Source organism: Nocardia vinacea NBRC 16497, from assembly GCF_000308835.1.
In the GTDB taxonomy this organism is placed as follows: domain Bacteria; phylum Actinomycetota; class Actinomycetes; order Mycobacteriales; family Mycobacteriaceae; genus Nocardia; species Nocardia vinacea.
Genome location: NZ_BAGN01000427.1, coordinates 1 through 85,985 on the forward strand (window position 1 = coordinate 1; position 85,985 = coordinate 85,985).

Annotated in this window: 84 protein-coding genes and 1 pseudogene; 33 read left to right on the plus strand and 52 right to left on the minus strand. The window is 64.9% G+C overall.

Going from position 1 to position 85,985, the window contains the following annotated elements; all coding sequences use genetic code 11:
- The first annotated feature begins 200 nt into the window (after positions 1-200).
- A complete protein-coding gene (locus tag ON44_RS44830; protein WP_040701603.1) occupies positions 201-536 on the plus strand; it encodes a histone-like nucleoid-structuring protein Lsr2 in 336 nt (111 codons plus the stop codon).
- Between the two features lie 33 nt (positions 537-569).
- On the opposite strand, the gene ON44_RS44835 is transcribed toward ON44_RS44830, so the two are convergent.
- From ON44_RS44835 to ON44_RS44845, 3 genes are read right to left on the minus strand one after another with little or no spacing between them, the layout of a single operon-like run.
- Positions 570-1,394: an HTD2 family dehydratase gene (locus ON44_RS44835; protein ID WP_040701517.1), complete on the minus strand. Its 825-nt coding sequence runs from the start codon at positions 1,392-1,394 to the stop codon at positions 570-572.
- Positions 1,391-2,554 (minus strand): CaiB/BaiF CoA transferase family protein, encoded by a 1,164-nt coding sequence (locus ON44_RS44840; RefSeq protein ID WP_040701604.1) that lies wholly within the window; start codon positions 2,552-2,554, stop codon positions 1,391-1,393. Before ON44_RS44840 ends, ON44_RS44835 begins: the two co-directional genes overlap by 4 nt.
- A 34-nt stretch (positions 2,555-2,588) precedes the next feature.
- Positions 2,589-3,743, minus strand: coding sequence for an acyl-CoA dehydrogenase family protein (locus ON44_RS44845; protein WP_040701519.1), 1,155 nt, complete (start codon positions 3,741-3,743; stop codon positions 2,589-2,591).
- A gap of 124 nt (positions 3,744-3,867) precedes the next feature.
- Here ON44_RS44845 and ON44_RS44850 point away from each other — a divergent pair, with 124 nt between their 5' ends.
- Both ON44_RS44850 and ON44_RS44855 read left to right on the plus strand, forming a co-directional pair.
- Positions 3,868-4,818 (plus strand): LysR family transcriptional regulator, encoded by a 951-nt coding sequence (locus ON44_RS44850; protein WP_040701605.1) that lies wholly within the window; start codon positions 3,868-3,870, stop codon positions 4,816-4,818.
- Positions 4,819-4,983: 165 nt separating this feature from the next.
- Positions 4,984-6,462: an aldehyde dehydrogenase gene (locus tag ON44_RS44855; RefSeq protein WP_040701521.1), complete on the plus strand. Its 1,479-nt coding sequence runs from the start codon at positions 4,984-4,986 to the stop codon at positions 6,460-6,462.
- 223 nt (positions 6,463-6,685) lie between these two features.
- Here the strand turns inward: ON44_RS44855 and ON44_RS44860 are convergent, their stop codons facing one another.
- Entirely contained in the window at positions 6,686-7,303 is a 618-nt protein-coding gene (locus ON44_RS44860; RefSeq protein WP_040701523.1) for a 2'-5' RNA ligase family protein, read from the minus strand.
- Positions 7,304-7,571: 268 nt separating this feature from the next.
- On the minus strand, positions 7,572-7,979 hold the full coding sequence (locus ON44_RS44865) for an MmyB family transcriptional regulator (protein WP_040701525.1): 408 nt from the start codon (positions 7,977-7,979) through the stop codon (positions 7,572-7,574).
- On the opposite strand from ON44_RS44865, the gene ON44_RS51210 reads away from it, so the two are divergent.
- From ON44_RS51210 to ON44_RS44885, 4 genes are all read left to right on the plus strand, one after another.
- Entirely contained in the window at positions 7,863-8,117 is a 255-nt protein-coding gene (locus ON44_RS51210) for a hypothetical protein (RefSeq protein ID WP_157187641.1), read from the plus strand. The two genes, ON44_RS44865 and ON44_RS51210, sit on opposite strands and share 117 nt — an antisense overlap.
- A 331-nt stretch (positions 8,118-8,448) precedes the next feature.
- Positions 8,449-9,234, plus strand: a complete 786-nt coding sequence (locus tag ON44_RS44870) for a hypothetical protein (RefSeq protein ID WP_157187642.1) — start codon at positions 8,449-8,451, stop codon at positions 9,232-9,234.
- Between the two features lie 81 nt (positions 9,235-9,315).
- A complete protein-coding gene (locus tag ON44_RS44875; RefSeq protein ID WP_245567569.1) occupies positions 9,316-10,254 on the plus strand; it encodes an IS5 family transposase in 939 nt (312 codons plus the stop codon).
- 727 nt (positions 10,255-10,981) lie between these two features.
- Positions 10,982-11,185 carry a hypothetical protein gene (locus ON44_RS44885; protein WP_040701532.1) on the plus strand — a complete coding sequence of 68 codons (204 nt, stop codon included), beginning with the start codon at positions 10,982-10,984 and terminating at the stop codon, positions 11,183-11,185.
- A gap of 822 nt (positions 11,186-12,007) precedes the next feature.
- Here the strand turns inward: ON44_RS44885 and ON44_RS44900 are convergent.
- Positions 12,008-12,556, minus strand: coding sequence for an NUDIX hydrolase (locus ON44_RS44900; RefSeq protein WP_245567570.1), 549 nt, complete (start codon positions 12,554-12,556; stop codon positions 12,008-12,010).
- Between the two features lie 100 nt (positions 12,557-12,656).
- The gene (locus ON44_RS44905) at positions 12,657-14,123 is read right to left on the minus strand and encodes an MDR family MFS transporter (RefSeq protein ID WP_040701535.1); all 1,467 of its coding nucleotides are present in this window, start codon (positions 14,121-14,123) and stop codon (positions 12,657-12,659) included.
- A gap of 204 nt (positions 14,124-14,327) precedes the next feature.
- Here ON44_RS44905 and ON44_RS44910 point away from each other — a divergent pair, with 204 nt between their 5' ends.
- Positions 14,328-15,389 (plus strand): CE1 family esterase, encoded by a 1,062-nt coding sequence (locus ON44_RS44910; protein WP_157187643.1) that lies wholly within the window; start codon positions 14,328-14,330, stop codon positions 15,387-15,389.
- Positions 15,390-15,397: 8 nt separating this feature from the next.
- Here ON44_RS44910 and ON44_RS44915 read toward each other — a convergent pair whose 3' ends face one another.
- On the minus strand, positions 15,398-15,568 hold the full coding sequence (locus ON44_RS44915) for a hypothetical protein (RefSeq protein WP_040701537.1): 171 nt from the start codon (positions 15,566-15,568) through the stop codon (positions 15,398-15,400).
- Between the two features lie 167 nt (positions 15,569-15,735).
- Here ON44_RS44915 and ON44_RS44920 point away from each other — a divergent pair, with 167 nt between their 5' ends.
- The gene (locus ON44_RS44920) at positions 15,736-16,539 is read left to right on the plus strand and encodes a hypothetical protein (protein ID WP_157187644.1); all 804 of its coding nucleotides are present in this window, start codon (positions 15,736-15,738) and stop codon (positions 16,537-16,539) included.
- Here the strand turns inward: ON44_RS44920 and ON44_RS44925 are convergent, their stop codons facing one another.
- From ON44_RS44925 to ON44_RS44955, 7 genes are all read right to left on the minus strand, one after another.
- Positions 16,540-17,517, minus strand: coding sequence for a glycine betaine ABC transporter substrate-binding protein (locus ON44_RS44925; protein WP_040701539.1), 978 nt, complete (start codon positions 17,515-17,517; stop codon positions 16,540-16,542). It lies immediately after the preceding gene.
- Positions 17,514-18,251 carry an ABC transporter permease gene (locus ON44_RS44930; RefSeq protein WP_040701540.1) on the minus strand — a complete coding sequence of 246 codons (738 nt, stop codon included), beginning with the start codon at positions 18,249-18,251 and terminating at the stop codon, positions 17,514-17,516. Before ON44_RS44930 ends, ON44_RS44925 begins: the two co-directional genes overlap by 4 nt.
- Positions 18,248-19,519 carry an ATP-binding cassette domain-containing protein gene (locus tag ON44_RS44935; RefSeq protein WP_040701541.1) on the minus strand — a complete coding sequence of 424 codons (1,272 nt, stop codon included), beginning with the start codon at positions 19,517-19,519 and terminating at the stop codon, positions 18,248-18,250. The genes ON44_RS44930 and ON44_RS44935 overlap by 4 nt, the downstream gene beginning before the upstream one ends.
- Positions 19,516-20,160, minus strand: a complete 645-nt coding sequence (locus tag ON44_RS44940; RefSeq protein ID WP_040701542.1) for an ABC transporter permease — start codon at positions 20,158-20,160, stop codon at positions 19,516-19,518. Before ON44_RS44940 ends, ON44_RS44935 begins: the two co-directional genes overlap by 4 nt.
- Positions 20,161-20,413: 253 nt before the next feature.
- Entirely contained in the window at positions 20,414-20,959 is a 546-nt protein-coding gene (locus tag ON44_RS44945) for a DUF8020 domain-containing protein (protein WP_040701543.1), read from the minus strand.
- Between the two features lie 220 nt (positions 20,960-21,179).
- A complete protein-coding gene (locus ON44_RS44950; RefSeq protein ID WP_040701544.1) occupies positions 21,180-21,578 on the minus strand; it encodes a DUF3618 domain-containing protein in 399 nt (132 codons plus the stop codon).
- A gap of 2 nt (positions 21,579-21,580) precedes the next feature.
- Positions 21,581-22,003 carry a phage holin family protein gene (locus tag ON44_RS44955; protein ID WP_051183401.1) on the minus strand — a complete coding sequence of 141 codons (423 nt, stop codon included), beginning with the start codon at positions 22,001-22,003 and terminating at the stop codon, positions 21,581-21,583.
- 533 nt (positions 22,004-22,536) lie between these two features.
- On the opposite strand from ON44_RS44955, the gene ON44_RS53645 reads away from it, so the two are divergent.
- The 3 genes from ON44_RS53645 to ON44_RS44965 are packed head-to-tail and all read left to right on the plus strand — an operon-like array spanning position 22,537 to position 25,015.
- Complete coding sequence (locus ON44_RS53645; protein ID WP_281006183.1) at positions 22,537-22,659, plus strand: hypothetical protein; 123 nt, start codon at positions 22,537-22,539, stop codon at positions 22,657-22,659.
- 23 nt (positions 22,660-22,682) lie between these two features.
- Positions 22,683-23,795, plus strand: coding sequence for a HesA/MoeB/ThiF family protein (locus ON44_RS44960; protein ID WP_218007782.1), 1,113 nt, complete (start codon positions 22,683-22,685; stop codon positions 23,793-23,795).
- A complete protein-coding gene (locus tag ON44_RS44965; protein WP_051183411.1) occupies positions 23,777-25,015 on the plus strand; it encodes a site-2 protease family protein in 1,239 nt (412 codons plus the stop codon). Before ON44_RS44960 ends, ON44_RS44965 begins: the two co-directional genes overlap by 19 nt.
- Positions 25,016-25,140: 125 nt before the next feature.
- Here ON44_RS44965 and ON44_RS44970 read toward each other — a convergent pair whose 3' ends face one another.
- On the minus strand, positions 25,141-25,560 hold the full coding sequence (locus ON44_RS44970) for a MarR family transcriptional regulator (RefSeq protein WP_040701546.1): 420 nt from the start codon (positions 25,558-25,560) through the stop codon (positions 25,141-25,143).
- Between the two features lie 91 nt (positions 25,561-25,651).
- On the opposite strand from ON44_RS44970, the gene ON44_RS44975 reads away from it, so the two are divergent.
- Positions 25,652-26,377 carry a glucose 1-dehydrogenase gene (locus ON44_RS44975; RefSeq protein ID WP_040701547.1) on the plus strand — a complete coding sequence of 242 codons (726 nt, stop codon included), beginning with the start codon at positions 25,652-25,654 and terminating at the stop codon, positions 26,375-26,377.
- A gap of 168 nt (positions 26,378-26,545) precedes the next feature.
- On the opposite strand, the gene ON44_RS53310 is transcribed toward ON44_RS44975, so the two are convergent.
- Positions 26,546-26,782, minus strand: a complete 237-nt coding sequence (locus tag ON44_RS53310; RefSeq protein WP_245567571.1) for a PNPOx family protein — start codon at positions 26,780-26,782, stop codon at positions 26,546-26,548.
- Positions 26,783-26,808: 26 nt separating this feature from the next.
- The gene (locus ON44_RS44985; RefSeq protein WP_245567575.1) at positions 26,809-27,144 is read right to left on the minus strand and encodes a winged helix-turn-helix transcriptional regulator; all 336 of its coding nucleotides are present in this window, start codon (positions 27,142-27,144) and stop codon (positions 26,809-26,811) included.
- Positions 27,145-27,318: 174 nt separating this feature from the next.
- Here ON44_RS44985 and ON44_RS44990 point away from each other — a divergent pair, with 174 nt between their 5' ends.
- Positions 27,319-28,044 (plus strand): DsbA family oxidoreductase, encoded by a 726-nt coding sequence (locus ON44_RS44990; RefSeq protein ID WP_040701549.1) that lies wholly within the window; start codon positions 27,319-27,321, stop codon positions 28,042-28,044.
- A gap of 39 nt (positions 28,045-28,083) precedes the next feature.
- The gene (locus tag ON44_RS44995; RefSeq protein WP_040701551.1) at positions 28,084-28,815 is read left to right on the plus strand and encodes an SDR family NAD(P)-dependent oxidoreductase; all 732 of its coding nucleotides are present in this window, start codon (positions 28,084-28,086) and stop codon (positions 28,813-28,815) included.
- A gap of 131 nt (positions 28,816-28,946) precedes the next feature.
- On the opposite strand, the gene ON44_RS45000 is transcribed toward ON44_RS44995, so the two are convergent.
- The 16 genes from ON44_RS45000 to ON44_RS45075 form a co-directional block, all read right to left on the minus strand.
- A complete protein-coding gene (locus tag ON44_RS45000) occupies positions 28,947-29,213 on the minus strand; it encodes a hypothetical protein (protein WP_245567572.1) in 267 nt (88 codons plus the stop codon).
- A gap of 159 nt (positions 29,214-29,372) precedes the next feature.
- Positions 29,373-29,729: a histone-like nucleoid-structuring protein Lsr2 gene (locus ON44_RS45005; protein ID WP_040701552.1), complete on the minus strand. Its 357-nt coding sequence runs from the start codon at positions 29,727-29,729 to the stop codon at positions 29,373-29,375.
- A 1,001-nt stretch (positions 29,730-30,730) separates the two neighbouring features.
- Positions 30,731-31,735, minus strand: a complete 1,005-nt coding sequence (locus ON44_RS45010) for a LacI family DNA-binding transcriptional regulator (RefSeq protein ID WP_051183403.1) — start codon at positions 31,733-31,735, stop codon at positions 30,731-30,733.
- A 28-nt stretch (positions 31,736-31,763) separates the two neighbouring features.
- The gene (locus ON44_RS45015) at positions 31,764-32,765 is read right to left on the minus strand and encodes an NAD-dependent epimerase/dehydratase family protein (protein ID WP_040701614.1); all 1,002 of its coding nucleotides are present in this window, start codon (positions 32,763-32,765) and stop codon (positions 31,764-31,766) included.
- Between the two features lie 14 nt (positions 32,766-32,779).
- Complete coding sequence (locus ON44_RS45020; RefSeq protein WP_040701553.1) at positions 32,780-33,616, minus strand: mycofactocin-coupled SDR family oxidoreductase; 837 nt, start codon at positions 33,614-33,616, stop codon at positions 32,780-32,782.
- Positions 33,617-33,648: 32 nt separating this feature from the next.
- Complete coding sequence (locus ON44_RS45025; RefSeq protein WP_373283309.1) at positions 33,649-34,779, minus strand: cytochrome P450; 1,131 nt, start codon at positions 34,777-34,779, stop codon at positions 33,649-33,651.
- Between the two features lie 138 nt (positions 34,780-34,917).
- On the minus strand, positions 34,918-35,652 hold the full coding sequence (locus ON44_RS45030) for an Rv1363c family protein (RefSeq protein ID WP_051183404.1): 735 nt from the start codon (positions 35,650-35,652) through the stop codon (positions 34,918-34,920).
- Positions 35,653-35,690: 38 nt separating this feature from the next.
- The gene (locus ON44_RS45035; protein ID WP_040701556.1) at positions 35,691-36,953 is read right to left on the minus strand and encodes an MlaD family protein; all 1,263 of its coding nucleotides are present in this window, start codon (positions 36,951-36,953) and stop codon (positions 35,691-35,693) included.
- Positions 36,950-38,035 (minus strand): MlaD family protein, encoded by a 1,086-nt coding sequence (locus tag ON44_RS45040; protein ID WP_051183412.1) that lies wholly within the window; start codon positions 38,033-38,035, stop codon positions 36,950-36,952. Before ON44_RS45040 ends, ON44_RS45035 begins: the two co-directional genes overlap by 4 nt.
- A 52-nt stretch (positions 38,036-38,087) precedes the next feature.
- Complete coding sequence (locus ON44_RS45045; protein ID WP_085998746.1) at positions 38,088-39,203, minus strand: MCE family protein; 1,116 nt, start codon at positions 39,201-39,203, stop codon at positions 38,088-38,090.
- Positions 39,200-40,252: an MCE family protein gene (locus ON44_RS45050; RefSeq protein WP_040701559.1), complete on the minus strand. Its 1,053-nt coding sequence runs from the start codon at positions 40,250-40,252 to the stop codon at positions 39,200-39,202. Before ON44_RS45050 ends, ON44_RS45045 begins: the two co-directional genes overlap by 4 nt.
- A 7-nt stretch (positions 40,253-40,259) precedes the next feature.
- The gene (locus ON44_RS45055; protein ID WP_040701561.1) at positions 40,260-41,297 is read right to left on the minus strand and encodes an MCE family protein; all 1,038 of its coding nucleotides are present in this window, start codon (positions 41,295-41,297) and stop codon (positions 40,260-40,262) included.
- A complete protein-coding gene (locus tag ON44_RS45060) occupies positions 41,294-42,604 on the minus strand; it encodes an MlaD family protein (protein ID WP_040701563.1) in 1,311 nt (436 codons plus the stop codon). The genes ON44_RS45055 and ON44_RS45060 overlap by 4 nt, the downstream gene beginning before the upstream one ends.
- 3 nt (positions 42,605-42,607) lie before the next feature.
- On the minus strand, positions 42,608-43,462 hold the full coding sequence (locus ON44_RS45065; protein WP_040701565.1) for an ABC transporter permease: 855 nt from the start codon (positions 43,460-43,462) through the stop codon (positions 42,608-42,610).
- Complete coding sequence (locus ON44_RS45070) at positions 43,462-44,337, minus strand: MlaE family ABC transporter permease (protein WP_373283308.1); 876 nt, start codon at positions 44,335-44,337, stop codon at positions 43,462-43,464. Before ON44_RS45070 ends, ON44_RS45065 begins: the two co-directional genes overlap by 1 nt.
- 9 nt (positions 44,338-44,346) lie before the next feature.
- Positions 44,347-44,781 carry a nuclear transport factor 2 family protein gene (locus ON44_RS45075; protein WP_040701568.1) on the minus strand — a complete coding sequence of 145 codons (435 nt, stop codon included), beginning with the start codon at positions 44,779-44,781 and terminating at the stop codon, positions 44,347-44,349.
- Positions 44,782-44,903: 122 nt separating this feature from the next.
- On the opposite strand from ON44_RS45075, the gene ON44_RS45080 reads away from it, so the two are divergent.
- Positions 44,904-45,770 (plus strand): helix-turn-helix domain-containing protein, encoded by an 867-nt coding sequence (locus tag ON44_RS45080; protein ID WP_040701570.1) that lies wholly within the window; start codon positions 44,904-44,906, stop codon positions 45,768-45,770.
- Between the two features lie 15 nt (positions 45,771-45,785).
- On the opposite strand, the gene ON44_RS45085 is transcribed toward ON44_RS45080, so the two are convergent.
- On the minus strand, positions 45,786-46,334 hold the full coding sequence (locus ON44_RS45085) for a nuclear transport factor 2 family protein (protein ID WP_218007783.1): 549 nt from the start codon (positions 46,332-46,334) through the stop codon (positions 45,786-45,788).
- Positions 46,331-46,744 (minus strand): nuclear transport factor 2 family protein, encoded by a 414-nt coding sequence (locus ON44_RS45090; protein WP_040701572.1) that lies wholly within the window; start codon positions 46,742-46,744, stop codon positions 46,331-46,333. Before ON44_RS45090 ends, ON44_RS45085 begins: the two co-directional genes overlap by 4 nt.
- Positions 46,745-47,283: 539 nt before the next feature.
- On the opposite strand from ON44_RS45090, the gene ON44_RS45095 reads away from it, so the two are divergent.
- The 3 genes from ON44_RS45095 (at position 47,284) to ON44_RS45105 (ending at position 49,444) form a co-directional block, all read left to right on the plus strand.
- On the plus strand, positions 47,284-47,709 hold the full coding sequence (locus ON44_RS45095; RefSeq protein WP_051183405.1) for a nuclear transport factor 2 family protein: 426 nt from the start codon (positions 47,284-47,286) through the stop codon (positions 47,707-47,709).
- Entirely contained in the window at positions 47,706-48,278 is a 573-nt protein-coding gene (locus ON44_RS45100) for a nuclear transport factor 2 family protein (RefSeq protein WP_051183406.1), read from the plus strand. Before ON44_RS45095 ends, ON44_RS45100 begins: the two co-directional genes overlap by 4 nt.
- A 131-nt stretch (positions 48,279-48,409) precedes the next feature.
- Positions 48,410-49,444, plus strand: a complete 1,035-nt coding sequence (locus tag ON44_RS45105; RefSeq protein WP_040701621.1) for an NAD(P)H-dependent amine dehydrogenase family protein — start codon at positions 48,410-48,412, stop codon at positions 49,442-49,444.
- Between the two features lie 18 nt (positions 49,445-49,462).
- Here the strand turns inward: ON44_RS45105 and sigJ are convergent, their stop codons facing one another.
- Positions 49,463-50,356 carry an RNA polymerase sigma factor SigJ gene (sigJ, locus tag ON44_RS45110; protein ID WP_040701574.1) on the minus strand — a complete coding sequence of 298 codons (894 nt, stop codon included), beginning with the start codon at positions 50,354-50,356 and terminating at the stop codon, positions 49,463-49,465.
- Entirely contained in the window at positions 50,356-51,537 is a 1,182-nt protein-coding gene (locus ON44_RS45115; RefSeq protein WP_040701576.1) for an NAD(P)/FAD-dependent oxidoreductase, read from the minus strand. The genes sigJ and ON44_RS45115 overlap by 1 nt, the downstream gene beginning before the upstream one ends.
- A 628-nt stretch (positions 51,538-52,165) precedes the next feature.
- Here ON44_RS45115 and ON44_RS45120 point away from each other — a divergent pair.
- Both ON44_RS45120 and ON44_RS45125 read left to right on the plus strand, forming a co-directional pair.
- Positions 52,166-52,576, plus strand: coding sequence for a nuclear transport factor 2 family protein (locus ON44_RS45120; protein ID WP_040701622.1), 411 nt, complete (start codon positions 52,166-52,168; stop codon positions 52,574-52,576).
- A 93-nt stretch (positions 52,577-52,669) separates the two neighbouring features.
- Entirely contained in the window at positions 52,670-53,569 is a 900-nt protein-coding gene (locus tag ON44_RS45125; protein WP_040701578.1) for a glycoside hydrolase family 43 protein, read from the plus strand.
- A gap of 37 nt (positions 53,570-53,606) precedes the next feature.
- On the opposite strand, the gene ON44_RS45130 is transcribed toward ON44_RS45125, so the two are convergent.
- The 4 genes from ON44_RS45130 to ON44_RS45150 are packed head-to-tail and all read right to left on the minus strand — an operon-like array spanning position 53,607 to position 57,661.
- Complete coding sequence (locus tag ON44_RS45130; RefSeq protein ID WP_040701580.1) at positions 53,607-54,401, minus strand: MBL fold metallo-hydrolase; 795 nt, start codon at positions 54,399-54,401, stop codon at positions 53,607-53,609.
- Positions 54,398-55,987: a zinc-binding dehydrogenase gene (locus ON44_RS47895; protein WP_063721737.1), complete on the minus strand. Its 1,590-nt coding sequence runs from the start codon at positions 55,985-55,987 to the stop codon at positions 54,398-54,400. Before ON44_RS47895 ends, ON44_RS45130 begins: the two co-directional genes overlap by 4 nt.
- Positions 55,988-56,014: 27 nt before the next feature.
- Complete coding sequence (locus ON44_RS45145) at positions 56,015-56,575, minus strand: ester cyclase (protein WP_040701583.1); 561 nt, start codon at positions 56,573-56,575, stop codon at positions 56,015-56,017.
- Positions 56,576-56,590: 15 nt separating this feature from the next.
- Positions 56,591-57,661: an MBL fold metallo-hydrolase gene (locus ON44_RS45150; RefSeq protein WP_245567573.1), complete on the minus strand. Its 1,071-nt coding sequence runs from the start codon at positions 57,659-57,661 to the stop codon at positions 56,591-56,593.
- 113 nt (positions 57,662-57,774) lie between these two features.
- Between ON44_RS45150 and ON44_RS45155 the strand changes: the two genes are divergently transcribed.
- Complete coding sequence (locus tag ON44_RS45155; RefSeq protein ID WP_051183415.1) at positions 57,775-58,473, plus strand: TetR/AcrR family transcriptional regulator; 699 nt, start codon at positions 57,775-57,777, stop codon at positions 58,471-58,473.
- Positions 58,474-58,554: 81 nt separating this feature from the next.
- Entirely contained in the window at positions 58,555-62,001 is a 3,447-nt protein-coding gene (locus tag ON44_RS45160; RefSeq protein ID WP_063721738.1) for a serine/threonine-protein kinase, read from the plus strand.
- Here ON44_RS45160 and ON44_RS51215 read toward each other — a convergent pair.
- Positions 61,984-62,148, minus strand: a complete 165-nt coding sequence (locus ON44_RS51215) for a hypothetical protein (protein ID WP_157187645.1) — start codon at positions 62,146-62,148, stop codon at positions 61,984-61,986. The genes ON44_RS45160 and ON44_RS51215 overlap by 18 nt on opposite strands.
- Positions 62,149-62,369: 221 nt before the next feature.
- Here ON44_RS51215 and ON44_RS45165 point away from each other — a divergent pair, with 221 nt between their 5' ends.
- Positions 62,370-63,473 (plus strand): CapA family protein, encoded by a 1,104-nt coding sequence (locus tag ON44_RS45165; protein ID WP_040701585.1) that lies wholly within the window; start codon positions 62,370-62,372, stop codon positions 63,471-63,473.
- Here ON44_RS45165 and ON44_RS45170 read toward each other — a convergent pair.
- Positions 63,454-64,107: pseudogene (locus ON44_RS45170) on the minus strand (dienelactone hydrolase family protein); the annotation flags it as partial. The gene ON44_RS45165 and the pseudogene ON44_RS45170 overlap by 20 nt on opposite strands.
- Positions 64,108-64,440: 333 nt before the next feature.
- On the opposite strand from ON44_RS45170, the gene ON44_RS45175 reads away from it, so the two are divergent.
- The gene (locus ON44_RS45175; RefSeq protein ID WP_083898577.1) at positions 64,441-65,625 is read left to right on the plus strand and encodes an NAD(P)/FAD-dependent oxidoreductase; all 1,185 of its coding nucleotides are present in this window, start codon (positions 64,441-64,443) and stop codon (positions 65,623-65,625) included.
- Here ON44_RS45175 and ON44_RS45180 read toward each other — a convergent pair.
- From ON44_RS45180 to ON44_RS45190, 3 genes are all read right to left on the minus strand, one after another.
- Positions 65,598-66,662, minus strand: coding sequence for a sulfite oxidase (locus ON44_RS45180; protein WP_169338173.1), 1,065 nt, complete (start codon positions 66,660-66,662; stop codon positions 65,598-65,600). The genes ON44_RS45175 and ON44_RS45180 overlap by 28 nt on opposite strands.
- A gap of 79 nt (positions 66,663-66,741) precedes the next feature.
- Positions 66,742-67,383: a cutinase family protein gene (locus ON44_RS45185; protein ID WP_083898578.1), complete on the minus strand. Its 642-nt coding sequence runs from the start codon at positions 67,381-67,383 to the stop codon at positions 66,742-66,744.
- A gap of 197 nt (positions 67,384-67,580) precedes the next feature.
- Complete coding sequence (locus ON44_RS45190; RefSeq protein ID WP_040701588.1) at positions 67,581-73,043, minus strand: ATP-binding protein; 5,463 nt, start codon at positions 73,041-73,043, stop codon at positions 67,581-67,583.
- Between the two features lie 339 nt (positions 73,044-73,382).
- Here ON44_RS45190 and ON44_RS45195 point away from each other — a divergent pair, with 339 nt between their 5' ends.
- Positions 73,383-73,754, plus strand: coding sequence for a hypothetical protein (locus tag ON44_RS45195; RefSeq protein ID WP_157187646.1), 372 nt, complete (start codon positions 73,383-73,385; stop codon positions 73,752-73,754).
- A 5-nt stretch (positions 73,755-73,759) separates the two neighbouring features.
- Here the strand turns inward: ON44_RS45195 and ON44_RS45200 are convergent, their stop codons facing one another.
- The 4 genes from ON44_RS45200 to ON44_RS45215 all read right to left on the minus strand — a co-directional run bounded on the left by ON44_RS45200 (position 73,760) and on the right by ON44_RS45215 (position 78,305).
- Positions 73,760-75,289, minus strand: coding sequence for a hypothetical protein (locus ON44_RS45200; RefSeq protein WP_157187647.1), 1,530 nt, complete (start codon positions 75,287-75,289; stop codon positions 73,760-73,762).
- Entirely contained in the window at positions 75,286-75,912 is a 627-nt protein-coding gene (locus ON44_RS45205) for an AF_1327 family membrane protein (protein ID WP_040701592.1), read from the minus strand. The genes ON44_RS45200 and ON44_RS45205 overlap by 4 nt, the downstream gene beginning before the upstream one ends.
- Before the next feature lie 96 nt (positions 75,913-76,008).
- Positions 76,009-76,830, minus strand: coding sequence for an LLM class F420-dependent oxidoreductase (locus tag ON44_RS45210; RefSeq protein ID WP_040701594.1), 822 nt, complete (start codon positions 76,828-76,830; stop codon positions 76,009-76,011).
- Between the two features lie 134 nt (positions 76,831-76,964).
- Positions 76,965-78,305: a lipase family protein gene (locus tag ON44_RS45215; RefSeq protein ID WP_083898583.1), complete on the minus strand. Its 1,341-nt coding sequence runs from the start codon at positions 78,303-78,305 to the stop codon at positions 76,965-76,967.
- A gap of 379 nt (positions 78,306-78,684) precedes the next feature.
- Between ON44_RS45215 and ON44_RS45220 the strand changes: the two genes are divergently transcribed.
- From ON44_RS45220 to ON44_RS45250, 7 genes are all read left to right on the plus strand, one after another.
- Positions 78,685-78,993: a DUF1330 domain-containing protein gene (locus ON44_RS45220; RefSeq protein WP_040701597.1), complete on the plus strand. Its 309-nt coding sequence runs from the start codon at positions 78,685-78,687 to the stop codon at positions 78,991-78,993.
- On the plus strand, positions 78,986-79,951 hold the full coding sequence (locus ON44_RS45225) for an LLM class flavin-dependent oxidoreductase (RefSeq protein ID WP_051183408.1): 966 nt from the start codon (positions 78,986-78,988) through the stop codon (positions 79,949-79,951). Before ON44_RS45220 ends, ON44_RS45225 begins: the two co-directional genes overlap by 8 nt.
- Before the next feature lie 18 nt (positions 79,952-79,969).
- Positions 79,970-80,506: a VOC family protein gene (locus ON44_RS45230; protein ID WP_040701598.1), complete on the plus strand. Its 537-nt coding sequence runs from the start codon at positions 79,970-79,972 to the stop codon at positions 80,504-80,506.
- A gap of 24 nt (positions 80,507-80,530) precedes the next feature.
- Positions 80,531-81,346 (plus strand): sugar phosphate isomerase/epimerase family protein, encoded by an 816-nt coding sequence (locus ON44_RS45235; RefSeq protein WP_040701599.1) that lies wholly within the window; start codon positions 80,531-80,533, stop codon positions 81,344-81,346.
- Positions 81,347-81,570: 224 nt separating this feature from the next.
- On the plus strand, positions 81,571-83,142 hold the full coding sequence (locus ON44_RS45240) for an LVIVD repeat-containing protein (protein ID WP_040701600.1): 1,572 nt from the start codon (positions 81,571-81,573) through the stop codon (positions 83,140-83,142).
- Positions 83,139-83,786 carry a DUF305 domain-containing protein gene (locus ON44_RS45245; RefSeq protein WP_040701601.1) on the plus strand — a complete coding sequence of 216 codons (648 nt, stop codon included), beginning with the start codon at positions 83,139-83,141 and terminating at the stop codon, positions 83,784-83,786. The genes ON44_RS45240 and ON44_RS45245 overlap by 4 nt, the downstream gene beginning before the upstream one ends.
- 411 nt (positions 83,787-84,197) lie before the next feature.
- The gene (locus tag ON44_RS45250) at positions 84,198-85,175 is read left to right on the plus strand and encodes a DUF4344 domain-containing metallopeptidase (RefSeq protein WP_083898579.1); all 978 of its coding nucleotides are present in this window, start codon (positions 84,198-84,200) and stop codon (positions 85,173-85,175) included.
- A gap of 240 nt (positions 85,176-85,415) precedes the next feature.
- On the opposite strand, the gene ON44_RS45255 is transcribed toward ON44_RS45250, so the two are convergent.
- Positions 85,416-85,985: hypothetical protein (locus tag ON44_RS45255; RefSeq protein WP_040701602.1), on the minus strand; the 570-nt coding region annotated here is incomplete at its 5' end.

Consider the following 85,985-nt stretch of genomic DNA (forward strand, 5'->3'; position numbering starts at 1 on the left):
TCAACAATCAGGGCGCCGATCGCTGACAATTCACTGAACCGACCGCTTGTCGAAACCGTATCNCCGGGAATGAATCCCAGGACCTGCACACGTCCGGGTTCGATTCGGGGCAGCTTCGATCGTTGTGCGGCCGCTCGTTATGATCACGATCCTCTGCTTACGATCCTCTGCCCGCTGTCCACCCACGAAAAGGAATGCCCATGGCACGCAAGGTCGTTGTGACGCTCGTCGATGACTTCGACGGCAAATCCGCTGCCGAGGAAACAGTGGCCTTCGCCCTCGACGGCGTCGAATACGAGATCGACCTATCCACCATCAACGCCGGCCAGCTGCGCGGCATCTTCGAGCCGTGGACCTCGAGCGCTCGAAAAATCGGCCGCGCGGCCCGGGGCAAGAGCCAGACCTCGCGCACGGCCAACGACCGCGCCCGCACCGTCGCCATCCGCGACTGGGCCCGCGCCAAAGGCATCGCGGTGTCAGCCCGCGGACGGATTTCAGCAGAAGTAGCCCAAGCGTACGAGAAGGCCAACGCCTAGCCGCTGTGCAGCCTGGCGCTGACCACCACGTCGTCAGTCGGCGGGATGCAATATCCCGGTAGCGGTTTGCCGTCCGAAACCGTCCCGCGCGACGGTCGCAAGTGCACCGTCGCGCGGGGTCGCCGAGACGACCAGCCCTTGATGGTCGAACAGCGGTGACCGCAGCCGATAGTCGAAGACCTGGTCACCGGTGTATCCGTGGGCCCGGGCGGCCTCGGCCATGGCCAGGGCCTGCAACGGTCCGTGCACAAGCAGACCGGGATAGCCCTCGACATCGCGGGCGTAGTCGCGGTCGTAGTGGATGCGGTGGCCGTTGTAGGTGAGCGCGGAATACCGGAACAGCAGGGTCGGGGATGTTTCGATGGTCCATTCGTCCTCGGCGGGCGGCACTTTCGCGGCCTGGTCCGGTTCCGGTTCGCTGGTTCCTCCGCTCGCCTCGACGGCGTCGCGGTAGACGATATCCTGCCGTTCGTCCACGACGATTCGATCGCCCTGCAGTATCTGGTGGCCGACCACGACGAAGGTCAACGCGCCGCTGCGCCCCTGTTTCTCTTGTGTGGACAGCACTGTCGTTCGTTTCGTCGCTGATTCGCCGCACACCAGCACACCGCGGGTGCGCACCTGCCCTCCGGCCCACATCCGGCGTCGTCCAGGCCCCGGCGGCGCCGGAACGGTATTGCGAATCGGATGACCATCGGGTCCCAGATCCGACTGTGCGGGGCGTTCCAGCAAATAGATCCAGTGCCACAGCAGCGGAAGCCCCTTGTCGAGCTCGGGCAGTGGCACACCGAGCAGCCCGCTCAGTGCCTCCGCCGGACCGGGCACCAGCAATTCGGTGCGTTCGATCACGTCGGTCATGCTGGCGACTCCTTCGAAACATGTTCTGCCGATACGAATTCCGCGCGCAAGGCCGCGGTGTGCTCACCCAGCCGAGGCACCGCTCCCATCGCCGGTTCCCAGCCGCCCACCACCGGCGGCAGCATGGCCTGCATTACCCCACCGGGTGTATCCACCGGCCGCCAACGATCGCGGGCCGCGAGCTGCGGATGCTCGGTGAACTCGGCCGGTGTGCGCAACCGCGCATTCGCGATACCGGCCTGTTCCAGCAGCTCGATGACCTCATCGGTGCCGAATGCGGCAAATGCCTGCTCCAGCAGCATGGTCAACTCGCCGTCGTGTGCCACCCGATCGGTATTGGTCGCGAACCGCGGATCCTCGATCAGGTCGGTGCGTTCCAGCACCGCGTCGCACAGTGCAGTCCACTCGCGCTCGTTCTGGATACCGAGGAATACGGTGCCGTCGGCGGTGCGGAACGGACCGTATGGCGAGATCGACGGATGTTTCGCCGCAGTGCGGCGCGGTGGTTCGTCGCCGTAGCGGGAGAAATAGGCGGGCTGACTCATCCACTCCCCGAGCGCATCGATCATCGCGACGTGCAGACTCGCCCCGACACCGGTGCGCGCCCGGTCGTAGAGCGCGGTGAGGATGCCGCTGTAGGCATACATCCCGGTGGCGATATCGGCGATCGAGAAGCCCGCTTTGGCGGGCACTTCCGGTGTGCCCGTTGACATCACGAGCCCGGTCTCGCATTGCAGCAACAGGTCGTAGGCCTTCTTGGACCGATACGGACCGTCGGGGCCGTAGCCGGAGATCGAGCAGTGGATCAGCTCGGGCCGGGCCGCGCGCAGCGTTTCGGCATCGAGTCCGAGCCGTTCGGCGGCACCGGGGACCAGGTTCTGCACGAATACATCGGCCCGGGCGATCATCACATCGAGCAGCCGGCGGTCGGCTGGATCCTTGACGTCGAGTTCAACGCTTTCCTTGCCCCGATTGAGCCACACGAAATAGCTCGACTCCCCGTGGACGGTTTGGTCGTAGCGTCGGGCGAAATCGCCGCCACCAGGGCGTTCGATCTTGATCACGCGGGCACCGAGATCGGCGAGCTGGCGGGTCGCGAACGGCGCGGCAACGGCCTGTTCGACCGCGACGACGGTGATGTCTTGGAGAGGGCGGCGCATGCGGTGCCTTCCGGGAACGTCGGTGCCGGACAACTCAGTTGATCCGATTACGGCTGATCAGCTGGCGGGCGATCACACCGCGCTGAATCTCGTTGGTGCCCTCACCGACGATCATCAGCGGCGCGTCGCGGAAGTAGCGTTCCACATCGAATTCGGTGGAATACCCGTAGCCGCCGTGCACGCGCACGGCATTGAGCGCGATCTCCATGGCGGTCTCGGAGGCGAACAGTTTCGCCATACCGGCCTCCATATCGGCGCGCTCGCCCGAGTCGTAGCGGCGCGCCGCGTACTGCACCAACTGGCGCGCGGCGGTCAGTTTCGTCGCCATATCGGCGAGATAGTTGCCGACGGACTGGTGCTGCCAGATGGGTTTGCCGAAGCTTTCCCGTTGCTGGGCATAGCGAATCGAATCCTCCAGCGCAGCCTGACCGACGCCCAGCGCGCGCGATGCCACCTGGATCCGCCCGATCTCCAGGCCGCGCATCATCTGCGCGAAGCCCGCGCCCTCGACCCCGCCGAGCAGCGCCGATGCGGGCACCCGCATATCGTCGAAGGTCAGCTCACAGCTTTCGACACCCTTGTAGCCGAGTTTGGGCAGATCCCGCGACACCGTGAATCCGGGCCCCCTCTCCACCAGCAGAATGCTGATCCCACGATGCGCGGGTTCCGCGGCCGGATCGGTCTTGCACAACAGGGCGACCAGATCCGACCGGCGGGCATTGCTGATCCAGGTCTTGGACCCGTTGACGATGTATTCCTCGCCGATCCGGCGGGCCGTCGTGCGCATCGCCTGTAGATCCGATCCGCCGCCCGGTTCGGTCAGCGCCATGGTCGCACGCAGCTCGCCGGTCGCCATCCGAGGCAGGTAACTGTCCTTCTGCTCCTGAGTTCCGTAGTCCAGCAACAGTTTTGCGACCACCGTGTGACCGCCCATCGCCCCCGCCAGGCTCATCCAGCCGCGCGAGAGCTCCTCGGTGACGGCGGCGTAGCACGGTGTGGACACCTTGGCCGCGCCCCACGGTTCCGGGATGGCCAGCCCGTAGATCCCGAGCTGTTTCATCTGGTCGATCAGCTTCTCCGGGTAGGTGTTCGTATGGTCGAGCTCCTGCGCGACGGGTTTGACCTCCCGGTCCACGAAGTCACGCACCACCGCGACGATCGCGGTTTCTTCCTCGTTGAGCTCGTCCACGACGACTTCCTCTCGACCCTCGGCGATAGACCCACGCACTACCATCATGAGAGTAAATACAGACCTGGGTAAAATGCCGAGTTCTGATACCACTATGCCGGTTCGCGATGCGCAGGAGGAGCGGATGGACTTCAAGCAGTTGAAGGCCATGGTCACGGTGGCCGAGGTCGGCAGCGTCACCAAGGCCGCGGAGTTGCTGCACCTGGTCCAACCCGCCGTCACCCGGCAGATACGGATGCTCGAACAGGAACTCGGTGTCGCACTGTTCGAGCGCACCCGGCAGGGTATGCGCCCGACCGAGGCCGGGACGGTCATGGTCGAGCGGGCGCGGCGGGCCCTGCACGAACTGGATCGTGCCCGCGCCGAACTCCGCCCGGCACCCGGTGTCGTTACCGGGGTGGTCACCGTCGGCCTGCTGGAGAGCGCCGCCGACCTCTTGGCCGAACCACTTGTTTCGGCGCTCGCCCACGATCATCCCGGCATCGAATTGCGTGTGCTCACCGGCTATTCCGGACATCTACAGCGCTGGCTCGACGACGGCGATCTGGATCTGAGCCTGCTGTACAACCTGACCAGCACACCGTCGCTCAATGTCGAACCGCTTGCGCGGGAACGGCTCTGGGTGGTCGCGCCCCCGAGCGCCGATCTGCATACCGACCGTCCCGTCACCTTGGCCGAGGTCGCAACCCATCCGATGGTGATGCCCGCGCCGGGGCATGCGTTGCGCGCCCTCATCGACGGCGCCTCCGCGCGGACGCAGGTGAATTTCGACGTGACCGTCCAGACCAATTCACTGCGCATGCAGAAACTGCTGGTGCTCGGCGGGCACGGCTGGACGATCCTGCCCGGCGTCGGCATTGCCGACGATGTCGCCAGCGGAACGCTCAGCGCCGCACCGCTGTGCGACCCGGAGGTCTGGCGCCTGATCGTCCTCGGCATACCGCGCACCGGCCGCGTACCCGCTGCCGCCGAAGTCGTTGCGGCCGAACTCATCCGCCAGGTACGCACCGCGGTAGCGGAGGGGCGCTGGCCCTCGGCCCGACTCGTCGACCGCAGCGAAACCGCGGCGGATTGACCAGATCGATTGCCGTCGAACGGTTCGGGTCGAGCAGACGCCCATCGCGTCACGCACCAGCGCCATATGCCGTCCGGAAATACAGGCATCAATTCTTTTTATTTCTCAACTGTCTTCATCATCACTCATGATCGGTCGCAGAGTCTTCTGATACCGAGGTTCGCCATGCAGCAGTATCCGATGTTCATCGACGGGCATGACCATCAGCCGATCGGCGGCGAGTGGTTCCCCACCGACAACCCGTATCTCGGCGAACCATGGGCCCGAATCGCCAAGGGCGGCGCCGAGGATGTCGACGTCGCAGTGCAGGCCGCCCACCGGGCCTCGACCTCCGGTCCCTGGCCGGAACTCACCGCGAGCGGTCGCGGCGCACTGCTTCGCCGCCTCGGCGACACCCTCGCCGAGCATGCACACCGACTGGCCGAGCTCGAGGTCCGCGACAACGGCAAATTATTTGCCGAGATGTATGGCCAGCTCAGCTATCTGCCGCAGTGGTTCTACTACTACGGCGGACTGGCCGACAAGATCGAGGGGACAGTGCTGCCGCTGGACAAGATTGGCTACTTCGCCTACACGCGCCATGAGCCCGTCGGTGTCGTCGGCATCATCACGCCGTGGAATTCACCGCTGATGCTGCTGACCTGGAAACTGGCCCCGGCCCTCGCCGCAGGCTGCACAGTGGTGATCAAACCGTCGGAATTCACCTCCGCCTCCACCATCGAGCTGGTCAGGCTGTTCCATGCGGCCGGATTGCCACCGGGCGTGATCAATGTGGTGACCGGCTTCGGCACCGACGTCGGCACCGCCCTCGTCGAGCACCCGCTGGTCCGCAAGATCACCTTCACCGGATCCGATCTCACCGGGCGCGGAATCAACGAGGCCGCGGCCCGCGACCTCAAGCACGTAAGTCTCGAACTGGGCGGTAAATCCCCGAATATCGTATTCGCCGACGCCGACCTCGACGCCGCCGTCAACGGAGTCGTCTCCGGCATCTTCGCCGCCACCGGCCAGACCTGTATCGCCGGATCGCGACTGCTGGTCCAGGACAGCATTCACGACGAATTCGTCGCGCGCGTAGTGGAACTCGCACGTACCGCCCGCATGGGCGATCCCATGTCCGAGAACACCGAGGTCGGCCCGATCACCACACCGGCGCAATACACGAAGGTGCTGGACTACCTTCGGATCGCCGAAAAAGAAGGCGCCACACTGGCTTTGGGCGGAGCACCCGCGACGCGCCCGGAATGCGGCAACGGCTGGTTCATCGAACCGACCATCTTCACCGGCGTCGACAATCGGATGCGCATCGCGCAGGAGGAAGTCTTCGGACCGGTGCTCGCCGTCATCCCGTTTCGCGCCGAAGACGATGCCGTCGCCCTCGCCAACGATGTCCGCTTCGGCCTCGGTGCAGGCGTCTGGACCAGTGATATCGGCCGTGCACTACGCATGGCCGAACGCATTCGCTCCGGCACCGTATGGGTGAACACCTATCGCGCCGTCAGTTTCATGGCACCGTTCGGCGGAGTCAAGGATTCCGGGATCGGCAGGGAAAACGGTATCGATGCCGTCCGGGAATATCTCGAAACCAAGACGGTCTGGATCAATTCCGGTGCGCCCGTGGGAAATCCCTTCGTGATCCGCTGATCCGCCGAGGCCGGTCGCCGATCCGACATGGCGTCGCAGTAGAGGTGAGCTGCGAGCATCTGAGCGACATAGAGATCGACCTCAGACGTGGGCACACGCGGGATCCGGAAAGTATCACCGCGCCACCCATCGGTGAATGATGACGCCGGAGATGTGCCAAGTTCTACGTAGCAGTCACGCGGGCACGGTCAAGCGTCGCCTTCGTCCTATAGCCAGACACTACTCACTCTTTGCGTTTGCCAGATAGCGAGAGGCATGCCACCTCGTCCCATCGGTATTTGCACCCCCGCCGCTCAAGCGCAACCATTGTCACGTCGGAAACCGTGACAGCAACGCCATCGAGCGGCGCGTCTATAGCAGCCGCCGATGCAGCAGCCTCCGCCGAGAGTCCCTCATACATCGGGTAGGCAATCGTCACGTGTGGCGCGGAGGACGAGTCCTTCACCGGAGCATCAGGGAAGGCGGACAGGGTTGCTGCGCGCAGTGTGTCTCGAAGGTTATTGATCTGCTCGGCGGGCGACAGGATAAACCCGATCGCACCACGGAGATTGGTCAGCCGCTCAATCGTCAGGGTGAACGGGGCCTGATCTTCACACGCGCTTCTGGCAGCTTCAGTGATCGAGGCTCGCTGCTCCGGTGTACTCGCACCGTCATGGGCGATCCTGTCGAGCGTGAGGTGAAGGCCGTCATCCGGCGTCAGGTCGAAGAGCCTCGTATCTATCGACTGCTGGCAGTCTTTGGCGGCTGCATGAAGGTCCGGCGCGTGCTCAAAGGTGAGGAACCAGTAGTAGCCAAGCGGACCGATACGTCCCTCACGCGGTCGCCTATCCATGCTGTTCATCGGGAGTATTCACGCTCGTCAGCATGTCCCGGAGCGTGGTCTCATAGTCGGCTACCGGTAACAGGTGTAGTCGACGCGGTTTAGTGATAGAGGTCATGCATTGGTCGCCTACTTCGTGGTGTTGCTCGCATCGATCTCGCCCAGTGTTACCGGACACGACTCGGGCGGGATGGGCTACGTAGGAAGATCAGCGGTCTGATCGCTGATGCTCGCCTCATCAAGACGTTGCGGGCGTGTCGCGCAAACGTGTCGTTATTGGGATCTACGGCTAGATCGGGGGGCCGGAGTAGGGCTTGCGGATTGCTGTGAGGAGTAGGACGTTCTGGGTTTGATTGATGTCGGCGACGCTGAGGCGGTAGGAGGCCGGCTCGCCGGTCGCGGGGTCGCGCACGTGCAGCAAGTCGCTGGTGTCGCGGCCGTAGGAGACCTCGATGCTGGAGAACCACTGGCGGCGGAATTCCTTGATCGGGCGGAGCTGGCGCATGACGTCGTGGGCTTGCTCGGAGTCGCGGTAGCGACCGAGCACGGCTTTGAGTGTGGCCACACTGTAGGCGGATTCGTGCGGCCACCGGACATGGACTGCCTGGGGTGCCGCGCTGAACATCCACACCGGGATGCAGTCGGTTTCCTCCAGGCCGGGTGCCGCCGCTCGAAACGAATCGTTGCAGGCCAGCACATTCCAGAGCGGGTCGACACAGGCCGCGAGGACTTCACGTCGCTCGAGGTCGTCGAGATGGCTGATCAGGTCGACGTTGTTCTGAACGCACTCGCGAAGCTTGTCGGCGGGCGCGAGTTCCTCGGCGGGGGCGCGTAGTTCGCGTAGGTGGCGTGCCTGGATGGAGTTGAGCCCGTAGCCGTTGATGATCTTCTCGAGCGTTTCGAAGGTCGGGGTGTCGGTGTCCTTCTCGATATTGAACAGGGGGCCGCGGCAGGGTCAGGCGGCGCGCAAATGGGCTGAGGCGATGAATATCTCGGCGGTGTCCTCGAGTGCAAGCAGCATAGGATCGGCGTGGCCACGCCATCGGATCTCGAACTTCCCGGCGCGCTTTATCAGCGACTGGTGCCGCGACATAGAACTCCTCCACGCGGATAGCCCTCGGTCGCAGCGGTCAGCCACAACGCGCAACGCAATCAGGACGTGAGCAGTGGCTGAACAGCTTGCACTTCGCCTGAAGGTCTTCGCCTTTGCCGGTTCGACACGCTGTTACCGACGTTCATGGTCAATAGGCCTCGCCACGGACAGCGCCACTGTTGACGCCGAGGCAATCTTGGTGGATCATCTCTCACCGAGAGCGCTGCTCTCTAATAAGATCAATGCTCACGGAGGTATGATGCGTTCTACATTCATCGCCGCGATCTGCTACTCGGCAGCGTGGGTCATCGGGCTGGCGTTCGGTCCGGCCAGCGTCCCTTTAACTGCGACGAACACCGAAATTGCGGCCGCCTACGAGGCTCGGCCTGGTGGGTTCGCAATGCAGTCGTTCTTCGTGCACGGGCTCGCGGGTGTGCTGCTGGCGGTGGTGGTTATCGGGCTGCGTGGTCGATTGACAGGCGTTGCCAAAGACATGGTCACAACGGGAGGTTTGGCAGCAGTGGGCGCCTCTTTGACACAGTTCGGAGTCGAGGTGGCGCTGTCGACCACAGCGACTCCGGTGCTATTCGAGCTAACCACCCGACTGGATGGGCTGAAGATGTTTGCGCTGGCCGGGTTGGCAGTAGGCACGTCGCTGCGGCGCCGCGATGTTGTCGCGTATCTAGGCTTGGCTCTCGCGGCTGCGCTGGCAGTGTCCGGGGTTGGCTATCTAGCGATGTATCAGCCTTTGGCTGACGCCGCATACGTTTCGGGTGTCCTTCTGCTGCTTTGGGTACCGGTGGCCGCCTATCGAGTGCCAATGTCGACTAGGGCGTGTTTCATAAGTGCTGAGGGGTGATCGCCGCTGTCACGGTTGAGGCTGAAAGTCGTTGCCGGAGTGGGTGTGTCGATGCCGTGAGATGGGCGAGGTCTCCGGTAGATGGGTTCAGCGACCAAGCAGAACCTGAATACCGGAGACCTCGTGGCCAGCGTAGCGGTGGCGGGGCGAGCGGATTTGACCGATGCCCAGTGGGCGCGGTTGGAGCCGTTGCTGCCTCGTGGCAAGAAGGCGGGTCGTCCGCCGAAGTGGAGCAAACGCCAGATCATCCACGGGATTCGGTGGCGCACTCGGGTGGGTGCGCCGTGGCGGGATGTGCCGGATCGGTATGGGCCATGGCAGACGGTGTATGGGTTGTTCCGGCGGTGGCAGCGTGCGGGGAACTGGGCGTTGCTGCTGAAGTTGTTGCAGATACTGGCCGATGCGAATGGCGGTATCTGCTGGCAGGTGAGTGTGGACTCGACCATCATGCGGGCCCATCAGCATGCCGCCGGGGCTGTCCGCGATGGCGGCGCTCAGGCCGAGCCGCCGGGTGGGGTCGAGGTCGAGCCGGCCGATCACGCGGTCGGCCGGTCTCGGGGTGGATGGTCGACGAAGCTGCACCTGGCCTGTGAACAGGGTTTGGTGCCGTTGGCGGTCCTGATCACCGGTGGTCAGGCCGGTGACAGTCCGCACTTCACCACGGTGCTGGATGCGGTCTGGGTACCGCGGCTCGGTGGTGGGCGCCCGCGTGTGCGCCCAGACCGAGTGTTGGCGGACAAGGCCTATTCCTCCCGCGCCAACCGCGCTTACCTGGCTCGACGCGGAATCCGGGCCACTTTCCCGGTGCCGGGAGACCAGGTCGGTCACCGGCTCCGGCGCGGCGCGCGAGGTGGTCGGCCGCATGCGTTCGATGCCGAGATCTACCGTGACCGCAACGCGGTCGAGCGTGGCATCAACCGGCTCAAGCAAAACCGCGCGCTGGCAACCAGATACGACAAACTCGCCGTCCGCTTCCTGGCTACCGTCCACATCGCCGCCATCGACCTGTGGCTACGGTGACCCGACTTTCGAAACACGCCCTAGTTGTTGACGGTCGTTGTCTCTAACCCTAGTAAGGCTGCGAAGTCTCGAACTGATCGCCGCATGGCTTCTTGCAGTGCGACTGCTTCAAAGCCGGTCCATGCCCGCCCTCTGACCATTGCCTTACCTTACGATTTGCCGCCTGAACTGGGGAAATACGTACGTCAGACGAACAGTACCCGACCATTACGCGGTCGCGCGTGCCAACGGCCAACGGCCAACGGCCAACGGCCAACGGCCAACGGCCAACGGCCAACGGCCAACGGCCAACGGCCAACGGCCAACGGCCAACGGCCAACGGGCAACGGGCAACGGGCAACGGGCAACGGGCAACGGGCACGGTTATACCGGTGCCCGGTGCCAAGCCGACGCCGTACCCCTCGGGTGGCGCACCCGCCCCGGTGAGCCGGAGCAGGTGGTGAAAACCCTTGGTACTGGGCGCCTTTTGTCGATCCCGGTTGTTCCGCAGGAAGGTGCTCCCCCAATGCTCAACGCGCCCCTCGCTATCCACCAACTCATCACTATGACCCAAGCCGAAACTCACCAAGCACCCGAGCAGCCCTTCACGACCGACCAGGCGCACGCGGTCATGCAGGTCCACATGGCTTGTAGGGCCGAGAAGTGCCCGCGCAAGGCCGCCGCCCTTCAGACGCTGATCACAGCCGGCCGACTTATCCCTTCCGCCAGTAAGCCTCGGTGATACGCCGTGCGACCTCTAGGCCCGCTCCGGCGTATCCGCCACATCCACATCGAATCTGCTGCCCTCACGCTGGATTACCAAGCTTCGGCCGAACAGGCGACGCACGTCGCGGATGAACTGACACAGGGGTTTCCGGAGCTGGTGGTCACGGTCGATGACGATGTGCGCTCCGACATGCCGCCGCTGCCGTGTGCTGACCTCTGGGATTGATCTGCGCCACCGGCCGCGTCCTCATTGCTTCGCCGTTAGAGCATCCGAATCCGAAGGGATACATCACCATGCCCTCGACCGTCCCGAGTATGCCGTCACCGGGATCACCCCAGACGGGCCACTCGCCTTCACGGTGCTACCCGTCGAAACGCGGCCAGATAAGCCGTTGCTCGACAAGGCGACGGATGTCCATCTTTCCGAGCATGGCTGGGCCACTGAGTGGTGATGTGGGATGACGTCAGATCCCTTGGACCACAGCATATTTGTCCACGCGGACGGCAGACTGGCGGAGTTGATGTGCCAGGTGCACCTACTGGAACTAACCCCCGAGCGTGCAAGGGAACTTCGGCACATCCATTGCCTCCATCCCCCGGACGAGTGCATCGTGCATCTGCAAGCTGCTTATCTGCTGCTGGCCGAGGATGACTGAGTTGGCGGCACCGGTCATTTGGATTCTGTGGCCCGGCTCGGTGATATTCACGGCGGTGCTGAGTTACCAGGTAGGGGCGTACTGGAGTTCGACGGACACAGTAGGACGACATCGGGCGGACATGATGCCGAGTCAGGACCCCTGGGACGAGCTGACGGAGTTCTCAGACGAGGACGCCTCGGAGAGCAATCGAGCGCCGGTCGGGGCTACGACTGTCCATTGGTGGAGCGATGAGGACGACACTCAGGTGCTACCTCGGATACAGGATATTCGGCCTTTCACGCGGCACACTCCGATACGGCGGCCTCCGTGGATATGAACCACCACCCTTGTGGACATGGCGCGAATCGAACCCGACTGACGAACACCACCGGCCGGGCGGATTGTCATCGTCACCAGCCGTAGATGGAAAATGGGCGACCACTGACGATGTGCGCCATGGCCGCACGACAGTAATCGATCATGCGATCAGGCGGTTCATCGGCTGAAAACCATTGCAGCTCTGCGCATTTGTCTTGTTCCTGGTTCTCGAGCTCTCCCGTCCAGGAACGCACCGAAAAGAAAAATGCCATTCGTCCGCCGGAGGACGAATTGTGCATGATGTGGGCGAAGTGGACGTCCTCGGGGGCGATGCTGATCCCGATCTCCTCCTTGGCTTCGCGAATCAGGGCGTCGATGACGGATTCGCCAGCTTCCAGGTGGCCGGAGGGCAGGTGCCAGGCGCCGTCCTCGTAGCCGGTGTTCTGGCGCTGGCCGAAGAGCACATCGCTTCCGCGGCGTAGCAGGAGGTGAACGTCGCCAATGACTTTGTGTCGCCGAGTATCTGAGCCATGAGCCTTGGTGGTCGCGTCAGTCATGAAACGAAAATCCCCTTTGTCCATAATCGTTGAGCTGGGGTTTGCGTCAAGGGAGTGCCGGGGCAGGATCAGCCGAATGCCCACCGTGGCATCGGAATATACGTCGGACTCGTCGAACGAGCTGGAGACGCCGAACCCCTGGCCCGCAAAGAACGGACCAGGGGTTCGGCGTGCCGAATTGTGGTCAGCTCTTGACCAATTCGGGGATTGCGGTGTCGGCTTCCTCGGCATCCTCAGGGGCGGCCGCCGCCCGGCTCGGCAGCAGCACAGCCATGACGATCACGACCAGTGCCAGAGCGGCGGAGACCAGGAAGGCCAGGCGCATGCCGTCGAGGTGGGCGGTGATCGGATCGGTGCCGTCGGCGACGAGTCCGGTGCTGCGGGCCGACATCACCGTTACCACCAGGGCGGTGCCGAAGGCTGCGGCGACCTGCTGCAGCGTGCCGAGCATCGAGCTGCCGTGCGAGTACAAGTGCTGTGGGAGCGCGCCGAGCCCGAGGGTGAAGACGGGGGTGAAGGCGGCGGCCAGCGACACCATCAGCAGGATGTGCAGTGCCAGCAACTGCCAGTACGGCATGGACATCGAGATCTGGGTGAATCCGGCCAGCGCCGCGGCGATCCCGACCGAGCCGGGAATGACGAGTACGCGTCCACCGAACCGGTCGAACAGGCGGCCGACCGTCGGTCCGAGCAGACCCATCGCCAGCCCGCCCGGCATCACCAGCAGGCCGGTCTGCAAGGGGCTCAGGCCACGCAGGTTCTGCAGATACAGCGGCAGCAGGATCATCGAGCCGAGCATCGCCATGAACGCGACCGACATCAGCACCAGTGCCTTCGCGTAGGTGCCGGAAAGCAGGACCCGCAGATCCAGCAGCGGGGTGCCGATGCGCTGCAGGCGCAGCTGACGGAATACGAATACGGCGATTAGGGCCGAACCCGCGGCGACGATCAGAGCCGGGCTGGTGAGGTTGTCGCTCTCGAACCGGCTGAGCCCGAATACCAGTCCGCCGAATCCGAGGGCGGCGAGCACCACGCTGGCCGAGTCGATCGCCCCGGCCTGCGGTTCGCCGACGTTCTCCAGTCGCCGCAGACCCAGCCAGGTGACGACCGCGGTAATCGGCAGCACCAGCACGAAAAGCCAACGCCACGAACCGATCTGCAGCACCATCCCGGATACCACCGGGCCGAGGGCGGGCGCCACCGAGATGGCGAGGGTGACATTGCCCATCACCCGGCCGCGGTCCTGTTCGGGCACAACGGTCATGAGTGTGGTCATCAGCAGCGGCATCATTACCGCGGTACCGCCTGCCTGAATGACCCGTCCGAGCAGCAGCACCGCGAACGACGGCGCGACGGCCGACAGCGCGGTACCGGCGAGGAAGACCCCCATCGCCACGGCATAGGCCCGTCTGGTCGATACCCGCTGCAGGAACCAGCCGGTAGTCGGGATGACGGCGGCCATCGTCAACATGAAAGCGGTGGACACCCACTGAGCCGCCCGCTCGGTGACCTCGAGGTCGGCCATCAGCCGCGGGATCGCGTTGATCATGATGGTTTCGTTCAGGATCACCACGAAGGTCGCGAGTACCAGTACCCGGATGACGGTCGGCGTCCGCCCTCCCGAGGCGGGGGCGGAAAGTTCGGCTGACATCGGGGGTACCTCCAGTGCGTCTCGACAGGAATAGGTGTGGCGCGTTGCCGACTCATCGGATCTCGCCACAGTGGTTGAGACGGGACCGGCGGCTCGAATTCATCGGCACGCGACAGTATTGCGGTCGCCACCGACAAGTTCGGTCGCCTTCCACCCATCGACACAGCGCCCCACAGCGGGCACATGGATGAGAACATACCTCTCATGATGAAGAATGATCCTTCCAGCGCGGCTCGAACGGCGCGGCGCCGGATGCGGACGACGAGCACCGCGGCCGCGTTCGTCATGTCGATGACACTCGTATGTGGCGGTAATGCGGCAGGAGCCGACGAGCCGAAAGCCGCCGATCCGGTGGCTTCCGCGGGATGCGCTCTGCCCGCGGTCGCCCCGGGAAACTCCACCGGGCAGTTCGCGGCAGCGGGAAAATCGGGTAGCTACGTCCAAGACGTTCCCGCGGGAACATCAGGCGCGCTACCGGTGGTCTTCGATATCCACGGGTACCTGGAGCCTGCCCAGATCGAACGCGTCGCCACCGGTGTCGGCCAATTCGGAATCGAGCACGGATTCGCGACGATCACCCCGCAACTCGACGAACCCGGTTGGCCGCGCTGGGATTTCAGCGAGAACAGCGACGATGTCGCCTATCTGTCGGAACTGCTGACGCATGTGGAATCGACACTGTGCGTCGATCTGCGGCGAGTGTTCGTCACCGGACTGTCGATGGGTGGCTTCACCACTTCGTCGCTGGCATGTCAGCTCGCGGACCGGATCGCGGCCGTCGCACCGGTGGCCGGACTGCAGGACTTCGCCTGGTGCAATCCGGCGCGTCCGATACCCGTCATCGCGTTCCATGGGACAGCCGACCCGTTCGTCGCCTACACCGGTGGATCCGGTCCCAACGCCCAGTTGCTGCCGTCGGCCGATGGTTCGGGTTCGGCGGCAGGGCGGGGCGGCACCATGCCGAGCGGCGTCAATGGTCCGGGACCGGCGAGCATCCCGACGCAGGCGGCCGCTTGGGCGCACCGCAACGGCTGCGGATCCGAGCCGGAAGAGCACCGGATTGCCGGCGATGTCACCCTGTTCCGCTACCCATGCCCGGTAAACGGCGCCGTCGAGCTATACGCGCTGCTGGGCGGCGGACACACCTGGCCGGGCTCGCCGCCTATCGCCCCCGAACCACTGGTCGGCGCTACCGCATCGATCAGCGCCAATCAGATCATGTGGGATTTCTTCCAGGCCCATCCGCATACCGGCCCCCTCCGGTGAGCGCGGCATCACCGGCGGTACCAGCGACCGCGGGTCCCCGCGGTATCGGCGGACCGGAATCCGAAGCCGAGCGCCCAGATCACCAGGACCGCAATCGCGACCCACCATAGAGCTTTCACTGCGAACCCCACGCCGAACAACACCAGAGCAAGCAGCAGGACCAGCATCAGAGCAACCATTTCTGCTCACCTCCTGCTGCTCGCATACCCGGTGACCAGCACAGATAACGGATTTCGCCGTCGGATCGAGGGTGCTGTCCGCGCCGACGCGCCGGGCTCAACGGCGTATCTCGACGGCTTCGGAGAACAACCCGATTCGCGGCGCCTTCATGAAGTACGGTCAGGCCATGTCCGAGGACTGTGTGGAGCGAGCCGACGTAGCGCAATCCAACACCTACACCTGGGAGGTTATCGGCAACGGTCCGACCGGGAACGCCGTTGTCGACTCCGGTGACGGCGAATTCGGCCTTCCCGATGACTGCACCGGCCGCACGTGCACCAACCACATCGAGGTCGGCACCGCGGTGTTCGACCGGGTCGTCGCAGACATCATGATCGAATACCGAAACGCGGTCCTGGACGCCCGCCTCGAGGACGAACCCGACCCGGACCGGCCGCTGGACCAGGTCACCATCCAGGTCTACGACGGTAACGGCGTCGAAATGCTCTCGGCGACAGCAGTATTGACCTATCCCGTCGTCACCGTCGCGGACACCGAGACCTACCGTAAGCAAGTGGCGCTGGCCGAGAAACGGGAGCGGCGGCGACGTGAACGCCGCGATAAGGCCATCGCCGCGGGAACCGCCGCCCCACGGTCGGGACCGGCCGACCCCAGACTGGCCGGACTCATCCTCAACCTGCGCGTCGAAGCCGACACCGTGCGCGAGGAAGTCCCGGACGCCGACCACTGCCGAGAACAATTGGCATTGGCCCAGAACACCGTACAAGCCGCCACCGAAGCGGCGGCCCGTGCGCGAATAAGCGGCACGCAAGGTGAGTTCGAGCATGCCCACGCCTTTATCCAACGCTGGACACCACGCATAAACCGCTGGGCCGCATTCCTCGAACTGACCACCGAGGCCTATGCCGACGCGGACGCCGTCGACGCCCTCGCCGACCGCATAAGCCTGCAACCCCCGATCGACAATTAGCTATTCGACCAGCTTCTCGCTCTTCAGCCAGTCGTAGGCGACATCGGCGGGATCCTCGCCATCGATATCGACGCGCCCGTTGAGGTCCTGCATCAGCTCGTCGGTTAGGTGTTCGGAAATCGTGCCGAGCAGGGTTCGCAACTGCGGGTAACGGTCGAGGACGACGCCGCGCACGACCGCGGTACCGCTGTAGGGCAGGAAGAACTTCTTGTCGTCGTCGAGGACGACCAGATTCAGGTTCTTGACCCGACCGTCGGTGGTGTAGATCATGCCGAAATTGCACGGCGCGCCCTTGGCCGTCGCCGTGTAGACGACACCGGCGTCCATGCGCGTGACATTGCCGGAAGGAACACCGTTCGGATCGTTGTAGGGAATCCCGTACTTCTGCAGCATCGGAATGAAACCGTCGGAGCGGCTGAAGAATTCGTCGTCGACGCAGAAGGTTCGATCGGGCACCGGGAGCGCGGCGACATCGGATAGCGACTTCACCCGCAGGCGTTCGGCATTCGGCGTCGATGCGCCGAATGCGTATGTGTCATTGAAATTGGCCGGCGGCAACCACTCCAGGTCGTGATCGCGCTTCTCGATGTCATGGACACGCTGCCAGAGTTCCTTCGGATCCGAGATCGTCTCGGTCTCGTTGTGGTAGTTGACCCAACCGGTGCCGGTGTATTCCCAGAGCACATCGGCATCGCCGTTGAGCTGGGCCTGTCGAGACGATGCGGAACCCGGCGCTCCGGTCAGGTCCGTGACGTGAGCGCCCGCCGCGGCCAGGTAGGTCGCGGTAATCTTGCCGAGCAATACCCCCTCGGTGAAGCTCTTCGAGGTGACGACCAGCTTCGCACCGTCCAGTGGCCGCTCACCGCCGGGCAGCCGCGCGTCGTGGAATGTTCCGGACGAACTCACCAGACCACATCCGGTGAGCATCGCCGTTGTCGCGACCAGTGCCGAAACCAGTGTGACCAGTGGCGATCTCATGACACACCTCGCGGAGTCGCGGCCAGTTCGACGAGTCTGCCGAGCCAGTCGATGACCAATGCGAGCAGTCCGACGAGGATCGCGCCGGAGATGAGCAACTTGGGCAGGAAGAGGGTGACACCGGTGGTGATCAGCGTGCCGAGGCTGGTCGCGCCGATGAAGGTGCTCAATGTCGCGGTACCGACCAGGATGACCAGCGCGGTGCGGACACCGTTGAGGATCACCGGCACCGCGAGCGGGAGCTCGACCTGGAACAGTGTCCGCGTGCCCGAGAAGCCGATACCCCGCGAGGCCTCGATCGTGCGCTGATCCACCTGCCGCAGCCCGACGATCGTGTTCTGCAGGATAGGCAGGATCGCGTACACGACGAGACCGACTATCGCCGTGCGGAATCCGGTGCCCAACCAGAAGGTGAACAAGACGAGCAGACCGGCCGCGGGCGCGGCCTGGCCGATATTGGCGATATTGACGACGATGGGCTCGAACCGCTTCAGCGCGGGCCGGGTCAGCGCGATGCCCAATGGAATCGCGACAACGACCACGATCACCGTGGCGACCACGGTCAGCTTGATGTGGGCGAGGATCGTGGTCTGCAGATTGGCCCAGCCGAGGGACGCCCGCTCCGTCGCGGTGAAAGTCGTCGAGCGATACCAGAGGACGTATCCGATGGCGATGACACCGATGACGAGCGGTTCGAACCACACATCGATCGGAATGCGGCGCAGACGATTCATGACTGCCCGGCCGATCCGGGTTCGTCGTCGGCGGCGACCACCGGCGTCGGTTCCGGGTCGGTTCCGTCGACGTATGTCTCGTATGACAGGTCCTCGCCATCGGCGTTCCCCTCGGCGAGTTTGGCCCGAATCACCTCGGTCACCGAGTTGATGCCGAGCGAGCCGACCACCGCGCCGCGGCCGTCGGTGACGAGCGCGGCACCTTGGCTGGTCGCGAGCATGGCGTCGAGCGCGTCATTGAGGGTCGAGGATCGCGCGACGACAGGCAACCGCCGGTCGAGAAAGTCGGAGACCTCCGGTTTGGTCGCGACCTCCGTGAGCGAGGGCCACGACCGCGGCCGCCCCGCCTCGTCGACGACGACTATCCAGGTGTGTCCGGCGGCCTTCGCACGTTCGATCACCCCTTGCGCCGACTCCCCCACCCGAGCGGTGATCACCTTGTCATAAGCGACATCGCGCACCCGCGAGACAGTCAGATAGGCCAGCTTCGCGCCGGATCCGACGAATTCCTCCACGAACGGTGTGGCCGGATCGGTGAGGATCTCTTCCGGGCGCGCGTACTGCTCGACGTGACCGCCTTCGGACAGGATGAGCACCTTGTCGCCGAGCTTGGTGGCCTCCTCGAAGTCGTGCGTGACGATCACGATGGTCTTACCGAGTTCGTGCTGGATCGCGATCAGACTGTCCTGCAGGCGAACCCGGGTAATCGGATCGACCGCGCCGAACGGCTCGTCCATGAGCAGCACCGGCGGGTCGGCGGCGAGCGCACGGGCGACGCCGACCCGCTGCTGCTGTCCGCCGGACATATCCTTGGGCAGCCGGTCGGCGAAGGTGCCCGGATCGAGACCGACCAGATCGAGCAGATACTCGGTCCGTTCGGCGATCCGCTTCTTGTCCCATCCGAGCACCCGCGGGATGGCGCCGACGTTCTTGGCTACTGACCAGTGCGGGAACAGCCCGCCGGACTGGATGACATATCCGATCGACTGCCGCAGTTTGTCCGGATCTTCCCTGGTGACATCGCGGCCGCCGATGAAGATCCGGCCTTCGGTCGGCTCGATCAGCCGGTTGATCATCTTGAGTGTGGTCGTCTTGCCACAGCCGGACGGGCCGACGAACGCGACGATATCGCCCGCGTCGATGTCCAGATCGAGCCGCTCGACCGCCGGTTTCTCCTGGCCCCTGTAGCGCTTGACAACCGAATCCAGCTTGATGGACGCACCGGTGACATTGCGCTCCGGTTCGGTCGGAGCGGGTTGGCTGGTCATGAGAGTCCCTTTGCGATCGTGAGGCGTCCGAGCAGGACGAGGAGCGCGTCGAACACCAACGCGATGAGGACGATGAGAATCGTGCCCGTCAGCGCCATTTCGAGCGCGTTCGCCCCGCCGAGCCGCGAAAGGCCGTTGAAGATCAGCGATCCGAGGCCGGGTCCGAGAACATAGGCGACGATGGCGGCAACGCCGACGATCATCTGGGTGGACACCCTGATACCGGTGAGGATTACCGGCCAGGCAATCGGCAATTCGACGGTCAGCAGAATGCGCCATCGCGAAAAACCGATCCCGCGTGCGGATTCGACGACCGACGCAGGCACCGACTGCAGGCCCACGATCGCATTGCCGATCACGGGCAACGCCGCGAAGAACGCCAGCATGATGAACGACGGGACCACGCCGAGTCCGAACGGGACCAACAGCAGCGCCAACAGCGCGAGCGAAGGAATCGTCAGCGCGACCCGGCTCGAGGTCAGCGAAAGCGCGGACAACAGCGGAAGCCGATAGACCGCCACCGCGATGAGGACAGCGACGACAGTCCCGACCAGCACCGTCTGAAACGCCAGGGAGGCATGCTGATACGTCAGGAACGCCAGAACCTCGCCCCGCCCGCGGATGTAGCTCCACAAATGCACGGAATTCCCATCGTCAGCCGAAGACCGATCGGTACCTGTCTGCGCGCAGTAACCAGACGCACGAATTGTCAAGACTAAACGAAACTGCCGCTCGGTGCCGTACGGCACGCGGCGGCGAATGGCTCACGGTATCAGTGGGACTCGCCGTAGGCGCGTGGGAAAATATCGGAGGTGGGCTGACAGACGCGGGTCCCTGTGTGCCGCTGCTGTTCGGTAGCGGCACACAGAGACTCGAAGCGCTTGTGATCCGGAATCAGGGGGTGGAGTAGCCGATCAGGGCGCCGATGCCCGCGCCGATCGGGATGGTGACGAGGGCACCGACACCACCGAGGAAGAAGCCGATCACCGCGCCGATCCCGGCGCCGATGAGCGCGCCGATCCCGGCGTTGTACTGCTTGCGGGCGATCGTGTCGGAGGCCTCATCGATTGCCTGCGCAGTCCGCGTGGTGTCGGATTGCGCTGTGAGGGTGAGGGTTCGGCCGTCATTGGCGATCTCCGGTGTCAGGGCGACGGTCCCGGCCGCGGTCTGCAGCCCCAGCGGAATCGAGGTCACCGCGTTGCCCGCGGCGTCGGTGAGGGTGATCGAAAGAGCATCGGCGGCCACGGTGAACCGTCCGGCCTCGACAGTGGTGCTGACTGCGCGGCGGTCTGCTGTCGGTGCGGTGATGAAGTTGATGCCGTGATCGGTCGCCTGCACGGTGGTGTCGGTTGCTACCGGCTGGGCCTGCACGGCGCCTGCGGTGATGCCGGTCGCACCGATCGCGAGCAGGGCGGTGGCGGCGAACTTGGTGGCGCTCATAGTTTTCCCCACATTTCATCGGCTGTCACGCGCCGACACGTCCCTGAAAGCCCGTGCCGGGCCACGTGATTCAGTCGACCACATCTGTGATCGAAAGGTAATAGTACCGTCCGGGAGCAACCCCTGCGGGCTGCTACTCGGACAGTCCTGGTGCCGAACATGTTGCCGCCCAACATCTCCGGCAGCGCAACGGGTCAGCAGACGGTGCGGGGTTCGCAGGTCACCGCCGATGACGACGGCGGCGCGATAGCCGTTTTTCGCCCAGGTTGCGACGGTCACGCAGTATGAGCCAGGTCACCAAGGCGGCGACCGCGACGGTCACCGCGGCGGCGACAGGCACCGGGCGACTGCGCGTCACCGCGGCGAACTGGACGGCGCGGTCTTGCGTTGCGGCGCCGGCTTTCTCACGCTTCTCCCGCACGGCTTCGGCCGCATGATGAACTTTGGCGCGGGCGTTGTCCACGGTGTGATGCAGTTCTGCCTCGACTCTGCCCTTCACATCGAGCTTGCCGGTCAGTTCGGCCATGGTCTGTCCCAGCTCTTGTCTGGCAAGGTCGCGATCGGCGCGCAGCAGTTCCGCCTCGAGCGATCCGACCGAGGGCTTGATCTCATCACTCATCGCTATCCTCCGCTCCTGATCACATGGATGTCTTGCTGTACTCCGGTGATCGCCTCCTGCGGGACCGGCGGGACCGCCTTCTGCAGGTCCTTCTTGCCGATGGCGGCCAGGGCACTGCCGACGAGGAGCAGTACCGCTCCAACAATCAGCGCGGCGGCCCAGCCCGACAGCGGGCCCGCGAGGGCGATGATCACCGCCGCGATGACGGCGGCACCGCCGTAGCACGCCGCGAGCGCACCGGCACCGGTCACAACCGCGCCGCGCCCCAGACGTTTGCCTTTGCTTTGCACTTCGAGTTCCGCGAGCTTGATCTCGTCCCGGATCAGGCGGGCCATTTGCTCGGTCGCATCGTTGACGAGCTCGATGATCGACCGTGTCTCCGTGGGCGACGTCTCGATATACGACCCGGTGGGTGTTTCGGTCATGGCGATTCCTAGGTATTCGGGGAACAGCTCCAGATATGTCCGAGTTGGCCCGCTTTGCGACTTTCAAACCCACGAGGGCCGTATCGTCCAAGTGGTGGGGCCACGACGCCCGACGCGGGCACCAGGATGGTTCCACCCGGGCGCGGATCCATGCCGGATATCGGCTCGCCGCAGAGCACGGCACCAGATCGCCCGGCAAGGTGGTCGGCGGCTGGCACGGCCCGACCGTTTCGGGCAGCTCGCACAGCCGCCATACGCCGAAATCGCTTCCCACCCTTGGGATTACCGTCGTTGACAGCCACGCACCGAGCGGCGAACCATCGAATCGTCAGTCACCCGTCTCGGGTGTGCACGTATCCGATGATACGGAGTGTGGTCATGGCGAAAGCAGTCGACAAGACCCCCGTTCGTCCGGCGGTCGACCGGTCCGCGGCTATCACGATCCGTCTGCTCGACACGAAGGGAAACCACGGGCAGCAGTTCGATGAGCGGTGATCAACTCCGTCATCCGGTTTTCGATGGAAGGATTTCCGATGAAGAACGAGCGTGAGAAGGCACCTGCTGAATCCACGGCCGAGAAGCGCGCGGCCATTGTGATCCGGCCGCTGGACAAGAAGGAGACCACCGGCGACAGCGGCGGTAATGGCGGCAATTAGCAGTTGTATGCCTGGTAGGCCGGATGCGCGCTGAACAGATGCTGCGGCCACGGATCAAACCGGAACACGGTCGATATGTCACGATCGACGGCAATATCAGGATCGGTGCCACGGTCCACGGCCTCGGAGTGGAAATCGAAGATCCGGATGGCTGGGTGCGGGTTCTGATCGGCGCACTGGATGGCACCAGATCGCCCGACGAGATAGTCGACGTGGTGCTGTCCGATTATCCGGGAGTGCCCGCGGCCGACGCGATGCAACAGTTGTCGGACGCGGGCTTCCTGGAAGATGCCGGTGCTCCGGTGCCGGTGGAATTGTCGGAGCAGGAGCGGGAGCGCTATTCGCGCGGTGTGGCGTTCTTTCGCTGGATCGACCGAACAGCTCGGGCGAGCGCCTGGGACGTGCAACTTCGACTGCGCCGGTCCCGCGTTCTGCTCATCGGTGTCGGTGGAACCGGCGGGATCGTGGCGCAGGGCCTTGTTGCCTCAGGTGTCGGGCAACTGCATTGCGTCGACGCCGACGTGGTCGAGCTTTCCAATCTCAATCGCCAGATCCTGTTCCGGGAGAACGATATCGGCAGATCGAAGGTCGAGGCCGCGGTCCAGCGGTTGCGCGCGCTCAACTCCAATGTGCGGGTGACGGGCGAACAGCGGCGGATAACAGAGCAGTCCGACCTGGCCGAACTGCTCGAACCCGGATACGACCTGCTCGCCCTGTGCGCTGACCAGCCGCGCACGATCCGCCGATGGGCCAACCGGGCGTGCCTGGCCGCGGGCGCGCCCTGGGTGGTCGGCGGCTATCACGGTCCGACCGTGTCGGGCAGCCTGCACGGCCCCGGGCAGAGTGCCTGCTGGGAATGCCTGCACGATCACCTAGTCGAACAGGCAGATATGCGGCTGCCTCCTGAGACAACGCTGGAAAGCCTTGCGCCACAACTGCCCTGGCATCCGGTCAATATCGTATCGGCGACCCTCACCGGCACTCTCCTCACGCATTTCGCGCTCGCGACGCTGACCGGTGCCCCGCCGATCGAGCCAGGGTTCCGCTATGACGCGAATCTGGTGCGTCTTGATGCGTCCGTGCCCGACCGCATTACCTCTCGGCCGGAATGCCCGGCATGCGGCAGCGCGCAGTGACCGACGCACACACGGCTGTCACCCCGCGACCTGCCAGTCGAATCCGACTGCACGACTTCGCGACTCGGCCCGATCGCGACGAGTGGATCGTCGGCCGTTTCGAGACTCGGCAGTTCGTCGCCCTCCCGCGGGAAGGGGTGACCGCACTGGAACTGCTGCGAGCCGGTCACACCATCGAACAGGCAGCCGAGCGGCTGGCCGACGCCGAGGGACGCGAGTTCGATGTGCTGTCCTTCGTCGAGGCGCTGGTGGAGCTGGATTTCGTGGCCGAGGTCGACGGGCGGCCGGTGCCGTGCGCCCCGCCGCGACCGGCATCGTTTCCGTGGATACGCCCCGAGCATGCGCGCTTCGCGCTGAGCCCGGTCTTTCCAGTGCTGTTCGCCTGTCTTATGGTTGGCGCCGTCGCGACACTCGTCGGTCGGCCCGACTTGCTGCCGAGTTTCCATAACCTGCTCTGGAGTCCAGAAGGCAGCGTCGTGCTCGCGCTCAGCGTCACCGCGGGCTGGTCGCTGGTATTCGTCCACGAGCTGGCACATTTCGTCGTCGCGCGGGCGACCGGCGTGCACGCCCGGATCCAGCTGGGTACGCGCCTGCAGTTCCTGGTGGCCGAAACCGATATCAGCGGAATCGAACTCGCACCACGGCGGCATCGGCTCACCGCCTATCTGGCCGGTATGTCGACAAACTTCTCGGTCGCGGCCGTCGCCGTGATATTCGCCGCTGCGACCGCCCAGGGCACGACGCCGCACCGGATTCTGGCCGCGATCGTCGTGATCGCATTGCTGCCCTTGCCGTTTCAGTTCATGGTGTTCATGCGCACGGACATCTATTTCGTGCTGCAGGACCTCACCTCATGCCGCGACCTGTACGGCGACGGCCTCGCATATGCACGCTATCTCGTAAACCGGCTGCGACGTAGCATCTTTCGCCGCTCCGGCACGGCAGAAGATCCCAGCTGCCACCTGCCATCGCACGAACGCCGCGCGGTACGCGTCTACAGCATCGTCCTCGTCCTCGGAACCGTCCTGTGTCTGACCGCGATGGTGACCTTCACCCTCCCCGCCGATCTCACCTTGATCTACCGCGCCATCGACAGACTGGGACCGAGCCATCCGGTAGCGACCAACCTCGACAGCGTTGTCGTGCTACTCATCCTCGGCACCCTCCACGCCGTATGGGGCGTGACCTGGTGGCGACGGCACCGTGCGAAGCGGCAGTAGGACGCGCCCCTCGCCGTCGACGCGCGCCAGAGTCCGGCTCCCGAGCGCATCACCGAAGTCGGTAGCGATCCAGGAACAGCGAACCTGTCACCCAGCGACACACACCCGCCTGAACTTCAGCAGATTCAGCGGCTCTCGGCGAGTGCGGTCACCGAATCCGTGATCAGAGCGACGAGCCTCGCGCGGTTCGCGCGGGGCACTCGAGCACCCAGCTCCGCCGCCAGGGCGGACCGGAAGTCCTCGCGGATCGCGGCGCCCTGTTCGGTCAGGACGGCTCGGGTGATGCGGCGATCATCGGGATCGGTCTCCCGGGCGACGAAACCGCGTCGCGCCAGTCGATCCACCATGCCGGTCACATTCGTCTTGTCGCAGCCGAGCAATACCGCCAGTTCACCGAAAGATGGTCGGCGGCCGGATAGCAGGCATAGCAGTTCGACCTGTTGCACGGTAAGTCCGAACCGGCGCGATATGACGCCGTAGAGCACGCCCACCTCGCGATACAGCGCGGCGAAGGCGGCGGCCAGGTCCGGATCCTCCGAGGTCATGGCCAATAGTTTAGATGATCGACAGTTGACAACCTCGAATGAATTAGTCGATGCTATCAACTATCGATGTTATCGACTATTGGAGGCAGGCATGCCGGTCGCGCTCGTCACCGGAAGCTCACGCGGGATCGGCCGCGCCATCGCCGAGCGGCTCGGGGCCGACGGCGCGGCTGTTGTCGTGAACTACCACTCGGACCGATCCGCGGCAGAACAGGTCGTGGCCACTATCGAAGCCGGCGGCGGGCAAGCGGTCGCCGCGCAGGCGGACGTGGCGGATCCGGCACAACTGACCGGACTGTTCGAAACGGCCGAGCAGTACTTCGGCGGGCTGGACATTCTGGTGAACAATGTCGGCACCGCCACCTTCAGCCCGATCGCCGAGACGACCGACGACGAGTTCGACCTGATGTTCACCACCAATACGAAGGCCACGTTCATCGCCTTGCGCACGGCCGCCAACCGACTGCGCGACGGCGGACGGATCGTCGTCGTATCCTCCGGCGTGACCGCAACGCTCCGACCGGGTTCCGGAATCTACGCCGCCACCAAGGCCGCCGGCGAAACGCTCGCCCTGGTACTGGCCAAGGAACTCGGACCGCGTGGCATCACCGTCAACAGCGTGTTGCCGGGCGCCGTCCGCACCGAGGCACTCGCCGCGGCGCGCAGTCCGGCACTCACCGAACAGGTCATCAATCAGACCCCACTCGGCCGAATCGGCGAACCCGACGATATCGCCGATATCGTCGCCTTCCTCGCCTCCCCCGACGCCCGCTGGATCACCGGCCAGTCCCTGCACGCCGGCGGCGGACTCTTCTGAGCGGCAACGAGATTGCGACAGTTCGCTCGGCTTCGGATCGGCGATCGCGTCGCGGATCTAGCTGCCTGACGCTGGCGACCAACGTCGTGATCGCCTGGACCACAGAGTATTACGGGCTCGCGGTCGAGCAGATGCACCGGGCCGGGCGGCGAGGTCTTGGCCCACATCTCACCCGGTGGGATCGTTGACGGCGAAGCTGATGAGCCGGTGCGGGTGAATGCGGATGATCGCGCCGTCGAAGCCGCCGCTGGGATCGCCGTGGGCGGAGTCGGTGGGGGTGGTGAGAGCTTCGGCGTGGCCGCGGATTTCGAGCATCCGGGGCCGCCAGGGGTTGACCGAGGCCAGGTCGTCGACGACGAAGGCGACACGCCCGTTGTCGGTGAGTTCGAGGCCAACCTCAACCATCTGCACACCCGCGTCCGCCCCAGCGGTCAGGATGCGGCTGCGGTGGCGCGGGCCCGGTTGTCCCGGATCTCGTCGTGATGGTCGGAGGCCCAGGTGATCAGGGACGTGACGATCTCGAGCAGGCTGCGACTGAGTGGCGTGAGGGCGTATTCCACGCGCGGCGGCACCTCGGCATAGGCGGTTCTGGTCACGAGTCCGTCCTGTTGCAGCTGACGCAATGTGAGGGTGAGCATCCGCTGGGATATGCCGGGAACGTCGTGCTGTAGGTCGGTGTAGCGCCGGGGCCCGGCGTCCAGGACGGCGATCACCAGCATGCTCCACTTGTCCCCGATACGGTCCAGTACCTGCCGAATGAACTCCATCCGCTCGGCGGGGATGCCGGCGCAAGGCCCGCGGCCCGCGGCAACCCTTGATCGGGCTGTGACCTCCATGGCGCACATTCCTCTCCGGCACAGACATCGATGTGCCTTTTGTACGGCCTCCAATACTGGCCCATTATGGCGCTACGCACAAACAGTAGGAATTGGAGTTGAGTCATGAGGATAGAGATCTGGGCCGAGGTCATCTGCCCCTGGTGTGGTCTGGGCAACCATCGCCTGAATCGGGCGGTCGAGCAGTTCGAGCACGGCGACGAGGTAGAGGTGATCCACCGTTCGATCCCGCTGAGCGACGGCTTCCCTACCGACAGCACCATCGGCGTGCGCGAAGCCTTGCGGCACAAGCACGGCATGACCGGCGAGCAACTGGAGACGATGACCCGCCGGATCGAGGCGATGGCCGCGCAGGACGGGCTGAGCCCCTACATCGTGCTGAACAACCAGGTCGGCGACACGCGGCTGACCCACGAATTCCTCGCCTACGCCTCGGCCGATGGTAGGAACCGCGCCGCGTGGGATGCGATCTTCCGGGCGTATTTCGGTCAGACCCGGAAGATCTTCGGCCTCGATGTCCTGCTCGAACTCTCCGACGAGCTCGGCATGGAGCGTGAGCAGACCCGGCGTGTGCTCATCGAGGGCCGGTTCCGGCAGCAGGTGAACGACGAGGCACGCGACGCTCAGCGGCTGGGAGCCACCGGCGCGCCGTTCATTGTTCTCGACAGCCGGTATGCCCTGTCCGGAGCCCAGGACACGGCAACCCTGCTCGAGGTCCTGCGCAAGCTCTGGAACGAAACCCACCCGTCCATTTCGGGGACCGGCGGCGATCCGGCGATCTGCGGCTCGGACAGCTGCGCAGTCCCCGCTGGTCACCCCACCAACGCCTGACCACTCGCCCTCGCCTGGCCCATTCAAAGGAGTAGCCCTATGTCCAAAGTGATTGCCATCTTCGGAGCCGGTACCGGTCTCGGTGTGTCCGTCGCCCACCGCTTCGGGCGCGAAGGCTTCCGTGTCGCCCTCGTGGCGCGCCGCAAGGACCGCCTGGACGCACTGGTCGAGCAGCTCGCCGGTAAAGGCATCGAGGCGGCCGCCTTCTCCGCCGATCTGTCCGAGCCCGCCGAAGTGCCCGCACTGGTCGCGGCCATCCACGCTCGTTTCGGCCGCATCGATGTAATCGAATACGGGCCGATCAGCGGTGAGCAGGGCTTCACCCCGGCCGCCCAGCTCGACGCGACCACCCTGCAAGGGCTGATCCCGCTGCTGCTGCTCACCCCGGTGGAGGTGGTCCGCGCCGTGCTGCCGGAATGGACCGAGCGCGGCGACGGCGCCTTCCTGCTGACCCACGGCTATTCGGCGGCGCAGCCGATGCCCCACCTCAGCGGTGTCGGCCCGGTGATGTCCGCCGCCCGCAATTACCTGTACTCCCTCAATGGTGAGCTCGCCGACACCGGCGTCTACGCCGGCACCCTTTCCATCGGGGCGATGATCGCCCGCAGTGAGGTGGCCACCGCGGTGGTGGCCGATTCGGACTCGCTTGCGGCCTTCCCCGTTGTCGACCCGGATGACCTCGCCGAGCACTACTGGGACATGTACACCAAACGCGACCGCGTCGAGCAGATCTATCCCGAATCCCTTGCCTCGCAAACCATCACAGGGTAAGGCGACACAGTATCGACTCGGCCGGAAATTCCGATGCGTAGGTTCCGGCGTAGCTGGGCATCCGAATCACGAAGTGCCCGAATCGGATTGCCGCGACGACGGGGCATCGGGGCTTGCCTGCCGTTGCCGCATCAGCTCGTTCCTTTGCGCCCCACGAGATGAAAGACGCGACTGAGTCGGCGGTACGGGTCTCGTCGACTGGCTTCGAGTTCGACTGCGACCGTGGCCGCTACCTGCTTCGAATCGGTGGGGTCCAACTCCGCTCCACTGAACTCGAGCCAGTCGACGAACAGCCAGACCCCATACCAGCGCAGTGGCTCCACGTCCCGGCTCCGCACGAGCTCGCTGAGTTCCTCCACCGTGTCGGCTCGGCCCAGCATGCGGGTCTTATCGAGCACATCACCACTGACACCAACCGATGAAATCGGTGCTCAGCGAGGAATAGATCTCTTATTCCCGCTGTACTCGACCATCGAATTCCGCATGCGTACCCCCGGCTTCACTCGAATACGAGCGATGCCGAGCGGTCACCGAAATAGCGGGCTGTCGAGGACGGATTACTTCCCGGCGGCGTTGTAGGCGGCGACGATGTCAGCGGAGATCCGGCCGCGCGCCGATACTTTGTGCCCATTTTTGCGGGCCCATTCTCGGATAGCGAGCGACTGGTCCCGGTCCACCGTAGACCGAATGTCCTTACCGACACCTCCGGTCTTGGTCTTGGACCGGGACTTCAGCCGTCCGAGCTTGCGCGCGTTCCCCGTCCAAGGTTCCAGTGCCTCACGGAGCTTTCCGGCATTCTTTTTCGAAAGATCGATCTGATAGGTAACCCCGTCGAGGGAGAACTCAACGGTCTCATCGGCTTTCGACGTGCCATCCAAATCATCGACCATGGTAACGGTCACTTTCTTCGCCATGAGTCAGCCCTTCATGTGTGAGCATTTCTTCGGCATGCTGATGGTAGTTGCCACTATATCCAACATTGCAGCGTGATATGTCGACGTACATGAGCAGACGACAGTCTGCGGCGCACGCTGTTCGACTGCCTATTTCTTCTCACGCGGATCATCAATCGACCGGCATATCGGTGAGCAACATTTCCGACGCAAAACGTTTGCTCGCTGGACAACACCTTCCGGGGGCCACCTGGACACGGGTCGATCGTCGTGATGACCGCCTCGACAAGCTCTCGAGGCGATAGAAACCCTCCCGCGGCAACGTCGGCGAGCTGCCCGAAGAATCGGCGTCGCGCACCACCAGCAATATGGTGACAACATCGGCGGGCTCCGCCAATTACTATCGGGCCACGGTTGAGGTTTCGGAGGCATTGGTGAAGTCATGCCGCCGGGAGTACCTGTGCACTCGGCCGTGGCAGCGGCCCCACATGCGGCGTGGTCGCAGAGCGCGCCGCGGCTCGTGGATTCCCGCGCACTGCGGGTCTGGTTGATGCGCGCGGAACCCTATCTGATTGTGCTGCGGGGATATTGACGCAATCGCCGGTAAGGCCGTCGTGGATCCCGCTGGTCGCACCTCGAGAACGTGGGAGGTTGTCCCGCTGACCGACTCATGCGCGATGGGGCTGGAGGTCGGCTTGCGTCTCGCCTCCCATTACGGCATACAGCCCCTGCCGGTCGGGGTTGGTGGCGCTCGGTCTGGTCGCCGATCCCGCATCCGGTGCCGCGCACGCTCTACGTGACGGGTTGGAACGCGATGCGCTGCTCGAATAGTTGCAATCGGACATCCTCGGTTCACCGCCGAGCCGACTCGACACCGTACTGCTGCCGCCGGGGGACGGCCGGCCTCACCAACCGACCGTCACCCGTAGATTAAGCGCTTAACCATCGCCTGTCCAGAGGTCACACCGAAGCGGCCCTCCCGCCGCGAAAATTTCCGGTAGGCGATGTTTCGAGCGCCGGGTCTAGGTCGAGGCGCGCACGACGAGCCGGGCGATGTCCGTCGGCTCAGGAGCCGACGGCACCGGATACCCCAGTTCGGTGAGGACTGCCGCGATCGCGGCGGTGGCGACCGCGGTGGGATCGAACTCCACGGTGGTCAAGGGCGGTGAACTGAACGCTCCCATGGGGTTTGCGTCCACGCCGATGACAGCGAGGTCGGCGGGGCAGCGGAGTCCGGCTTCGTGGATGCCGAACAGCACCAGGCCCGCGATCTCGTCGCTCTGCGCACAAACAGCGGTCACCCCGTCGCGCACCCAGCCGGCCACCACAGTCGCGACATTGTCCGGAGTGACCTCGCCGACGGTGATGGACGGCAGATCGTGCAGGCGTGCCGCTTGGGCGACGCCCTCGAACCAATAGTCGCCCAGGGCACGCCATTTCGCGATTCCGGTATAGGCGAAGGCGATCTTGCGGTGCCCACGCGAGACCAGATGCCCGACCCGCAACGTGCCGACCGACAGCAACGGGTCCCCGAGCGCGGGCAGCAGCCCGATCTCGATATGCGGCACCTTCGCCGCGCGCACCGCGGTGCGTACGTGACTGCTCAGCGGAAACATGCTGACGACCGCGGTCGGATCGAGATTGCCGATGGCGTCGACGACCTGCTGATCGTCCTCGGTCTCGAAGATCTGCACCTGCAACAACCCGTGGCGGGCGAGTTCGGTGGTCATCCGGTTACCGGCCTCGATCGGCATATCACCGACCGCTACCCGCGGCACTACATACAGCACCACGCCGCCCTTACCGCGCGCCAGATTCCGCGCGGCGACGTTCGGCCGATACCCCAACTGTTCGGCGGCGGCGTAGACCGCTTCCCGGGTTCGCGCCGAAATCCGCTTGCCCTCGGCATTGTTCAGGACATAGCTGACCGTCGCGGTCGATACCTTCGCCAGCCGCGCGACATCGGCGTTCGTAGGCCGCGCAATCCTGTCCTCGACGCTCGACGCGTCACCCTCACGAGCGGCCATGGCCTCATGATGGCACGCCGTGCACCGCTCATCCTGTTCGCCATCCCCGTCGGCGGTGCTCGAAGAACTCCGCGGCGCGGCGGATCGAATTCTCCACCGGCTCGGGCTTCCAGCCGAGTTCACGCTCGGCCTTGCCGTGGTCGAGCGGCGACATCAATTCGGCCATACGCAAACCGACTGTGGCGAATGGGAGGTCGCGGTTCACCAAACGGGCCGCGAGGTCGTTGCCGCGGGCAGCGAGGTAGAGCATTCCCAGGGGTAAGCCGATGCGCGGTGCGCGGACTCCCACAGCATCAGCGGCGATCGCATGGACCTCGCGACTGCTCAGGTAGCGGTCGGAAACGATGTACCGCTCGCCCGGACGGCCGTGGGAGCCCGCGAGGACCATCGCACGCGCGGCGTCCTCGATCCCGACTACCTCCGAGGAGAAGTCGAAATAGAAGGGGAACCGCCCGGCGGCGACCCGGGCGATCACCGAACCGTGCGGTGTCGGCGCCCAGTCGCCGGGGCCATAGGTCGTGGACACGCACATGGCTACTGCCGGGAGGGAATTCTCCCGAAAGTAGCGCATGACGAGATCCTCGGCCGCGACTCTGGCCGCGATGTACGGACCGCCGTCGTCCCAATTGTGCGGGTCGGCCTCGGTGACCGGACCTTGGTCGCTGATGGCCAGCGTTCCCGCGGTACTGGTGAAGACGAATTTGTCCAAACCGGCCGCGGTGGCGGCGTCCAGCACATGTCGCAAACCCTCGACATTGGTGCGGAACAGGGGCGCCGGATCGCGCAACCACATCCGTGCGTCCACGACACAGTAGTAGACGACGTCACACCCCTTCATCGCCGAACGCAGTCCGGTGTCATCGAAGACGTCACCGTAAACGCGTTCGACATCGAGGTCGTCGATCCCCAGCGTCGAACTGGTGGGGCGCAACATCACCCGCACGTTTGCTCCGTCGGTCGCCAACCGCCGGGTCACATGGCTTCCCAAGAATCCGCTGGCCCCGATGACCAGCTTCTTCGACCGTGTCATAGCCGCCGACATACCTACTTCAGCATGCTGCCCGCGTCGATCGGCAAAGGTACGCCGGTCACGTAGCGGGACTCGTCCGATGCCAGGTAGAGCACCGCATTGCTGATGTCGATCGGATCCACCCACGGCACCGGAAGGGTGTGGAACATTTGGCAGATCGGCTCGAGATCCTTCGGCCCCGGGTTCTCCAGGTCGGGGCGGAACAGCTTGAAAGTCCCCTCGTTCAGCAACATATCTGTGCTGACATGAGTGGGATGCACCGAATTGACCCGGATCGAGTGCTGCCCCAATTCGACGGCGAAGGTTCGCATGAGACCGACCACACCGTGCTTGGCCGCGACGTAGTGTCCGACGTGCGGGTACGCCTTGAGACCACCGACCGAGCTGGTGAGGATGACCGAGCCGCCACGACCGGCCGCGATCATATGCGGCGCACCAGCTTTCACGGTTTTCCATACGCCACCGAGGTTGACGCCGATCATGTCGTCCCACAGGTTTTCCTCGAGATCGACCAGCAGACCACCTTCGTTGCCGATGCCCGCGTTCGCGATGATGATGTCCAGCCGACCAAGCTGCTCGACGCCACTGTCCACCGCCGCCTTCAGCGCCGCGTAGTCGCGCACGTCGACCTCGGCAGTGACGACGCGCCGACCTTCGGCCTTGACGAGATCGGCGGTGGTCGCCAGATCCGCCGGGGTCGGCATCGGAAAAGGCACGTTGTCCAGCTGTTTACAAACGTCGACGGCAATGATGTCGGCGCCCTCCTGCGCCAGCCGCACGGCGTGGCTGCGGCCCTGGCCGCGTGCCGCGCCGGTAATGAATGCGACCTTTCCTTCGACCCGTCCGGTCATGATTACCTCTATTCGTAGTGTTGATTCGTTGGTCAGGAAGTGAAGGCGGGCAACGTTTCCCAGCCGCGGACGGTCGAAGTGGGCGACAGCTTGGTATTGGCCGTGTCGACCTCCCACTCGGGGAACCGCGCCAAGATCTCCTCCAGCGCGATCCGCCCCTCCAACCGAGCCAACGCCGACCCCATGCAGTAGTGCGTGCCCACGCTGAAGGTCAGGTGTTGGCGGGTATCCCGATGGATGTCGAAAACATCGCCGTCCGTTGGGAATTGCCGGTGGTCTCGGTTCGCCGCACCGATGAGCATCATCATGACGCTGCCCTCCGGAACCGTCCGGCCGTGCAGTTCGACATCCCGGGTCACATAGCGCGCGACGTGCGGTGCGGGTGGTTCGAACCTGAGCAGTTCCTCGACCGCGTTCGGAATGAGCCGCGGATTCTCGACCAGCTCACGCCGTTGGTCGGGATGTTCGGCGAGCACCTTGCCCGCCCAACCGATCAGCCTCGTTGTGGTCTCGTTACCGGCGCCGGCTACTACATTGACGTAGATCAGCAACTCGTCGCGGGTGAGTCGCCGCACGGTTCCGGTCTCGTCCTCGAATTCCACGTTGAGCAGTTCGGTCATAATGTCGTCGGACGGGTGCTCCGCACGCCAATCGATATACGCGGAGAAGATTTCGCCGGTCGCCAGCCCCTCCGAGGCAGCCTTCATCGGCTGGCCTTCCTCGGTCCGCATCTGATCGTTCGCGAAGTCTCGGATGGCTTCCTGGTCCTCCTCCGGAATCCCGAGCAGCATGCCGATCGTGCGCATCGGCATCTGTGCGCCGATATCGGCGATGAAATCCAGCCGACCGGTGCCGACCAGCGGATCCAGGCTGCGGACGCAGAATTGACGAATCTTGTCCTCGAGTTCCCGGATCTTGCGCGGAGTGAACATGCGGGACAAGAGCTTTCGGTGGATGTCGTGGACCGGCGGATCCTCGAAGATCAGAATTCCCGGCGGCATCTCGATTCCGGCCTTGATCAGCTCGAGGATGGCTCCGCGGGCGGAACTGTAGGTGCCCGTGTCGAGCAATCCCGCATTCACATCGGCCCACCGGCTGATCGCGTAGAAGTCGTGCTGCTCGTTGTAATAGAGGGGCAGTTCGTCGCGGAGCCGCTTGAACATCGGGTAGGGATCAGCGTTGAGTTGGACATCGTATGGGTCGTAGTAGATGTCTCTGATCGCACTGGTAGTCACGGAGATTCACCTCTCCTTCTCGAATTTCGACATTGCATTTATTTGTTGGATGGCCGGACCGAGCGCCTAGGGCAGCTCGACCTTGCTCGTCAGCCACCGACCGTCGACGCGGTCCATGGTCATCAAGATGCGGTTGCGGTCGACGCGGGGCGTCGGGTTGGTCACGTTCGTGATCTCGGCGTCGACGAACAGCATGATCACGGCCTGGTTCTCGGAAGCGGACTGCACACTCGCGGCGACGACGTGTCCCTTGCTCACCGACTTGGCCTGCAGCAGCATCGGTTTGAGCTGATCCGCCGACTTGCTGTACATGCTCTTGAATTCCCCGGTCGCCCCGTTCAGGACGGTCGCGAAATCGCTGTCGATATGCGAGGAGTCGATGCTGGTCAGGGCCGTCGCAAAGTCCTGGGCGGCCGCCAACGCCGCCGTGCCCGCGGCTTGGCGATCGTTGCGGGTCTCGAGTTTCCAGCCGAACACCGCCGCGAGTATGACCGAAACCACGACGAGCAGCAGCAGGATCCCGGTCAGCGGGCGTGGCTGCAATCGGCGCCACGAGCGGCCGGATTTCCCGGTACCCTCGGCGGCGTCCGCGACCGCGACCACGCCGTCCTCAGCCGCGGCGGCGTTTTCAGTTGCGTACTCACCGGCGTCGGACGCTTCCGCGCCGACAGTCGATGGTGCCGAATCATCATGACTCTCATCGGGATTCGTGGCTGACACCGGGTCGGACACCGCACTCGCGCCGTCGGACGACACCGAGTCGTCGACCTTGTCCATTGCCATCACCGAGCTCTTGTTCATCCTTGTCTCCTGTTCACAATCGTCGTTCCCCCGATGCGCTATCCCCCTTGCACGAATGGGCCGCCGTAGGTCGGTGGTACGGAGTACGGCCCGGTCGGTGTCGGGTCCGCGCGCTGCTGCGGATCCACGCCGGGTGGGATGGTCGCCGTGTTGTCGCCGGGCGGCCGGGGCGCGTTCGCCGCGCCACGTGGCATCAGCGACGGGTCGGTATTCGTACACCGGGCGTGCAGGTAGGGTTCCGGGGAATCCGGAATGGTGCCTGGGAGGCGCGGCAGGTCGTAGTCGCACGCGTACTTCGGGTAGACACTCGCAATGGCCCACACCCCTCCGTCGTGCAGGGCCGAGATGATGGCATCGAGCGTCGAGCCGGTGCGCTGCTGTGGGAAGAAGAATTCTTGCAGCGCCGGCACGTGTACGTAGGCCATCTGTGAGGTGGTGGCCAGGTTGCCCAGCAGCTGCACCATGGTCGGCGAGTTGTCGGCGATGATCTTGTCCACGGCGGTAAGCGCGGCCGGTGTGTTGTCGACCAGGGTCTGGTAACCGCCGGTCATCGAGCCGACTCCGGCCATCGTCTGTGCCAGGTTGGCGGCGGTCGCCTGCAGCCCCGGAGCGGCGTCGCGCAGCGTGAAGAGCACTGACTTACTGTTATGCAGTAGCGAAACCGTCTGCGGCAGAACCGAATCCAGGGTAGAGAGCAGCAACATACCGCCGTCGACGATGGCGGCCAGTTTCTCGGGTGCTGCCGAACTCGCGCCGAGTTCGCGCACTATCGCCTCGATCTGGGCCGGATCCAGCTGCGCCAGCGTGCCGCTCATGCTGGCGAGCATGGTGGCCAACGTGACCGGTGTGGATGTCCGCTCTTTGGCGACGACGTCGCCGTCGGCCAGATACGGCCCGTTCTCGGATGCGGGCAGGAAGTCCAGATATTGTTCGCCAGCCGCCGACAACGAGGCAACCCGAACCTCGCCGGTACGCGGGATCCGCACACGGGAGCGGATGTCGGCAACGGCGACGACCTTCTCGCCGTCAACGCCCACCGACCGCACGCGGCCAACCCGGACGCCGCGCAGCGTGACGTCCTGACCGGGCAGCAGGCCGCCGGATTGGGCCAGTTCGACCCGCACCTGGTACTGCGACCGGAACGGATCGAGTTGCAGGGAGCCCAACAGCAGGTACCCGAGCCCGAGGACCAGAACGAGCAGTAGGCCGATGCACGAGGTCAGCAGGCGGTGGCGCGACATTTGCCGCACCGTGTACACCAGCGCCCGCGCGGGTGGTTCCAAAATTACGGCTGTTTTCATCGGCCTGGCTCGACTTTTTCTCGCAAGCGGTTGAGGGTGTATTCCAGCGACCCGATGAAGTTCACCCAATCGGTCGCGTCCGGCATTCTGGCGCCGGAATCGGTCGGAGTATTCGGATCCGGCAACGCACCGATCGCGAGCCGGGCGACATCGACATTCACGTGCGCCGACGACGCACTCGTCACTTTCATGATCAGCGGGATAAGCCCGATAAGTGCGTCGAGGTTTGCGTCAGGATTGTTCGCTGCGGTGTTCATGCCGTCGGCCAGCAAATTGACCGATTCCATCAAGCTGCGGTCGTTCGTGCCGTTCACCGAGGGGTACCGGGCAATCTGCTGGGTGATCCGGTTCACCTGCCCGACCAGATCGATGATGCCGCGGGTGTTATCGCCGATGACCTGCAGAGCCGGTCCGGCCGCGGCGAGGACGTCGCTGACGTCGGCCCGCTGCGTCGCGATCGTCGCGCTCAGATCGCCGGTCGCCGCCAGGATTTCGCGGATCCGGTCGGACCGGGTCGAGAGGTTTTTCACCAATTGCCTGGTCTGCTCGATCATCTCGGCCAGGCGGTCACCGCGACCGCCGACGGCCGCGCCGAGGCTGTTGGCCAGGCTGGTGAAGTTCTCGATGGCACCACCGTTGACGAACAAGGCCGCTCTGGTGAGCACTTCCTCGATGGTCGCCGCAGCCGACGTCGACTTCAGCGGAATTCGCGCGCCGTCGCCCAGATCGGGAGCCGCAGGATCCGGCTCGGCGGGCGGCGTAAGTGCGACGAACACGTCACCCATCGGTGTGGCCGAACGCAATTCGGCGGTGGTTCCCCCGGGCAACCGCACACCGGATTTGATCCGCATCACGACCACGGCCGTGTAATTTTCGGCCTGCATCGACTGGACTTCACCGATATCGGCGCCGTTGAGCCGGACCTTCGCTTTGGCCGGCAGGTTGAGCGCGTTGGCGAAGGTGGCCGTCAAGGAATAGCTGTCGCCGCCGATGCCCGGCGCCGGTAATGGGAGCTTGTCCAGGGTCACCGAACACGCGGTGGCCGAGCAGGCAGCGGCTGACACCGCCACCACCGCGGTCATGCGGAGAAGGCGTTGTCGCGAACCGAATTTCGTCATAATCGAGTCATCTCTGCTATTTCGGCGGTGCGCCGGCCATGACCGCGAGCATCTGGCCGATACCGAAGTCGGGACCCATATCACGCGCGGTTCCGGTCGCACAGCCGAGCTCCTTAAGCCCCAACAGGTTGCAAACCGTCTTCAGCATCTGGCCGTCGAGGAAGAACCTGTTCAAATCGACCGTGGCGCGCAGTGCGCCGATATTCTGGTCGATCGCGTTGTAGGCGTTGTCGGTCACCAGCGGAAAGACGTCGAGAAATTCCGCTAGATTGTCGTTGTAGTCGGCCATGGATTTGGTGATCGTGTTCGAATTCGAAGCCAGCGCCCGCAGATTTCCTTGATTACGCTGCAGCAGATCGGTCATCGCGATGATGATCTGATTCAGTTTCGCCCCGGTGTCCCCGGCTCCCAGGTGCTGGTCGGCGAGAATATCGCTGAGCGTCCGCACACCGGAACCGAATTCGCGCAATGCCTGATCATTGCGGGCCGCGGCCGCGGTCAAGGCATCGAGATTCTGTACGACCGAGGTAACCGCGGCACGGGTCGCGGCCCCGTTGTCCGGGCCGAGTTGCATTGCGCGCGACAGTTCGCTCATCGCATCGCGCAGATTGTTCCCGTTGTCGGCCACGATCTGCGAGCCGACGTCGAGCAGACCACCGACCGGTCCCTGGCCTTTGCCGTCCCCACCCAGCGAGGTGGACAGTTTGTCGGCCATCGCGAGCAGGCTGTCGAATTCCACCGGGGTCCTGGTTCGATCGGTGGTCAGGACAGTGTGGTCGGCCAGCGCCGGACCGTCGCGATATACCGGAGTGAGTTCTATGTGCCGGTCGGTCAGCACGGAGTCCGACACGACAACCGCCTGGGCATCGGCCGGAATCTTGACCCATTTGTCGATATCCATGGTGACGTCGACGTGCGTCGCTCGCGCCTGGATGTCGACGACTTTGCCGACCCGCATACCGAGCACCGAGACGGCGTTGCCGGTGTACAAGCCATTCGCATTCGCGAACTGCGCGGTAATCGTCATGGAGGTATCGGTCAGCCCGCCGAACGGGCCGCTGGAACATCCGGCGACCACGGCGCCGATGAGGGCGACGGTCGCCAGCTTCACTCCTCGGATCACGCTATTCATTTGCAGTCCTGGAAGTACGGTTGCTGGTTCACTTGTTTCGCGTATCCGCTCAGTGCGCACATGAAGGAGTCGATGAAGGCGCCGTCGGGCGCATTGGCCGCCAGTTCCTGGCCGGACCCCGATGCGTTCGCGAACAACCGCCACGGCACCGGCAGGATCTGCAGGATGTTGCGCAACAGGTCGTCGTGCCCGGCGATCATTGCCGTCATCTGCGTCAGATCGGTGATCAGTTGCTGGATTTCCGGCCCGTCGTCCACCGCGATGGGCTTCAGCTGTTGGACCAGAGTGGTAGCGGCGTTCAGCAGTGCTTCGATGGCCTGCCGCCGAGAAATAATTTGCTCCAATACATTTCGGCCCTGACCGACCATGGCCGCCAGTTCCGCCTGCTGCTCGTGCAGCACCTCGAGCACCTCATCGGTACCGTTGAGCAGCGAACCGATCTGGGTGCGCCGATCGGCGATCACCGAGGACAGCGACCTGATGTTGCCGAGGATTTCGGGCATCAACGCAGGTGTACCGCGCAGTTGCTCGGACAAGGCGTTCATCGTCTGCGCGACTCGATCGGCATCGATGCTGCTGAAGGTCGTAGTGGCATTCTGCAGCGCGGTTTGCAGGTCGTAGGGCACCTCGGTGCGAGACAGCGCGATCGAATTGCCGCGCAGGTGCCCCGCCCCGGCGGGACGGAGTTCGACATAGCGCGACCCCAGCAGCGTCGTCAGTTTGATGGCGGCCCCGGTATCGGATCCAAGCGGTAGGTCGCGCCGCAGCTTCATGGTCACCACCACGTGGTCCCCGGCCAGCCGCGTCCCGGTCACGGTGCCGACCTGGATACCGGCGAGGGTGACCGCATCGCCGGAGCCCAGACCTGCGGCCTGCGCGAAATCGGCCCGGTAAGTCTGCTCACCGAGGTGCAGTGAATTCACGAATACCGTCACCCCGACCACCACCGCGACCACGGTGACCGCGACCAAGCCGATTCCCAGTTTGCTGCGGTCCTCGAGCGGGCGGCCGCGCATCCGCTGCCACACAGTTTTCAGTCGTCGTATCATCGCTGCCTCACCTGCAGATCGCCGAGTTCTCGACCTTGCCGCCGGGGTTGCTCGCCCCAAGAATCGCCGCGAGCAGCGGATCGAATCCGGGCAGCATGCTCACCTGCACATCGCAGGGGTAGGCGTCCACATAGGCGCCGTTGTCGGTAACGCGGGCCATTCCCTTCAGCAGGAACGGCAAATTGAAACCCAGCTCGGCGAACTTCTGCTTGTTGTCCATGAAGTGCTGGGCGAATCCCGGTTGCCGATCGACGAACGCATTGATCGAGGGACTGGCACCGCGCACTACTTCCGCGGCGCGGCCCAGCACTCCGGAGATCGAATCGACCTGCTCGAACAGGACATCACGCTGCTGCGCCAGCGCGTCGAAGATCCTGCGCGTCTGCTGCAGCACCGTCTTCAGGTTGCCGCTCTGCTTGGACATATCACCCAGTACCGCACCGAGATTGTCGATCACCTGACCCAGCATCTGGTCCGGCCCCGCGAATGCCTGTGCGAGCGAGGCGGTTTCGGCGATCAAGGTGGTGATCGCACCATCGTCACCTTGCAGTGCCCGCACCACCGCGGCACTGATGTTGTCGACCTGTTGCGGATCGAGCACGCTGAACAGTGGCTCGAATCCGTTGAGCAGCTTCGAAATATCGAACGACGGCTCGGTGTGCTCGACCGGGATCTGCCCGCCTGTCGGTAACACCTTCGGATCACCGAATTCCCGCAGCGACAGTCCGATATAGCGCTGCCCGATGAGATTCTGATAGGTGACCGACGCTGCCGTGTTGCCGTACAACACCTGGCCCCGCTGGACCTCGAAGGTCACCTTCGCGCGGGTGCCCTCGAGTTCGACGGCTTTTACTCGGCCGACTCGCACCCCGGCCATGCGCACGTCGTCGCGCGCATGCAATCCCGATACGTCGGTGAAGATCGCGGAGTACGTGTCGGTCTGCCCGCTGACGTCACGTGACAGCGTGACATACATCATCCAGGTCAGCCCGACCGAGACCACCAGGAACAAGATCAGGCCGAGCAACGGTTTGCGGTAGCTCATCGCGGCTCTCCTGTCGGGGCATCCGGTGCCGGGGTGAACTTCACGTCGTTGCCCCTGAGTAAGGGGCCGAACAGGATGTCGGCCGCGGTATTGGGCCCGCCGCCGAGAATCGATGCGATCTGCTGCTGCTCTTGACTGCTACCGATCGGACCCACATTTCCCCCGATCGGAGACGAATAATTCGCCGGTGCTGCAGCCGCATTCGGGCCGATGATGGTGGGCCCCCCGACCGGGGCCGTGCGGCAACTCGGCCCCTCGAGATCGCCGTAGCGCGGGCAATCGGCGCGTGTGTACTGCCGATGCGGCGTCAGCTCGACGATGACCTTGGCAGTGACGTTCTGATCCGCGGTGTCCCACAGCCCGAGAAACGTCCGGGCCAGCCGGGTCTGCGAAGTGGTCATCTGGACGAAATTGCGACTCCCCACGGCGATAGTGCCGACCACCGGGGACAGCTTCGCGGTCATGTCGGTGATCGTCGCCGTGTTGTTCTCCAATGCCGAGCCGATCGTTTCGGAGGTGGACAGACCACCCGTCAGCAAGGTCGCCAGCTGGTCTCGGTGCTCTGCCACCGCACGCATCGGCCCCACCGCGTTGTGCACCGCGCTCATCAGGTCGGGCGCCGAGTTGCGAAGTCCGGCAAGAGCATCCGATAGTGCACCGAGTGTCGAAGCGGTCCCGTCGGGAGCCATCGCCGCATTGAACGCCTCCGCGATACGGGTCAGTTCGGCACCGGCCCGAATGGCCTCGGCGCCGCGGCCGCTGGTGGCGCGTTCGACGACGGCCAGGAGCCCGAGCGCCGGATCCGATTCCGAACGCCCTGCGGCGGCGACGATTCGGCTCAGCGCAGTCAAGGATGTCTGCAGCCGGACCGTATCCAGGCTCTGGTCTTCGGGAATGTGCGCGCCCGCGGCGAGCGGTGCACCGCCGCCCTGGTAGACCAGCTGGACCGACGGCACCGCGAATACGTTGCTCGGCACCACACGTGCGGTCACCGTCGCCGGAATCCCCCGCACATATTCGGGTTTCAGATCGATCTGCACGTAATTCGGGCCGCCGTCGCTGGACGGCGTCACACTGTCGACCTGACCGACCAGAATGCCCTGATATTTCACATCCGATTTCACCGGCAGGCCGTCACCCACATTGACCAACACCGCTGTGACGCGAACGGTCTGCCGGAATACGCCTTGCGATCTGGCGATCATCAGGACCGCGGCCGTGGCGACGACCAGGAGCAAGGCAATCCCGCGCAGAAGCAGCTGCCAGTCGGGCAGGACCTTGCCGTCGGATTCGAACGCAATCGACATCTTTTACCCACTGATTCTCGCGCCGGCGTCGAAGCCCCACAGCGTCATCGTCATCAGCAGATTCACGAAGATCATCGCGGTGATGCTCGCGCGCATCGCACGCCCGGCCGCCACGCCGACCCCTTGCGGGCCGCCCGAGGCGTAGAAACCGAAATAGCACTGGATCGTCGTGGTAATGATGACGAAGACGACAGCCTTCGACAGCGAATAGATAATGTCGGTGCCGCTGAGCACCAGGCGGAAATAGTGTTCGTAGGTACCCGGTGACTGGCCGCCGGACAGACCGACAACGATTTCGACGGCCAGGTAGCTGGACGCGAGGCAGGCCAGGTACAGCGGAATCATCGCCACTATCGAGGCCAGCATCCTCGTGGTGACCAGATACGGTATCGGGCGGATCGCTATCGAGTCGAGAGCGTCGACCTCCTCCGCGATGCGCATGGATCCCAGCTGCGCGGTGAAGCGGCAGCCCGCCTGCGCGGCGAAGGCGATCGAGGACATGATGGGCGCCAGTTCGCGGGTTACCGCCGTCGAAGCGATCATCCCGGTAGCCGGTGCCATGCCCAGCAGTTTCAGTGCGCTGAAGCCCTCGATGGCGACGATCGCCCCCGCCGCGGCACCGAGCACGAGAACGACCTGCCCGGTTCCGCCGCCCACGACGATGGAGCCGTTTCCCCACGTCACATTCGACAGAATGCGCAGGAACTCCGTGCGATAGTGCCGCAGCACCACCGGAATACCGCCCAGCACACGGCCGAAGAAGGTGACCATGTACCCCAGCCGCATGACCGGAACCGCCATCGTGGTCCCGGCTACTACGACCGGCCGGATTCCTGGCGGATAATAGCGCGACGCCATCAGAGCGTTGTCCTAGGAAAGAGGATGGTGTACAACTCGGTGAATCCCGCATTCACCAGCATGAGCATGATGATGGAGGCGACGACGGCGGCGTTGACGGAGTTCGCGACGCCTCCTGGACCACCCTTGGTGCTCAGGCCTTTTTCACAGGCGACAACGGTGACGATGACGGCGAAGACCACGGCCTTCACCATCGCCAGATAGAGGTCGCCGATCCTGGCGAAAGAGGAGAACGTAGCCAGATAGCTGCCCGAGGTGCCGCCCTGGACATAGACGTTGAATAGGTATCCGGCCAGAAATCCGACGAAGGAGCTCAGAACCGTCAGCCCGAGCGCAACCACGATGCCTGCGGCCAAGCGGGGCACCACCAGCAGCCGCAGTGGCGAGACGCCCATGACCTCCATCGCGTCGATCTCTTCGCGGATCGTGCGCGCTCCGAGGTCCGCGCAGATGGCGGATCCGACGGCCGCGGCCAACAGAATGGCTGTAACCATCGGCGCCGCCTGCCGGATCACCGCCAGGCCCCCCGCGGCACCAGCCAGCGAGGTCGCCCCGACCTGCCCGGCCAGCAGCCCGAACAGGATCGACATCGTCGCGCTGATCGGGATCGCCACGGCAATGGTCGGCACGTAGGAGGTCTTGGCCATGAACACCGCCTGGAACACGAATTCACGGAACGGGAACTTGCCCGTGACGATGTCGACGAACAGGTACTGGATCGCCCGCACGGCCAGGACGACCTGCCCGCCGACGGTCTCCAGGGACGCACCGGGATGACGGCGCAGATATCCGCGCGCCCACAGCTCGATCTCACGGACCGCCGACCGCTCGGCGATCTCGCCCGAAGTCACCGGCGTCTTTGCCCGTGCCATCATGAATTGCCTCTATCTCTCTGTGGTGCCGGACTCTTCGGTGATCAGCCGAGTCAAGGTGAGCGAGGCGAGTTTCCAGTCACCGCGGCGACGCACCCAGCGTTCGTGGTAGTGCCCGTACCCGGTCAGTGCCGACCCGTCGTCCCACACGACACGGTCCTGCATGGCCCAGACGACGCGGGCCTCGTCGCCGTCGGCGTCGATCAGCGGCGTGTGGACCTGGTGGGCGGTGCGGGCGCCGGTAAGCGCGGTGCGGATCATCGCGACGGCGTTGTCTCGCCCGGTGATGACGGGGACGCCGGTGTTGCTGTGGCTGACGTCCAGTTCGACGTCCGGGGTCATCAAGTCGGTGAGGGCTGCCCAGTCCTGGGTGTCGACGGCCAGGCAATAACGCGCTTTTGCCTGCGTCAGTTCGTGGACGGTGATGAGAATGTCCGGTGTAGCCATGGATGATGTGTTTCCCTCGGTTTGCTTCGCGAGTCACCCTCAGGTACTGTTATCGAATATTCGATAATCTCTATCAGATATTCGATGGTTCGACCGTAGGGCAGAGCGGGAAGGGAGTCAAGATGCGTGGTGCCATATCTGCACCGACCGCGCGTGTCGTAGATGTCGTGGAGTTGCTGGCACGTCGCGGCAACGTGCGGCTCCGCTACAGCGACATCGCGCGCGAGTTGGATATGACCCTGGCCACCACGCATGCGATCTTGAAGACCCTGTGCGATCGCGGGTGGGTCACCCGCGATCCGGCCGGGAAGGCCTACGCGCTCGGACCCGGGCTCGCCGTCGTGGCAGCGGCGGTGAATACGCGCCCGTTCGTCGAGGCCGCGCGGGCCGCCGCGGTCGGACTTACGGCCGAATTCGGTTATGCCGCATCGGTAACCGAGAAGGTCGCCGACTCGTTGGTGATCACCGCGTTCGAAGGCGGCGAGCGACCATGGCCCGGTGATCGCATCCCTTACGCGCCGCCGTTCGGCGCCGTGTTCGCGGCCTGGGACATCGCCGAGGAACGCCGCGCCTGGATCCAGCGGGCCGCGTCGACGAATACGGCGATCGCCGAGCGCCTGAACGAGGCGCTGAACCGGATTCGCGGCCGCGGATTCGATGTGGACTACACCTCACCCGCTATCGGACAGGCCGCGAGCCTCATCGGCACGCTCGACACCGGCACGATCGCACTCCCATCGAACATCCAGGAAACCCTCGACCAGCTACGCGTGGAATTCACCACGCTCGGATTTCCGGACGTCACCTCCGCCCAGCCCCACCCGGTATCCGCCATCACCGCGCCGGTACTCGACCCGCAAGGACACGCGGCGCTGCTGCTCTCGGTCCACCCTCTCGGCGAACTCCCGCCGGAACAGACCGAGACCATCGGCCAGCACCTGATCCGGATAACGACGACGATCACCGGCGTCGCCCGGTCCGAGGCCTGACCGGGCGACGCGGTCTCACATGCCGAACAGTTTCGCCTCCGCGAGCGGGTCGAGGTAGAGCCGAGTGAGTTTGGAGCTTTTGATGCGCCAGCGGTCACCGTCGAGTGCATAGGTTTCGTGGTAGTGCCCGAATCCGATGACTCGGACGTTGCCGGGAAAGATCAGCAGATCCTGCAGCGCCCACACCCCGGTTGCGGTACTCGGTGACTGCACCTCGATTTCGGGCATGTGCCCGTGATGGACGGTCCGGGCAGCACCGATGGTCAGCTTCAGATAGGAGATGAAGGCATCAGCGCCGACCGTGACGATGCCGGCCGAGCCGGTCGTGTCGATCACGACGTCCGGCATTACTTGCTGCTTCAGCAGATCCCAGTCCTTGGTATCCACCGCCCGAAAATAGCGCGCCTTGACCTGCTTGATCGCGTAGACGGCCGCTACCGCAGCCGCAGGGTCCGGCGGCGCCGCATCATCCGGGTCCGCAGATACACGTGCCGACACCGCTGCAGCCAGACCGAAGGCGGCCGCCCCGGTCCCGATCATGAAGGTTCGCCGCGTATGGGTCATGACTGGTCCGCCTGTAGGCGAAGCGATTTGATGCCCGTGATCACCCATCGGCCGTTACGAATGCCGTAGGTGTCGTTGTGGTGGCCGAATGCCAGGAAGCGTTTGCCGTCCGGCTTGACCAGCAGCACCTGCACTGCCCATGTTCCGGTCGCCGCGCCCGCAGCGGTGATCTCGATTTCGGGCATGTGCCCGTGATGGACCGTCACCGCGTCGCCGTAATCGCGTTGCAGCGCAGCCACGTAGTTCGACGCACCCGTGACACGGGTACCACCCACCGCCGTCGTATCCACATCGATGTCATCGGCGAGGACGGAGCCGAACGCCGCCCAGTCCTTGGTATCGAGAGTGCGGCAATAACGCGCTTTGAGCGACTCGATCGCATTGATCGCCTGCAATGTGTCCGGATCCACTGCGGTTCCTACTCTTCCTGTTGTCGACGATCGCGACTGCGGCACCGTCGTGAAGAAGTTCCCGCGGCAGAGCATGCAACGATCATTATCGATTATCCGATACGCAGCATCGAATAATTGACAGGACCTTAGGCTGGCCGGTGAAAACGCGTCAAGCCCAAGGACTCGCCGTTCCCGTCACTCACAGGCGGCGACGGCGTGAACCCGAGCGAAGCCTTCGACCAGGAAGTCGGCCTCGACACCATCCCCGACGGCCGCCGGTCAGCGGACACGCGCCAGGCCCCCGAAGCGCCGATCCGCCCCCACCCCTGTCAGATCGATTCGGGCAGCTCCCGCCAAGGACGGTGACTCGCGAAGCGACCAAGGACCCCGTAGTGCTGGCCGACCGTCCCGACTTGACGCGTATTCACCGCCAGCCTAAGGTTTTGTCATCTATTCGATAGATCATATCGAATATTCGATGCACTGCGTTGGCCTGCCTCTGGAATTCCCTTCATGACGACGCGGCGGGTCGCGATAGTCGACAACCAGGAAGGCGAGTGGAAACCGCGGTGGATCCGCAGACATTGCAGGCGATCAACGTGATCGAATCGCTCAAAGCGCGTTATTTCCGCACTCTCGACACCAAGGACTGGTCCGCCTTCGGCACCGTCCTCGCCGACGATATCGATGTGGATACGACGGCGGTGGGTGGTGACCGTATCCGGGGAGCGTCGAACCACGCGGCGGCGCTGCAAACCGATTACGGCGACGCGGTAACGGTCCATCACGGGCACATGCCCGAAATCGAGATCACCGCCGTGGGTGCGGCCACCGGGACGTGGGCGGTGCAGGTGCTGCTGGTCAAGCCGGACGGCAGACGCTTGCTCTCGTTCGGCCACGATCACGACACCTACGGCATTCGTAACGGCCGATGGGTGATCACGGGCATCAAATCGACTCGCCTGCAGGCGGACCAGTCATGACATACACGCGCCTAACCGTCATGACCGAGACGACAGCCCGCGTTCCGGCTCACATAGCGGCGGCGGATCGTGTCGAATCCGCCGCCGCAGTAGCGGCTGTCCACGCGATCAAACAGCTCAAGGCGCGGTATCTCCGAGCGGTCGATACCAAGGACTGGTGGCTGCTCGAGCAACAGGTAATGCCCGACATCGCGGTCGACATGACAGCCTCGGCCGGAATCAGGACGACCGGCGTGGACGCCTTGATCGGCTATCTTCAGGCCACCATCGGTCCTGTCCGGACCGTCCATCAGGGACACATGCCCGAAATCGAGGTGCACACACCTGCCACCGCGACCGGAGTGTGGGCGCTGCAGGATCTCCTGATCTGGCCCGACACCATCCGAGGCAGCGGATTCGGGCACTACTACGAAACCTACACACTCGACGGTGACCGCTGGCGCATCAGCAGCACCACACTCACTCGGCTCTACCTCGACCCGACGGCAGCACAGAGACTGTTTCGGAGCAGCCGGCGATATCGGTGGAGTCTCGGCCGATGGGCAGCATCCTTCCGCCGGCGTCGATGATCTCGATGGTGGTTGTCGAATACGAAGTGCTACAAGGCATTTGAGGACAACAGAAGATGGATCCGACCGTGACACCGGCCTCCAGCCACCGAGACGAAACGAATCCCTTGCCGCACATCACAATCGAGCAAATGGCGCGACGGTACCGGGTGGTCCAGTGGGCCACCGGGAATGTCGGCCGACCAGCTCTGCGCGCCCTCATCGAACATCCGACCCTTACGCTGGTCGGGGTCCATACCCACACTCCGGACAAAGTCGGCACCGATGCGGGCCGCCTGTGCCAACTGCCGACAGACACCGGGATCACCGCCACCGGCGATATCGCCGAAATCATCGAGTTGGGCGCCGATTGCGTGGTGTACACGCCGCGCGTCTTCGACATCGACACCGTCTGCCGACTGCTGGCCACCGGCACGAATATCGTGACCACCCACGACATCTTCCATCATCCGGCCAGCATGGATCATGCCCTGTACGCACGTGTGGAGGCGGCGTGCTGGTCCGGTGGAGCCTCGATCCACAGCACCGGTCACAGTCCCGGCTTCATCACCGAAACAATGCCCATCGCCCTCGGCTCGATCCAACGACGCCTGCACCGCATGCTAATCGACGAATACATCGACCTCACCGACTCCGAAACACCGTGGACGCTGCTCGGCATGGGCTTCGGCACAAGCCAAGCGACATTCGAACCGCACCGCCTGACCCAGGCCGGCCGCGCAATCGGCCCATCACTGCGCTTGGCCGCCGACGCTTTCGGGCCGCCACTCGACGCGATCGATGTCCGCGGCGAACTCGCCACCGCGAACCAGGACGTCCAGGTCGGCGCCGCCGTGTTTCGCAAGGGAACCGTTGTCGCACAACGGATCACAGTCTCAGGCACACGCCGCGGCCAACCGCTGCTGCAGTTCCGCTCGACCCGCTACTGCAGCGCCGACATCAGCGCCGACTGGTCACTGCGCCCGACCGGATGGCATATCTCGGTCGAGGGTGACACGCCCCTCGAGGTCGACCTGCGGCCCGGGGAAGCGTCGGTCCACGCGAATGCGGCATCGCCGACCTACGCGGCCAACCGCGCCGTCAACACCATCCCCCACCTCTGTGCCGCAGCACCGGGCATCCGCACCGCCATCGACCTGCCACCCATTGCCGCGGCACTGTGGTGAGCGCAGACGGGTTGTCGGCTACCGGCTGATCTGACGTGGAACCACCGTGGCGAGTTTGTCCGGATTGCGGATGGCGTAGAAGTTGGTGATCTTGCCGTCGATGATCTCCATCAGGAAGACGCCTTCCAGGCGGTCGTCGCTGTGGACGGCCATCGCAGGCGTGTTGTTGCAGTTGACCATCTCGATCCGCAGGTTCGGCGTCTTCCTCGCCCGATGGAACAGATCCATAAGGCGCGCGGCCACCTTCTCCGCACCCACCACCGGCCTGCGCGCCGCGATGGCCTTGCCGCCGCTGTCGGCGGTCCAGATGGCGTCCGGTGCGAGCAGCGAGAGCAGCGGCTGCGTGTCACCGGTGGCCGCCGCTGTCATGAACTGCTGCGTGATCTGCGCGATCTGCGCCGCGTCGACGGGTTCGAAACGTTTGCGACGCGCCTGCACATGTGAGCGGGCGCGGTGCGCCACCTGGCGCACCGTCATCACGGATTTGCCTACCGCTGCGGCGATGTCGTCGTAGTCGAAGCCGAACACCTCGCGCAGCACGAACACCGCACGCTCATCGGGCGTGAGTGTTTCGAGCAGCACGAGCATCGCCATCGACACCGACTCGGCGAGCACCACGTCAGCCGATGCGTCGTGCTCGTCGAGCAGCAGCGGCTCGGGCAGCCACGGTCCGATGTAGTCCTCGCGGCGGCGCGCGCCGGCCCGCACGGCGTTGAGCGCCTGACGAGTCACCAGCCGCGCCAGATACGACTTGGTGTCGCGCACCGTCGCGAGGTTCACCTCGGCCCACCGCAGATAGCTGTCCTGCAGCACATCGTCGGATTCGGTTGCCGAGCCGAGGATTTCGTAGACGATCGTGAACAGCAGCGGCCGCAGCACGGTGAACCGCTCGGCATGCTCGTCGGTCATCATCAAGAGGTAACCATTGGCGCAGCGGAGGCCGACTGCGCGGGACGCGGACCGCCCTTGGGCCAGATCAGCGAACCCGGCTTGCGGGCCTCACGACGTATCTTCCACACCGCGACCTTGCAGGTCATCTCCTTGATTCTCGCGCCCATGCGGCCACCGATGTAGAGATTGACGGCGATGTCGTCTTTGCGGGCGAGCTGTCGGATGCCGACGCGACGGCCGAGGCTGACGCACGCCCCTGTCAGGGCAAGGTCGAGCACCGCGGGTTCGGTCCCCGCGATGCGGCTCAGCACGGTATCGGCGGCCTGCGCGCCGAGCGGTCCCGCGCCCTGGCAGCTCATCCGCAGTGGCCGGCCCGACGGTGCGGCGGCGTCGCCGGTCGCCACAATGCGGTCGTCGTCGATACTGGTCAGGGTCTCGTCGGTGAGCAGCCGACCCAACGCATCGGTCCGCAGCCCGCTCTCGGCCGCCAACTCCGGCACGCCGAAACCCGTTGTCCAGATGGTGAGTTCGCTCGGACGCACAGCACCGTCGGCGAAGACGACCGCATCCGGCCCGACCTCGGTCGCCACGGCGGCCTCGAGCACGGCGACACCGTGCCGCGACAGCCACTTGGCGACGTACCGGCGACCCGGCGCGCTCAGCGAAGGCATCAGGGTTCCGCCGCACACCAGCGTGACCGTGCGTCCCTGTTCGGCCAGTTCGGCGGCCGTCTCGATGCCGGTCGGTCCGCCGCCGACCACGGTGACCGGAGCAGCGAACGGCAACTCGTCCAGCCTGGCACGCACCCGCTGCGCGGACTCGAATTCAGCGATGGGGAAAGCGAACTCGGCCGCGCCGGACACCGACGATATCGCCGCGGTGCTGCCGACCGCGTAGATGACGTGGTCATAGTCCAGCACGCGCCCCGACGCCAGCCGCACCATACGGGCAGCGGTGTCGATCCGCGTGGCGCTGTCGACAACCAACCGGATGCCGTCGCCGAGGAGCGTGCCGTAGTCGATCGTCGTGTCACCGGTTCCGGCCACGAACTGGTGCAGCCGGACTCGGTCGACGAATTCCGAGCGTGGATTGACCAGCGTGATATCGACATCGGTGCGCATCCGCAGATGGTTGGCCGCGAGCGTCCCGGCGTAACCGCCGCCGATGACGACGACCTTGTGGAGTGTGTCGTGTTCAGTCATACCGTCGAGACACCGCGGACCGCCGAAACATGACACCGACATGACGTGACGTGCGTCACTTCACTCGAGGGCGCGAGACGCCGACCATCCCCGGATATCCGGGCCGACACCGGCCACGGACCGCGAGAACCATTGCGGCATAAAACCAGTCGGAACTGCCGACTACCGTGGGCCGGAAGGAACGCCTGGCTGCTCCAGCGCGCAGGGACCGCGGATCTCAGTGCAATCGGATGGGCGATGGGGCAGTCGGATCGAAGCCGATCATGGAGCAGATTCGCGCCCGCACCCAGGGCGGTGGCCGAATTCAGGAGGGTGGTCAGGCCTTGGTCGCTCAGCGATGTGAGCGCAGCGGAGACCTTGCTGTGGCGATATCGCCGCGTCGAGTCGGACATGTCGACAGGGTCCCCGCGATGCGGCACAACCCCCACCGTACCTGAGGCTCGAGGCTCATTCCTCGAACGGCCGCAGCCGAGACACGATGTGGCTCAGCACATCCGGCGGTGCCGCTGATCGCAGGGCCGGGCGTGCGCGGGGGTGATCCACGACACCTTCATTTCGTTGGCGCAACCAATGAAACCTTGTATAGTTGGCTATACCAATATTGGCGCTACCAATGAAAGAGGACGTCATGTCCACAGATACTCTGATCGCCGACCGTATCGAAATCGCCGACCTGTTCACCCGATTCGCCCGCCTGCTCGACGAGGTGCGGTACGAGGATGTCGACACCGTCTTCACTGACGATGTGGAGGTCCACTCGCCGCGAATCCAAGTCCGCGGCATCGATAAGGTCACCGAGTTCATGCGGCAGTCTCAGGTCGAGGGCGAACTCACTCAGCACACGACCACTGATCTGCTGGTGCGGCTCGACGGCGACCAAGCTGCGGCCTCGGCGAACTCGCTCGTGTATTACTACCGCGACGGCCAACCGCCCCACCAAACCGGCGGCCTGCGACTGGCCGGCACCGCAGTGCGGACGTCGGCGGGCTGGCGACTCCGCGAGGCGCGCATCATGCTCGCCTGGATGCGCAAGGATTGATCTCGAAAGGCCAGACAGGCCTTACCTTTAGCCCCACCGACACCACTCGGCGTGTCGGCAAATATTCAGACAATTTCACGGCACAATCAGCGCATGGTGCTCAGCCGAAGATCGTTGCTGGCGTTGACTGCCGCGCTGCCCGCCGCCGGGCACGCGGCAGCGACGCAGCGACCGCGTTCGGTGCCGCGGTACACCATGACCGCATTCACCAACGACAGCGAAACCGATTTGTATGTCTACGAATCCGACGATGCGATCACCTTCCGGCAGCTGTCCGGGCCCGCCTACCGCCCGCCGACGGGCCTGCTGCGCGACCCCAGCGTCTTTCGCAATATCGATGGCTACTACTACCTCACCTACACCACCTCCTGGGAAGGGCGAACCATCGGCTTCGCCTACAGCGCGGACCGGATGAACTGGAGCCATCTCTACGACATCACGGTGCCGCTGCCGGGCGTGACATCGACCTGGGCACCGGAGTGGTTCATCGACTCGGACCGAAGCATCAACGTCATCGTGTCGCTCTCGGACGGCTATCGGTTCACACCGCACCTGATCACCGCCGAGTCGAAATTGCGCTCATGGAGCGTGCCGAGGCCGATGATCGGGCTGACCCAGCCCGACAACACCTCCTACGGCTATATCGACACCACCGTGGTCCGCGCCGATCGGCGCTACTACGCGTTCACCAAGAACGAATCCACCAAATACATCGAACTCGCGGTCGCCGACCACCTGCTCGGCCCGTACACCTTTGTGGCGACCGACGATTGGGCCGGTTGGGGCGCTCCCGTCGAAGGACAGTGCGTCATCGCGCTGCCCGACGGCGGCTGGCGCATCTATTTCGACGCCTACACCGACCACCAATACTTCTACAGCGACTGCTACGACGACTTCCGAACGTGGACAACACCTCTCGAACTTCCCGAGATATCAGGTACAGTCCGCCATTTCACGGTCTTCCCGGAGTTCGTCGAACAGCCCGATAGTTGATCTCCACCTCGCCACGCATAACGCCGAGCAAGCTGTGTCACGCGCGCCCGGTGGCACGGTCGAGCAGATGCGGGTCGTGTGCGTTGACGAGAAGAAGGTCCGGCTCGGCCGTCGCCCACAACTGAGCCAGCCGTTGGTGATTGGCCTGGACCTGCTTCCAATCGTGGGCGATGACGCGTTCCATCGCGGTGATCGCTTTGGGTGCGGTATCGGTGCCGTCGAGTTGGCCGTGGTGATAGAAGGAATCCCCGACATGCAGGATCCAACGGTCACCGGCATCGACTGCGACGGCGGCGTGACCACGGCTGTGGCCGGGGAGGTTGATCAGCACGATCCCGGCCGCGATATCGGTGAGTTCCTCGGCTCCCGGAAACCCGCGCCACGACTCGCCTGCCGACGGCTCGTGCTCGACGAGCACCGGGCGGTGGGCGCGCTGCGCCGGACGGTAGCGCTCTCGTTCGATCAAGGTCCGTGGATGCTGGGCGGCGAAGGCTTCGGCACCCGTGAGATGCACTCGAGCCCAAGGGAAGTCGGCGAGACCACCGGTGTGATCGGCATCGAAGTGGGTGAGCACGATGTGCCGGACATCGGCCGGATCGTATCCGAGTTGCCGGATCTGGTTGATCGCGGCTTCGCTCGGGTCGAAGGTGGGCCGGACGTAGAAGCGGGCGGGGCCGAAGCGCTTGCCGGGTGCTACGGCATCGCGTAGGCCCAGGCCCGAATCGATCAGGACCAGACCATGATTGGTCTCGACAAGCAGGACGTGACAGACCAATCCGCCGGGTGTGGCGGGTGGCCGCATCGTGCCGCAGTTGAGGTGGTGGACTTTCATCCGAGTGCCGCTTTCATCTCTTCCATGGCCGCAAGGTCGCCACTGAGCAGAGCGGGGTCGATGACCTGAACCGGGTTGGTGCCGTCCCAGTTCGCCGCGGCCAGCTCGACGAGGTCGAAGACGAACTTCTTGGTGCCGCCGAGATCCGAGATCTCGACGACGGTACCCGGGTGGTGTTCTGTCTGCAGATAGGCGAAACGCCCTGTCGGGCCGCCGATCTCGCCTTCCTGGCCTACGGTGAACCCGGCGGCGAGCGCGCGGTCGTAGAGGTCCTGGTAGTGCTCACTCCAGTAGGCGACGTGCTGCAGGCCTTCGTTGCCCGCGTCGAGGAAGTCCTTGTACATCGACGGTTCGTCGTCGATCGGCTGGATGAGTTCGATCTGGATATTGCCGCTGTTGGCGACCGCGACATTCATCGCCATGGCCGACGGCCGGCCTCGATAGGTGAAGTTCCCCGGCTGGACGCCTTCGAGGTAGAACCAGGGGCCGATACCGCAGTCGACGAATCCCTGCATTGATGCCTCGATGTCACGCACGACATAGCCGAGCTGCCGAATGGTGCCGAACATGTTCGCCTTCGGCGTGGGTCCGGGTACTGGGCCGGTGTGCGCATCGGCGAAGGACAACACGATCTTGCCGACCGCGGCATTTTCGCGGAGTCGCTGCGCCGCCCGGTCCGCCTGATCGGGCGAGTAGACAGCATCGAGGCGCGGGGTGAGCCTGCCGTCCGCGACAGCGGGCAGCGCCCGAGGTTGCAGCGCGGCGACGACCTCGGCCAATTCGGATCGGGTGCGGATGCTGAAGGTGGTCCCGAGCAGCCGCTGGCGGCGGAAGGCGATGGTGTCGAGATCGAGGCTGGTCGCGGCACCCGCGAGTCGGCCGATGCTGACGATCGTGCCGCCGACAGCGGTGGCCGCGGGCAGGTCCGCGAACAATTCGCCGCCGACATGATCGAGGGTGATGTCGACGCCGTCGCCGTTCGTCGCGGCCGATACCGCGGTGCTCAGGTGCTCGGCGGAAGTGTTGACGGTGACGTCGGCGCCAGCAGCGGTGAGGGCGGACCGCTTGTCCTCGCTTGTGGTGGTGGCGATGACGGTGCTCGCCCCCAGAGCTTTGGCCAGCTGGATGCCGATCAGACCGATCGAGCTGGTGCCTCCGACGATCAGGACGCTCTTGCCTTCGATGAAGCCGGCTTGGCTGACCAGCGCGTCGTATTCGGTGATCAGCCCGACCGGCAGAGTTGCCGCTTCCTCGAAACTCAGTATCTCTGGGATCGGCACAACCAGCCGCGGATCGCACAGCGCGTAGTCGGCGAACGCACCGATGGTGATGCCCATGACGCGCGTACCCGCCGACAAATGCGGTGCCAGCGGACTGGAGATTTCCACGACCCCGGCGACCTCCATGCCCGCGGTGTATTCACCTGCCTGCTGGGAGTTGGCGGTGTAGGTGCCGTCGAGGGCATAGAGGTCGGCACGGTTGAGACCGGCGGCCATGACCTGGATGCGGATCGCACCGAGCCGACTGGGTGCGTCGATGTCGCGGAGTTGCCAGTTCGACCCGGCGCCGCCGATGAGTGCTCGCATACGCGAGATTCCTTTCATCCGTTCGAATCAGGCCGACAGGTCGGCAGGTGGGGTGTCGACGAGCAGCCGATTCGGATTGCTCGACATGGCGAGCAATCCGCGCAGTGCGCGCAAGACCAGCGGCCACTTACGCGGGTCGCGCAGGTTCACGCCGCTGACGAGCTGTTTGAGCATCGACAGCGTGTCGAAGTAGATCCGCTCGACGATCAGGTTCTCGTTGTCGTCGAATACGAAGTACGCCGTCATCCGGGTGCGATGCCGGGAGCCGGTGGCCGGAATGCCGCCCAGCGGCCCCAAATGTGTTCCGAGTAGCCAGAATTCGACAATGACCGCGTCGGCGCTGTGCCGCAGCGCGATGATCTCGTGGTCCTGATCGGGAAACGCGACGCGGGTGTCGTGGTAGTAGTCGCGGACCTCGGCATCACCGTCATGGACGGTGAGCGTGGGAATGATCTCGTAATGCGGATGCGGGAACGTGGCCAGCACGTCGTCCCAGTCCTGGCGCACCTCGTCGTGGAAGTGATCGAGGACGAGTTTCTCGCGGGCGCGCAGCACCTCGACGGATGGCACGGCAAAGCGGTCGGTCATGAAAACTCCTGCGGTTCAGTGATGTGTGATGCGGCCGTGGGTGAATGTCGGCGTTGTTCCCGGGTTCGTCCACGCACCGGTCAACTCGCTGGATGGGAAGAACTGGAGGAAACGCGAGTCGCGCTGGCTGCGATCGGCCAGTGTCTTCTCGAACACGACCGAGTTGTATTGATCGGCCGTGGTTTCGATGGTGTTGGCATTGAGCACGATCTCCTGCCCCCACTCCCCTGCCCAGCGCGCCACTCCGGCCAGCCGCGAGTGCTCCGGTGTGAGGCATTCGGCGGCGATGACGTTCTCACTGCTCACCCAGATGCCGGTCGAGGTATTGAGTACCAGGCTCTGGTTACCGAAGACATGACCCGGCGTCTTCACGACCGCGACGCCCGGGCCGAGGACCACCGAGCCATCGATCGGCAGAAAGGCATCCGGTGCAATGTCGCGGTACGTGTCGGGCTGGTACCAAGGCTTTTGCAGCGGGTGCAGGTCTGCCATCGCGGCCAGTTCGTCCCGCTGCACGATGACCTTGGCGTTGGGGAATACCGCTTTCGGCTGCGTCCGGAGGTCGACCTGATGCGCCGTCGTGCCGATCCAGCGACGCAGGTCCTGGGTGTGCAGGTGGTCGAACATCAAGTAGTCGACCTCGGCCGGGTCGATGCCGAGCCCGGACAGGTGATCGGTCACGGTGCCGTGCTCGATCACCATCCGCCGCGCAACGATATCCGGGGTGCGGCGGGCGAGCTTGTCGAAATACGGTGTGTGACGGCCGAGTTCGACATCACTCGGCTCGAACAGCAGCACCCGCGGCGTCCCGTCGCTCTCGTGCCAGCGGATCACCAGCATCCGATTCGTGATCGCGAGGAACGGGGCCGGCGCACGGGATGCGCGGAACAGGCCGAACCGCGTGGGGTAGGGCAGCGTGACGAGGTCGCACGTCACCACGCTGTCGGGCACACCCGTGCTCGCGAACTCATCGCGGAAGACCTCGGCCTGACTCCGCGCTGCGGTCAGCCGCGCACCCGGCCCACCGTCGATCTTCGACAGGTCGGTCAGACACTCCACACGCGAGCCGACACCCGCCAGGTCCACTGCGTCACCTTGTCGCCATGGCAGTTGCATATCCACCTCGAGTCATTAATCCCACGGCGTGGGAATAATTCGTAGATTAAACCCACGCCGTGGAAATATGCAAGAGTGAGGGCATGCAGGCCACGACCGATGCAGCATCGATCCAGCCGCCGCGCCGCGGACGGCCACCGAAAGCGCAGGCGCAGCTCTCGCGCGCGGCGATACGAGACGCCGCGCTCGCGGTGATCGACGCCGAGGGGATCGGCGCGGTGAGCATGAGATCCGTCAGCCGCACATTGGGCGTGGACGCCAAGAGCCTGTATCACCACGTCGACGGCAAAGACGACCTACTCGACACGGTGGCCGAATACATCCTGGAACAACTCCGGATGCCCGAGTCGACGGACTCGATCGAAGCCGACCTGCGCGCGCTGGCATACGAATTCCGCCGTGTCACTCTCGCGCACCCGGAAGCGGCGACCCTGGTCCTGACGCGTCAGCTCGCATCACTCGCCGGACTCGCCCCGATCGAAGCCGTCCTCACCGTGCTCCGCCGAACCGGGCGAACCCCCGAAGAAGCTGTCCACCTACTTCGCACCGTCCTGGCCACCCTGGTCGGAACACTGCTCCGCGAAGTCTCCGCCGGACCGACATTCGGCACCGATGACGCCGACGGAATCGCCGAACGCCGGCACGCGCTCGAAGCATCCGGACTGCCACAAGTCGCCCTCGCCGCACCCCACTTGGCGCGCTTCGACCGCGAACGCGAGTTCGAGTACACCGTCGATCTCATCGTCGATGTCATCACTTCGCACCGCAGCGCCGTCGACTGACACCGGCGCTGTCGACCTTGGAGAACGCCTGGTTACCGCATGTCCGCAACGGCGCTATCGTTGATGCACAGGTCGGGGTGGATGCGCCGACTCGGAGGTGCCGACGAATATTCGATGGACGAGCTCGACGAGGCCGCGACACAGCGAGACCTTCCGACCGGAATCGCGGCGGAACTAGCGGCGGCCGGATTCGGCGACGCGACCGAAATCGGCCGCGGCGGATTCGGCGTCGTGTACTGCTGCTACGAATACGCACTCGAACGCCACGTCGCGGTCAAATTGCTCAGGTCCGAGGTCAGCGGCGACGAGCGCGAGCAATTCCTCCGGGAACAGCGTGCATTAGGGCGGCTGTTCGGACACCCCGACATCCTCCAGGTGCTGCAGGTCGACATCACCGCCACCGGCCGCCCCTATATCGTTATGCCGTTCTACACCTGCGGCTCGCTGGAGACAGTGCTGCGGGATTCGGGACCGCTGCGGTGGTCGGAGGTGCTTTCGATCGGCGTCAAGATGGCCGCAGCGCTGGCCGCCGCCCATGCGATCGGCATCGTGCATCGCGACGTGAAGCCCGGCAATATTCTGCTCACCGATTACGGCGAACCCCAGCTCGCCGACTTCGGCATCGCACAATTCGGCGACGGCACCACGTCATCCCTGCGCACCGTCCAGGGCACGCCCGCATTCACCGCACCCGAGGTGCTCGGCGGCGCGACGCCCAACCCGATTTCGGATATCTACGGCCTGGGCGCTACCTTGCACTGCCTGCTGGCCGGGCGAGCCGCATTCGCACGCCGCACCGGTGAACAACTGGAAGTGCAACTTGCCCGGATCGCCTCCGCCGCCGCACCCACGCTGCGCGATCAGCACATCCCCGCGGCGGTGTGCGCGGCCATCGAGGCGGCCATGGCGGCGAAGCCGGCCGACCGGCCGAGGTCGGCGATCGAGTTCGGGGAAATGCTGCGGCGGGTCCAACACGAGACCGGCCAGGCGGTGGATGCTCTGGCATTGCCACCGACAGTCATCGAATCCGGTTCGGCCACAGCGGTTCCCACGGGATCGCATACCCCGGATGTGGCGACACCGCCCCCGCCGCCCAGCACGGCGATGAAATTCCGTCCGCCTGCCGCACCCCATACAATGATCGCGCGCACGCGGCTGCTCGCGCTATTGCGTGACGGCGGCGACCGGCGCCTGACGCTGATCCACGGACCGGCCGGATTCGGCAAGACCACCCTGGCTCTGCAATGGGCCACAGCGCTGGCGACCGAGGACGTACTGGTGGCATGGCTGACAGCCGACCCCGACGACGACAATATCGCCTGGTTCCTCTCCCACCTGATCGAGGCAATCCGCCGCGTCGCTCCGAAGCTGGCACGGGAACTCGGCACGCTACTGGATGAACGATCCTCCGACACTGCAAGATACGTGCTGTCCGCGCTGATCGACGAAATCCACTCGGGTGGACACACGATGGTGCTCGTGATCGATGACTGGCACCGCGTTCACGGCGAAACCACGTGTGCCGCACTGGATTACCTGCTGGAGCACGGTTGCCATCACCTGCGGCTGGTCATCGCCAGCCGGACCCGGGCGTGTCTGCCGCTGAGTCGGATGCTGGTGCGCGACGAACTGGTCGAAATCGATGTCGCGGAGCTGCGTTTCGACCCTCACGAAACGGGTGCTTTCCTGGTCGACGCCGGTGGGCTGTCGTTGTCCACCGACGATGTGAACCGCCTGCAGGAAACGACCGAAGGGTGGCCTGCCGCACTGCAATTGGCTTCGCTGTCGTTGCGCGGCCACGATCATCCCGCCGCCTTCATCGACCAGCTGACCGGCCGCCACCGGGCACTCGCCGACTACCTCGCCGAGAACGTGCTCGACTCACTCGAGCCGCCGCTGCTGGATTTCCTGCTGGCAACGGCGATCACGGAGCGAGTGTGCGCCGATCTCGCGGTCCGGCTGACGGACCGATCCGACAGCCAGGAACTACTCGAAGAGATAGCCGACCGAAATCTGTTCCTTCGCCGCCTCGACGAAGAGGATCAGTGGTTCCAATACCACCACCTGTTCGCCGACTACCTGCGGCGCCGACTGGTCCGCTGTGATCCCGCACGCCTGACACAACTGCACCGCCGTGCGGCCCAGTGGTGCGATGAACACGAGATCGTCACCGCCGCGGTCGACCACGCACTGGCCGCCGACGATCCGGACTACGCCGCGGATCTGGTCGAACGGCGGGCCATGGACCTCATCGAAGGCTCCCGTATGGCGACGTTCCTCGGCTTGTTCACGAAACTGCCGCAACGCCTGGCGGAGTCGCGACCGAGGCTACAGATCTGCCGAGCCTGGGCCAACGTCGGACTACAGCGCTTCGAGCAGGTTCGGCTGGCGCTCGAGCAGGTAGACGCCGCACTTGACGCCGGTGCTGCGACCGGTACCGAGGCGACCAAGCTGCGGATCGAGGCGGAAACGGTCGCGGGCGCAGCACAATTCGTCACTGACCGATTCGATGGTCTGCCAGACCTGCTGGCCCGGCATCTCGAGGACGCCGACACCCCGTTCACCGCCATCAACGCGGCGAATCTCGCGTCCGTCGACGCACTCAACCGTTTCGACTTCACCGAGGCCCGCCGCTGGCAGCAATGGGCAGCCCCATATCACCGTCGCAGCAAAGGTCCGTTCGGGGTGATGTACGGCAGGTGCGTCGCAGGTCTCGCAGCACTCGAACAGCTCGACATCGCCGCCGCCGAAGAGCATTTCGAGGCCGCCATCGCCCGCACGCGTCGCGGCCGCTCGCAAACCTACGGTTCACGGATGTCCGGCGCCCTACTCGGCTCCATACGCTACGAGCAGAACCGCCTCGACGAAGCCGAGCTACTACTCGATTCGAGCGCTGATCTCGGCCGACACGGTGGCGCGGTCTGGTTTCTGCTTGCCAGCTTCGGCACCGGCGCACGCATCAAAGCAATACGCGGCGACCTCGACGCCGCCGAACAACGCCTGACCGAGGGTGCGGCAATCGCCGAGAACGAGTCACTGCCGCGCTTGGCCGCTCGCATGGTCAACGAACGCGTCCGGCTCGGCCTACCGGTTCCGCCCGAGACCCGCGACGCACTCCGGCAGCTGCCGCCATACCGCAAGCAGGACACAATGATTCACGCCGACATCGCCGAACTGGAACAAGACTCCGCGATCCGGCTCCTGCTTGCCGACCACTTGGCTGATCAAGCCTGCGACCGCGCCGATCAGATGGTGCGCGAGATCGAAACTCAGTATCGCCCAAGGGCATTCGTCCAAGCGCAACTGTTGCGGGCGGCCTGCCTGTGGACCGCCGGACGCCGCCGGAACGCCAAGGAGGCTGCGCTACCCGCGTTGATGCTGTGCGCTGAACAAGGCCTCGTCCGAACCGTCGCCGATGCTGCACCACACGGCTCGGCGATCCTGACCGAACTGGAATACGACGACGCACCACGGCTAGTACTGGAACTTCTTCAGGCCGCCGCGAACTCGTCAGCCTCGACCCGATGAGCCTGACCACAGCGCCCCGCGCACCGAGGAGACTCGGAAGCGCTCGCCACCCGACAAGGTCGACACCGGAGGCTCGACACTGCTGCCGCGCAGCAGTAGCCGGGCCAGTTGATTGCGGATCGTGGCCGACGGGGTGGTCGAGGCCACCGAGTGGACGTTCTCGACGGTCGGGGGCGTGAACGGATCACCGACGCGGCATCACGGCCAGAGCCGAGTCACACGGGATAGATGTCTCGAATGATGAGATGAGTGTGCGATCAGGTGAGGCCGCCTTCGACAGGGCGGCTAGAGTCTGTCAACCTCGATCAGGACGTGAACACGTTACCAAGAAGCGCAACGCCCCGCGCGGACATGATCGACAATGGGGTATGGCGACGGTGCTGCTGGGCGGCGACGTCATGGTGGGCCGCGGTGTGGATCAGATTCTCCCGCACCCCGGTGATCCGATGCTGCGCGAAGGGTGCGTCGAGGATGCGCGGACATACGCGGAGCTGGCGGAGCAGACGAACGGTGAAATCGCCCGTCCCGTGGATTTCGGCCACCCATGGGGTGATGTCCTGGCGATTCTTGCTCAGCTCGCCCCGCAGGTACGACTGATCAATCTGGAAACCGCGATCACCGCCGACGGTGCGTTCGCACCGCTCAAAGGCATCCACTACCGCATGAACCCGGACAATGTGCCGGTGTTGACCGCAATCGCGCCGGTCGTGTGCGCGCTGGCCAATAACCACATTCTCGATTTCGGTATTCGCGGGCTCGCGGACACGCTGGCGACACTCGATACCGCGGGCATCCAGCGCGCCGGGGCGGGCGCGGATTTCGACGATGCCCGGGCCCCGGCGATATCGGAACTCGATGACGGGCGACGAGTGGTAATCGTCTCGGTCGGTGCGGGATCGAGTGGGGTTCCGCGATATTGGGCGGCTCGCCGTGATCGGCCGGGGCTGTGGTGGATCGGCGACACACCGAATATTCGTGCCGCCGACGAGGTGGCGGCAGAAGTGTTGGCGCACAAGCGCAATGACGATATCGCGATCGTCTCCGTACATTGGGGGCCCAATTGGAGTTACCGGGTGCCAATGAGCGAAAGGCAGTTTGCGCATCGGTTGATCGATGCCGGGATCGACCTCGTGCACGGGCATTCCGCACACCATCCGCGGCCGATCGAGATCTACCGGGGCAAACCGATTCTGTACGGGTGCGGTGATGTCATCGATGATTACGAGGGCATCCGCGGCTACGAGCGTTATCGCCCGGAGCTTCGCTTGCTATATCTGGTTTCCATCGATCCTGGCGCGATGGAAACGCGAATGATTCCACTGCGGATCCGGCGCATGCGCCTGGAATCGGCCACGCACAACGAATCTCAATGGCTGTACGAGACGATCGAGCACATCAGTCGCGACTTCGGCACCCGGGTCGCACCGCGGCCCGACGACCTACCGGTGGTGTTCAAGACCGCACAACACTGAGGTGGCGGTGGAACCAGTCGCGGGCCAGATCTGCCACCTGCTCGAGCGCACCGGGCTCCTCGAACAGGTGCGTCGCGCCGGGCACGACGTCGATCTCGCTCGGACACGGCATCCGCAGCTGGGCCTCGCGATTGAGTTCGAGCACCCGTCGGTCGTTGCCGCCGACGATGAGCAGCGTCGGCGCGCGGACGTGCGCCAGCCGCGGACCGGCCAGGTCGGGGCGGCCGCCGCGGGAGACGATGGCCTCGATCTCGGTGCCGGATTCGGTGGCCGCCCACAATGCGGCAGCGGCACCGGTGCTCGCCCCGAAATATCCGGTCGGAAGCCCACTCAGGCCCGCCCGCGTGCGCAGTCCGCGGGTCACCGCGACGAGACGCTCGGCGAGCAGCTCGATATCGAAAACCCGCGCACGGTCACCTTCCTCGGCCGCCGTCAGCAGATCGACGAGCATGGTTGCGAGTCCGGCCCGATTCAGCACATCGGCGACCAGCCGATTTCGCGGACTGTGTCGGCCGCTACCGCTGCCGTGCGCGAAAACGATCAGACCGGTGGAGTTCTCTGGGACGGCCAGTATCCCCGTCAGTCGGACGGACTCCGACGACACGATGACTTCTTGTGTCCGCGTCAGGGGATCAGATGCGGAGGGCGACATAGAACACCTCCTGGTATCCGGACTACCCGCCCGGTCGGTCATGTGCAAGCGGCGATCGGGCGGGGGCTCCGTCGAGTACCTCGACCCGGCCGGCTTGCAGGCCGCGGCAACCGCACCGCAGCGCTGGCGTCCGAGGACCATCGGTGAAACGGTGCCACAGTAATTGCTGCAAGTATGCTGGCCGGTGAATCCGGGTTCCGTCCGGGCACCGGGGCGCGCACAATGGAAATGCGATCAACACGCTCGTGAACGACGGACTATCGGGGACACGCGATTCCACACCAGCACCATCTCCCAAGTTGAAAGCCTTCAACTATGTCCATACCCGCGAACATTCGAACGCCGATGGTGCTCATTCTGGGGGCCGGATTCGGCGGGCTGGAATTGGCGGCTTGCCTGTCCGAGTCACTGCCCGGCGAGGTTCGGACAATACTGGTCGACCGCAACGACGGGTTCACGTTCGGTTTCTCCAAGCTGGAGATCCTTTTCCGCGACCGGACCCCGGAATCCGTGCGCATCAGTTACCGCGACCTGGTCCTTCCCGGAGTCGAGTTCCGGCAGGAGCAGGTCACTTCGATCGACCCGCAGACCCGCCGCGTCGTCACCGACCGCACCAGCTACGGCCCGGACTTTCTGGTTGTCGCTTTGGGCGCCGATTACGACCCGGCCGCTACCCCGGGTTTCGTAGCGGACGGTCACGAGTACTACTCGATCCAGGGAGCTTGCCGACTGCGCGATCGGCTGGCCCATTTCGACGGTGGCACCGTTCTCATCTCGGTGTTGAGCGTTCCGTTCAAGTGCCCGCCCGCGCCCTACGAAGGCGCGATGCTGCTACACGAACTGCTGACCCGTCGTGGTATTCGCGACCGCACCCGCATGCATGTGCTCACCCCGATGGACTCACCGATCCCGGTCTCCGCGGACACCTCCGCGGCGCTTGTCGACGCACTCGCGCAACGTGGGATCGACTACTCCCCGGGGCGGCGGGTCCACGCGCTCGACCCGGAGAACCATATCGCGGCCACCCACACCGGTGACCTCGCCTACGACCTGTTCATCGGCATCCCGACCCATTGCGTCCCGCCCGTGGTCGAGGCATCCGGGCTGACCGTCGACGGCGCCGATGGTTGGATCCACGTCGACCCGCGAACCCTCGCCACCCCGTATCCGGGCGTCTACGCCATCGGTGACTGCGCGGACGCGCCGGTGCCGCGCGCAGGGGTGTTCGCAGAGAACGCCGCCCGCACGGTCGCAGCGCATATCGCCGCGCAATTACACGGAACACCCACGCCCGGAAAGTATCTCGGCCAGGGCTCCTGTTACATCGAATTCGGCGACGGTCTCGTCGGCAAGGTCGACGCCGACTTCCTTTCCGGGCCGAAGCCGGTCGCACCGTTCGTCGCACCCTCGACCGAATTGGCTACCGAGAAGGCCGAATTCGCTGCCACGCGGGTTCGGCGCTGGTTCACCGATCAGCGGACAGTGACCGGAAACTCCTGAATCAGGTTGTTTCCCATGCCCTGGCGATTCCAGAATTGCTCGGCCGGTTGCACATTTCCATCCGCGTCGGTGGCGCGGCAGCTCAGTCGATACTCGCCCGGTCGCGCATGCCAGGTGTAACTCCAACTGCGCCAGGCGAATTCGGCGACGCCGCTATCCAATTGAGCGTCCCGCCAGACACCGTCGACGCCGACTTCCACCCGCACCACGGGCGAGGTTCCGCACCACGCACGACCGCGGAGGAGGACCGCACCTCCGTCGACCGTGCGTCGCCGACTCGGGAAATCGGGAAGGCCAGGCGGAATCATCAACGCACGCACCTTGATTCGCGACACCGGCACCCCCGGATCGTCGGCGTCGCGTTGGTAGCGATAGGCCACCGCCTGTTGGAGCCCGGTGAAGGGCCGGTCGACGACTTCGATATTCCGCAACCATTTGACGCTCGTCATGCCGTACCAGCCGGGCACGAGCAGTCGCAATGGGAAGCCGTGCTGCGGCGGGAGCGGCGCGCTGTTCATTTCATAGGCGAGCAGAACCTCGGGTCTGCGGCATTCGCCGATGCTCAGGGAGCGTTGATAGTTGTGCTCCACCTTGTCCTCGAATCCGCGATCGGCCCCGGTGAATACGACCTCGACCGCCTCGTCGCGGATACCGCAGTCGTCGAGAATCCCACCGAGTGCGGTGCCCGTCCATGCCGCCGTGCCGATCGCCTCGAGACCCCACGGTGTGCTGACATTGCGCGGGTCCATCGCTGTGCGTCCGTTACCCGCGCATTCGAGGGTGACCGGAATAGTCGTCGCCGGTCGCGACCTGATGTCGTCCAGCGACAGCTCCAATTCGCGCTCGACATTCCCGGTAACCCGCAGTCGCCACGATGATGCGTCGATCTCGGGGATGTCGAAATGAATCAGCAGGTAGTGCATGCCGATGGGCGTGATGTCATACCGCATGCCCTCGAGTTGCATGCCGTGGTTGCGCGTCGCCAGCGCGAGCTCGTCGAACCGGACGCCCTGCGCGCGCGAGACGAGTTCGGTCATCGGCTCGGGCTGATTCTGATCGAGATGGACAGGCTGTCGGGGGTCAGTATAGGACTGCCCGGTCGGGTGCCAACAGGAGCTACAAATGCGCTGCGCTGAATCCCACTGCTGCACCGATGAAATCGCCGTAGCGGGCGTGCGCCCCGGGGTCGGTTCCCGCGCCACAGACCGGGTCGCCGGCCATGCAGAATTCGGCGGTGCGGTCGGAGTACTGGTCGGGAACGCTCCACCCGATCGAGCGCAGCGGGTCGCCGAAGAGCAGGACCACGGCCACGCGGTCGACGAGATAGCCGGGCAGTTGCACCACCCCCGGAAGCCCGGCGACGATACCGGTGCCGAGCGCGGCATGCACCACGCCTGCCCCGAGCGAGTAGCCGGCGAGTATGAACTGTTCGTCCGGGCAGGCCGCAGCTCGATAGGCGACATGTGCGACCAGATCGGCGCTACCCGCGCTCACATCCGTCAGATTCGCCGGGTAGTTCACCGAATACGCACCCACGCTCATCGGCAATGCCTGACGCATCGCGTCGTACAGCGGATCACCGACGAAGGTTCCGAGGTACCCGGGTTCCTGTGCTCCCCTGGCCACCACCAGATCCACCGCAGCACACGATTGTGCCGCGGCATGCGGACCGAGCACGGCACTCGCCGCGATCGCCAAGACCGCGAATGCCGATGCCATCGGCCACTTTTTGAACAGAACCACCTTTCGGTCGCCCATTTTTCCTCACCTCTCACGCCGTTGTGAGAAGTGCTTCCTCAGCCCTCACGTCATTGTGAGGCGTCGAGTGACACTTGTCAGAGACAAGTCTCAATGTACTCCGCTACGCGGCATATGGACGACGACAGTCGGCCGACTCGTAAGCGGTATCGCCCGAGTCGGCCGACTGTTTCAGCAATCAGATGGGTCCGGAATGATCAGCCGGGCAGACCCGCCTCGATGGCTTCGATGATGCGGGGGCGCAGTTCGGCGGCGCGGATGATGGCGTCGACCGAACCGACCTCGACGGCGCGCTGAATATTGTGCACGCGGTCGAATTCCGCCGCGACCTCGCCGAGTTTCTCCGTGCGAACCGACGACCGGACCTCGTCGCGTTCCGCCGTCAGAGCCGCACGGTCGGCGCCGAGCGCGTTCGCGGCACGTGCCTCGAGATCCCGCACTCGCTGATCGGCTGCCGTACGGGCATCGACCTCGCCGGAGAACACCACCGCGGCCGCCGGGGCGCCGCCGAGCACCGAGGCGAACGAGCCTTCCAGCGCGAGCACGGTCATACTCGGGTTGAGCAGCTTCGAGAACACCACGAACGCGCCGCCGTGATAGCGCGAGATCACGCAGAACACGATGGGGCCCTGGAAGTTCACGATCGCCCGGCCGATCTCCGCACCGTACTCGAGCTGCAACTTCCGCATCGATTCCGGTGAGCCGTCGAAGCCCGACAGGTTCGCCAGCACCACGAGCGGCCGATTGCCGCTGGCCCCGTTGATCGCCCGCGCGGCCTTCTTCGACGACTGCGGGAACAACGTGCCCGCCGTGTAGGTGTCCGGGCCGTCGGTGGACGGGTAGCCGCGGCGCGGCACTCCCCTGGACTCGATGCCCAACAGGCACACCGGAATACCGCCGAGCCGCGCGTCCTGCACCACGGCCGTCTCGGCGTCGGCCATCCCCGCCCAGCGTTCCAGCACCGGGTGGTCCTGATCGGCCACCGCCCGCATCACGGTCCGGATGTCGAACGGCTTCTTGCGGTCCGGGTTCGCCGTGGCGGAGAAGATCTCGCCGACCGTGGTGAAGTCGCTGCCCGCCACGACATGCGGGAAATCGGAGACGTCGCGATCGATGGGGTCACTGGTCTGCGACCGCCGCGGCGACTGCTCACCGGGCGCCACGTAGGTGTGGTCGTAGTGCGACATCAGCACGTCCCGCGCGGCATGCAGGTTCGGCGCCCAGTACTGCGCCTGCCCGTTCGGGCCCATCACCCGGTCGTAACCGCCGATACCGAAGTTGTCCTCGGCCGACACACCACCGGAGAAGTCCAGCGCCTGTTTGCCGGTGAGCACCATCGCCGAGTCCGGCGTCATCACCAGGATGCCCTTGGTGTGCATGAGCATCGTCGCCTCGGCGTTCCAGTACGGCTGCGCGCCGACGTTGATGCCCGAGACCACGATGTTGATTTCGCCGCCGTCCTGGGTGAATTCGACGATCCGCTTGAGCGCCGCCGCCACCCAGTCCATGTTCTCGGTGCCGGACTGCATCGAGATCCGGGCGCCGGAGGACAGCGCGTACCACTCCAGCGGCACCTGCAGCTGTTCGGCCAGGTCCATCGCGGCGATCACGCGGCGGCACTCCGGTTCCGAGAGCGCGCCGAGCGATTTCGTCGGATCACCGAGCAGCACCACCCTGGTGATGCCGTCCGGATACTGCTCGGTCGGCGTGGTGACCACGCCCGCGACGATCGCGGCCTTGTTACGGCCCTTGGGCCGGTCGACCGGCACGAGCGTGTGATCGGTGTCGAGGTCGTACTCAGCGAACTCACCGAGCAGACCGGTCAATTCATAGGGGTACACGGTGTTGCGGCTACTGGCCCGCAGCACCTTCTGCCGGTACTCGTCGATCGGCTCGACCACCTCGTCGGACCGCTCACCGATGGTCACCTCGGTGCCGCCGGTGGCGTCGAACGAGATGCGCACGGCGACCTTGATCAACTCACCGGACTTCCGGTCCCGGTGCCGTGCGATGAGCAGGATCTCCTCCAGCCCAGCGCCCGCGGTCGTCGGCCGCACCCGATCGATGATCGTCTCCAGCTCAACGCGGGTCATCTCGACCGGTGGCCAGATGTACATCACGACGCGGTTGGTGTGGAACCGCTTGGCCGACGGCCGCTGCGACTGCGCCCGGCGGATCGAGTCGAGGCAGGAGGCGATGGTGCTCTCGGCCGTCGGCAACGCCAGCAGCCTGCCGTCGTGCTCGCGCAGCGCGGCCAGGTCACGCACCTGCGCGAATGCGACGAGACGCTCGTCGGACGCGTTGTCCTTCGCGATGCACCGGAACAGGTAGATCTCCTCGTCCGAGGACGGGAGCCGGGTGAGGTCGAACTTGCGCAGCCGCTTCATCTGCATCCGCTCCGCGATGTACGGATGCAGGCTGCGGATCAACCGCTCCTCGGCCATGCCGGTGGCGGACGGGCGGAAGGTGAAGTGGTGGTGCATCACCGCACCGCCGCTGCCCGCGACGGTGGCGGTGATCCGGTGGACCTGGTTCGGCAACGGCCGAGCACTGAGCACTTCCTGCAGTGCTGCCGCCATCGCGTCGAAGTCCTCCGGCTGCTTCTCCCAGCTCAGGTAGATGTCGACCTCGATGGACGCGGCCACGCTCGCCAGTTCGGTGAGACCGCGCAGCACGGTGTCGAGCGCGTCGAAACTCACCGCCGCCGATACCAGGCTCAGGCCCCGGCGCTCGGCGATCACGAAGGTGCACCCGCCGACCTCGCGGGTGTGCACACCGGCCAGACCTTTGTTGCCGTAGTACCGACGGGTCAGCACCTCGAGCATGGCGGTGTTGTCGGCACTGCCGCGCACCAACCGCTGACCGAGCAGCCGCACCAGTGGCTCGGTGCTGCGCACCATCTCGGAGATGCGCTCGGCGCGATCGGGCGTTTCCGGGTGCGCGTCGAGGTAGCTCAACTGTTTACGAACATTGGTGTAGACGCGGGCGCGGTTGCGCCGCAACAGCGGCTGGCCGAACCAGGAGTACACCAGACCACGGGTGAGGTCGGAGATCACGGGGAAGCGCACCTGCGTCGCGGTCACCAGTCGCTCCAACGCCAGACCGACCGGCTCGCGCAGCGCCCGGTCCGGCACCGGCTCGCCCAGCCACTCGCGCAGCAAGGTGGTGATGACCGTGACGGTGTCGGACGGCCGCTGCTGGGCGAGGAAGATCCGGAAGACGGCGGCTTCGAGCTCCGGGGAACGATCCAGTTCGGTGACGCCGTAATGCCCGAGCGCCTTGGCAAGCTTGGCCTGGTACGACTCCGGCAGCCCGGCCCGCTCGACATCCAGGCTCTGCAGGTAGGTGTGGAAGTACTCGCGGGCGCTGTGAACGTGGCCCTGGATGCCATCCTCGTCCCACGACCGGTTGTGGCTCAGTTCGGACAGGTCGGAGAACACCTGCACGAGTTCGATCTCGTCTGCGAGGGGCCTGCGGTTGTCCGCGATCGCCGCCCGGCGCACGGCGAGGTAGTGGTCGAGCACGCGGCGCTCGTTATGCGGGTCGACGTCGAAGCCGAGCAGCAAGCTGCGCAGATCCTGCAGACTGCGGGCGGTGCCCTCATACGGTCGGTCCGCTGCGGGCTCGTCGGGCAGGTCCAGTTCGACCGCCGCGACCTCTTCGGCGTCCGCGGCCTCGTCGTCTTCGACGAGCGGCTCCAGCCGCAGCAGCGGCGCACCGGTCTCGACCTGGGTGCCGACGGTAACAGCGCTTTCCTTCAACCGAGCCCGGAACGGCGCGCGCAGCACCGTTTCCATCTTCATGCTCTCGAGTACCAGCACCGGTGCGCCCGCCTCGACCTCGGCCCCGACCTCCAGCGGCGTGGCAACGACCAGCGCGGGTGCGGGCGAGCGGACGACGCCACCCTCGTCACGGCTGATCCGATGGGTCACACCGTCGACATCGACCAGATGGATCGGCCCGTGCGTGCCGGTGATCACCCGGTAGCGGACGCCGTTGACCACGATCTGCCCGGTGTGGCGGTCGAAGCGCTCGAGATCAATATCGGCGGCACGCATCTCGCCGCCCGCTTCGATGCCGACGCGGAACCGGTGCGCACCGATCCGTGCGACTCGCACCCGGTATCCGACGCCGCGCAACTTGAGGTCGTGCGGGCGACCGCTCTCGTGCTGCACCTGGGGACGGCCGCCGGCCGCCGTGGACAGCAGCCGGTGCCGCTCGACCCGCTCGTCCTCTTCATAGGCATCGATGGCGGCGACGGCCACCGCGACCGCGGAGTGTTGATGCGATACGAGGCGTCCCTCGGCGCGAACGCGGTCGATCCAGCCGGTGTCGGCGCTGGCGTCGATCACCTCGGGCTGGTTCAGCAGGTCGAGCACGAAGCTCTTGTTCGTCGCCCCGCCCTCGATGACGACCCTGGTCTGCGCCATTGCCCGGCGCAGCCGGCCCAGCGCTTGCTCGCGGTCTCGTCCGTAGGCGATGATCTTGGCGATCATCGAGTCGAAGTCGGCGGGAATCGTGTCGCCCTCGCTGACACCGGTGTCGACTCGAATGCCTGGCCCGGCGGGCAGATCCAGCCGGGCGATGCGGCCTGGAGCGGGCGCGAAGTCGCGGTCCGGATCCTCCGCGTTGAGCCGGGCCTCGATCGCGTGCCCGCGCTCGGCCGGAGGTTCGCCCTCGAGTTTGCCGCCCGATGCCACCAGCAGCTGCGCCCGAACCAGGTCGAAACCGGTGGTGTACTCGGTGATCGGATGTTCGACCTGCAGTCGGGTATTGACCTCGAGGAATGCGAACAGCTCGTCACCTGGGTGGTACAGGAACTCGACGGTCGCAGCTCCGCGATACTCGACCGCGATCGCCAACCGCTCGGCCGACGCCTTGAGTTCGGCCGCCTGCTCGGGGCGCAGCACCGGAGACGCCGACTCCTCGATGACCTTCTGATTGCGCCGCTGCACCGAGCAGTCGCGGACGCCGAGCGCCCACGCGGTGCCCTGGCCGTCGGCGATCACCTGGACCTCGACATGCCGGGCGCCGGTCACCAACCGTTCCAGGAAGACCACGCCGCTGCCGAACGCGCGCGCGGCTTCCTGACGGGTGCGCTCGTAGGCATCGACGAGCTCGGCCTCGTTCGTGATGACCCGGATACCCCGGCCGCCACCACCGGCGGTCGCCTTCAGCATCAGCGGGTAGCCGATGTCGGCGGCGGCCGCGATGGCGGTGTCCACGGTCTCGACAGCGCCGCGGCTCCACGGCGCGACCGGCACGCCGACTTCCTCCGCGATCAGCTTCGCACCGATCTTGTCGCCGAGCTTGCGCATGGCCTCCGGACTAGGGCCGATGAAGGTGACGCCGATCTGCTCGCAGAGCTCGGCGAACGCCGGATCCTCGGCGACGAAGCCCCAACCGACCCACGCGGCGTCGGCCTTGGTCGTCACCAGAGCGAGCTCGAGCGCCTTCAGATCCAGATACGGGCGCGCGGACGCCGGACCGAGGTCATAGGCGATGTCGGCCTCGCGCACGAATGTCGCGTTCCGGTCGACATCGGTGTGCAAAGCAACGGTTTCGATCGGTCGCCCGGTCTCCGCGGCCAGATCTCGGACGGCATGGATGAGGCGCATAGCGGCCTCTCCCCGGTTCACGATGGCGATGCGGCTGAACACGCGCCAACTCCTTCCACTCCACAGCACTGGCCCGGTCGGGCGACGGTTTGCGACTGCCGGTCCGGCGTAGTTTGCACTCCTACTGCGCCCAAGTACACAGCGTCAGGTGGTTACCCGCGCGTATCGTGGGAAATTCCTCATTTATGTCTATGACACTAGTGGCGGAATTCCTTGGTCGACAGGATTCCAGTACCGTACCCGTGATCGAGTCGTAGCCGAGTCGCGTATCGATCAAAGCAATCAATCGAGAGGCAGCGTCGATTCGCGCCCGACCATCGTCAGATGCGTTGACCTGCAACCTTTCTCTCGGGTTCGAGCGCAGTGTGGGAGGTGATCTGGGTGGCCGACATTCTCGATGTACTGCACGCGCGCTGCGCCGAGGTCGCGGGCGAGGCGATCCTCTCCGGCGAGGAGCACCCGAGCCTCACCCTGACCACACGTGAGGTGGCCGACCTGCTCAACCATATGGCCGACCTGCGCCGCCGCTACCACGACATCGACCTCGCCTACCGCGAACTCGACCACCGACACACCGTGCTCCGCCGAGCGACCGGCGATGCCGCGGCGTCATTGGATCGGATCCGTGCCACGCTGGCGCAGCGGACGGCGCACCCGGAAGCGCTTACGCGCCAAGCCTGCACGATCGCCCGGTTCGCTGCCGAGAACCTCAAAGCCGCGAGCATGGACTCCGAGACGACGTCCGGCCCGTGATGCGGTTATCGGGTGCGTGGTAGCACCGATCCGAGTCCGGCGACAGTGCACGAGTGCGTGGTGACCGTGACGTCGGTGTCGGTGAACCGACGTCCGCCCAACTGCTCGGTGATGAAATTCCGGATCGGTTCGGGTTGGTCCGCAAGGCTGTTCATTATCTTGGCCGGTACCTCCACGGTGCCGTCGAGGTGCCGCGGCTGATCGCTGATCCCCCGCTGCTGTGGCAGCTGGCGTAGTCCGTCGACGGTGTGCAGAATCAGGTCGAGCTGGATGTCGCCGCCGAAATCGAGACGCAGGGGTGTGGGCGTCACCGCGATATCGAAGGAATCGATCGTGATCGTCCAGCCGCGGTCCAATCGGCCCGTGTATGAATAGGGCGATGGTGCCGCCAGGGTGTCGAGAGTCCGGTCGGCGGCGGTGTTCTCCAGCAGCTGCCCGACGAGAGGCTGGCCGGTGGGGACGAAGGACCACTGCTCGGCGGTGAGCTGTTTTGTCCAGTAACCGGTTCGGCCGTTGTCACGGCCTTCGATGCGTAGTTCGCGGGCGTCCGATCCGGGGCCGGTCTTGTGGATGGAGATCCGGTCGGTGATCTCGCCGGGGATCTTCGGCTGACGCACCCAGTCGGGGGCGGGCAGTTGGATGGCGGCGTATCCCGGATTCACCCGTTCCGAGAGCATGTCGGGGGCTTCCGGCTGGGCGCTTTGATCTTCGTAGGAATAGCGGAAGAACACCTTGTCCGCGCCGGAGATATCGAAGTCGTACAGGCGGGTGTACAGGTCGCCGAACCGGTTGACGATCAGCGTCGTCGACGCGCTGGTGGACAGCGCGACCGCCTGGAAGCGCCCACCGTACGGCGTGGCCATCTCGTAGCTGTGATCAACCGGCAGCCACGGGTCGATGTAGCGGATCCGGCGGCCGCCGTCGGTCAGCGCGAATACGTGCGAGACCTTCGCGCCGCCGACCGGATGATTGTTGCCCGCGGTGTCGCGCCAGGTGTGGTCTTCGTTCGGGGAGAGCACCGACCAGGTCCAGGCGAGCGTGTCGGCGGGCAGGTCGTTGCCGGAGCCGGTCCACAGTGGAGTGCCGTAACGGCTGCTCCAGTTCCAGTCTCGCGGCGCACTCAGCGCGTGGTCCATGGTGAAGAATCGGCGGTCGCGGTCGATCGCCAGCACCTCGTCATCGTCTGCCGACACCCCGGCGATACGGCCCTCCATGCAGCCCGGGAGTGCGAGTTTGCGCCAATCACCCTGTGCCGCGGCATCTTTCACGAACAGGCGTCCGTCGCGGACGGCGAAGGACCAGCGGCGGTTGAACGATTCGGCGGTGGTGCGCAGATACACCTGCGCGGGCAGTGCGATGTCGGCGGGCGGTAGCCCTTCCAGTCCCGCGCTGGACTGGTCGCTTCCGATCTCGGGAGTTCCCACCGTGCCGAGCAAGGTACATGGCGTGTATTCGGCCGTTGCGGAATACGTAGTGAGCGCGGTGAATACGAGCGTCAGCGCGGTGGGGAGCGCGAACCGAACGAGAGTTCTCACAACCATCCCAGTGAGCCGAAGACAATGAGAGCCACCGCGTCGACTCCGAGAATCGCACCGACGACAACGGCCTTGGCGCGCACCGTGGGCAGATCGTGCACCCAGAAGCAGGCCGCGAAGAACGGCACATAGCCGATCAGCCAGATCAGTGGCGGGAAGCCCGCCTGCCACCAGGACCAGTCCCAGGTCAGCACGCCGATCCTGTTGAGCACGATCTCGACGCCAACGGCCAGCGCCGCGTTCACCGCCACCAGCACCGGACGGTTGGGGAGCCCGAACACGCGTATCTCGCGCGGCGGCAACAACTTCGCGGCCGCGACCCCCACGATCGCGAACATGAAGCAGATCTCGATATTGAGCCCGATCAGGATCTGATAGGCGGTCGGCCCCGTCGCGCCCCACACCGGAGCGCGATCGGTGACATGGAAGACCACGGCGTTCCAGATCTCGTTGAACCAGTCCATCCCCCACAGCGCCAGCCCACCGAACAGCACATTCCAGTTCCGGCGCTCCACCTCGGTGGCATACACGTAGAGCACGATCAGCAGTAGCGGGATCACATACCACTTGAACTGGCTCGAATCACGAACCAACTCCAGCGCCGCACGGGCGTTATCGGTCACTGGCCAGCCTCTCTTCCGATGACCGCAAACCCCGAAAGTGTGTTACATCGCTACACTCATTGTCAATCTGTCATGGGAGGCACCGGGGTGGCCTCCTCAGATCAGGTACTGGTCGGCCACTTCGGCGATTTCATCGAGGGCGCGCAGTGTTTCGGGTTCCGGGAGGGTCGGCACGCTGAACACCAATCGCTGCACCCCGGCCTTGGCGTAGGCGTCCATCAGGGCGGGATCGACCGGGGCGAACGCGACTGTGACAGGCAGGTCGTTGCCGTCGAGTCGAGCCAGTTGGGCTGGTATTTCGGCGGGGTCGCCCACTGCGGCGGGAAGCCAGCCCAGGCCGTGGCGGATGGCACGTTCGGCGGCCGCTGCCGCGCCACCGATGAAGATCGGTGGGTGCGGGGTTTGTACGGGTTTCGGCCAGGCGTACATCGGGTCGAAATCGATGAAACGGCCGTGGTATTCGGCGAGATCCTCCGTCCAGATCGCCCGGATGGCCTCGAGTTGCTCGTCGAGCAGCGCGCCACGGGTGCGCGGGTCGGTGCCGTGATCGGCCATCTCCTCGCGATTCCAGCCCGCGCCGACACCGAATACGAAGCGCCCGTGCGCGATTCGGTCGAGCGTGGCGACCTGCTTCGCGGCGTGGATGACATCGCGCTGGATCAGCAGGGTAACTCCGGTACCGAGGATCAACCGTTCGGTGACCGCCGCGACGGCACCGAGGGTGACGAACGGATCCAGCGCGCGGTAATACTCCCGAGCCAACTCACCTCCACCCGGAGCCGGGGACTTCCGGCTCGCGGGGATATGCGAGTGCTCGGGGAGGAACAGCGATTCGAACCCCCGCTCCTCCAGCGCCACACCGAGTTTCGGACCGCTGATTCCCTCGTCGGTAACGAAGGTGGTGATGCCAATCTTCATGACCCGAATACTCGAACCTTCACATAGGTGTGAAGGTCAAGCCGAGGACATTGGGAGGTGGAGTACCTCTGCGTGCGGGACCGGCCGCTCAGACTTTCGATCGCCGAACCCTGGGGCGGGCACCTCCGATACCTTCAGTCGATAGTGCATCCCGTCACGGGTATTCCGTTCAACCGGTCGACAAGGTAGCCGATCGCATTATTGGTTCCATAGCCGTCGATCAGCTCCGGACCGAAGTGGTTCGGGATGGTGGTTCCGGAGAGGATGGGCGGCAGCTCGTCGGTGCGGAAAGTGACGGTAGCGCCGTGGCCGCACCAGTCGGTCGCCAGTTGCCTGGCCTGGCCGTAGGGGACGGTGTCGTCATTGCGGCCGCTGGTGATGAACACCGGACTGGTCGGCTTCAGTGAACCGATGCGCAGTCGGTCCAGAATGCCGACGAGTTCCGGGATCTCGCGCAGATGATCCGACATTGTGCGGTGGTCGACAGTGAAATCGGCGGATCGCATGAACGGGTGCAGGAAGATGACATCGGCGATGCACTCGTCGGCCAGCCCGCGCAGCAACGCCTTACCCTCGGGCGTGGTGCGCGCGTCGAGTTGCGGCTGCAGGTCCGGATGGCGGGCGAGGATGCCGTTGATGGCGAATCCGGTCACGCCGCTGATGAGCACGCCGTCGACCTGCCGCAATATCTCGGACAGGTCCGCTGTCGGCGCACCGGCCCAGGTGCCCTTCAGATTCAATTCGGGGGCGTAGCCGGACTGCATCTCGGTGGCAGCGGCAGTCGCCCCGCCGCCCTGCGAATAACCCCAGAACGCGAGCGGGGTGTCAGTTCCGCTGCCGGACAGCGCATTCGCCGCGCGGGCCCCGTCGAGGACGGCATGCGCCTCCTCGATGCGGTTGACGTAGGTATGGATGCCAGGTGTGCCCATGCCGATGTAGTCGGTGACGAAAACGCGCGCGCCCAAGGAATTCCACGCCAGCGCCGCGAGCGCCTCCTGATTGACCGACAGCGTCGGCGGCGTGACTCGGGCGTAGACCCCCGTGGAGAAGGCCAGCGACATCGCGCACTGATCGCCTTGCCCCGTGGTGCCGGGGGCAATTATGACGGTCGGCCGCGGACCGGATCCGCGCCAGGGCTGGTCGGAGTCGATGAAGATGCCGGTGGCCGCGACCGGGGCCTCGTCCTCGGTCCGCGTTGTGTACATGACCTGTTTCGCCGGTATCGGCCACTTGCCGTTGTCCGCCGGCTGCGCCAGGTACACCGAGGTATCGACCGTCTTGATAACAGCTCCGCGCGTAGCGTCGAATTGTGCAGGGGGAACGTAGAAATCATTCACCGGGTCGGCCGAGGCTTGCCCCGGCCCGACGCAGGCGACCACAGCGGCCAGGCTCAGCGTGCTCACGGCGGCTATCACATGCCGAAACCTGTTCGGCCGCCGACGATTCGACGCGGACCAGTGCTGTTGTCCTGACATCATTCTTCTTTCCTCTACGAAGCTCCCACGCGCACCGACAGCACGTGTATATGCGGCGAAAGGAGTTGTGCCCCAAGCGAATCGGACGCGGCAAGTCGCGTCGATGATGTCGACGCCTCGACCTGAATCGCAGTCCGGGCCAGCGCCGCACGAGTTGCGTGCAACGAAGCTTTCGAGTAACCCGGTTATCGGCGGTAACCAAGTTACCACAGCATCGTCATCGACTCCGATCGCCGGGCCCGAACCTTTCCACTGAGCGGAAGTTATCCAGGGATAGGCCATCAATCCGTTGGTATGAAGGTTTGCGGGCCAGCCGGTCTGTGCACCGTTCGCCCGGAGGGGCGCAGCGCCGCCTACTGATGATCGAAGGGATGAACAGATGCCGAAGGGATACGTGATCCTGACCGAAGCAATTCGGGATCCGTCGGGTTTGGCCGCATACGAGCGGGCCGCGGCGCCGTCGATGATCGAGAGCGGTGCGGTGCCGCTGGTCGTCGATGGCAATCCGCAAGTCCTCGAAGGTTCCTGGCATGGTGATCGAACCATCGTGATGGAGTTTGCATCGGTGGAGGCAGCCCGCGCCTGGTATGAGTCGGAAGGCTACGGGCGGGCCAAGCCGCTGCGCCAGGCCGCCGCCGACACCAACGCGGTCATAGTCGCAGGTTTCGAAATGCCGCCGCATGACTGAGATCGAACTGTCCTGCGCGTTGCCGCCGGGTCCGGAGTTCGCGGAACTGGCGGCACTGGCGGAATCTCTCGGCTATGCCCGGGTATGGATCTACGGTTCCGCGCCGCTATGGGAGGACCCGTTCGTTCATCTCGCGCTGGCGGCGCAGCGGACCAGCCGGATCGGCCTCGGCACCGCGGTGCTGATTCCGACCGAACGTTCGGAAATGGCGATGGCGAGTGCGATCGCGACAATCACACGCCTGTCCAGTGGCCGATTCCGCGCGTGTTTCGGTACCGGATTCACCGCCAGATCGGCAATGGGCCAGCGCCCGATGACCTTGCGCGCCTTGGCGGAATACGTCACGGCCGTACGCACCCTGCTCGCGGGCGAGACCGCTGTCATCGACGGTCAACCGGCCCGGATGCTGCATACCACCGGACTGGCCGCGCCGCGTCCGATCGATACGCCGTTGTGGCTGAGCGCTTTCGGCCCGCGCGGCGCCGAGCTGGCAACCTCGGTAGCCGACGGTGTTATCGGACCGGTCCATCCCACCTTGCCCACCGCCATCACTGTCTCCGGCACCGTGCTCGAGACCGGCGAAGACCGCGGATCGAGTCGCGTACGCGAGGCGATCGGGCCGTGCCGGGTCGTCGACTGGCATGTCGCCTATGCCGCCGGTGGTGCGGCGGCTGTGGACGCGATGCCCGGTGGTAGTGCGTGGCGCGAGGCGCTGGAATCCGAGACACCGGAAGACGAGCGGCGTGCGCGGGCATTCGAGGGTCACTTCACCCACCTTTCCGACCGCGATCGCTTGTTGCTCGAGCACATCGATGTCGCCACGATGGTCGGCGAGCGCCCGGAAATCGCTGCGGCAGTAGCGAACCTGGCCGCGGCGGGGTACCGCGAGGTCGTGTACATGCCGACCGGTCCCGATGTAGTCCGTGAACTGCGGGCCTTCGTATCGGTCGAGCACTGAGGAAACGGAGCAACTTTCGTGCCAGTCCAGCGCCTGAACCATGCCGTCCTGTTCGTCTCCGATGTGGAGCGCTCGGCCACGTTCTACCGCGAGGTCCTCGGCTTCCGACAGATCGGCGCTATTCCGGGTGGGGTCTTCCTGCAGGCGGCCGGTTCGGCCAACGACCATGACCTGGGTTTGTTCCGATCCACCGAACCGGCCGCTACGCATCGCACCGGACGAGTCGGGCTGTACCACCTGGCCTGGGAGGTGGACACGCTGCGCGAGTTGGGGCGGGTCGAGGATGCACTGCGAGCGGCGGACGCCCTGACCGGAGCATCGAATCACGCGGTCACCAAATCGCTGTACGGAGCCGACCCCGACGGCATCGAATTCGAAGTGTGCTGGCTGGTGCCGGATGCCGCGATCGAACAGGAGTTGCGAGGTATGACCGCGCCGACCATGCCGCTCGATCTCGCGGCGGAGATCACCCGATATGGTGCGGATACACCCGGCGGCCAGCGTACGGATCATGCGGTCTGGCAGCGCTTCCTCGCGGGTGAGAATGCCGACTAGCCAGCACTTCGAACGGGGAAGCGCATGGAGCGCATCGGCATAGAACATCTCAGCGTCTTCGGCCTGCCACGGATCGAATTCGTCGACCTGGCAGCGGATCTGGGCGTCCACAACATATCGACGTCACTGCAGAGCACCGGGACCAGCCCGCTGGGCTATCCGCACTTTTCGCTTTCGACCGATCCGAAGCTGCGCCGCGAAATGGGCGCTGCCCTGCGGAATCGCGGCGTCACGATCTCACTGGGCGAGGGTTTCATAGTCCGGCCGGGAGTCGAGGCACGCGATCGCGCACCGGAGATCGAGGCGCTGCACGAACTGGGCGGGCGGCGGATAAATGTGGTCAGCCTGGATCCGGACCTCGGGCGGACATTCGATCAATTCGCGATCATGGCGGAAATGGCGGCGCAGGCAGGCATCGAGACCACCACGGAATTCGCGCCTGCACTGACGGTCGCCGATCTCCCGACGGCGCTGGCGGCCGTGCGCCACGTCGGACGTCCCGACTTCCGGCTGCTGATCGATACGATGCATCTGATCCGATCCGGTGCCATCCCGAGTGACCTGGCCGCACTGGATCCGAATCTCATTGGCTACGTTCAGATCTGCGACGTTCCTCGCTATCCGGCCATCCCGGACTACATGGAGGAATCAATGACGGAGCGGCTGGCACCGGGCGCCGGCGAGCTACCGCTGTCGGAGATCCTCTCCGCGATTCCGCCCAGCACCGTGGTCGGTCTCGAGATTCCGCAACTGACCGAGGCGCGCAGCGGCATCGGTCATGCCGACCGGATCCGGCCGGCCATCGACGCAACTCGTGCGCTGTTGGATCAGCTGGGGTAGGGACCCCCGCTGGTATGAGCAGCACAGGTCTTGACTCCGGATGGCGCCTCGCGCACACTACCGAGTAGTAACCGGACAGCACAGTCCGGATTGTGAGATCGCACAGCCGCCACCGCGGCAGTCGCATCTCAATGGATTTCCGTAGCCGCCGATCGACGGACCACCAGCCCCGCGGCCGACCGGAACGACCGACACGAAAGGCACCCTCTTCCCCGAGGGCCACCATGACATCATCGTTGCTCCCCCTGGCTCGGCGTTCCCTGGTGACGGTCGCGGCCACGGCACTACTGCTGCCGACCGGAACCCTTGCCGCCCAACCGCAGTCGGATATGACCGGAAGTGTTCGAGAAATCTCCGGGCTCACCGATATCGCCGTTGCCCGCGCCGAGTGCGGCCCCGGCTCCGACCCGGAATCCGGACACCAGGGCGATGTACCCGCCGCCGACCGGAACAACGGCCGCAGCACCCTCGGCTACCGCTGCAATATGTCGCAGGTCGGCAATTACGCAGGGCGCGGCGGGGGTATCTCCTCGGTCAGCTTCGACCACTGCGTCTACATCGGTACCTTCTTCCCGGGCAACCTGCTGGGGCCCGAACAAGGTGTGCAGGTGCTCGACGTCTCCGATCCCACCGCGCCGGTGCTGACCGAAACGTTGGACGAACCGGCGATGCTGGCCGGCACATGGGAAAGCTTGAAGGTCAACGAAACTCGCAAGCTGCTCGTCGGCACGGGCGCGCCGTTCCTGACCGGCGCCGGTCTGCTTTCGGTCTACGACATCTCCGATTGCGCGCACCCTCGGCTGCTCAACCCGGGCACCGGGACCAGTTTGAACATGCCACTGCCGATCACCGCACACGAGGGCGGCTTCTCCCCCGACGGCAACACCTACTGGAGCTCGGGCGTCGCCCCGGGCCTGGTCAGTGCGGTCGATCTCACCGATCCGGCCGATCCGCGCGTCATCTGGCAGAACCTGCCCGGATTATCCATGCACGGCTTCGGATTCAGCCCCGACGGCAGCACCATGTATCTCGCCAATAACTTCGGCGGACTCATGGTCCTCGACATCAGCGCTGTCCAGCGCCGCGATACCAATCCGCAAGTGCGCCAGTTGGCCAACATCGCCTGGACCGACGGCTGGGCCACCCAGCACAATATCCCGGTCACATATCGAGGCACGCCGTATGTCTTCACCACCAATGAGGCCGGATCCGGCGGCGTGAAGCTGTTCGACGTCTCCGACGCAACGAATCCACGCCTGCGCAACACCATCAAACTCGAGATCGATCTGCCTCAGAACCAGGACATCGCAATGGCTTCCGCTGCGGGCGGCTCGCTGTTCGCCTACGACGCGCACTACTGCGCCGCGGATCGGCCTGCCGATCCCACCGCACTGGCCTGCAGTTGGACCTCTTCCGGCATCCGCGTATTCGACGTCCACGACCCGCTCGACATCCGCGAGATCGCCTACTACAACCCGCCCGCGCACACTGGGCACAACACCGAGCTGACGAACTCGCCGCACGCACTCGCCTCGATCATCGGCCCACCGCTGCTCGCTTCCCCGACGGTGGTCCAGACCATATTGCAGGGCCAGTTCGATATGTCCGAGGCCGCCGGTCCGCGCACCGGCATGCTCACCTTCGGCGATCTCTCCTCGGACTGGTGCTTCTCCGCGCCCGAATGGCGTGGCAACCAATTGTGGACGACCTGTGCCGATAATGGATTCCTTGCGCTGCAACTGGATTCGAGCGTCTACACCCCGCCTGCCGACCAGCAGTCGACCATGGGCTCATGACCCGGCGGACCTGGATCAGCAGTGCCGCACTCGTCAGCCTGGCCGTGCTGCTGCTGGCGGTCGGCGCGGCCATCCGTCCGCTGCTGATAACCGACGACAAGCCCGCACCGCCCGTCCTCAGCAGTACCGAGATCGGCTTCGCGCAGGATATGGTCGCGCACCACAGCCAGGCACTGGTCATGACGCAGCGACTCGACACCGGCGTCGATCCGACGATACGGACACTGGCACAACAGATTTCGGACACCCAGCGCACCGAGATCGGCATGTTGCTCGGCTGGCTGCGCATGGCCCGCGTGGTCACGATCAATCCGCACCCGATGGCGTGGATGCACGCCGACCAAACGAACCTCACCCAGCACCAGCACGCGACCAGCACCGCCGCCGCGTCCGGCGACCTCATGCCCGGTATGGCGACCCAGGCCGAACTCGACGCACTGGCGGCGGCGCGCGGTACCGACGCGGGAGCGCTGTTCCTGCAACTCATGCAGCGCCACCATGCCGGTGGCATCCAAATGGCCCAGGCGGCCGAGCGTCAATTGTCCAGCGGCATCGTCAAACAGGCGGCACGCGACATGATCGACACCCAGAGCCGTGAAGTCGGCCTGATGATGCTGTTGACCCAGCGCAGCACCCCGAGCTGACGCCGTGTCGACCATGGCAGTCGTCAAGGGGCGACTCGTCATCCAGTACTTCATGGAAGTACGCACCAGCCCACGGTGGCCGCGCCTTTCACCGACATCTGGCTGCTCGCCTGCTGGGCTGCGGCGCTGACCATATACCTGCACTGACCCGGACGTCGGCGTGGCGAGCACGCCACAGCCGGTCATCCGGTTACGCGGCAGCAATGCCGCTGTCCGCCTGTCGGTGCGACCGAAAAATCGAGTAGTCGAGAGTGAGCGACCACATAGGTTACCGATGACCTCGGCAAACGCTCGAGCCCGAGGCGACGCTTCAACGATGCGAGGAAAACCCAGCATGCCGAGCACACGACCTTGCTACCATTTAGCAATCATCGCGTAGCGGGCGCCCTGCGACTTGGAGAGGCGTATTGCATGATTCCCAAATGGTGTCGATGGGCCGGGGCGGTGGCCATATTGGCCGCGACGACCACGGCATGTTCCTCGGATAACGACGGAAAGCCGGCGTCGCAGGGGACGACAAGCGCCGCGACTACGAGCAAGGTGGCGGACACCGGAAAGTTCGTGCCCAAGTACGAGCGTGCGATGGCTTCGGACCTTGCCAAAGAAGGCAAGACGGCCATTCAAGACAACAAGGTCCTCGAAGAGCTTACCGATGCCCTCGGGACGATGTACAAGCTCCCCAAGGACATTCCCGTCATCGCCAAGGAATGTGGCGAGTTCAACGCGTACTGGGACCCGAAGAACCAGTCGCTCATCCTCTGTTACGAGATGTTCGCGGTCGCCGAGAGATACGCGAAGCTGCAAGCCGCGAATCCTGCGAATGCGAATTACATGGGAACTACTGATATTTTCAACCTTTACTTCGACGGCGTAACTCGCATGATCACCTTCCACGAGTCCGCACACATGGCGATCAACCTGTATTCGCTCCCCGCGACAGGCCGTGAAGAGGACTCCGCGGACCAGCTCGGCGCCTTGGTCCTATTGACCATCCCCGGTCCCCTCGGTGCCGGTAGCGTAGCCGCGGCAGCCGACTTCTGGTTCGACATCTCCGATGATCCGGCAAGTCTCGATGCGCGCAGCTTCGCCGACGAACACTCGCTCGACCAGGTACGCGCCTACAACCTGGAGTGCTGGGCCTACGGCTCCAACCCCAACGTGCTGGACGCGCTCGTGAACAAACCGGGTGAGCCAGAGAAAAAGGGGTACCTGCCATATCAGCGTGCTGCCGGGTGTCCCGATGAGTACACCCGAATGAAGGCCGCGTGGGAGACCCTTTTGAAGCCCTATATCGAGACCAGCCTCGGCGCCCCCACCACCGCAGGCAATACCCCGGGTGCGACACCTTCTTCGACTACCCAAACGCATTCCACCACCCCTACGCGCTAGGCGAGTCGTCTTCCCGCCGTCTCTACGACAATGGACGCGGTTGACGTCGCAGGCGGCCACAGCGTTCACCTTCGGGGCGAATGCCCGCCTCCAAGGGTGTGGGTTTGCTCCACCTCAGGTGTCTATTTCCTGCCGTCGTATGCCCGGACCATAGATCACGAGCCATTGGTACCGGGAAGTCCAGACGTGGATTGGCCCATCCACAATTCGACGACAGAGACCCATGGAGGGCGAAAATTGTCACAGGAAAACCCATTCGAAGACATCATGAACCAGCTTGGCGGAGCCGCGGGTTGCGGTGGCACCACGACGGATCCGCAGGATACGTCGGCACAGCTGAGTCAGGGATTCGACGACATCATGAATCAGCTGGGCGGGATTCCCGGTCTCGAACAGCCGCAGGGGCCGATCGAAATTCCCGGCTTCGAGCTGCCGGTTGACCAGCAACCGGTGGATCAGCAGCAACCACCTGTGGATCAGCAACAGCCTGTCGATCAGCAGGCACCCGTCGACCAGCAGGCACCCGTCGACCAGCAGGCACCCGTCGACCAGCAGGCACCCGTCGACCAGCAGGCACCCGTCGACCAGCAGGCACCCGTCGACCAGCAGGCACCCGTCGACCAGCAACCGATCGACCTGCAGTTCCCCATGGACCAACAGACGCCCATCGATCAGCAGGCACCTGCCGATCAGCAACAGCCCATCGACCAGCAACCGATCGACCTGCAGTTCCCCGTAGACCAACAGGCGCCCATCGATCAGCAGGCACCCGCCGATCAGCAACAGCCCATCGACCAGCAACCGATCGAC

Bases quoted from the DNA above. Each gene is read 5' to 3' on its own strand.
- ON44_RS44910 (WP_157187643.1), top strand. From the start codon at position 14,328: ATGATGAAGAATGATCCTTCCAGCGCGGCTCGAACGGCGCGGCGCCGG.
- ON44_RS44925 (WP_040701539.1), bottom strand. From the start codon at position 17,517: ATGAGATCGCCACTGGTCACACTGGTTTCGGCACTGGTCGCGACAACG.
- ON44_RS45070 (WP_373283308.1), bottom strand. From the start codon at position 44,337: ATGATGGCACGGGCAAAGACGCCGGTGACTTCGGGCGAGATCGCCGAG.
- ON44_RS53645 (WP_281006183.1), top strand. From the start codon at position 22,537: ATGAAGAACGAGCGTGAGAAGGCACCTGCTGAATCCACGGCCGAGAAG.
- ON44_RS45145 (WP_040701583.1), bottom strand. From the start codon at position 56,575: ATGACCGACCGCTTTGCCGTGCCATCCGTCGAGGTGCTGCGCGCCCGC.
- ON44_RS44960 (WP_218007782.1), top strand. From the start codon at position 22,683: ATGCGCGCTGAACAGATGCTGCGGCCACGGATCAAACCGGAACACGGT.
- ON44_RS44915 (WP_040701537.1), bottom strand. From the start codon at position 15,568: ATGGTTGCTCTGATGCTGGTCCTGCTGCTTGCTCTGGTGTTGTTCGGC.
- ON44_RS45035 (WP_040701556.1), bottom strand. From the start codon at position 36,953: ATGAAAACAGCCGTAATTTTGGAACCACCCGCGCGGGCGCTGGTGTAC.
- ON44_RS45165 (WP_040701585.1), top strand. From the start codon at position 62,370: ATGGCGACGGTGCTGCTGGGCGGCGACGTCATGGTGGGCCGCGGTGTG.
- ON44_RS44990 (WP_040701549.1), top strand. From the start codon at position 27,319: ATGAGGATAGAGATCTGGGCCGAGGTCATCTGCCCCTGGTGTGGTCTG.
- ON44_RS45245 (WP_040701601.1), top strand. From the start codon at position 83,139: ATGACCCGGCGGACCTGGATCAGCAGTGCCGCACTCGTCAGCCTGGCC.
- ON44_RS44955 (WP_051183401.1), bottom strand. From the start codon at position 22,003: ATGACCGAAACACCCACCGGGTCGTATATCGAGACGTCGCCCACGGAG.
- ON44_RS45115 (WP_040701576.1), bottom strand. From the start codon at position 51,537: ATGACTGAACACGACACACTCCACAAGGTCGTCGTCATCGGCGGCGGT.
- ON44_RS44965 (WP_051183411.1), top strand. From the start codon at position 23,777: ATGCGGCAGCGCGCAGTGACCGACGCACACACGGCTGTCACCCCGCGA.
- ON44_RS45160 (WP_063721738.1), top strand. From the start codon at position 58,555: ATGCGCCGACTCGGAGGTGCCGACGAATATTCGATGGACGAGCTCGAC.
- ON44_RS45060 (WP_040701563.1), bottom strand. From the start codon at position 42,604: ATGTCGATTGCGTTCGAATCCGACGGCAAGGTCCTGCCCGACTGGCAG.
- ON44_RS45210 (WP_040701594.1), bottom strand. From the start codon at position 76,830: ATGAAGATTGGCATCACCACCTTCGTTACCGACGAGGGAATCAGCGGT.
- ON44_RS44905 (WP_040701535.1), bottom strand. From the start codon at position 14,123: ATGTCAGCCGAACTTTCCGCCCCCGCCTCGGGAGGGCGGACGCCGACC.
- ON44_RS44855 (WP_040701521.1), top strand. From the start codon at position 4,984: ATGCAGCAGTATCCGATGTTCATCGACGGGCATGACCATCAGCCGATC.
- ON44_RS44920 (WP_157187644.1), top strand. From the start codon at position 15,736: ATGTCCGAGGACTGTGTGGAGCGAGCCGACGTAGCGCAATCCAACACC.
- ON44_RS44875 (WP_245567569.1), top strand. From the start codon at position 9,316: ATGGGTTCAGCGACCAAGCAGAACCTGAATACCGGAGACCTCGTGGCC.
- ON44_RS44930 (WP_040701540.1), bottom strand. From the start codon at position 18,251: ATGAATCGTCTGCGCCGCATTCCGATCGATGTGTGGTTCGAACCGCTC.
- ON44_RS45020 (WP_040701553.1), bottom strand. From the start codon at position 33,616: ATGACCGGACGGGTCGAAGGAAAGGTCGCATTCATTACCGGCGCGGCA.
- ON44_RS45055 (WP_040701561.1), bottom strand. From the start codon at position 41,297: ATGAGCTACCGCAAACCGTTGCTCGGCCTGATCTTGTTCCTGGTGGTC.
- ON44_RS45220 (WP_040701597.1), top strand. From the start codon at position 78,685: ATGCCGAAGGGATACGTGATCCTGACCGAAGCAATTCGGGATCCGTCG.
- ON44_RS53310 (WP_245567571.1), bottom strand. From the start codon at position 26,782: ATGGTTGAGGTTGGCCTCGAACTCACCGACAACGGGCGTGTCGCCTTC.
- ON44_RS44935 (WP_040701541.1), bottom strand. From the start codon at position 19,519: ATGACCAGCCAACCCGCTCCGACCGAACCGGAGCGCAATGTCACCGGT.
- ON44_RS45120 (WP_040701622.1), top strand. From the start codon at position 52,166: ATGTCCACAGATACTCTGATCGCCGACCGTATCGAAATCGCCGACCTG.
- ON44_RS45005 (WP_040701552.1), bottom strand. From the start codon at position 29,729: ATGGCGAAGAAAGTGACCGTTACCATGGTCGATGATTTGGATGGCACG.
- ON44_RS45105 (WP_040701621.1), top strand. From the start codon at position 48,410: ATGGCGCGACGGTACCGGGTGGTCCAGTGGGCCACCGGGAATGTCGGC.
- ON44_RS44830 (WP_040701603.1), top strand. From the start codon at position 201: ATGGCACGCAAGGTCGTTGTGACGCTCGTCGATGACTTCGACGGCAAA.
- ON44_RS45040 (WP_051183412.1), bottom strand. From the start codon at position 38,035: ATGACCGCGGTGGTGGCGGTGTCAGCCGCTGCCTGCTCGGCCACCGCG.
- ON44_RS45080 (WP_040701570.1), top strand. From the start codon at position 44,904: ATGCGTGGTGCCATATCTGCACCGACCGCGCGTGTCGTAGATGTCGTG.
- ON44_RS44985 (WP_245567575.1), bottom strand. From the start codon at position 27,144: ATGGAGTTCATTCGGCAGGTACTGGACCGTATCGGGGACAAGTGGAGC.
- sigJ (WP_040701574.1), bottom strand. From the start codon at position 50,356: ATGATGACCGACGAGCATGCCGAGCGGTTCACCGTGCTGCGGCCGCTG.
- ON44_RS45030 (WP_051183404.1), bottom strand. From the start codon at position 35,652: ATGAACAAGAGCTCGGTGATGGCAATGGACAAGGTCGACGACTCGGTG.
- ON44_RS44945 (WP_040701543.1), bottom strand. From the start codon at position 20,959: ATGAGCGCCACCAAGTTCGCCGCCACCGCCCTGCTCGCGATCGGTGCG.
- ON44_RS45250 (WP_083898579.1), top strand. From the start codon at position 84,198: ATGATTCCCAAATGGTGTCGATGGGCCGGGGCGGTGGCCATATTGGCC.
- ON44_RS45125 (WP_040701578.1), top strand. From the start codon at position 52,670: ATGGTGCTCAGCCGAAGATCGTTGCTGGCGTTGACTGCCGCGCTGCCC.
- ON44_RS44835 (WP_040701517.1), bottom strand. From the start codon at position 1,394: ATGACCGACGTGATCGAACGCACCGAATTGCTGGTGCCCGGTCCGGCG.
- ON44_RS44860 (WP_040701523.1), bottom strand. From the start codon at position 7,303: ATGAACAGCATGGATAGGCGACCGCGTGAGGGACGTATCGGTCCGCTT.
- ON44_RS44950 (WP_040701544.1), bottom strand. From the start codon at position 21,578: ATGAGTGATGAGATCAAGCCCTCGGTCGGATCGCTCGAGGCGGAACTG.
- ON44_RS44970 (WP_040701546.1), bottom strand. From the start codon at position 25,560: ATGACCTCGGAGGATCCGGACCTGGCCGCCGCCTTCGCCGCGCTGTAT.
- ON44_RS44975 (WP_040701547.1), top strand. From the start codon at position 25,652: ATGCCGGTCGCGCTCGTCACCGGAAGCTCACGCGGGATCGGCCGCGCC.
- ON44_RS47895 (WP_063721737.1), bottom strand. From the start codon at position 55,987: ATGCGAGCACTCATCGGCGGCGCCGGGTCGAACTGGCAACTCCGCGAC.
- ON44_RS44850 (WP_040701605.1), top strand. From the start codon at position 3,868: ATGGACTTCAAGCAGTTGAAGGCCATGGTCACGGTGGCCGAGGTCGGC.
- ON44_RS45065 (WP_040701565.1), bottom strand. From the start codon at position 43,462: ATGGCGTCGCGCTATTATCCGCCAGGAATCCGGCCGGTCGTAGTAGCC.
- ON44_RS45155 (WP_051183415.1), top strand. From the start codon at position 57,775: ATGCAGGCCACGACCGATGCAGCATCGATCCAGCCGCCGCGCCGCGGA.
- ON44_RS45010 (WP_051183403.1), bottom strand. From the start codon at position 31,735: ATGGCCGCTCGTGAGGGTGACGCGTCGAGCGTCGAGGACAGGATTGCG.
- ON44_RS45045 (WP_085998746.1), bottom strand. From the start codon at position 39,203: ATGAATAGCGTGATCCGAGGAGTGAAGCTGGCGACCGTCGCCCTCATC.
- ON44_RS45215 (WP_083898583.1), bottom strand. From the start codon at position 78,305: ATGTCAGGACAACAGCACTGGTCCGCGTCGAATCGTCGGCGGCCGAAC.
- ON44_RS45085 (WP_218007783.1), bottom strand. From the start codon at position 46,334: ATGACCCATACGCGGCGAACCTTCATGATCGGGACCGGGGCGGCCGCC.
- ON44_RS45075 (WP_040701568.1), bottom strand. From the start codon at position 44,781: ATGGCTACACCGGACATTCTCATCACCGTCCACGAACTGACGCAGGCA.
- ON44_RS45100 (WP_051183406.1), top strand. From the start codon at position 47,706: ATGACATACACGCGCCTAACCGTCATGACCGAGACGACAGCCCGCGTT.
- ON44_RS44995 (WP_040701551.1), top strand. From the start codon at position 28,084: ATGTCCAAAGTGATTGCCATCTTCGGAGCCGGTACCGGTCTCGGTGTG.
- ON44_RS45015 (WP_040701614.1), bottom strand. From the start codon at position 32,765: ATGACACGGTCGAAGAAGCTGGTCATCGGGGCCAGCGGATTCTTGGGA.
- ON44_RS45050 (WP_040701559.1), bottom strand. From the start codon at position 40,252: ATGATACGACGACTGAAAACTGTGTGGCAGCGGATGCGCGGCCGCCCG.
- ON44_RS45130 (WP_040701580.1), bottom strand. From the start codon at position 54,401: ATGAAAGTCCACCACCTCAACTGCGGCACGATGCGGCCACCCGCCACA.
- ON44_RS44840 (WP_040701604.1), bottom strand. From the start codon at position 2,554: ATGCGCCGCCCTCTCCAAGACATCACCGTCGTCGCGGTCGAACAGGCC.
- ON44_RS45225 (WP_051183408.1), top strand. From the start codon at position 78,986: ATGACTGAGATCGAACTGTCCTGCGCGTTGCCGCCGGGTCCGGAGTTC.
- ON44_RS45185 (WP_083898578.1), bottom strand. From the start codon at position 67,383: ATGGGCGACCGAAAGGTGGTTCTGTTCAAAAAGTGGCCGATGGCATCG.
- ON44_RS45240 (WP_040701600.1), top strand. From the start codon at position 81,571: ATGACATCATCGTTGCTCCCCCTGGCTCGGCGTTCCCTGGTGACGGTC.
- ON44_RS45180 (WP_169338173.1), bottom strand. From the start codon at position 66,662: ATGACCGAACTCGTCTCGCGCGCGCAGGGCGTCCGGTTCGACGAGCTC.
- ON44_RS45235 (WP_040701599.1), top strand. From the start codon at position 80,531: ATGGAGCGCATCGGCATAGAACATCTCAGCGTCTTCGGCCTGCCACGG.
- ON44_RS45175 (WP_083898577.1), top strand. From the start codon at position 64,441: ATGTCCATACCCGCGAACATTCGAACGCCGATGGTGCTCATTCTGGGG.
- ON44_RS45025 (WP_373283309.1), bottom strand. From the start codon at position 34,779: ATGTTCAAGCGGCTCCGCGACGAACTGCCCCTCTATTACAACGAGCAG.